At 47.8% G+C, this 115343-nt stretch carries 117 protein-coding genes, 1 tRNA gene, 1 other RNA gene, 1 pseudogene and 1 riboswitch (1 of these 121 cut by a window edge); of the genes and pseudogenes, 66 read left to right on the top strand and 54 right to left on the bottom strand.

Annotation, left to right across the window (positions count from 1 at the left end):
* A protein-coding gene (locus RIF25_RS04400; RefSeq protein WP_322877334.1) for an antibiotic biosynthesis monooxygenase family protein crosses the window boundary here: on the bottom strand, positions 1 to 231 show its 5' portion. 384 nt of this gene lie to the left of the window's left edge; the window shows 231 of its 615 coding nt (coding positions 1-231); its start codon is at positions 229 to 231; its stop codon lies off the left edge, out of view.
* Positions 218 to 847 carry an antibiotic biosynthesis monooxygenase family protein gene (locus RIF25_RS04395; RefSeq protein WP_322877333.1) on the bottom strand — a complete coding sequence of 210 codons (630 nt, stop codon included), beginning with the start codon at positions 845 to 847 and terminating at the stop codon, positions 218 to 220. The genes RIF25_RS04400 and RIF25_RS04395 overlap by 14 nt, the downstream gene beginning before the upstream one ends.
* Before the next feature lie 305 nt (positions 848 to 1152).
* On the opposite strand from RIF25_RS04395, the gene prfB reads away from it, so the two are divergent.
* The 9 genes from prfB (at position 1153) to RIF25_RS04350 (ending at position 7666) form a co-directional block, all read left to right on the top strand.
* Positions 1153 to 2263, top strand: a protein-coding gene (gene prfB / locus RIF25_RS04390; protein WP_407682315.1) for a peptide chain release factor 2 whose coding sequence is annotated in 2 segments (ribosomal slippage) — positions 1153 to 1227 and positions 1229 to 2263 — 1110 coding nt in all. Because the reading frame shifts where the segments join, the coding sequence is not laid out codon by codon here.
* 45 nt (positions 2264 to 2308) lie between these two features.
* The gene (gene trmD, locus RIF25_RS04385) at positions 2309 to 3007 is read left to right on the top strand and encodes a tRNA (guanosine(37)-N1)-methyltransferase TrmD (protein WP_322877332.1); all 699 of its coding nucleotides are present in this window, start codon (positions 2309 to 2311) and stop codon (positions 3005 to 3007) included.
* Positions 3008 to 3031: 24 nt separating this feature from the next.
* Complete coding sequence (locus RIF25_RS04380) at positions 3032 to 3778, top strand: ComF family protein (RefSeq protein ID WP_322877331.1); 747 nt, start codon at positions 3032 to 3034, stop codon at positions 3776 to 3778.
* Between the two features lie 97 nt (positions 3779 to 3875).
* Positions 3876 to 4532, top strand: a complete 657-nt coding sequence (locus RIF25_RS04375) for an SDR family oxidoreductase (RefSeq protein ID WP_322877330.1) — start codon at positions 3876 to 3878, stop codon at positions 4530 to 4532.
* A 16-nt stretch (positions 4533 to 4548) separates the two neighbouring features.
* On the top strand, positions 4549 to 5220 hold the full coding sequence (locus RIF25_RS04370; protein WP_322877329.1) for a glycoside hydrolase family 24 protein: 672 nt from the start codon (positions 4549 to 4551) through the stop codon (positions 5218 to 5220).
* A gap of 119 nt (positions 5221 to 5339) precedes the next feature.
* The gene (locus RIF25_RS04365; protein WP_322877328.1) at positions 5340 to 5624 is read left to right on the top strand and encodes a DUF427 domain-containing protein; all 285 of its coding nucleotides are present in this window, start codon (positions 5340 to 5342) and stop codon (positions 5622 to 5624) included.
* Positions 5625 to 5683: 59 nt separating this feature from the next.
* Complete coding sequence (locus RIF25_RS04360; RefSeq protein WP_322877327.1) at positions 5684 to 6187, top strand: DUF4079 domain-containing protein; 504 nt, start codon at positions 5684 to 5686, stop codon at positions 6185 to 6187.
* Between the two features lie 14 nt (positions 6188 to 6201).
* Positions 6202 to 6810 carry a hypothetical protein gene (locus RIF25_RS04355; RefSeq protein ID WP_322877326.1) on the top strand — a complete coding sequence of 203 codons (609 nt, stop codon included), beginning with the start codon at positions 6202 to 6204 and terminating at the stop codon, positions 6808 to 6810.
* A 181-nt stretch (positions 6811 to 6991) separates the two neighbouring features.
* Complete coding sequence (locus tag RIF25_RS04350) at positions 6992 to 7666, top strand: hypothetical protein (protein ID WP_322877325.1); 675 nt, start codon at positions 6992 to 6994, stop codon at positions 7664 to 7666.
* Here the strand turns inward: RIF25_RS04350 and RIF25_RS04345 are convergent, their stop codons facing one another.
* Complete coding sequence (locus tag RIF25_RS04345) at positions 7667 to 8566, bottom strand: SDR family oxidoreductase (protein WP_322877324.1); 900 nt, start codon at positions 8564 to 8566, stop codon at positions 7667 to 7669.
* A gap of 182 nt (positions 8567 to 8748) precedes the next feature.
* Here RIF25_RS04345 and RIF25_RS04340 point away from each other — a divergent pair, with 182 nt between their 5' ends.
* Positions 8749 to 9408, top strand: coding sequence for an ATP-dependent Clp protease proteolytic subunit (locus RIF25_RS04340; RefSeq protein ID WP_322877323.1), 660 nt, complete (start codon positions 8749 to 8751; stop codon positions 9406 to 9408).
* A 57-nt stretch (positions 9409 to 9465) separates the two neighbouring features.
* Here the strand turns inward: RIF25_RS04340 and RIF25_RS04335 are convergent, their stop codons facing one another.
* Positions 9466 to 9840 (bottom strand): winged helix-turn-helix transcriptional regulator, encoded by a 375-nt coding sequence (locus RIF25_RS04335; RefSeq protein WP_407682314.1) that lies wholly within the window; start codon positions 9838 to 9840, stop codon positions 9466 to 9468.
* Positions 9841 to 10048: 208 nt separating this feature from the next.
* Here RIF25_RS04335 and RIF25_RS04330 point away from each other — a divergent pair, with 208 nt between their 5' ends.
* The 9 genes from RIF25_RS04330 to RIF25_RS04290 all read left to right on the top strand — a co-directional run bounded on the left by RIF25_RS04330 (position 10049) and on the right by RIF25_RS04290 (position 17776).
* Positions 10049 to 10429, top strand: coding sequence for a hypothetical protein (locus tag RIF25_RS04330; protein WP_322877321.1), 381 nt, complete (start codon positions 10049 to 10051; stop codon positions 10427 to 10429).
* Positions 10430 to 10615: 186 nt separating this feature from the next.
* Complete coding sequence (gene acsF / locus RIF25_RS04325; protein WP_322877320.1) at positions 10616 to 11689, top strand: magnesium-protoporphyrin IX monomethyl ester (oxidative) cyclase; 1074 nt, start codon at positions 10616 to 10618, stop codon at positions 11687 to 11689.
* A gap of 89 nt (positions 11690 to 11778) precedes the next feature.
* Positions 11779 to 12528 carry a biliverdin-producing heme oxygenase gene (locus tag RIF25_RS04320; protein WP_322877319.1) on the top strand — a complete coding sequence of 250 codons (750 nt, stop codon included), beginning with the start codon at positions 11779 to 11781 and terminating at the stop codon, positions 12526 to 12528.
* A 79-nt stretch (positions 12529 to 12607) separates the two neighbouring features.
* Entirely contained in the window at positions 12608 to 13996 is a 1389-nt protein-coding gene (hemN, locus tag RIF25_RS04315) for an oxygen-independent coproporphyrinogen III oxidase (protein ID WP_322877318.1), read from the top strand.
* Between the two features lie 73 nt (positions 13997 to 14069).
* Complete coding sequence (locus tag RIF25_RS04310; protein WP_322877317.1) at positions 14070 to 14963, top strand: acyl-CoA desaturase; 894 nt, start codon at positions 14070 to 14072, stop codon at positions 14961 to 14963.
* Positions 14964 to 15018: 55 nt separating this feature from the next.
* Positions 15019 to 16113: an NAD(P)H-dependent flavin oxidoreductase gene (locus RIF25_RS04305; RefSeq protein WP_322877316.1), complete on the top strand. Its 1095-nt coding sequence runs from the start codon at positions 15019 to 15021 to the stop codon at positions 16111 to 16113.
* A 50-nt stretch (positions 16114 to 16163) separates the two neighbouring features.
* Positions 16164 to 16577, top strand: a complete 414-nt coding sequence (locus RIF25_RS04300; protein ID WP_322877315.1) for an ATP-binding protein — start codon at positions 16164 to 16166, stop codon at positions 16575 to 16577.
* A gap of 457 nt (positions 16578 to 17034) precedes the next feature.
* Entirely contained in the window at positions 17035 to 17331 is a 297-nt protein-coding gene (locus tag RIF25_RS04295) for a Mo-dependent nitrogenase C-terminal domain-containing protein (RefSeq protein ID WP_322877314.1), read from the top strand.
* A gap of 34 nt (positions 17332 to 17365) precedes the next feature.
* Positions 17366 to 17776 (top strand): hypothetical protein, encoded by a 411-nt coding sequence (locus RIF25_RS04290; protein ID WP_322877313.1) that lies wholly within the window; start codon positions 17366 to 17368, stop codon positions 17774 to 17776.
* A 13-nt stretch (positions 17777 to 17789) separates the two neighbouring features.
* On the opposite strand, the gene RIF25_RS04285 is transcribed toward RIF25_RS04290, so the two are convergent.
* Both RIF25_RS04285 and RIF25_RS04280 read right to left on the bottom strand, forming a co-directional pair.
* Complete coding sequence (locus tag RIF25_RS04285; RefSeq protein ID WP_322877312.1) at positions 17790 to 18113, bottom strand: hypothetical protein; 324 nt, start codon at positions 18111 to 18113, stop codon at positions 17790 to 17792.
* Between the two features lie 610 nt (positions 18114 to 18723).
* The gene (locus tag RIF25_RS04280; protein ID WP_322877311.1) at positions 18724 to 19320 is read right to left on the bottom strand and encodes a peroxiredoxin; all 597 of its coding nucleotides are present in this window, start codon (positions 19318 to 19320) and stop codon (positions 18724 to 18726) included.
* Between the two features lie 151 nt (positions 19321 to 19471).
* Here RIF25_RS04280 and cax point away from each other — a divergent pair, with 151 nt between their 5' ends.
* Both cax and xth read left to right on the top strand, forming a co-directional pair.
* Entirely contained in the window at positions 19472 to 20551 is a 1080-nt protein-coding gene (gene cax / locus RIF25_RS04275; protein WP_322877310.1) for a calcium/proton exchanger, read from the top strand.
* A gap of 19 nt (positions 20552 to 20570) precedes the next feature.
* Positions 20571 to 21380 carry an exodeoxyribonuclease III gene (gene xth / locus RIF25_RS04270; RefSeq protein ID WP_322877309.1) on the top strand — a complete coding sequence of 270 codons (810 nt, stop codon included), beginning with the start codon at positions 20571 to 20573 and terminating at the stop codon, positions 21378 to 21380.
* Here the strand turns inward: xth and RIF25_RS04265 are convergent.
* On the bottom strand, positions 21377 to 23509 hold the full coding sequence (locus RIF25_RS04265) for a lytic transglycosylase domain-containing protein (RefSeq protein ID WP_322877379.1): 2133 nt from the start codon (positions 23507 to 23509) through the stop codon (positions 21377 to 21379). The genes xth and RIF25_RS04265 overlap by 4 nt on opposite strands.
* Positions 23510 to 23672: 163 nt before the next feature.
* Between RIF25_RS04265 and RIF25_RS04260 the strand changes: the two genes are divergently transcribed.
* Positions 23673 to 24899 carry a hypothetical protein gene (locus tag RIF25_RS04260; protein ID WP_322877308.1) on the top strand — a complete coding sequence of 409 codons (1227 nt, stop codon included), beginning with the start codon at positions 23673 to 23675 and terminating at the stop codon, positions 24897 to 24899.
* 332 nt (positions 24900 to 25231) lie between these two features.
* A riboswitch (cyclic di-GMP riboswitch) is annotated at positions 25232 to 25327 on the top strand.
* 78 nt (positions 25328 to 25405) lie between these two features.
* Entirely contained in the window at positions 25406 to 26392 is a 987-nt protein-coding gene (locus RIF25_RS04255; protein ID WP_322877307.1) for a DMT family transporter, read from the top strand.
* Between the two features lie 25 nt (positions 26393 to 26417).
* On the opposite strand, the gene aroQ is transcribed toward RIF25_RS04255, so the two are convergent.
* Together aroQ and RIF25_RS04245 are read right to left on the bottom strand one after the other, a co-directional pair.
* Complete coding sequence (gene aroQ, locus RIF25_RS04250) at positions 26418 to 26861, bottom strand: type II 3-dehydroquinate dehydratase (RefSeq protein WP_322877306.1); 444 nt, start codon at positions 26859 to 26861, stop codon at positions 26418 to 26420.
* 21 nt (positions 26862 to 26882) lie between these two features.
* Positions 26883 to 27068: a hypothetical protein gene (locus RIF25_RS04245; protein WP_322877305.1), complete on the bottom strand. Its 186-nt coding sequence runs from the start codon at positions 27066 to 27068 to the stop codon at positions 26883 to 26885.
* A 396-nt stretch (positions 27069 to 27464) separates the two neighbouring features.
* Between RIF25_RS04245 and RIF25_RS04240 the strand changes: the two genes are divergently transcribed.
* A complete protein-coding gene (locus RIF25_RS04240; protein ID WP_322877304.1) occupies positions 27465 to 27800 on the top strand; it encodes a carbon dioxide-concentrating mechanism protein CcmK in 336 nt (111 codons plus the stop codon).
* Here RIF25_RS04240 and panD read toward each other — a convergent pair.
* On the bottom strand, positions 27792 to 28220 hold the full coding sequence (gene panD / locus RIF25_RS04235; RefSeq protein WP_322877303.1) for an aspartate 1-decarboxylase: 429 nt from the start codon (positions 28218 to 28220) through the stop codon (positions 27792 to 27794). The genes RIF25_RS04240 and panD overlap by 9 nt on opposite strands.
* 657 nt (positions 28221 to 28877) lie before the next feature.
* Here panD and apcA point away from each other — a divergent pair.
* The 4 genes from apcA to RIF25_RS04215 all read left to right on the top strand — a co-directional run bounded on the left by apcA (position 28878) and on the right by RIF25_RS04215 (position 31197).
* Positions 28878 to 29363 (top strand): allophycocyanin subunit alpha, encoded by a 486-nt coding sequence (gene apcA, locus RIF25_RS04230; RefSeq protein ID WP_322877302.1) that lies wholly within the window; start codon positions 28878 to 28880, stop codon positions 29361 to 29363.
* A 61-nt stretch (positions 29364 to 29424) separates the two neighbouring features.
* Entirely contained in the window at positions 29425 to 29910 is a 486-nt protein-coding gene (gene apcB, locus RIF25_RS04225) for an allophycocyanin subunit beta (RefSeq protein WP_015126101.1), read from the top strand.
* 222 nt (positions 29911 to 30132) lie between these two features.
* A complete protein-coding gene (locus RIF25_RS04220) occupies positions 30133 to 30336 on the top strand; it encodes a phycobilisome linker polypeptide (protein WP_015126100.1) in 204 nt (67 codons plus the stop codon).
* 141 nt (positions 30337 to 30477) lie between these two features.
* Complete coding sequence (locus RIF25_RS04215; protein WP_322877301.1) at positions 30478 to 31197, top strand: Uma2 family endonuclease; 720 nt, start codon at positions 30478 to 30480, stop codon at positions 31195 to 31197.
* Between the two features lie 24 nt (positions 31198 to 31221).
* On the opposite strand, the gene RIF25_RS04210 is transcribed toward RIF25_RS04215, so the two are convergent.
* A complete protein-coding gene (locus RIF25_RS04210; RefSeq protein ID WP_322877300.1) occupies positions 31222 to 32382 on the bottom strand; it encodes a response regulator in 1161 nt (386 codons plus the stop codon).
* Between the two features lie 115 nt (positions 32383 to 32497).
* Here RIF25_RS04210 and ffs point away from each other — a divergent pair.
* The 7 genes from ffs to RIF25_RS04175 all read left to right on the top strand — a co-directional run bounded on the left by ffs (position 32498) and on the right by RIF25_RS04175 (position 39193).
* An RNA gene (gene ffs, locus RIF25_RS04205) (signal recognition particle sRNA small type) lies at positions 32498 to 32594 on the top strand.
* A 46-nt stretch (positions 32595 to 32640) separates the two neighbouring features.
* Positions 32641 to 33288: a bifunctional phosphoribosyl-AMP cyclohydrolase/phosphoribosyl-ATP diphosphatase HisIE gene (gene hisIE, locus RIF25_RS04200; protein WP_322877299.1), complete on the top strand. Its 648-nt coding sequence runs from the start codon at positions 32641 to 32643 to the stop codon at positions 33286 to 33288.
* A 75-nt stretch (positions 33289 to 33363) separates the two neighbouring features.
* Entirely contained in the window at positions 33364 to 33768 is a 405-nt protein-coding gene (locus RIF25_RS04195; RefSeq protein ID WP_322877298.1) for an NIL domain-containing protein, read from the top strand.
* Between the two features lie 18 nt (positions 33769 to 33786).
* Positions 33787 to 37464 carry a hydantoinase B/oxoprolinase family protein gene (locus RIF25_RS04190; RefSeq protein ID WP_322877297.1) on the top strand — a complete coding sequence of 1226 codons (3678 nt, stop codon included), beginning with the start codon at positions 33787 to 33789 and terminating at the stop codon, positions 37462 to 37464.
* Positions 37465 to 37519: 55 nt separating this feature from the next.
* Positions 37520 to 37852 carry a DUF433 domain-containing protein gene (locus tag RIF25_RS04185; RefSeq protein WP_322877296.1) on the top strand — a complete coding sequence of 111 codons (333 nt, stop codon included), beginning with the start codon at positions 37520 to 37522 and terminating at the stop codon, positions 37850 to 37852.
* A gap of 17 nt (positions 37853 to 37869) precedes the next feature.
* Complete coding sequence (locus RIF25_RS04180) at positions 37870 to 38268, top strand: DUF5615 family PIN-like protein (RefSeq protein WP_322877295.1); 399 nt, start codon at positions 37870 to 37872, stop codon at positions 38266 to 38268.
* Between the two features lie 172 nt (positions 38269 to 38440).
* The gene (locus tag RIF25_RS04175) at positions 38441 to 39193 is read left to right on the top strand and encodes a Uma2 family endonuclease (RefSeq protein WP_322877294.1); all 753 of its coding nucleotides are present in this window, start codon (positions 38441 to 38443) and stop codon (positions 39191 to 39193) included.
* Here the strand turns inward: RIF25_RS04175 and RIF25_RS04170 are convergent.
* Both RIF25_RS04170 and RIF25_RS04165 read right to left on the bottom strand, forming a co-directional pair.
* Entirely contained in the window at positions 39186 to 40001 is an 816-nt protein-coding gene (locus tag RIF25_RS04170; RefSeq protein WP_322877293.1) for a DUF3598 family protein, read from the bottom strand. The two genes, RIF25_RS04175 and RIF25_RS04170, sit on opposite strands and share 8 nt — an antisense overlap.
* Positions 39998 to 40942, bottom strand: coding sequence for a histone deacetylase family protein (locus tag RIF25_RS04165; protein WP_322877292.1), 945 nt, complete (start codon positions 40940 to 40942; stop codon positions 39998 to 40000). Before RIF25_RS04165 ends, RIF25_RS04170 begins: the two co-directional genes overlap by 4 nt.
* 232 nt (positions 40943 to 41174) lie before the next feature.
* Here RIF25_RS04165 and ppk1 point away from each other — a divergent pair, with 232 nt between their 5' ends.
* From ppk1 to RIF25_RS04150, 3 genes are all read left to right on the top strand, one after another.
* Positions 41175 to 43388: a polyphosphate kinase 1 gene (ppk1, locus tag RIF25_RS04160; RefSeq protein ID WP_322877291.1), complete on the top strand. Its 2214-nt coding sequence runs from the start codon at positions 41175 to 41177 to the stop codon at positions 43386 to 43388.
* Between the two features lie 142 nt (positions 43389 to 43530).
* Positions 43531 to 43884 (top strand): hypothetical protein, encoded by a 354-nt coding sequence (locus tag RIF25_RS04155; protein WP_322877290.1) that lies wholly within the window; start codon positions 43531 to 43533, stop codon positions 43882 to 43884.
* Positions 43885 to 43894: 10 nt separating this feature from the next.
* Positions 43895 to 45445 (top strand): right-handed parallel beta-helix repeat-containing protein, encoded by a 1551-nt coding sequence (locus RIF25_RS04150; protein WP_322877289.1) that lies wholly within the window; start codon positions 43895 to 43897, stop codon positions 45443 to 45445.
* On the opposite strand, the gene RIF25_RS04145 is transcribed toward RIF25_RS04150, so the two are convergent.
* The 13 genes from RIF25_RS04145 to RIF25_RS04085 all read right to left on the bottom strand — a co-directional run bounded on the left by RIF25_RS04145 (position 45433) and on the right by RIF25_RS04085 (position 58726).
* Positions 45433 to 45514: transfer RNA gene (locus RIF25_RS04145), tRNA-Tyr, on the bottom strand. The two genes, RIF25_RS04150 and RIF25_RS04145, sit on opposite strands and share 13 nt — an antisense overlap.
* A gap of 325 nt (positions 45515 to 45839) precedes the next feature.
* Positions 45840 to 46898: a DMT family transporter gene (locus RIF25_RS04140; RefSeq protein ID WP_407682325.1), complete on the bottom strand. Its 1059-nt coding sequence runs from the start codon at positions 46896 to 46898 to the stop codon at positions 45840 to 45842.
* A gap of 63 nt (positions 46899 to 46961) precedes the next feature.
* A complete protein-coding gene (gene mnmA, locus RIF25_RS04135) occupies positions 46962 to 48020 on the bottom strand; it encodes a tRNA 2-thiouridine(34) synthase MnmA (protein WP_407682324.1) in 1059 nt (352 codons plus the stop codon).
* Positions 48021 to 48359: 339 nt separating this feature from the next.
* Positions 48360 to 49847 (bottom strand): UDP-N-acetylmuramoyl-L-alanyl-D-glutamate--2,6-diaminopimelate ligase, encoded by a 1488-nt coding sequence (locus RIF25_RS04130; RefSeq protein ID WP_322877286.1) that lies wholly within the window; start codon positions 49845 to 49847, stop codon positions 48360 to 48362.
* Positions 49848 to 49945: 98 nt separating this feature from the next.
* Positions 49946 to 50728, bottom strand: coding sequence for an ABC transporter permease (locus RIF25_RS04125; RefSeq protein ID WP_322877285.1), 783 nt, complete (start codon positions 50726 to 50728; stop codon positions 49946 to 49948).
* A gap of 365 nt (positions 50729 to 51093) precedes the next feature.
* On the bottom strand, positions 51094 to 52035 hold the full coding sequence (locus tag RIF25_RS04120) for a glycosyltransferase family 2 protein (protein ID WP_322877284.1): 942 nt from the start codon (positions 52033 to 52035) through the stop codon (positions 51094 to 51096).
* Positions 52016 to 53170 (bottom strand): glycosyltransferase WbsX family protein, encoded by a 1155-nt coding sequence (locus RIF25_RS04115; RefSeq protein WP_322877283.1) that lies wholly within the window; start codon positions 53168 to 53170, stop codon positions 52016 to 52018. Before RIF25_RS04115 ends, RIF25_RS04120 begins: the two co-directional genes overlap by 20 nt.
* 24 nt (positions 53171 to 53194) lie before the next feature.
* Positions 53195 to 53842, bottom strand: a complete 648-nt coding sequence (locus RIF25_RS04110) for a class I SAM-dependent methyltransferase (protein ID WP_322877282.1) — start codon at positions 53840 to 53842, stop codon at positions 53195 to 53197.
* 17 nt (positions 53843 to 53859) lie between these two features.
* Complete coding sequence (locus RIF25_RS04105) at positions 53860 to 54666, bottom strand: class I SAM-dependent methyltransferase (protein ID WP_322877281.1); 807 nt, start codon at positions 54664 to 54666, stop codon at positions 53860 to 53862.
* A 5-nt stretch (positions 54667 to 54671) separates the two neighbouring features.
* The gene (locus RIF25_RS04100; RefSeq protein ID WP_407682313.1) at positions 54672 to 55952 is read right to left on the bottom strand and encodes an ABC transporter ATP-binding protein; all 1281 of its coding nucleotides are present in this window, start codon (positions 55950 to 55952) and stop codon (positions 54672 to 54674) included.
* Between the two features lie 105 nt (positions 55953 to 56057).
* Positions 56058 to 56909 (bottom strand): ABC transporter permease, encoded by an 852-nt coding sequence (locus tag RIF25_RS04095; RefSeq protein ID WP_322877279.1) that lies wholly within the window; start codon positions 56907 to 56909, stop codon positions 56058 to 56060.
* Positions 56910 to 56926: 17 nt separating this feature from the next.
* Positions 56927 to 57550, bottom strand: coding sequence for a Uma2 family endonuclease (locus tag RIF25_RS04090; RefSeq protein WP_322877278.1), 624 nt, complete (start codon positions 57548 to 57550; stop codon positions 56927 to 56929).
* Positions 57551 to 57649: 99 nt separating this feature from the next.
* On the bottom strand, positions 57650 to 58726 hold the full coding sequence (locus RIF25_RS04085; protein WP_322877277.1) for an amino acid ABC transporter substrate-binding protein: 1077 nt from the start codon (positions 58724 to 58726) through the stop codon (positions 57650 to 57652).
* A 232-nt stretch (positions 58727 to 58958) separates the two neighbouring features.
* On the opposite strand from RIF25_RS04085, the gene RIF25_RS04080 reads away from it, so the two are divergent.
* From RIF25_RS04080 to RIF25_RS04060, 6 genes are all read left to right on the top strand, one after another.
* Positions 58959 to 63497: an SNF2-related protein gene (locus tag RIF25_RS04080; protein WP_322877276.1), complete on the top strand. Its 4539-nt coding sequence runs from the start codon at positions 58959 to 58961 to the stop codon at positions 63495 to 63497.
* Entirely contained in the window at positions 63494 to 64495 is a 1002-nt protein-coding gene (locus RIF25_RS04075; RefSeq protein WP_322877275.1) for an SWIM zinc finger family protein, read from the top strand. The genes RIF25_RS04080 and RIF25_RS04075 overlap by 4 nt, the downstream gene beginning before the upstream one ends.
* Before the next feature lie 162 nt (positions 64496 to 64657).
* A complete protein-coding gene (locus tag RIF25_RS04070; RefSeq protein WP_407682323.1) occupies positions 64658 to 65293 on the top strand; it encodes a type II restriction-modification system restriction endonuclease in 636 nt (211 codons plus the stop codon).
* 6 nt (positions 65294 to 65299) lie between these two features.
* Positions 65300 to 66724, top strand: coding sequence for a TRM11 family methyltransferase (locus RIF25_RS04065; RefSeq protein WP_322877273.1), 1425 nt, complete (start codon positions 65300 to 65302; stop codon positions 66722 to 66724).
* 31 nt (positions 66725 to 66755) lie between these two features.
* Complete coding sequence (locus tag RIF25_RS17130; protein WP_407682312.1) at positions 66756 to 66944, top strand: hypothetical protein; 189 nt, start codon at positions 66756 to 66758, stop codon at positions 66942 to 66944.
* A gap of 136 nt (positions 66945 to 67080) precedes the next feature.
* Complete coding sequence (locus RIF25_RS04060) at positions 67081 to 67866, top strand: SDR family oxidoreductase (protein ID WP_407682311.1); 786 nt, start codon at positions 67081 to 67083, stop codon at positions 67864 to 67866.
* A 145-nt stretch (positions 67867 to 68011) separates the two neighbouring features.
* Here RIF25_RS04060 and RIF25_RS04055 read toward each other — a convergent pair whose 3' ends face one another.
* Positions 68012 to 68824: an LmeA family phospholipid-binding protein gene (locus RIF25_RS04055; RefSeq protein ID WP_322877272.1), complete on the bottom strand. Its 813-nt coding sequence runs from the start codon at positions 68822 to 68824 to the stop codon at positions 68012 to 68014.
* 238 nt (positions 68825 to 69062) lie between these two features.
* Here RIF25_RS04055 and RIF25_RS04050 point away from each other — a divergent pair, with 238 nt between their 5' ends.
* The 3 genes from RIF25_RS04050 to RIF25_RS04040 are packed head-to-tail and all read left to right on the top strand — an operon-like array spanning position 69063 to position 72002.
* Positions 69063 to 69353 (top strand): hypothetical protein, encoded by a 291-nt coding sequence (locus tag RIF25_RS04050; protein ID WP_322877271.1) that lies wholly within the window; start codon positions 69063 to 69065, stop codon positions 69351 to 69353.
* A 34-nt stretch (positions 69354 to 69387) separates the two neighbouring features.
* Positions 69388 to 70416, top strand: a complete 1029-nt coding sequence (locus tag RIF25_RS04045) for a glycosyltransferase family 2 protein (RefSeq protein WP_322877270.1) — start codon at positions 69388 to 69390, stop codon at positions 70414 to 70416.
* Positions 70413 to 72002, top strand: coding sequence for an Hsp70 family protein (locus tag RIF25_RS04040; protein ID WP_322877269.1), 1590 nt, complete (start codon positions 70413 to 70415; stop codon positions 72000 to 72002). Before RIF25_RS04045 ends, RIF25_RS04040 begins: the two co-directional genes overlap by 4 nt.
* 3 nt (positions 72003 to 72005) lie before the next feature.
* On the opposite strand, the gene RIF25_RS04035 is transcribed toward RIF25_RS04040, so the two are convergent.
* Positions 72006 to 73034: an aspartate-semialdehyde dehydrogenase gene (locus RIF25_RS04035; protein ID WP_322877268.1), complete on the bottom strand. Its 1029-nt coding sequence runs from the start codon at positions 73032 to 73034 to the stop codon at positions 72006 to 72008.
* Between the two features lie 150 nt (positions 73035 to 73184).
* Here RIF25_RS04035 and RIF25_RS04030 point away from each other — a divergent pair, with 150 nt between their 5' ends.
* The 5 genes from RIF25_RS04030 (at position 73185) to RIF25_RS04010 (ending at position 77380) form a co-directional block, all read left to right on the top strand.
* Positions 73185 to 73862, top strand: a complete 678-nt coding sequence (locus RIF25_RS04030) for an alpha/beta fold hydrolase (RefSeq protein WP_322877267.1) — start codon at positions 73185 to 73187, stop codon at positions 73860 to 73862.
* Positions 73863 to 74172: 310 nt separating this feature from the next.
* Entirely contained in the window at positions 74173 to 75543 is a 1371-nt protein-coding gene (locus tag RIF25_RS04025; protein ID WP_322877266.1) for an S-layer homology domain-containing protein, read from the top strand.
* A 144-nt stretch (positions 75544 to 75687) separates the two neighbouring features.
* Positions 75688 to 75834 (top strand): hypothetical protein, encoded by a 147-nt coding sequence (locus tag RIF25_RS04020; protein ID WP_322877265.1) that lies wholly within the window; start codon positions 75688 to 75690, stop codon positions 75832 to 75834.
* A gap of 242 nt (positions 75835 to 76076) precedes the next feature.
* Positions 76077 to 77000 carry a hypothetical protein gene (locus RIF25_RS04015; RefSeq protein WP_322877264.1) on the top strand — a complete coding sequence of 308 codons (924 nt, stop codon included), beginning with the start codon at positions 76077 to 76079 and terminating at the stop codon, positions 76998 to 77000.
* 17 nt (positions 77001 to 77017) lie between these two features.
* Positions 77018 to 77380, top strand: coding sequence for an XRE family transcriptional regulator (locus tag RIF25_RS04010; protein WP_322877263.1), 363 nt, complete (start codon positions 77018 to 77020; stop codon positions 77378 to 77380).
* Here the strand turns inward: RIF25_RS04010 and RIF25_RS04005 are convergent.
* The 4 genes from RIF25_RS04005 to RIF25_RS03990 form a co-directional block, all read right to left on the bottom strand.
* A complete protein-coding gene (locus RIF25_RS04005) occupies positions 77377 to 78726 on the bottom strand; it encodes an NCS2 family permease (RefSeq protein WP_322877262.1) in 1350 nt (449 codons plus the stop codon). The genes RIF25_RS04010 and RIF25_RS04005 overlap by 4 nt on opposite strands.
* Positions 78727 to 78734: 8 nt before the next feature.
* A complete protein-coding gene (locus tag RIF25_RS04000) occupies positions 78735 to 80141 on the bottom strand; it encodes an NAD(P)(+) transhydrogenase (Re/Si-specific) subunit beta (RefSeq protein WP_322877261.1) in 1407 nt (468 codons plus the stop codon).
* A gap of 3 nt (positions 80142 to 80144) precedes the next feature.
* A complete protein-coding gene (locus RIF25_RS03995; RefSeq protein ID WP_015126056.1) occupies positions 80145 to 80432 on the bottom strand; it encodes an NAD(P) transhydrogenase subunit alpha in 288 nt (95 codons plus the stop codon).
* A 138-nt stretch (positions 80433 to 80570) separates the two neighbouring features.
* Complete coding sequence (locus RIF25_RS03990) at positions 80571 to 81719, bottom strand: Re/Si-specific NAD(P)(+) transhydrogenase subunit alpha (RefSeq protein ID WP_407682322.1); 1149 nt, start codon at positions 81717 to 81719, stop codon at positions 80571 to 80573.
* A 449-nt stretch (positions 81720 to 82168) separates the two neighbouring features.
* Between RIF25_RS03990 and RIF25_RS03985 the strand changes: the two genes are divergently transcribed.
* Positions 82169 to 82930 carry a hypothetical protein gene (locus tag RIF25_RS03985; protein ID WP_322877259.1) on the top strand — a complete coding sequence of 254 codons (762 nt, stop codon included), beginning with the start codon at positions 82169 to 82171 and terminating at the stop codon, positions 82928 to 82930.
* A gap of 36 nt (positions 82931 to 82966) precedes the next feature.
* On the opposite strand, the gene RIF25_RS03980 is transcribed toward RIF25_RS03985, so the two are convergent.
* Both RIF25_RS03980 and RIF25_RS03975 read right to left on the bottom strand, forming a co-directional pair.
* The gene (locus RIF25_RS03980) at positions 82967 to 83848 is read right to left on the bottom strand and encodes a DMT family transporter (RefSeq protein WP_322877258.1); all 882 of its coding nucleotides are present in this window, start codon (positions 83846 to 83848) and stop codon (positions 82967 to 82969) included.
* Positions 83845 to 84366 carry a MarR family winged helix-turn-helix transcriptional regulator gene (locus RIF25_RS03975; RefSeq protein WP_322877257.1) on the bottom strand — a complete coding sequence of 174 codons (522 nt, stop codon included), beginning with the start codon at positions 84364 to 84366 and terminating at the stop codon, positions 83845 to 83847. Before RIF25_RS03975 ends, RIF25_RS03980 begins: the two co-directional genes overlap by 4 nt.
* Positions 84367 to 84668: 302 nt before the next feature.
* Here RIF25_RS03975 and RIF25_RS03970 point away from each other — a divergent pair, with 302 nt between their 5' ends.
* From RIF25_RS03970 to RIF25_RS03955, 4 genes are all read left to right on the top strand, one after another.
* Complete coding sequence (locus RIF25_RS03970; protein WP_322877256.1) at positions 84669 to 85808, top strand: esterase-like activity of phytase family protein; 1140 nt, start codon at positions 84669 to 84671, stop codon at positions 85806 to 85808.
* A gap of 62 nt (positions 85809 to 85870) precedes the next feature.
* Positions 85871 to 86716 (top strand): signal peptide peptidase SppA, encoded by an 846-nt coding sequence (gene sppA, locus RIF25_RS03965; protein WP_322877255.1) that lies wholly within the window; start codon positions 85871 to 85873, stop codon positions 86714 to 86716.
* Positions 86717 to 86737: 21 nt separating this feature from the next.
* A complete protein-coding gene (gene aroH / locus RIF25_RS03960) occupies positions 86738 to 87154 on the top strand; it encodes a chorismate mutase (RefSeq protein WP_322877254.1) in 417 nt (138 codons plus the stop codon).
* Between the two features lie 44 nt (positions 87155 to 87198).
* Positions 87199 to 87657 (top strand): CBS domain-containing protein, encoded by a 459-nt coding sequence (locus RIF25_RS03955; RefSeq protein WP_322877253.1) that lies wholly within the window; start codon positions 87199 to 87201, stop codon positions 87655 to 87657.
* A 168-nt stretch (positions 87658 to 87825) separates the two neighbouring features.
* On the opposite strand, the gene RIF25_RS17125 is transcribed toward RIF25_RS03955, so the two are convergent.
* From RIF25_RS17125 to RIF25_RS03930, 7 genes and pseudogenes are all read right to left on the bottom strand, one after another.
* Positions 87826 to 87978, bottom strand: coding sequence for a type II toxin-antitoxin system HicB family antitoxin (locus tag RIF25_RS17125; protein WP_407682321.1), 153 nt, complete (start codon positions 87976 to 87978; stop codon positions 87826 to 87828).
* 38 nt (positions 87979 to 88016) lie between these two features.
* Entirely contained in the window at positions 88017 to 88349 is a 333-nt protein-coding gene (locus tag RIF25_RS03950; RefSeq protein WP_322877252.1) for a type II toxin-antitoxin system PemK/MazF family toxin, read from the bottom strand.
* Complete coding sequence (locus RIF25_RS03945) at positions 88334 to 88615, bottom strand: hypothetical protein (RefSeq protein ID WP_322877251.1); 282 nt, start codon at positions 88613 to 88615, stop codon at positions 88334 to 88336. Before RIF25_RS03945 ends, RIF25_RS03950 begins: the two co-directional genes overlap by 16 nt.
* 304 nt (positions 88616 to 88919) lie before the next feature.
* A pseudogene (locus RIF25_RS17120) lies at positions 88920 to 89140 on the bottom strand (type II toxin-antitoxin system HicA family toxin).
* On the bottom strand, positions 89137 to 89364 hold the full coding sequence (locus RIF25_RS03940; protein WP_322877250.1) for a type II toxin-antitoxin system HicB family antitoxin: 228 nt from the start codon (positions 89362 to 89364) through the stop codon (positions 89137 to 89139). Before RIF25_RS03940 ends, RIF25_RS17120 begins: the two are co-directional and overlap by 4 nt.
* Positions 89365 to 89824: 460 nt before the next feature.
* Positions 89825 to 90214 carry a type II toxin-antitoxin system VapC family toxin gene (locus RIF25_RS03935; protein ID WP_322877249.1) on the bottom strand — a complete coding sequence of 130 codons (390 nt, stop codon included), beginning with the start codon at positions 90212 to 90214 and terminating at the stop codon, positions 89825 to 89827.
* Entirely contained in the window at positions 90204 to 90413 is a 210-nt protein-coding gene (locus RIF25_RS03930; RefSeq protein WP_322877248.1) for a hypothetical protein, read from the bottom strand. The genes RIF25_RS03935 and RIF25_RS03930 overlap by 11 nt, the downstream gene beginning before the upstream one ends.
* A gap of 485 nt (positions 90414 to 90898) precedes the next feature.
* Here RIF25_RS03930 and RIF25_RS03925 point away from each other — a divergent pair, with 485 nt between their 5' ends.
* Positions 90899 to 92278, top strand: a complete 1380-nt coding sequence (locus RIF25_RS03925; RefSeq protein WP_322877247.1) for a ParA family protein — start codon at positions 90899 to 90901, stop codon at positions 92276 to 92278.
* Positions 92279 to 92280: 2 nt separating this feature from the next.
* Entirely contained in the window at positions 92281 to 93225 is a 945-nt protein-coding gene (locus tag RIF25_RS03920) for an SAP domain-containing protein (protein ID WP_322877246.1), read from the top strand.
* A gap of 126 nt (positions 93226 to 93351) precedes the next feature.
* On the opposite strand, the gene RIF25_RS03915 is transcribed toward RIF25_RS03920, so the two are convergent.
* The 6 genes from RIF25_RS03915 to RIF25_RS03890 are packed head-to-tail and all read right to left on the bottom strand — an operon-like array spanning position 93352 to position 99757.
* Positions 93352 to 94017, bottom strand: a complete 666-nt coding sequence (locus tag RIF25_RS03915) for a hypothetical protein (RefSeq protein ID WP_322877245.1) — start codon at positions 94015 to 94017, stop codon at positions 93352 to 93354.
* Positions 94014 to 94484, bottom strand: a complete 471-nt coding sequence (locus tag RIF25_RS03910; RefSeq protein ID WP_322877244.1) for a hypothetical protein — start codon at positions 94482 to 94484, stop codon at positions 94014 to 94016. The genes RIF25_RS03915 and RIF25_RS03910 overlap by 4 nt, the downstream gene beginning before the upstream one ends.
* A 39-nt stretch (positions 94485 to 94523) precedes the next feature.
* Positions 94524 to 94946 (bottom strand): fasciclin domain-containing protein, encoded by a 423-nt coding sequence (locus tag RIF25_RS03905; protein WP_322877243.1) that lies wholly within the window; start codon positions 94944 to 94946, stop codon positions 94524 to 94526.
* A 44-nt stretch (positions 94947 to 94990) separates the two neighbouring features.
* The gene (locus RIF25_RS03900; protein WP_322877242.1) at positions 94991 to 96292 is read right to left on the bottom strand and encodes a CO2 hydration protein; all 1302 of its coding nucleotides are present in this window, start codon (positions 96290 to 96292) and stop codon (positions 94991 to 94993) included.
* A gap of 42 nt (positions 96293 to 96334) precedes the next feature.
* On the bottom strand, positions 96335 to 97858 hold the full coding sequence (locus tag RIF25_RS03895; RefSeq protein WP_322877241.1) for an NADH-quinone oxidoreductase subunit M: 1524 nt from the start codon (positions 97856 to 97858) through the stop codon (positions 96335 to 96337).
* Positions 97859 to 97915: 57 nt separating this feature from the next.
* Positions 97916 to 99757, bottom strand: coding sequence for an NAD(P)H-quinone oxidoreductase subunit F (locus RIF25_RS03890; protein WP_322877240.1), 1842 nt, complete (start codon positions 99755 to 99757; stop codon positions 97916 to 97918).
* Positions 99758 to 100062: 305 nt separating this feature from the next.
* Between RIF25_RS03890 and RIF25_RS03885 the strand changes: the two genes are divergently transcribed.
* Positions 100063 to 100305: a hypothetical protein gene (locus RIF25_RS03885; protein ID WP_322877239.1), complete on the top strand. Its 243-nt coding sequence runs from the start codon at positions 100063 to 100065 to the stop codon at positions 100303 to 100305.
* 81 nt (positions 100306 to 100386) lie between these two features.
* Here RIF25_RS03885 and RIF25_RS03880 read toward each other — a convergent pair whose 3' ends face one another.
* Positions 100387 to 103803 (bottom strand): phycobilisome rod-core linker polypeptide, encoded by a 3417-nt coding sequence (locus tag RIF25_RS03880; RefSeq protein ID WP_322877238.1) that lies wholly within the window; start codon positions 103801 to 103803, stop codon positions 100387 to 100389.
* 256 nt (positions 103804 to 104059) lie between these two features.
* The gene (locus RIF25_RS03875) at positions 104060 to 105037 is read right to left on the bottom strand and encodes a cell division protein FtsQ/DivIB (protein WP_322877237.1); all 978 of its coding nucleotides are present in this window, start codon (positions 105035 to 105037) and stop codon (positions 104060 to 104062) included.
* 301 nt (positions 105038 to 105338) lie between these two features.
* Here RIF25_RS03875 and RIF25_RS03870 point away from each other — a divergent pair, with 301 nt between their 5' ends.
* The gene (locus tag RIF25_RS03870) at positions 105339 to 106019 is read left to right on the top strand and encodes a hypothetical protein (RefSeq protein ID WP_407682310.1); all 681 of its coding nucleotides are present in this window, start codon (positions 105339 to 105341) and stop codon (positions 106017 to 106019) included.
* 26 nt (positions 106020 to 106045) lie between these two features.
* On the top strand, positions 106046 to 106297 hold the full coding sequence (locus RIF25_RS03865; RefSeq protein WP_322877235.1) for a BolA family protein: 252 nt from the start codon (positions 106046 to 106048) through the stop codon (positions 106295 to 106297).
* A gap of 11 nt (positions 106298 to 106308) precedes the next feature.
* On the opposite strand, the gene RIF25_RS03860 is transcribed toward RIF25_RS03865, so the two are convergent.
* From RIF25_RS03860 to folB, 5 genes are all read right to left on the bottom strand, one after another.
* On the bottom strand, positions 106309 to 107064 hold the full coding sequence (locus tag RIF25_RS03860) for a TIGR03943 family putative permease subunit (RefSeq protein WP_322877234.1): 756 nt from the start codon (positions 107062 to 107064) through the stop codon (positions 106309 to 106311).
* 5 nt (positions 107065 to 107069) lie between these two features.
* A complete protein-coding gene (locus RIF25_RS03855) occupies positions 107070 to 108077 on the bottom strand; it encodes a permease (protein ID WP_322877233.1) in 1008 nt (335 codons plus the stop codon).
* A gap of 133 nt (positions 108078 to 108210) precedes the next feature.
* Entirely contained in the window at positions 108211 to 108396 is a 186-nt protein-coding gene (locus RIF25_RS03850; protein WP_322877232.1) for a DUF2283 domain-containing protein, read from the bottom strand.
* A gap of 43 nt (positions 108397 to 108439) precedes the next feature.
* Complete coding sequence (gene map, locus RIF25_RS03845) at positions 108440 to 109264, bottom strand: type I methionyl aminopeptidase (protein ID WP_322877231.1); 825 nt, start codon at positions 109262 to 109264, stop codon at positions 108440 to 108442.
* Positions 109265 to 109334: 70 nt separating this feature from the next.
* Positions 109335 to 109709: a dihydroneopterin aldolase gene (gene folB, locus RIF25_RS03840; RefSeq protein ID WP_322877230.1), complete on the bottom strand. Its 375-nt coding sequence runs from the start codon at positions 109707 to 109709 to the stop codon at positions 109335 to 109337.
* Positions 109710 to 109918: 209 nt separating this feature from the next.
* Here folB and aqpZ point away from each other — a divergent pair, with 209 nt between their 5' ends.
* The 4 genes from aqpZ (at position 109919) to lepA (ending at position 115290) form a co-directional block, all read left to right on the top strand.
* Positions 109919 to 110677: an aquaporin Z gene (gene aqpZ, locus RIF25_RS03835; protein ID WP_322877229.1), complete on the top strand. Its 759-nt coding sequence runs from the start codon at positions 109919 to 109921 to the stop codon at positions 110675 to 110677.
* A 173-nt stretch (positions 110678 to 110850) separates the two neighbouring features.
* Positions 110851 to 111870 carry a bifunctional nicotinamide-nucleotide adenylyltransferase/Nudix hydroxylase gene (locus RIF25_RS03830; protein WP_322877228.1) on the top strand — a complete coding sequence of 340 codons (1020 nt, stop codon included), beginning with the start codon at positions 110851 to 110853 and terminating at the stop codon, positions 111868 to 111870.
* A gap of 148 nt (positions 111871 to 112018) precedes the next feature.
* The gene (locus RIF25_RS03825; RefSeq protein WP_322877227.1) at positions 112019 to 113407 is read left to right on the top strand and encodes a nicotinate phosphoribosyltransferase; all 1389 of its coding nucleotides are present in this window, start codon (positions 112019 to 112021) and stop codon (positions 113405 to 113407) included.
* Between the two features lie 68 nt (positions 113408 to 113475).
* Positions 113476 to 115290 carry a translation elongation factor 4 gene (lepA, locus tag RIF25_RS03820; protein WP_322877226.1) on the top strand — a complete coding sequence of 605 codons (1815 nt, stop codon included), beginning with the start codon at positions 113476 to 113478 and terminating at the stop codon, positions 115288 to 115290.
* Positions 115291 to 115343: the final 53 nt, after the last annotated feature.

The raw sequence follows: 115343 nt of genomic DNA, 5'->3' as shown, positions 1-115343 counted from the left end.
GATCGGTTGAGTCACCACATAAGATGCTTGATCCGCCCATTGAACATAGCTTGTAACACGTAACCCATCACGGCTACGGAGAACTGAGCCAGAGGAAAATCCTTCCTTGTGCTTAAGGACAGACTCGATATTTTGAACTGCCTGTTCTACTAAACTTGCTTGGCTGTCAGGTTCTACAGAAAATATGGCAAACTCAGCTAGTAAACCATTAGCTTGGTTAACAATGGGCATTTGAAACCTCAGAATGTACGACATGATAGAGATGAAACTCGTTTCGCGCTAATCCTTCCCAATAGGGCTTATCTGGATTAAATCCTGTTTGCTTCAAAATTGCTTCAAACGCCTCCTGACTTTCCCACTGTCCGTAGTTGAACATCCGGGTTCCATCTAAACTACGATGAAATGTTGCCGATATGAGTCCTGCTGAGTTACTCATTGCTCGGTCAAGTTCGGTCGTTGTTTGCTTCACCATCTCCGGTTGATTCGAGGGTATCATGCGAAACTCAGCTAGATGGGTAATGAGATTGCCTGCAACGATCTCAACTTCTGCCGATATCGATTTGCTTGCCGACACCTCTAACTGCAACGAGTCCGGCGGAAAAAATTCATTGAACACCACCGGGCGAGGCAAACTGCGATGATCGAACTTAGGTTGCCATTGACTGTAAGTGAAGACGCGAACCTCATCTAAACTTTGATGCACACTAGCCGATACAAAGTAGGGATTTGGCTTCCAGGATTTGATCTGCTCTTTGATTGCATTCACTAATCCTGGTTGATGCCTCTCTGCAACCGTATACAAATCCAGTCCGACAATCGCACTATTTGACCGATCAATCTGAACCATAAACAATCCCCAATATGCTTCGGCTTGCTCGCTCTGACCTGATGTTAAACACCCACCGATAATCTGGCAACTACCGCCAACACCACTAAACGATGCCGCATAACAAGAAAATCATCATAATTTATAGATGATCAGCATGAAGGAGATGAATTAAGCCTCAGGTAGGGTTATCTGTTAGGGGTATTGAGAGAAAGACTGTCTGACAACTTAATGATTGGATCAGTCCAGTTTGCACATTTTGGGAGACACAAGACGCTAAAATCAGGGTCTTACTAAACCTATAACCATTGGGATTAAGTCGGCTCATGTTGGATTTGTCCATCCTCAAGCGAGACCTAAATTTACTCACCTCGCGCCTGGCAAAAGCCCAGGACTATCTTTGACCTCCCTGCCTTAACCGCTAAAATTCAAGACTTAGAGCAAGTTGCGGCCCAAACAGACTTTTGGGATGATCAGACCCAGGCCCAGGCGACACTTCAAGATTTAACGGATGCCAAGTTTCAACTGGAACAACTGCACAAATGGCAAGGGGGCCTGGGGGATGCGGGTACAGCTTTGGAACTTCTGGAGTTGGAGCTTGATGAATCTCTCTACCGGGAAGCCATGGCCCAACTCATGGATATTGGCCAGCAACTGGATCGGTGGGAACTGGAACAACTGTTAAGTGGCCCCTATGACAAAAATGGGGCGGTTTTAACCATCAATGCTGGGGCTGGGGGGACGGATGCGCAGGACTGGGCCGAGATGCTATTGCGAATGTACACCCGTTGGGGCGAGCGGCAAGGCTATCAACTCCACTTAGCAGAACTCTCGGAAGGGGATGAGGCAGGGATCAAATCAGCGACCTTGGAAATCTCCGGCCGGTATGCCTATGGTTATTTACGTTCAGAAAAAGGAACCCATCGGTTAGTCAGAATTTCGCCGTTTAATGCCAATGGCAAGCGTCAGACCAGTTTTGCCGGGGTAGAAGTGATGCCCCAAATTGATCACAGTGTTACCCTCGATATTCCCGATAAAGATTTAGAAATTACGACAACGCGTTCGGGGGGCAAAGGCGGCCAAAACGTGAATAAAGTCGAAACAGCCGTGCGGATTTTACACATTCCCACAGGCCTGTCCGTGCGCTGTACCCAAGAACGGTCGCAACTGCAAAATAAAGAAAAAGCGATGGCCATCCTCAAAGCCAAATTATTAATCATTGCCCAAGAACAAAAAGCTAAAGAGATTGCTGATATTCGTGGAGATATGGTGGAAGCGGCCTGGGGCAATCAAATTCGTAACTATGTGTTTCACCCCTATCAACTGGTCAAGGATTTACGGACAAATTTGGAAACTACAGCCATTACTGATGTCATGGATGGGGAGTTAGAAAACTTTATTCAAGCCTATTTACGTCAAGATACTCCGGTTGGTTAGATACTCATTAAATTCGATTTTTAATTCGATTCAGGCTGGTTTTCAATGCGCTTTGATGTCATTACCCTATTTCCTGAGTTTTTCGAGTCGCCGCTTCAATCCGGTTTAATTGCCAAGGCCCTCGCAAAGCAGATTGCCGAAGTTTATTTCACCAATCCCCGCGACTTTACCACTGATAAGCACCATAAGGTTGATGATGAACCCTTTGGCGGCGGTGTCGGTATGGTCTTAAAACCGGAACCCTTGTTTGCTGCAATTGAATCCTTACCCATCTGCCAAGGGCGCGAAATTATTTATGTCACCCCCCAAGGCGAGCCGTTAAAGCAAGATCATTTCCAGGCCTGGGCCAATAACTATCAACAATTAGTGATTTTATGCGGGCATTATGAAGGTGTGGATGAGCGAGTTGTCGAAAATTTAGTCACCCAAGAAATTTCCCTGGGGGATTTTGTCTTGACCTGTGGTGAAATTCCCGCCTTAACAATTCTGAATGGGGTAATTCGCTTACTGCCGGGAACGGTGGGCAAAACCGACTCCTTAGCGCAAGATAGTTTTAGTGCTGGTCTGTTGGACTATCCCCATTACACCCGCCCCGCCGTCTTTCGCAACCTAGAGGTTCCCCAGGTACTACTGTCGGGAAATCATGGTGCAATTGCCCAATGGCGCAGTCAACAACAGCAGCAACGCACCCAGGCCCGCCGACCGGATTTATATGCACAATGGCAACAGCAACAGAATCAGTAACACTCATTTAAGCCCTTCACTCCAGTGACCTGGTTCCATCACATCAAATCCTGGCTGGCCAATCTTTGGGCTGGACTTCTTGGCCTGATTACTCGGTATCCCTGTGCCTTTTGTGGCAAAAACAAGAAAAATCAAAGCCAAATCCAATGTCTCTGTGCATCCTGTTATCAGAAAATCTACTCGACTCGGTTTCAAAATCCTCAAAAAATTTGGCAGGCAACCCAGCAAACCTTACCGATCCTGGCCTGGGGCGACTACAATCCAGTTTTGCGACAGGCAATTTTTAAGCTGAAATACTATAAATCAGTCCGCATAGCACAACCGTTGGGAGTTTGGCTTGGCCAGGCCTGGGTCGATCTCAAGCTCAAATCTTTACCCCCCTTAGTCGTCGTGCCGATTCCCCTACATATAGATCGTCTTCGAGAGCGGGGGTTTAACCAGGCCGAGTTGATTGCCGAACATTTTTGTCGTTATATCAATTTGCCCCTCGCTGCCAATGGGTTGATTCGCCGTCAAAAAACAGTGGCCATGCACCAACTTCAAAACCCAGCGCGGGCAGCAAATCTGAACAATGCCTTTGCTTTGGGATCTGGACTGCGGCCGGGGCAAATGGTTTTACTCTTAGATGACATTTACACCACAGGCGCCACCATTAACGCGGCCATCGAAACCTTAAATCGTGGGCAGATCGCCGTCTATGGAGTGGTGGTGGTCATCCTTGCTCGCCCTGGAAACTATCTATCGGATACTGGCCCTATCAAGACACACTAAGTTAATAAGTTAAGCAGTAGTCCATTCAGGCCTTGGTTGTTCAAACCCAGGGGCTTTGGCAGAATGGGGAGGTGAATCCAAACAGCAAGGGACGAAGATGAAGGTTTTGGTGGTCGGTGCAACGGGCCGGACGGGTAGTCGGATTGTCCAGCAACTGCAAGAGCGGCACATTCCCGTGGTTGCCCTGGTGCGAGATTTGGAAAAAGCTGAGACTGTTTTGCCCCCAGGGATTGAGATTAAAGTCGGGAATGTTCTAGAACCTGCCACACTCGCCGCCGCGATTGGAGATTGTGACCGGATCATTTGTGCCACCGGCGCGACCCCCAGCCTCAACCCCTTAGAACCCTACCTCGTGGACTATGAAGGCATCAAAAACCTAGTCGAAGTCGCCAAACAACAGCAGATTCAACACTTTGTCTTGGTTTCTTCCCTGTGTGTCTCCCAATTTTTCCATCCCCTGAATTTATTTTGGCTGATTCTCTATTGGAAACAACAGGCAGAACGCTATCTCCAGGCCAGTGGTTTGACCTACACCATCGTTCGTCCGGGTGGTCTGAAGGAAGAAAATACCCAACAGCCCCCTGTGATTGCCAAAGCTGATACTCTCTTTGAAGGCAGTATTCCCCGCGCTCAAGTGGCTGAAATCTGCATTGAGTCTCTGTTTGCCCCGTCAGCCCAAAATAAGGTTTTAGAGGTAGTAACTCGCCCTGATGGGGTTGTGGCTCCCTTGAGTGAACTGTTTGCCCAGGTTTAAATAGATAATTCAACCTATGTCACTCTCCCTTCAAAAGCGATCTGGATGGTTGTGGTTCAAACTTTGGCCAGGCCTGGTGATTATCGCGATGGGAGTGGTTATTGTTGGGCAACCGGATTGGGCGAGGGTACAGGCCCTGTGGCGAAAATGGCAACCGGGGGAAGTCGCTCCGTTGGCAATGCGGGGGGGGGATCCCTATGTGCGGGCCTTGATGCGAACAATTTCTGTCAGTGAAGCCAATGATCCTAGTCCTTATACCCTTCTCTATGGGGGGGATCATATCCAAGACCTCAACCAGCATCCAGATCGGTGTTTACCCATTTTACGCGGTCCCAATCAGGGCCAATGCACCACTGCGGCCGGTCGCTATCAGTTTTTAACCTCCACCTGGGATGAAAAAGCGGCCCAATATCACCCAGTCCCTCCCAATTGGCTCTGGTCTGACTACAACTTTGCCCCGGAATATCAAGATCAAGTAGTCTATCGCTGGTTAACCGATACCCAGGCCTGGGGGGCGGATATTCCGCAATTACTCCGAGAGGGGCATATTCAACAGGTACTCGCACTGTTATCCACCACTTGGACAAGCCTCGGTTATGGAATTGAAGATAATGTCATGACCCCAGGCCTGGAGAAAACCTATTGGCAACTCCTTGACCAAGAACTAAAACGGGATCAAACAAGCTAGAAAAAGTTTCCTTGGGGATGTGCAAGCCCTTAACAACCAGAATGAGTTACTGGACTTTCAATACCCGGAAAATGTAAAAAAGATTTAAGATCAGTAACGTTGCGTTAACTCCTAAATCTATGCCCCGTGCTGTTTGGAATGGAACCGTGATTGCCGAAAGTGATCAATGTGAAGTGGTGGAAGGAAATCAATATTTTCCCCCAGATGCGCTCAAGTCCGATTTTTTTACCGATAGCCCAACCCATACCACCTGTTCTTGGAAGGGTGTTGCCAGTTACTACAATATTGTCGTCAATGGTCAGGTGAATAAAGACGCTGCGTGGTACTATCCCGATCCGAAGTCGGCTGTGGCCAACATCAAAGGCTATGTGGCGTTTTGGCGCGGTGTCAAAGTTGAGGCTTAAGCCCAGGCCCTGTTTTTTTGAGCCCCCATCCACCGATTCATCACCAAAGGACGAACACGATGAGCTTTGAATTGACGACTCTCCAAGAAGCCTTAACCACCTATCTCGAACCCGTTGCCGCCTATTTTCGCAGTTTGAATTTACCGGAATTTGTCACTCATTGGGGCCACCCCTTAATGATGGGCATTGTGGTCGTCTTTATGGGGAGTTACGTTGGCTTAAGCGGCTGGCAAGGGCGGTTATCCCCAGATCCAGACCAGGCCCAGAAAAGTCGGGCTGACCATAAAAAACTCGCCCCGTTCATGTTTTTGTTTATTGTCATGGGCTACAGCGGGGGTCTCTTATCTTTGGTTATGGCCCAGCATCCAATTCTTGAAAGTCCCCACTTTTGGACAGGTTCGGCAGCGATTGGGGTTTTGGGCTTAAATGGCGTGATTTCCTTAACTAAATTTGGCGGTGGCCAGGCCTGGTTACGGACATCCCATGCCTATATTGGGAGTGCAGCCTTGGGCTTATTGTTTGTGCATGGGGTTTTGGGGCTTAAACTGGGGTTATCCTTTTAGCCAACTGTCTGGTCATGCGCTTAGGTAAAGTCGTTAAATCCAATTCCCACTGGGATTATGTGGTGCAGTTGGATGATGCCCTTGATGTGGAACTGCCGCCGCAACCGGAAGACTATGGCCTGGGTAGTTTTGTCAAGTTTGAAGATGAATTGCGCCATTGGGCTGTCGGGGTTATTTACAACACCCAATTATTTAACCCCCAGTTTAATCAAGCTGGCCCCAGGCTCAACCCAGACCCAGACCCAGTTTTTACCCCGGATTTGCTCCAGGAAACCCGCGTTTTACTGTCAGCCGTGCTCATTGGGAGTCTTGTCAGCCGTGATGCTTCAGGGGTAGAGGTTCAATTTGGGCAGCAGGGTGTCCCACCAACGGTTGTCCCGATCAATACCCCAGTGTCTAGTTTGATCCCGGCCGAGTTGGCTGCTTTTCACCGAAATCCGGCGGGAAATGCTCAGTTCAGCTATTATGCCCATCTGCTCCGGGCCGGGGGGCCATTGGCAACTGAAATTGTCCGGCAAATTGTCCAAACCTTAATGCCAATCTTTAATGACACAGAGCGCCGGGCCTTGGGGATTTTGGGGCAGGACCTGGCCTGGCGGCATACCCTGAGTAGTCTGCGCTAAGGAACAATAACCCTCTGATTTAAAAATTAAGTAATTTTACGGAAATGGCTGTGTTTTTCTCAGGAATTCAATGATCCCCATTGAGGCTTGTTATGATGACCCTAGACAATTGGTCAACCTCAATTAAGTTTCTGCGGAAGCTTTTCTTTTTGCTGTTCTCACTCCCAGGCCTGGAGTCACTATGCCCATCACACCGATGACCCGCTACTATGTTCGCCGGCTGATCCAAGATCAAGCTGTGGCCTTGGGGTTAATTGCGGAACCATTGAGCGGAACAGACTCCCAGAACTCCCAGTTTGTGGAAGAGTTGGTGGATTTTGCAGCCCTCTCAGAAAATAAGGCGGCAGAATTAGACCTATTGGTGCGGCTACATCAATCATTCAGTCAACTGGGGCCAGGCTATCGGGGCCATGTGGAGCAGTTGGAAAGTAAGCTATGGAGTCTGTTGGGTCTGGTCGATCCGGTCACAAATTCTCTACCGAGTCCTCCAACAGTCGTTGCCCTGATTGATCAATACACAGCCGCAAACGTGACGCTGTCCCAGGCCGTTGCCAGTCTCAACCAAGTCGGTCAGGTGGCCAAAAAGTACCTCGGAGATCTCATTACCCGCAACTACTGGCAATCGAGTCGTCCCCACAGCAGTTGGTTTGTGGATTATGAACTCGCGAGCCATGCCGAAATTCAATACCGAGGGGCTGATGATTATTTTCTAACGTCAGAACAATTGACCCAACTTCAGGCCTGGTTAGATACTTTTATCCATCAATGTCAGCGGGTTTTACCCCAATTTCCCCAAATGCTCACCAACGCCAATGTCGCCCTGACTGTTCCGGGATTAAGCAGCCTCAAATCATGATTAATCATAGGCCTCAATTTGGTTAAAGTGGCGGCTTAAAAAGGTTTCTAAGTTTTCACTCCCCAGGCCAAAGGTTTGCTCCATCCGTTCAATCTCTTGGGGCTGACCATAGCATTCATGGCCTAAGAGGGTGCGGAGTGTACCTAGCTCGTTTTTAATCTCGGCATTGAACAGTCCCAACATCGTCCAGGCCCCATCTACAGCCCCTTGGGGCACATTAATCGTGATCGGCTGCTTATTAAAAAATCGCCCAAATATCTGAGGGACATCTTGACGATAAAGTACTTGGGAACTGGCAACGGTAAAGGTTTGTTTATAGGCTGCGGGGGTTTGGGGGGCGGCGAGGGCAATTTTCGCTAAATCATCCGTACTGACTAAGCCAATGCGATGCTCTGGGTTGCCAAGAAGTAAATACACACCAGTCTGTTGAAAGCGCACCGCCAAGGGAATCAAGCTAGACATAAGGGTGGCCGGTCGCAAGATGGTGTAATTCAAGCCGCTGGCCTGGAGATGATTTTCAACTTCCCATTTAGCCTTCAGCAGGGGGGAATCTTGGCGGTCGGTCGTCACGGCGAGGGCCGAAATATAGGTGAAATGTTCCAGGCCAATGGCTTTGGCAATTTCAATTAACTCAATGCTACTGCGATAATCTACCGCTAAATGTTGACCGCTACTAATCTTGCTGCCATGACAGGCGATGATATACCGCACCCCTTGGGCCGCCTTGACCAAATCCCGTTGATTTTGGACATCACCAATGTAAAGATCCGCCCCCCATTGCCGGAGTTGGTCATAATCGGAACTCAGCCGGACAAAAGCCCGCACCGGAATATTCTGCGCGCATAATCGCTGGACAACCCGCCGCCCTAACTGCCCACTTGCACCTGTGACCAGAAACATAGAGGATTCCTTTGGCTCCTATACTGCTGATTCTCTAGGATCACGTTAACAATTCCCAGGCCATTGTTGGCGACTGTCTCTTGGGAAAAAACCGAGCCATGGTATTCCTGATCCCCCATCCCCCTTTTAATGCCAAAGGGACTAGACTAAAGAAAAGATAACCATTTGTTGCTGTGTCTGCCATGCGGTTGCCGATTGAATCTGCTCAATCTCCCTACTACGGTGATGCCTACTATCGCACTCCCCCTCCTGATCTACCCTCTTTACTGCTTAAAGAACGGATCGTCTATTTAGGAATGCCTCTAGTCCCGGCCGTAACTGAGCTATTGGTGGCCCAACTGTTATTCCTCCAATACGACGATCCTGAAAAACCAATCCGCATCTATATCAACTCCACCGGAACCTCTCGCTATGATGGTGAACCCGTTGGGTTTGAAACCGAAGCCTTTGCAATTTGTGACACCATCAACTATATCAAGCCCCCAGTCCATACAATTTGCCTTGGCCAGGCGATGGGAATGGCAGCCCTTCTACTTTCTGCTGGAACTAAAGGATATCGGGCCAGTTTAGCCCACGCCACCATTGTCATGCATCAAACCAAAAGCTATGCCCGCGGCCAGGCCACTGACATTCAAATCCGGGCTAGGGAAGTTCTCGCCAACAAGCAAACCATGGTGGAAATTCTCTCCCGTAACACCGGACAAACCCCAGAGCGGATCACGAAGGACATGGATCGACTGCTCTACATGACCCCCGATGAAGCCAAAGAGTATGGCCTGATTGATAAGGTCTTAGCCAATGAAGCAGCCCTACCTATACCCATTCCGGCGGGTGTCCGCTAAGGGTCTCACACCTGTAGCCCAGTAGCCAACTCGTGAGCTAGATATAAGCCGGTTCCCCTAAAACTGTGCTGGCTCAATTAAGGCACAAACACAGGGGTCTTGCTCTAACCATTGGGAACCAACCTGATGAAGGGCAAACATGACGGGTTGTAACTGCCAGCCTTTAGGGGTAATGGAATATTCCACACGGGGGGGAACTTCCGCATAAACCGTTCGCTCAACCAGGCCATGGGCTTCCAACTTTCTCAGCGTTTGGGTCAAGGTTTTGGTACTAATTCCAACTAAGGCAGTTTGGAGTTCATGGGTGCGGCGAGATTGGGAGAACAGTTCCCGGAGGATCATGATGGACCACTTACTATCTAACACATCCATAACATATTGAATTGGACATTTAAGCTCTGAGCATGGATTGTTAACACCACTTAATGTCATGCTGTCCTTGGACCTCTGGAGTCTAATCATTAATTTACTATCTTTATGTATCAAAATGATTAGTAACGTTACACAGGATAACAACAGGCCCCGAATAGGAAAAAAGAATTATAAACGGTCAACAGCAGCTGCCAATCACTCCCCTAGGATGGAAAAGCAATAGTTTCCCTTAAAGTGGTTCATCCCCAAACTATCAAGGATATTGTTTATGAAATTAGGCTCAATATTGATTTCGGCCCTAGTTGTGGGTAGTGCGATTGTCATTCAGGCTCCGGCCTATGGAGATGCCGTGACGGCTCGTTGTGATATTTACCCCCAAGGGGATGATCGGGCCACCTATTCTGGTCAATGTAGCTTTTCCCAACGACAGGGAGTGGTGGCGATTAAACTTGCCAGTGGCCAACATTATGACTTAGTCCCCGTGGGTGATCGTCCCGGGCATTACTTGGATCAAAATCAAAAACCAGCTTATCGCCAGGCCGGGTTGGGGGATCGGGGGCAAATTTATCGTCTGGAGAAGGTCTCGATTTTTGTCTATTGGGATGCCGCGCCCTATACCCCAGCCAATCCCCAATCCCTACCCAAATAACTAACCGCTACCTCCTCTGAGACTCCCTGGGAGAGCTTTAGTATTTCTTTATAAACCCTGGAAACTCAACTCCAATCTTAATTATTTACTGCAAGTAACTAAGGGGTAATGCGGGTAACTGACTTGAACCCGGCCGGGTTTCATCGGACAGTGAACTCTAGTGATTTACTGTGGTGATGATTGTTTATGGTCAGCGCACCCCCCTCTACCTTTACGGAACTAGCCCCTGGAATTAAAGCCCCGGTGCAACAAACTCTCTTAACCCCGCGGTTTTATACCACCGATTTTGACAAGGTAGCCAGCCTTGATTTATCCCAGCAGTCTGTAGAACTAGAGTCGGTCATTGCTGAGTTGCGGGCTGACTATAACCGCCATCACTTTGTCCGTAATGCAAATTTTGAGCGGGATTGGAGTCACATTAGTCGAGAAACTCGCCAGGCCTTTATTGAGTTTCTAGAGCGATCCATTACCTCCGAGTTTTCTGGGTTTTTACTGTTTAAGGAACTCTCGCGGAAATTGAAGGGCCGCAATCCCCTTTTATCGGAAGCTTTTAACCTTTTGGCCCGGGATGAAGCCCGTCACGCCGGATTCTTAAACAAGGCCATGGCTGATTTTGGCTTGTCCCTAGACTTAGGCTATTTAACTAAAAACCGAACTTATACCTTCTTTCCGCCGGAATGGGTGATCTATACCGTTTATCTATCGGAGAAAATTGGTTACTGGCGGTATATCTTGGTCTATCGGCATTTAGAGCAACATCCCGAACATGAAATTTATCCCCTATTTCAATATTTTGAGAGTTGGTGTCAGGATGAAAACCGCCACGGAGATTTCTTTAAGGCCCTACTACGCTCTCAACCCCAACTTTGGCAAACCTGGCAAGCAAGGCTCTGGGCTAGATTCTTCTTACTGACGGTTTTTGTCACCCATACCTTAACAGTTTTGGAGCGGGCAGATTTTTATGCATCCATTGGGATCGATCCCCACCACTACAACCAACAGGTAATTAGCCACACCAATGAAACCTCGGAGCGGGCCTTTCCCAGTGTTTTGAATACCGAGCATCCGGAATTTTTCCCACGGCTAGAAACCTGCGCCCAGGCCAATGCCAAACTTACGGAAATTAACGGCAACAGGCAACCAAAATTCATCAAGTTCTTCCAGAAACTGCCTTGGATGACCGTAATTCTCTGGCAAATGCTGCGGTTATTTTTAATCAAGCCTGTGGATACTGAGCAGATGCGGGGTGTGGTCTATTAATAGTTTGCGATAGAGCCGTGACGATGTTTAATTCAACCCATTTTTTTGTGACTTGGTTTCAATTCATTTTCGACCATGAGGATTTTGTTATGAGTCAACCGCTTTCTGTGGCGCTCCGTCAAGGCACAACCCAGGCCCACACCCTTGCGGAAAATACCGCCTTTATGAAGTGTTTTATTAAGGGGATTGTGGAGCGGGAACCCCTGCGGAAATTGTTTGGTGACTTTTACTTTATTTATGGAGAACTGGAAACCGCATTTTGTCGCCATGCCGGGCATCCAATTCTGTCTCAACTCTACTTTCCTGAACTGAACCGGACGGCGGCCCTGGCCCAGGATTTAGAATTTTACTTTGGCCCGGCCTGGAAAGGATTGATTCAGCTAACTCCGGCGGGAAAAATCTATTGTGATCGGATTAAGGTGCTGGCCGATACGCAACCGGAATTACTGATTGCCCATGCCTATGTCCGCTATCTGGGGGATTTGTCCGGTGGGCAGGGATTGAAGGGAATTATTCGCTCAGCCTTGGGACTCACGGATCAACGGGGGACAGAATTTTACGAGTTTGCCGCCATGCCCTCCATTGAAGCCAAACGCGCCTTCAAAGAAGGCTATCGCCAGGCCCTAGACAGCTTAACCCTAGACGCGGCCCTGATTGATCAGATTGTCACAGAGGCAAATTTTGTCTTTCAACTCAACCGCGATGTGATGCACGAATTGGAACCGGAAGTAAAAGCAGCCATTGGTGAGTATACCTTTGACCTATTAACCCGCCAAGATCGGCCAGGTAGTACGGTTCGGCTCCAAGGGGCAGTGTCTCGCGAGGTGGCGGTAGTTTAACTTTCACTCCCGAAATGTATGTTCCCTGTTTTTTCCTGCAACGTCCATCCGCCATTAATTTCAGATTTTGAGACCTACTATGACCATTACTGTTGATTTTAATGCTGAATTACTGACTAAATATAACCAACCCATCCCCCGCTATACCAGTTACCCTCCGGCCACAGAACTAAAGCCTGAGTTTGACTCGAATCAATTTCTCCAGGCCCTGGAGTTGGGCAACCAACACCACAAGCCCCTATCTCTCTACTGCCACATTCCCTTCTGTGAAACCCCTTGCTACTTCTGCGGCTGCAATACAATCATCACCCAATACAAACCCGCCGCCATTCGGTATTTAGATTATTTAATCCGTCAGATTCAGCACATTGCCCCCCAAGTTAGTGCTCAGCGAATTGTTAATCAACTCCACTGGGGGGGTGGCACGCCCAATTATCTGGCCCAAGATCAGGTGGTGACTCTTTGGCAAGCCTTAACGACTCATTTTACCTTTGCGGAAGATGCTGAGATTTCCATTGAAATAAATTCCCGCTATGTGGATCGCGATTATATTCAGTTTCTTCGCCAATTGGGCTTTAATCGGATTAGTTTTGGGATTCAAGACTTTAATCCAACTGTCCAAGAGGCGATTAATCGGGTTCAACCGGAAGCGATGTTATTTGATGTCATGGCCTGGATTCGGGAAGCCGGGTTTGCCAGTGTGAATGTGGACTTAATTTATGGGCTGCCCTATCAAACCATCGAGACATTCCAAGCAACCGTCGCTAAAACCATTCAACTGAATCCAGATCGAATTGCTGTTTTTAACTTTGCCTATATTCCCTGGCTCAAACCCTTGCAAAAACGGATGCCAGCTTCAGAAATGCCCGATGCAGCCGCCAAACTCCGGATTCTCCACAATACAATTAGTCAACTGACGGGAAATGGTTACAGCTTCATTGGCATGGATCACTTTGCTAAACCCAATGATGAACTTTCCCTTGCTCAACAGGCCGGGCAACTGCATCGGAACTTCCAAGGCTACACCACCAAACCAGAGGCGGATCTATTGGGTTTTGGGATGACCTCCATTAGTATGTTGCAGAATGTTTATACCCAAAACCATAAGCGGCTCCAGGATTACTACCAGGCCGTTGATGCTGGGGCAATCCCCATCGAGCGCGGTGTCACCCTGACTGAGGATGATTTAATTCGCCGAGCGGTGATTATGGAGTTGATGTGTCAGTTTCGGTTATCCCTAGATGACTTAAATCAAAAATATCAATTGGGGTTAGCCAGGGACTTTAATGATTACTTTGCTGATGCTTTACCCAAACTTGATGGACTGGAGGCAGATGGTCTTTTACGGCGGTTCAGTGATGGCCTGGAAGTGACACCCAAGGGGCGGTTGTTGATTCGGAATATTGCCGCAGTCTTTGATGCCTATTTAGTGCCCAAAAAAACAGACATCTTCTGTCAGGCAATTTAGAGACTGTTGTTCAGGGCGATACGTTGAATTTCCATTTAATGTCATTATTGCTAATTTTGTGAGTGTAGTGTCCATGCCAACCGAATCAATTTCAGAGTCCAATCTCAATAGTGTCACGGTGGTCAATACTCCCCAGGCCCCGACAAACTATCCAGTGAATTGGCTATCCGTTGCCTTTTTTGCCCTTGTCCATGGCCTGGCCTGTTTAGCCCCTTGGTTTTTCTCCTGGTCAGCCTTAGGAGTCCTCCTGGTATTGCACTGGCTATTTGGCAGTATCGGTATTTGCCTCGGCTATCATCGGCTCCTGAGTCATCGTAGTTTCAAAGTTCCCCGCTGGTTGGAATACCCCATTGCTGTGATTGGGGCCTTGGCCTTACAGGGGGGGCCGATTTTTTGGGTTGCCGGTCATCGGTTGCATCATGCCCATACAGAAGATGTAGAACTGGATCCCTACTCGGCCCAGCGGGGGTTTTGGTGGAGTCATATCCTTTGGTTGTTCTGTCCGAATCCGGCGGTGTTTGATTATGACCAGTATCAAAAATATGCCCCCGATCTAGTCAAGCAACCCTTTTACCGCTGGTTGAATCGTAATTTTCTCTGGTTGCAGTTGCCCTTAGGAATTTTGCTCTATCTTATGGGCGGTTGGTCATGGGTCATTTATGGGATGTTTGTCCGGGCCGTGTTGCTGTGGCATAGCACTTGGTTTATTAACTCTGTCACCCATGTTTGGGGTTATCGGACGTTCCATGTGGCGGATAATTCTCGTAACCTGTGGTGGGCGGCAATTCTAACCTATGGCGAAGGTTGGCATAATAATCATCACGCCTTTCCCAAAGTGGCCAAAGCAGGCTGGCGGTGGTGGGAAATTGATGTCACTTGGTGGGTGATTGCAGCCCTAGAAAAACTTGGCCTGGCCACCCACGTCATCATGCCCCCAACCTTTAAAACTGAAACTCAGCAACCTTGAGACCTTTCCCCCTGACTTTGACCATAGCAAGTTTCAATTCTGGATCATCTTCAATATGAACGCTTCTGTATTCTTTAAGCCCTTAACTGTTGGTACACATACGGCTCGATATCCAATTATCCAAGGGGCAATGGCCGTGAAAGTCTCCGGGGCTAAGTTGGCGGCGGCGGTGGCGGAAGCGGGAGGAATTGGCCTGATCTCGAGCTTTGGGATCGGCTTTGACTCCCCATATTTTCCAGAGCGAGCGCCCCGGAAGACTTTTTTCCAGGCCAACCAACTCGCCCTTCAAGATGCCCTGACTACGGCTAGAAAGCTATCTCCCACGGGAATAATTGGTGTGAATATCCTCGTTGCCACCAAAGATTATTTAGCCCTAGCCCAAACCGCAGCGGCCGGGGGGGCAGATTTAATTGTGACTGGGGCCGGGTTGCCCTTGACTTTGCCAGAAGTGACCCAAGATTATCTCCATGTGGCCCTCGTGCCGATTGTGGCGGATCTGGAGTCGGCTCAGATAATCTGCCAGGCCTGGGGGAAAAATTACCATCGTTATCCAGATGCCATAATTGTTGAAAACTGCCAGAAAATTGGTGGCCATTTTGCCAGCCAATGCCAGGATGGGATCCCCAATGATCTCGGTCAAACCCTCCAACACCTGCGCCATTACCTGAACAGTCTTAACCTCCAGATTCCGATCATCATTACAGGGGGCATTTGGGAGCAGGAAGACATTCAGCAGATGTTGCGGTTGGGCGCAGATGGGGTGCAAATTGGCAGTCGGTTTATTACAACCCAAGAATGTGATGCCGCTGATGCCTATAAACAAGTCCACCTCCAGGCCAGGCCTGAGGATATTATTTCAATCACCAGTCCCGTGGGAAAACCCGCCCGCGTCCTGAAAAATCAACTCACAACAGATATTGCCACCCAAGCCCCAACCTTAGAGCGAAGATGCCTTGCCAACTGCCTCCAAACCTGTCTTTGCCGAGATCAAGGGACTTCATTTTGCCTCCTCCAAGTTCTCAACGCCGCAAGCCAAGGGGATGTTCAGGCCGGATTGCTCTTTGCCAGCGGAAATGTTCGGCCAATTCGGAAAATTCTATCTGTGGCTGAACTGATGGCAAGTTGGGGCTGTGCCTCTAGTGATGGTTGAAGGAGAGTGGCAAAATATAGGGTATTGCTTTGGCTTAACTTAGGATACCCGTGCCCCTTCAACAAACCCTCCAAGTAGCCAGCGACTTAGGGAAACTAGATCAAGTCCTAAGTTGGTTCGCCCAGGCCCGCCCGGAATGGGTCCAGAAAACGATTTGGCTCCAACTGGAATTAGCCCTCGCTGAAGCCTTTACCAATGCGGTGCGCCATGCCCATCACCATAGCCCAGAGCCGCCGCCTGTCTTGATTGAACTCCAAGGAACCGCCACTGCCGTAGAACTGAAAGTCTGGGATCACGGGCCCACATTTAATCTCCAGGAAAAACTGGCCACGCTGCCGGAGCAAATTTCCCCAGACCAGGATGGCGGGCGCGGCTTGAAATTATTACAAAACATTGCGAGTGAATTAGAGTATCGGCGCATCGGCTCCCAAAACTGTTTGATTTTACGCAAGGTTCTCGACTGATTTCCAGTGGTTTATCAATGATTTAGAAATTATTGGTAGCCTGTGATACTAAACGCTCGACATTCTCCCTATAGATGCCTAACTAACCTGAGAATCTGCCTCGACAGTCTCATAAATCTATTTTATTCCGAAAATATATTAACTTCTGTAGATCTACTGATGTGCTAGACTAACGGTTGCGTTAAGACAGAGATAGAGCGACTCATTTGAGTTAAAACTCCTTGATTTACTTAGTTTTACTCAAGCCATAAACTCTGCCTAGCGATTGCCAGAACCTCTTTAATTATTCATGTTCAATTAACATTTTCTTGCTATTTTGTCATTCATGTCCTCTCTTTTAACTTGTATTTAACTGTTAACTTAAAGTTTTTTACCATTTTGACCTTTCTTTACTTTCAAGCTGTATTGCGCGGGAGTGATCGTCCGTATGTTTAGCCATGTCTTTCAAGGAGAGCCAATGTCTCCACCTCAATCGTCTCCTAAGTTTCCAAAATTTCTCAAAGTGCTGTTTCAGCGTTTCCAGGCCTGGTTAGAATCCATTGAAGTGCGTCATAGCCGCCGGGCCCATTGGTTATGTCGGTGGATTCCTGCCCAATGCCCCTTTGAACGGGATGTTAAAATTGGTCCCTGGCAGTTTCATATTCCGGCCCTGTGCCATCTCAACCCCTTCTATGAGCAATTGATGGTCTTGCGCTTCCGGGCCTTATGTTTCTTAGCCGATGAATGTGGCGAGGATATTAGTCAATACTGCTAGAGTTTAATCTGGACAGTTCACCCCATCTACCGTTGTGGATCAATCCGTCATTTGGATACATGGCGATAATCTCAGCCCAACTCAGCCCATCTGGTCACAGTATCCTGATCGACCCGCAGTTTGGGTTTGGGATGATGATCTGCTCCAGGCCTGGGGGATCAGTTTCAAACGCCTCGTTTTTATCTATGAATGTCTCTTGGAACTTCCCGTAGAAATTCGCCGCGGCCATGTTATCCAAGAGCTAACTCAGTTTATTGCTCACCACCAAGCTACCCAGGTCATCACCAGTCCAAGCCCCAGCCCCCGATTTACCCAAATTTGTCAAAGTTTACCCGTCCCCGTCAAAATTATTCCATCCCCAGGGTTTGTGGAAATTCCTGCCAACACAGATCTAAAACGGTTCTCTCGCTACTGGAAAGTGGCTAAACCTTACCTCACACCCTAAACAGATTAGAAAGTTAGTAGTGTTTCCAGCCACTTGAATCCTCCCAATACCGTCTGCCCGGCCGGCCGCCAACTCGGCCAATGTAACTCCCAGTTGCGTCGTAACACATAAAGTGACTATGCTGCCAAGAAACTGGCCTTTCCTGAACCTTGGTGGTTGTTGGGCCATAGGACTCTATCAGCCGTTGCACCGCCGCCTCCACCCGAAAGCGCGGCACTGCTAGATCAGAGGAAGCCCCCACAGAAGGCGGGTAAGATTCTATGGGGATATCTCGATAACCGATAATTGGGGTCAGAAGAAAAATAACTACCCGGAAAACACGATTGATTTTTGCCATGAAAATCTGCACTACCTTTCCAGGGACTGATAACTTCTGACCCTCCATCCGAGTCACAGACTGATCTTTCTTGTAGTTCTTCGAGATGCTCATCAGGACTATCCTTAAGCATGAAACATAAAATATGCAATATGAATCAAGTCCCTTTGGCTGATCCTGCTAATGTTAATCTGTCAATTAGGCAAATATTAAAAAGAGCTAAATATATTTCTAATCCAAGCTAGTTATAGTTATGTGTATCTAAGTAGTTCGATGACGTTGCTTCAGAATTACAGACTTTATATAAATTTGATTATGGATCGTGCCATATTCATCCATGGCTGTCAATAAGTCAAAAATCAGTTTCTAGCAGCCCATGTATCTTGCTATACAAACTGTATTCAAAAGATTTTTTTCGTATTCAGTTTAAACGGTTACTACTACAGTAATCCTTTTTGACTTCCAAACGGTAGAACCTTGACATAACACGATTTCCAGCATTAAGAAGTTCTATAACCAGATGGGATTGCTATATGTGACCTGCCGTAATCTTGTAAATTGAAGACAAAAAAACTGCCTAGCCTCAACCAAGCAGTCTTAAATCTCATTCGTTTATTAAAAGAGAAGGCAATTAACCTACTGCTTCAAAATAAACTTTGGACTTGACGGGATCGGGGTTCATGGTTTTCTCCCCAGGCTGCCAACCGGCGGGACAGACTTCATCCGGGTGAGATTGAACGTACTGAATCGCCTGCAACACCCGTAAGGTTTCGTCCACACTCCGACCAAAGCCCAAGTTATTGATCGTGGCGTGTTGGATCACCCCTTCTTTGTCAACGATAAATAACCCACGCAGGGCCACTCCTTCTTCGGTCAAGACATTGTACGCCGTGCTGATTTCTTTCTTCAGGTCAGAGACTAAGGGATAGTTCAACTCACCAACACCCCCCGCTTTCCGGTCACTTTGCGTCCAGGCCAAGTGGGAAAACTGGCTATCCACAGACACACCCAAAATTTCCGTATTGATGCTGGAAAATTCGCTGTACCGATCACTGAAGGCAATAATTTCAGTTGGGCAAACAAAGGTGAAATCTAAGGGGTAGAAAAACAAGACCACATATTTGCCACGGTAGTCAGACAGTTTGACATCCTTAAACTCTTGATCAAAAACCGCGGTCGCACTAAAGTCCGGGGCCAATTGCCCAACTTGTAAACAACCTTCTGCCATGGGATACGCTCCTAATTACTACGAAAACAGCATCATAAACTGTGATGAGGAACTGAACAAAGGTAGGATTGTTACATTCAGTTACATCCTCTTATTTACACCATATCATAGTCATAACGATTTTGGATAAATCCCCAAGGCACGGCCTCCTATGAAGCTAAAACAGTTGATTTCCGTGGGTTTTCTGGTTTTTATTCCGATATCCATTGCGGCGGACTATTTCCACTGGGGGACTTTAACCATCTTTTTTACCTCCGCCTTGGGGATCATTCCCTTAGCAATTTGGCTGAGTACGGCGACAGAAGAAGTGGCTTTGGCTACGGGGCCAACCATTGGTGGATTATTAAATGCCGTGTTCGGTAATGCGACCGAGTTAATTATTGCCTTGGTGGCCTTGCGTTCCGGCCTGGTGGATATTGTCAAAGCGAGTATTACCGGCACCATTGTCAGCAACTTACTTTTAGTGATGGGCTTATCCATGTTTCTGGGCGGCTTGCGATTTAAGGAACAGGAATTTGCCCCCGTGGTGGCGCGGGTGAATGGCTCTTCAATGACCGTGGCGGTTTCGGCAATTTTGCTCCCGGCAATGGTGATTTTCACGTCTAAAGGAGTGACAGACGCTGCCATTGGTCAGTTATCCATCGTCACGGCTGTGGTGTTGATTGTCGTTTATGCCCTCACCTTGCTGTTCTCCCTCAAGACCCATAGCTACCTGTACGATGTCAGCCAAGTGGATTTAGAAGGGGAAGTGGAACCCAGTCATAAACCCAACTTGGTGCTCTGGGTCTCGGTTTTAGTGATTGCCACCATTGGGGTTGCCTTTGAGTCAGAAATTTTTGTTGGGGTTGTTGAGGAAGCCACCTCAGGCCTGGGTCTCACGCCTCTCTTTACGGGGGTAATTTTGTTGCCTTTGGTGGGTGGGGCAGCGGAATATGTCACTTCGGTGCGGGTGGCGATGAAAAACAATATGGATTTGGCTGTTTCGGTGGCAATGGGCTCCAGCTTGTTAGTGGCACTCCTAGTTGCGCCGATTCTGGTTCTAGTGGGCCAGGCCATTGGCCAACCGATGGATTTGAACTTTAACCCCTTTGAAGTGGTAGCGGTAATCATTGCCGTTGTTGTCGCTAATTTAATTAGTCTTGATGGCCGTTCCAATTGGTTAGAAGGCGCGTTATTATTGGCGACCTATGCCATTTTGGGTACAGCCTTTTACTTTCACCCGCCCGTCTAAAAGCACCAAAACTCGATTTATGAAAATTGCCACTTGGAATGTCAACTCAATTCGCACCCGCTTGGAACAGGTTTGCCAGTGGTTGCAGGCCAATCCAGTTGATGTGCTCTGTTTGCAAGAAACCAAAGTGGTGGATGAACTCTTTCCCCAGGCCCCCCTGACGAATTTAGGCTATCACGTTTATATTTCTGGACAAAAAGCCTACAACGGCGTGGCGATCCTCAGTCGTGAGCCAGTGACCGAAATCTCCACTGGATTTAGTCCCGTCTTGGGTGATGTTGGCGACTTAGAGACTCAAAAACGGTTGATTACGGGGATCATTGGGCCAAATATGCGGGTGATTAATGTTTATATTCCCAATGGTTCGGCAATGGGGACGGATAAATATCACTACAAACTACAATGGCTAGAAACATTACATACCTACTTGGCCAGGTTACAACGGGAATCTCCAACGGAAATGATTATCTGTGGCGACTTTAACATTGCCCCCGAAGATATTGACATTCATGATCCCCAAGGGCGAGAAACCCACATTATGGCCACGGATCCAGAGCGAGAAGCCCTAGCCAAAATAGCCGCCTTGGGCTTTCAGGATGGGTTTCGGAAATTCACCCCAGAAACGGGCCATTACAGTTGGTGGGACTATCGCACCGGAGCGTTTCGGGGTAATCGGGGCTGGCGGATTGATCATCACTATCTCACGGCAGGACTTTATGCCCAGGCCCAGAATTGTGTTATTGACTCGGCCCCGCGCAAACTGGAAAAACCCAGTGATCATGCCCCAGTCATCTTAGAAATTGGCCTTGCATCCGTTTCATCTGCCTAGAGGGGAGACTGAGGACTGTAGAGACGGAGATAGTTCCAATAGTTAGCCAAAATAGACTTGACATAGCCATAGGTTTCTGGGAAAGGAATTTGCTCAATAAACCGATCCGGATCCTTGTAGCTAAATCGCTGGAGCCAATCTGCCACATTTCCCGGCCCAGCATTGTAACTCGCTAGGGCCAGGAGGGTATTTTGATCATGAAGGTCGTGGGTATGGGCAAAGTACCAAGTTCCCAGGTTGAGACTATCCTCCACATTGTCCAAGCGATAGGATGTCAGGCCAATTTGGGGGGCAATCCAGGCCGCCGTATCGGGCATGACTTGCATTAACCCCGTGGCTCCCACAACCGACTGAATCCCGACTTCAAAGCGCGACTCTTGGCGAATTAAAGACATGACCAACAGAGGATTTATCTGCCGTTTTGCTGACCAGGCCTGGACTTGTGACCAAAAGGGTAAGGGGTAAAGGGCATACCAATAGGCCGGATCTTTCAGCACCGGAGCAAAAAACTTGGCGGTTGCGGGTTCCGTGCGGGCCCGTTGTTGTAGATTCTCCAGCATGAAAATCCCATCCAAATAATCCCCCACCCCCAAGCGGAGGAGGCCATCGGTTAATTGTTCCGCAGCCGTTGGTTCAACCCGATGCCGAAATTCCCATTGCCAGCGACTCCAGGCCAGGTCAAATTGGCCGATTTCATAGAGGGCCTGTAAGGTTGGCGACCCAGCACTGAGGGGTAAACTTTGCCGTTTTTGCGGATCAACTGGCGGATTCAGGGCCCGGACGGTGGTGAATGTGCCCACGGGTTTACCCATCAGACTCAAGGCGCGCCAAGTGTAATAGGAATAGGGATAGCGATCTCGGAGAATTTGCCAATCTGTTTGCCGTTGTCGCTGATCCATCGCCCATTGTCCCAACCAAAAGGCCGCAGTTGGAGCCAGTTCACTATCGGGGTTATGTTTGAGCAGCGATTGGGCCCACGTTCTCGCGTCTTTGAGGTTTCCGGTTTGGGCATCCCGTTGGGCCTGTTGCCATCTCAGTTGGGCGGCGGCGGGGCTGGTGGCATAGGTGGTCAATAACGTTTCTCGGGCCTGGGCGGCTTTGGGCCAGTTTCCCAGTTTCTCCCACAGGCCAGCTTGATCGAGCAGGGCATCGGCGGCAATGGTCAGGGTTTGGGCCTGGTTAGCGGTGGTGATGGCCTGTTGAAAATAGTGCAAGGCTTGGCGGTGATTCCGACTGAGACGACCCAACCGGAGCCAGGCCAGGGCCGCTTCTTTGGTCTTGGGAAATTCTTTGACAACCCGTTGATAGGTGGCAATGGCTTGATCCCGTTCATCCCCCAGTTGCAACGCTCGGCCCGCGCGATAGGTATTAAAGGCGGTGGGTGGGGCTTTCAGATAGGCCAGGCCTGCTTTTTTGTAAGCTAGATTTTCCCAATAACCAAAGCCAATCGCCGCCCAATCTGCCGGTTTCAGTTCCTGGGCATAATCCTTAGTGAGTTGATCCAGAATCTCAAGATAGTTCTCTAAAAACAGGCCATGTTTTGCCATCAACACCAGCAGCGACCGTTGGTGGGGATTGGCCTGGAGCCGAGTTTGGGCCAGTTTAACAACGGCCGGGACTTGGGGAAATTGGGCCAGGGCTTGGTCGGGTTGATTCAGGGCCAACAGGGCGAGGGCGGCTTCCGGTTCTTGGGGAAACTGGCGGAGGATCTTTGCCCAAGTGGCTTTGGCTGGGGTGGGTTGATTGGCTTTTTCATAGGTCTGGGCTTGGAGAACCAAAATCGGGGCAGTCAGGGGGGTATTTTTTTGCTCTAAGTCCTTTAACCAGTCTAGGGCGGCGTTGGGGTCACTCTTTTCCAGGGCAGAGATCGCCAGTAAATAGCGGGCCTGGGCCTGTTGCAGCGGTGGGCCTTGGTGGGCAAGTTTTTCCAGGCTGGCTATTTGGTTTGGCTCTGGGGCCTGGAGGATTTGGGTAAAGGTGTTGGCCTGGGGAGCTTCTTGCTGTTTCAGACTCCACCACATGCCCCCGCCGCCCATAACTCCAGTGGCCACCAGTCCCAGGCCCCCAGCAATCCATATCCTTTTTTTTAACGTGAGGGTCATCAACCAAGGGGCAAATTTGGGTAACATCTGCACAGGCGCAAAGCTTGAGAATCCAACGCAGGGGGACACAAAACCTGCCCTCACTCTAGCCTGTTCTGGTCAAATCCTCACCGATCTGCTATTCAATTAAAGGCACGGGCCTTAGACTGAGAGTAATTTTTGATCCCCCATCTCAACCTGGATTTCCCCTATGTGGCAGCGGTGGTTACAGCAGTGGCAACTCAGTAGTCTAGAAAAAGCCTACCAAGGTGCAATCGCCCTCAAGGATATTGAAGATAAGCATTTTCAAGGCCAGGCCGTGAGCTTTGCCCCCCAACTAGGAAAAGCTGCCTCAGAGTATTTACAGGGGAAAGTAGAACAACAGCTGAATGTCATCGAATTTAATCTCAGTCAATTTAAGCTGACCGGCCGGTTCAAAAACATCCAAAATGATCCCCAAGAAACTGAAATCCTCGCCAAGTTAGCCTTTATTGAGTCGGTTGCCAGTAAATATCTCAATCTTGCTCCTCTCCCAGCCCAAAACGTTCCTAAAGCCGTTCAATCCAATGTCAACACCATAATCACGGATCCAATTACTAACAATGGGGAAATTATTGCTTTAACCAGGGATAGTCGTCAGCCACCCCAAAATTCTCTTTTGATCAATAACTTTATTGATACCGCCAAGCAAATCAAACGGGAACTCAATCCAGACTATGAACAGGAAGTAATTCGCGACTTACGCACTCTGCGCAAACAACAGGGGACGGCCATTCGCTGGCTCTTGATTCTGGTTATTGTGCCCCTCATTGTCCAAATTACCACCCGGGCCTTAATCTTTGAGCCGCTTTTAGATGGCTGGTGGAATCGTAATCCTAATCCGGCTGAAATTAGCCAAGAGGTGGGGGAGAATTTTCGCCGCGAGTTTTTTGAATATAAGGAAAAGCTCGAAATTGGTGAAATCTTAGGATTAGTCCCCAATGCCTCAACAGATCAAATGCACGCAAGACTGAAGGAGAAAGCCGAGGAACTTTATCGCCAGGCCGGGTATCGAACCTTAGATGGCCTGAAAAATATCTTTGCGGATATCCTTTCCCTAACCTCTTTTGTCCTCTTGGTTTATGTGGGACGGCGGCAACTCCAGGCTCTGCGGATGTTCTTTGGGCGGACGTTTACCTCGTTGAATGACACGACGAAAGTGTTTCTCGTTATTTTAGTCACAGATCTATTTGTCGGGTATCACTCACCAGAGGGCTGGGAAGTCATTTTGGGCGGGATTGCCTCACACTTTGGGTTGCCCGAAAGTCGTACCTTTAATAATAGTTTTATTGCCACCGTCCCCGTGATTATGGATTCCTGGTTCAAGTTTTGGGTCTTTAACTATTTAACCCGGACTTCTCCCTCTTCTGTGGCTATTTTAGAAAAAATGAACCAGTAATCAAAGATTTTTTGATCGGGGCTGTGGAGACTGTTTTGAGGTAGAACAATCTGAGGTTTTTGGCCGGTTATGCATCTCACCTGGCCTGGTCACTGGTCTGCTTTGGTAAGAATAGTTGATAAATCAGTTTATATAAAAAATAGCCTCGGATTGGCCGATCAATTAGTCCTGTTGGCAATCGGAACGCCCTCGGAGCCACCACTCTCATCGGTCAGCCTCTCTATAGTCTGCCGGTTTGAAATATTTTCCAGAATGCGACTTGCACATCCAGACTCAGTTAGGTTATGATTCAGCTCAGTTGGGCTATCTATTCCCCCGCATAGCCCCTCAAATCCCCGAAAAGGCAAATTACTCCGAAAGGGTAAGGCGCAAATCAGAAGTCCTGTAGCTGCCGCTTCAGAAATAGTATGGATGCTTTTGATGCCGAAGGGATTTTTCCAGAATTACATTAACTTAATGTCCTGCTTCACTGGGCAACTCGAACTCTCTTGTCAGGGTCTAGGTCTGTGAGCCGCCAACGTCCGCAGGGGATTGTCCTAGGCCTGGTCTTAGGCTTAGCGGTCATGGCCGTTTCCACAGCGGCAATTTTAGTCCGTTGGGCCACCCTCTGGGCCGCATCCCTAGGGATTGAGTCCAGTTACACCAAGGGGATTGGCTTTAGTTTCTTTCTTGCAGCCGGCCGTCTGGGAATTGCTGCTTTATTATTATTGCCCCAATTTATTAAAACTACCGCCCCAGTGCTGGCCTCCCTCTGGCAACGCTCCCCCGGCTCCAACATCCCTAAACCCAACTCTCCGCCACCTCTGGCCATCTCTGCCTATGGTTGGGGACTGATGGCTGGATTTTGCTTGGCCGCCCATTTTGGCCTTTGGTTTAGCTCCCTCAATTACACATCCATCGTTGCTTCGACAACCTTAGTGACCACAACCCCGATTTGGACGGCTTTGATTCAGTACCTTTGGCAAGGAAAAAGGCTGACTTGGGGGACGATGTGCGGCATTACGGTGGCCTGTGGAGGTGGGTTGCTAATTGGCCTGGGGGAAAAAGCCGGAGACCTCGCGCCGCAGCCTCTATTGGGAAATGGCCTGGCTTTATTGGCGGCCTGGGCAGTCAGTTTCTACTTTATCAGTGGGGAGCAGGCTCAGGCCCAAGGGTTAAGCATTCGCCACTATACCGCCATTGCCAATACCAGTGCCGCCCTAATTCTTCTGCCGCTACCACCGCTTTTAGGGGTTTCCTATGGTGGTTGGCCGGGGGAAATTTATGGAGTGCTGCTGCTGTTAGCCTTAATTCCGCAACTGATTGGTCATACGAGCTTGAACTGGGCAATTCGCTGGCTGGCCCCAACTTGGGTGACCTTAGCGGTTTTAGCAGAGCCAATTGCCGCCAGTGCCCTCGCCTTTTGGGTCTTTGGGGAACGCCCAGGCCTGGTTTTGGTCTTTGGAGGAGCCTTAATCTTATTTGGAGTCGGGTTTGCGGTGATCAGGCGTTAACAAACAAAGGACCCTGGATTGGTCTTTAGTTGGGGGGCTGAAGATGCTGGATAATCCCCCGCAGGCCGAGGAGGTAACTGGTGGGCCCAAAGCCACAAATCTGTCCTATGACCACTGGAGCTAAATAGGAATGGTGTCTAAATTCTTCTCGTTTGTGGATATTGCTGAGATGAACTTCAACTACGGGAATCTGGATGGCGGCAATAGCATCTCGAATCGCCACACTGGTATGGGTGTAGGCTCCGGCATTGATTATGACTCCAGCAGAGTTAGCCCCGGCCTGGTGGAGCCAATCAACAAGGACTCCTTCATGGTTCGACTGCTGGCAAACGACTCTCACCCCCAAGGACTCAGCCAGTTGCTCTAGGGCATTGTTAATTTGCTCTAAGGTTACTGAACCATAAACCCCAGGCTCTCGCGTTCCGAGAAGGTTTAAGTTGGGCCCGTGGATGACAGCAATGGTGATCAAATTCAGGGAGTCCCGAAAGCCTTAACGGCCGTTGCGCTCGCGGACTGGGACTGGAATGGGTTCCAGGGTTGGCTCAGGTTCATCACCGGCAAGGAGTTCTACCAGTTTTTTTAACCAAGACTTCAATGTTTCTAAAATTTGCTCAATGTAGTCCATAGGTTTAGTTAACTCCAGGCCTGGGCTAAAAGGACAAGGTACAGGAAGCAACGCCAGAAAATCTAACGGCTCAAATAATATTGATGATGTTTTATCACAATGTATTAAGCATAATCTAACACAAATAGTTTTGGGGTAGCAGTCGTACTTTTAGGGATCACTTTTGCAGAGCAACACTGAGGCTCAGAGCATCTATGCCGATACATCGACCGTGCGGATTTATAGAAATCTTAAGAATTCTGCCAAGAACAAACTTTCTGACATTTCTCTATTCAATCCCTAACGGCCAGCACCATCGGCTCAGTGAGAGTAACGATAAAAAATGTTTATATTCATCATTGGCTGGAATCATTGAATTTCCGGAGACTGTGGCTTGGTTGGGGTAGCTCCTGGATTAAAATATGGGTTGATCGTAAACATTAGCCCAAAGATGCGAGGTCATAAGCTGTGCCGATAGCCGTTGGAATGGTAGAAGTATTGGGAACTCCCCCGGCCTTGGCTGTGGCGGATGTGATGGTTAAAGCAGCGCGTGTGACATTGGTGGGTTATGAACGTCTCAGTGGGGCCCGGCTGACGATTATTGTCCGGGGCGATGTGGCTGAAGTCCAGGCCTCGGTTGCAGCGGGAGAACTAGCGGCCAAAAAAGTTCCAGCCGAAAGCCCGAAAGAAGAAACCCTATTTTGCTCTTCCGTGGTAATTCCCCGTCCCGATGATAATGTCGAGGCCATCTTCCCCACCATGCAGTTTCAATTTGGGCCCGATTGGGAGCGATTTTTAGTCTAGGGGCTGGGCTGTGGTTTTCAGGGTCATCCCTAACTCTGTTTCCCAAAGAGATTGTTCGAGCAATTCTTGGCAGTGGTTTTGGGCATCGGCAATCACGACACGGGCCTGGTGGCCAGCTTGGAGAACAGCCTGCCGCTCCCTCAGTTCATAGGCCGCAATAATGACAATATCGCCAATGGCACATAGATGGGCCGCCGCCCCATTGACACAAATTGTTCCCGTTCCGGCTTGGCCGGGTAAGGCATAGGTTGTTAAGCGGTTGCCATTGGTTGCATTCCAAACCTCCACCTCTTGAAGGGGTAAAATGCCAACTAAATTCAGGAGGTCTGGGTCAATCGTAATGCTCCCAACATAGTTAATATTGGCATCGGTGACTCGCAGACGATGGAGCTTGGCGTGAAGGAGTCGGATCAAAGCCATGGCAATTCATTGAATCCTATCGTCTAAATTTACCTTGCCACGAGGATCCCTGGTTGAGGTCTAAGCTTGAGGAAACAAGGTAAGGACTCAGAAAAGAAAAAAATGCCTAGATGGCCTGGCCTGTAAGGTTGATTTCCCCCTTGTGTTTTGTATTGGTTTAGCTCTCCAGCCCATGCCCTGAATGGATTAAATTGGGCGCACAGGAGTTCAATCACCGACCATTGAGGCAGCTATGTTGGCAACTTTAGGCCTCTCAATGGGTAACCCTGGGGGAGGAAGCTAAAAATCAGCCCCTTAGCTCAATCCCTGCCTTTGGTCATTATGAACAATTATGTCCAGACTTCCCGCCCTTTACGAACAAATGTAACAAGGGATTAACGTCTTCCCTGACTTTGAGGGCTTTTATGGCCAACCTTGCCCGAAAAATCCCAGAAATGTTACAAAGCATTTCAAGGGTGTCGTTTGATGTTCGCATTAACAGACAATGTTTTGCGGAAGGTTTCTGACCTCACGGGGGTGATCCCGTCTGAGAGTTAGCTGGTTTAGACCCTAGTTTGGCTCTCTGATTAAAGGCTGTGATCCTCCCAACTCATTCTGGCTTAAGCCAGCTTCAGATACTAAGCCCCTAGTTTTTTCATTCCAACTTGGAGGAATTCAATGAGCGTCGTCACGAAGTCGATCGTGAATGCTGATGCCGAGGCCCGTTATCTCAGCCCCGGTGAATTAGATCGGATTAAGAGCTTTGTCACCACTGGCGAACGGCGGTTACGCATTGCCCAAACCCTGACCGAAAATCGGGAGCGTCTGGTCAAACAAGCCGGTGATCAATTGTTCCAGAAACGCCCTGATGTGGTTTCCCCCGGTGGTAATGCCTATGGCGAAGAAATGACCGCCACCTGCTTGCGTGACTTGGACTACTACCTCCGCTTAGTGACCTACGGAATTGTTTCTGGCGATGTCACCCCGATTGAAGAAATTGGGATCGTTGGCGTGCGGGAAATGTACAACTCCTTGGGTACTCCCATCCCGGCCGTGGCTGAAGGTGTGCGTGGTTTGAAAAATGCCGCTGCTAGCCTCTTGTCGGCCGAAGATGCCGCTGAAGCTGGTTCTTACTTCGATTTCGTCATTGGGGCCATGCAGTAAGGCTGCCGTCTCTTGCGTTCAATTTTTAACTTATTGAGAACATTGCTGAGGAATTATAACCATGCAAGATGCCATTACCGCTGTCATCAACTCCTCTGATGTGCAGGGCAAGTATCTGGATACTGCTGCTTTAGAAAAGCTCAAGTCTTATTTTGCCACTGGCGAACTGCGCGTCCGGGCCGCTACCGTGATTAGCTCCAACGCCGCTGGTATCGTCAAGGAAGCTGTTGCTAAGTCCTTGTTGTACTCCGACATCACTCGGCCTGGTGGGAATATGTACACCACCCGTCGTTATGCCGCTTGTATCCGTGACTTAGATTACTACCTCCGTTACGCCACCTATGCCATGTTGGCTGGCGATCCTTCCATCTTGGATGAGCGGGTATTGAACGGTTTGAAAGAAACCTACAACTCCTTGGGCGTGCCCATTGCCGCTACTGTGCAGGCGATCCAGGCCATGAAGGAAGTCACCGCTAGCTTGGTGGGTTCTGATGCTGGAAAAGAAATGGGTGTCTATTTTGACTACATTTCTTCTGGCTTGAGCTAGGACTAACTACCGATCAGAGATTTCTGGTTGTGCTTTAGGTCTGGGATGTTGGGGATGAATTTCAGTCTGTACAGGCCCCGTCATGTTCACTGGTGTTACTCCGGAATATGTTCGTTTTTGCTTGAACAGTTTGATGTTGATCCTTAACACCCAGACTTAGTGTATTTGAGAAGATGAATTTAGACCCACACTACTCAGGACAAGGTTTGGAGCCGACGACCTATGCGACTGTTTAAGATCACTGCCTGCGTTCCTAGCCAGACCCGGATTCGGACTCAGCGGGAATTGCAAAATACTTATTTTACCAAGTTGGTCCCCTACGATAATTGGTTTAAGGAACAGCAACGGATTCAAAAAATGGGAGGCAAAATCGTTAAGGTTGAGCTTTCTACCGGTAAGCCAGGCGCGAATACGGGACTTTTATAGGTTCAGTTTTTGAGCCTCAACTTAACAATGCATTAGAGACCGCTGATTGATCTGGCCTGGAGCTAGGGAGATGGGCGGTTTTTTAGTGAGGATTTGGGAAAAGACTATTTAGACTAGAAGCAACGTGGCGGGGTAAGCCCTATGACCCTTTCCTTAGAGCGAGAAATCAAACCTGAGATTATCTATCCCGATAGCAATGGCCAACCCATGGCAGAAAATACATTGCAGTTTGAATGGATTGTCCTGATCAAAGAAAACTTAGAATGCCTGTTTGCCAATGACCCCAATGTCTTTGTTGCTGGGGATTTGCTCTGGTATCCAGTGGAAGGTCATCCAGAAATTCGGGTTGCGCCGGATGCGATGGTAATTTTTGGCCGGGCTAAGGGGTATCGCGGTTCCTATCGGCAATGGGAAGAAGGGAATATTGCCCCGCATGTGGTGTTTGAGGTGCTATCGCCGGGTAATACTGCAACGGAAATGAATCGCAAGCTCCAGTTCTATGATCGCTATGGGGTGCAGGAATATTACATCTATGATCCGGTAGACAATGATCTATCCGGGTTTCAGCGCAATGGGGGTGGACAACTGGCGGTGATCACAGAGATTCAGGATTGGACAAGTCCGTTGTTAACGATTCGTTTTTTCCTTACCTCTGAGACATTGGAACTGTATTACCCTGATGGGCAACGGTTTCAGGGGATGATGGAGTTACGCCAGAATTGGGAACAAGTAAATCAACAGCTAGACCAGGCCAATCAGCAGTTAGAACAAGAGCGATTACGGGCCGAACAGGAAAAACAACGGGCTGATCGTTTATTGGCTAAATTGCGGGAATTGGGGGTTGAGCCGGAATCAATTTAAGGTGTTGATCCTAATTTCCTGAGTTTAGAGAGCGTCTTGGAGCATTTTTTCCGGGTCTGCCAAGCTCGGATTTGCTCGTCCAGCGTAATATTCAACCAAGGATAGTAATTCATCGGGACTGAAAGGTTTGGCTAGGTAGTTGTTAGCTCCCAGGATATTGGCCCGCAGTCGCTCGCTTAAGCCACTATGGCTAGTCAAGATAATAATTGGCGTATGGCGAAACTGGGGGGTGTGGCGAAGCATGGCACAAAAGTCATAGCCATTGAGTTCCGGCATATTCAGATCACAGAAAATTAAGTCGGGATGGAGTTGAAAAATCAGGCTGAGGGCTTTGAGGGGGTGGGCAATACCTGTGGCTTCATAGCCGGCCTGGGAGAGGGTTTTTTCGACAAATTGACGAATGGTGAGAGAGTCGTCCACACACATGATCCGGGGAGTGTGGCGTTGAATGTGCAGGGCAACTGGCCTGGGGGGAGCAGGCGGGGGGGTGAGTTGGACGAGGCCCTGGTGGAGATAAGGGAGAATGACTTTGCCCACGCTACTGATATCCCTCCCTAAACGCCGTGACAGGACGCGGAGACTGAGTTGATCCTGCATCCAGGCCTGGAGGAGCTTCCAACTACTTTCGGCGAGGAGGGCCTGGGGCTGGGGGGAATCTCCTGGATGGAGGTATTGATCGGGAGAGCGAATGTAGGGATAGAGGGTTTTCCACTCCCGCAACTGTTCCATGACATCACTGAGCAGCCCAATCAGAGGGTAGGTGGTTAGTTGGGGAATGCCTAGAGTTGTGGTTTGCCAACAAAACCAGCCCCGATAAAGACTGGCCACATCTAAGAGGGATTCCCGAATCATTAGCCGTAAGAGATGGTGAGCTTGGGCAATATCAATTTGGTCTTGTTGAAGTAACCACCAGAGGGCTTCATATTCGGGCCAACTACTCCCTGCACTACTATCCGAAAGCTCAGATTGGTCAGGAGTGCGTAAATTATTGCCGTGTAGATAATCCTGGAGGCGGTGGAGGGACTGACTATGGAGATCCGCAATGTAGAGAATCCGGCCGTTGATGAGGAGCAATAACCAGTACTGGCCGCTCTCGTCTTCAATATAAAGTTCTCCCGTGCGTTGTGTTAGGGATAAACTTTGAAGCAAGCTGTAAAAATCAAGATCGCTGAGGCTGCCTTCCATACTCTGATTCCCAGGTTAATGGCCAGCATAGCGGTTTATCCCAGGCCTCAATGAGATTGGTTACGCTTATTCATTAAAAGATCAAAAGTTTCTGCCAGTTGTTATGATAGGGATCGGCTCGGAACCATGCGATGACAACGCCTCAACCTTGTCAGGCCCGGAAGGGAGCAGCAATACGGGATGCTTGTGATAGGCGTGGCCTCCGGGTCTTTAAGGTTTTTTGTAACGTTACAGTGAGCCGATTAAGCTATTTTGGCTTTGAATTATCCTGCTATCCCCATTGAGACCATTCGCTTTGATGAGCGGGGCCTGGTGCCAGCCATTGTTCAGGATTATTTAGATGGCACGGTTTTGATGCTGGCCTGGATGAATCGGGATTCACTTCATAAAACAATGGAAACGGGGCGGACTTGGTTTTGGAGTCGTTCCCGCCAAGAACTCTGGCCCAAGGGCGAAACATCAGGCCATGTCCAGTGGGTGAAGTCGTTACGGTATGACTGTGATGCTGATGCTCTGTTAATTACGGTGGAGCAGGTGGGAAATATTGCTTGCCATACGGGTGAGCGCAGTTGTTTCCATCAAATCCAAGACCCGCAAACCCAGGCCCCAAAAGTTCTCCCCCCCCCGGCTGATATGCTCTCCCAAGTATTTGCAGTCATCCAAGAGCGACAAAAACATCCCGACAGTCAATCCTATACCGCCTCGCTTTTCCAGGCCGGGGATAACAAAATTCTAAAAAAAATTGGTGAAGAAGCCGCTGAAGTGGTCATGGCCTGTAAGGATGATCAACCCGATGCCATTGCCAATGAAGTTGCCGATTTGTTTTACCATGCCCTTGTTGCCCTGGCCCATCATGGGGTGAGCTTGCGACAGGTGTATGAAGTTTTGGCTGCGCGACGGAAATAAGCGGTAGAAAAGAGGAGAGAGAATACCTTAATCCTAAATATCTCACTTCTAATTCCTCACTCCTGAGAAACAACTATGAAAAAGCGCGTTACTCTCACCTTTCCCCGGCGCACGGTACAAATGCCCTTAACCTATCGCTTGGCCAAAGATTTTAATATTGCCGCAAATATCATCCGGGCCCAGGTTGCGCCGAATCAGGTGGGGAAACTAGTCCTGGAGTTGGCTGGAGACATTGATCAATTAGAGGCAGCCTTGGATTGGATGCGAACCCAGGAAATTGGCGTATCTCTCGCAAGTCGGGAAATTATGATTGATGACCAGGCCTGTGTCCATTGCGGCTTATGTACAGGCGTATGTCCAACTCAAGCTTTATCACTCCATCCAGAAACTTGGCAACTGCAATTTACCCGCTCGCGCTGTATTGTCTGTGAGCAATGTGTGCCTACTTGTCCCGTCCAGGCCATTTCAACAGCATTTTAAACAGTTTTGTGAGTTGTTATGGGTTGGCAGTTTTGGATTGATCGCGGTGGCACATTTACGGACATTGTCGCCCAGGCCCCAAATGGTCAAATTACTGTTCATAAACTCCTTTCGGAAAATCCCCAACGCTATCAGGATGCAGCCCTCCAAGGTATGCGCGAGATTTTAGGGATTGCTAGTCATGAACCGATTCCCCCTGAGCAAATTACCGCTGTCAAAATGGGAACCACGGTGGCCACCAATGCCCTCTTGGAACACAAAGGCGAGCCGACTGTTTTAGTGATCAATGTTGGGTTCAAAGATGCTTTACAAATTGGCTATCAAAACCGGCCGGATCTGTTTGCCTTAGAAATTAAACTACCAAAACTACTTTATGTGGATGTGATTGAAGCTACGGGGCGTTACCAGGCCAATGGAGCAGAACTAACTTCACTTGATATACCCCAAATCAAACAGGATTTGCAAAGAGCTTACAACCAAGGAATCCAGGCCTGTGCCATTGTCTTGATGCATAGTTATCGCTATCCCGAGCACGAACAAATTATTGCTGAAATTGCCGCTGAAGTTGGTTTTAAGCAAATTTCTATTTCCCATCAAATTAGCCCCTTGATTAAACTGATTCGGAGGGGAGATACAACCGTTGTTGATGCCTATTTATCGCCCATCTTGAGAAGATATGTGGATCGCTTAGGGCAAGAACTTCCTCCGGAAAAATTGTTATTTATGCAATCTCATGGGGGCCTGGTTAGTTCAACTCAATTTCAAGGTAAAGATAGCATTCTCTCGGGGCCTGCCGGCGGCTTAGTCGGGGTTGTCCAAACAGGGCTACAAGCAGGCATTAAACACATCATTGGCTTTGATATGGGCGGCACTTCTACGGATGTTTGTCACTATCGCCATAGGGATGAACACACAATGATTCCAGTCTATGAGCGGCAATGGGAAACTGAGATTGCAGGGGTGCGGCTACAAACTCCAATGTTGGCCATTCATACAGTGGCGGCCGGGGGCGGTTCGATTCTCAAATATTCGCAAAATCGCTATCAAGTTGGTCCTGAATCAGCCGGAGCAAACCCAGGCCCCGCCGCCTATGGTAACAATGGCCCCTTAACGATTACCGATGCGAATGTATTATTGGGCAAAATTCAACCGGATCACTTTCCAAAAATCTTCGGCCCCGCTGGCAATTTACCCCTAGATGTCACTGCCGTACAAACAAAATTTGCGGCGCTCACAGAATCGATCAAAACCGTCACCAATACCCAGATCACCCCCGCATCAGTTGCCGCCGGATTTATCACCATTGCGGTTGAAACCATGGCCCAGGCCATTAAAAAAATCTCACTCCAACGAGGTTATGATTTGCGGGATTATACTCTTTGTTGTTTTGGCGGGGCCGGGGGTCAACACGCCTGTTTAATTGCGGAATCGTTGGGGATTTCTCAAGTGCTAATTCACCCTTACGCTGGAGTTTTATCAGCCTATGGCATGGGATTAGCAGATGTCAGAGCAATCAAAGAACAATCAATTTTGTTGACAATTGAACCTGATAATCTAACGCAAACTCATGTTAAAGATGTGATCGAAACTATTGAAATCCAACTCAAACAAGCCACTATTCAAGAACTAGAATCAGAAGCAGTTGAATCTCAACAAATTACCACCCGCACTACCCTTCAATGTCGTTATCAAGGTAGCGATACCAGTTTAGAGATTCCTTATTTAGATGACATCACTACAATTATTGACACCTTCACCCAGGCCCATCAACAACGCTATGGCTTCACATTTACAGATCGCCCCATCGAAATTGCCAGTTTAGCCGTGGAAGCGATTGGCGCGATGCCCTTACCCCAGAATTCTTTTAATCATCAAACTCACACTGATACAAGCCCCCTCATCAATGTTGATCTCTACAGTAAAGGTAAATGGCACAAAGTCCCGGCCTGGTCGCGGAATACTTTACCCCCTGAAACGGTGATTCCAGGCCCCGCTCTAATCATCGAACCCACTGGCACAAATGTGATTGAAGTCGGTTGGCAAGCTGTGATCACTCAGGAGCATAATTTAGTTTTAAGAAGAGAGGAAAGAGTAGAAATTGCAGCGAGAATAGGGAATAGGAAACAGATAAATTCCTTAGCTGAAGTCTCACTACTCGCACCTGACCCAATTCAACTGGAAATTTTTCACAACCTCTTCCAGGCCATTGCCGAACAAATGGGTGTAACGCTACAAAATACCAGTGCTTCGGTAAATATTAAAGAACGCTTAGATTTTTCCTGTGCCTTGTTTGATGCTAAGGGTGAACTGGTCGCCAACGCCCCCCATATTCCCGTGCATTTGGGTTCAATGGGCCAGACGGTCAAAACCCTTTTAGAAATCAAAGGAAAGCAACTCAAACTAGGCCAGGTTTATGCCAGTAACAACCCCTACGCTGGCGGAACCCATTTGCCCGATATTACGGTGATTACGCCTATATTTTTAGATCAATCAACACCGCAGTTTTTTGTTGCATCCCGAGGCCATCATGCCGATATTGGTGGAATTACGCCCGGTTCCATGCCAGCCGATAGTTACCATCTCGATCAAGAAGGCGTATTACTGGACTTTTTCCCACTGGTCAATCACGGTGAATTTCAAGAACAAGCCCTATTAAATCTCCTCACAAACTGCCCCTATCCGGCCCGCAATCCCCAGCAAAACATTACGGATCTCCAGGCCCAGATTGCCGCGAATAATTGGGGGGTGAAAGAGCTAACCAAATTAGTGGATCACTATGGCCTGGAAACGGTTAGCAACTACATGGAATTTATCCAGGCCAATGCGGCGGATTGTTTACGGCAGCGAATTAAATCTCTCAACTCTGGCTCTTTTATCTATCCCCTCGATAACGGCGCAATCATTCAAGTCAACATTGAAGTGCATCCCGACACCGAAACCTTCACCATAGATTTCACCGGCACTTCTCCCCAGGATACTGGTAACTTAAATGCGCCCTTGGCTGTGACAAAAGCAGCGGTGTTATATGTTTTACGCACCCTCATCCCGGAAAAAATTCCCCTCAATGCCGGTTGTTTGCGCCCCGTGACAGTGATTGTGCCTGAAGGTTGTTTGCTGAACCCAACTTATCCCGCCGCTGTTGTTGCTGGTAATGTCGAAACCTCCCAGGCCGTGACGAATGCGATTTATGGGGCGTTGGGTTTGCTGGCTGCCTCCCAAGGAACGATGAATAACCTCACCTTTGGCAACTCAAATTATCAATATTACGAAACCATTGGTGGTGGGTCTGGCGCGGGGCCTGGGTTTCATGGAGCATCCGGCGTGCAAACTCACATGACTAATTCAAGACTGACGGATCCAGAAGTGTTAGAAACTCGGTTCCCTGTGCTGTTAGAAGCGTTTGCAATTCGTCCTGATAGTGGGGGGCAAGGTCGATTTACCGGGGGCAATGGTTTGATTCGGCGGATCAAATTCTTAGAACCAATGACTGTGGGGATGATTTCTCAAAGTCGAATTGTGGCTCCCTTTGGACTGAGAAATGGAGAAGCTGGAAAAGTTGGGGAAAATTGGTTAGAACAAGCGGAAGGAAAACGGCAAAAGTTAGATGGTAAATTTAGCTTAAACCTCCAAGCCAATGATGTCATTGAAATTCATACTCCTGGCGGTGGGGGCTATGGTTATAAGAATCTAGACTGAGCGGTTTGTTACGATAAGCTTGAGATCAGATCATTCATCAAGACGTTTACGCCCAATGCAACTCACAATTACCCCTGAACTTCTTCCCTTGAGCTTTGATGCTGATGATGTCGTGAGAGTCGGAAAAACGCGAGTGACTTTAGATACGGTCATTACTGTCTTTAAGGGTGGGGCAAGACCAGAGGAAATTATAGAGTGTTATCCAGTTTTAACCTTGGCTCAAGTTTATGCTGTGATTGCCTACTACCTTAACAATGAAACTGAAGTTGAAGCGTATTTATGTCAACGTCAGCAAGAGGCAGGACAGATTTACGCTAATTTTACAAAAAAATTTCCTCAATCCGACCTGAAAGAGAAACTGTTGGCTCATCAAGCTAAAAAGTCATAAATGGGTTTTGATGCTCAATGACAATGCAATTTCTCACCTCAAGTAGCATCAGTAAATCAGTCAAAATAAAATTTCTTGCTGATGAAAATTTAGACAATAAAATTCTGAAAGGCCTACTTCAAAAACACAAATCAATTGATATTGTCCGAGTTCAAGATGTTGGTCTATCAGGAAAAAGTGATCCAACCGTTTTGGCCTGGGCTGCTGAGGAAAAGCGAATTTTGTTAACCCATGATGTTAAGACAATCATTAAGCATGCCAGTGAACGTATCCATCAAGCTCTGCCAATGCCGGGCGTGATACTGATTAAATCACCTCCATTCCTCAGCCAAGTCATCGAAGATATTTTAGTGATTTGGGAGTGTACTGATCCAATAGACTTTGATAACCGTATTGAATTTTTGCCACTCAAGTAAATCTAGTAACATAAAAAAGTCAAAGCTGATTTAAGAGTGGGCTAAATATAACTTGCTCCTGGCCAATGACGTGATTGAAACTCATACTCCTGACGGTAGTGGTTATGGCTTGGCTGATAGCGAAGGAATTGCCTAAACTAAAACTAATCCCATCTGCTTGGAGCACAGACCGATGACTGTTGCCCTAGAAAGAGACCCGGAACGCGAGATTGAATATCCTGATAGTGATGGCCAACCAATGGCTGATAACACCCTCCAGTTTCGTTGGATTGTCCTGATTAAAGAAAACTTAGAGTATCTGTTTTTACCCCAGGCCGATGTCTTTGTGGCCGGCGATTTGCTCTGGTATCCCGTGGAAGGTCGTCCTGATATTCGAGTCGCGCCCGATGTGATGGTGGCATTTGGCCGACCCAAGGGGGAACGCGGCTCCTATCGGCAGTGGCAAGAGGGCAATATTGCGCCCCAAGTCGTGTTTGAAATTCTCTCTCCCGGCAATACCACCAAAGAAATGAGCCGGAAGCTGCTGTTCTATAACCGCTATGGCGTGGATGAATATTATATTTACGACCCGGATAAGAATGAACTCACAGGCCTGGAACGACAACAGGGTGAACTTCTCCCGATTGAGACCATAGAGAACTGGGTAAGTCCCCGTTTAGGGATTCGCTTTGAGTTAACAGCCTCAACCCTGAATCTTTATGACCCCCAAGGCAACCTATTTTTAACCCCCGTCCAGATCCGTCAACGGGCCGAGTATGAAGCCCAACGAGCGGATCAAGAGGCCCAACGAGCAAAACTTGAAGCCCAGCGAGCAGACCAAGCAATGCAACAGGCCGAATATGAAGCCCAGCGGGCCGAAGCAGAAAAAGCCAGGGCAGATCGAATGGCCGCTAAACTCCAGGCCTTGGGGATTGACCCTAACTGATTTTTGTTTCCTCCACCAATGTTAAGCATTGCCAGGCCCCGCTGGAATCATAATGCCGACCGAGACGCAACCGTAATTGAGGATTTACCAGCCAAGCTAATTCCAAGAAAAACCCTTGCCGAGTCGGAATTGCTAACGGGAGAACCGCTGAGCCACCACCGGGCAAACAAAAGAGTTTGATGGGATGATTCCCAGAAAATGTCAGATGTTCACCATCCCAGGCCCCGGTTGAGTTAATCCTTTCCTGGCCGTAGTGGAGCGATTGGTGCAGGTGTTGACCATCAAAGGTAATTTCTAGCTGTGTTTGAACCTGAGTCGGATTGCGAAAATCAGGATAAAGGGTAGTTGCCGTTCCCTGCCAAATGCCCGTGAGTTGGCCTGGAGTCAAAGCCGGTAATTCGATTGGAGGATTGTCTTGCCGATATTCCTGGATCAAGGTAATGGTTTCCAGTTGCCCATTGCGATAGAGCGGAATCCCCCGCAGCCGCCGATCTCCCGCAATCAAGCCAAATTCTGCGCCAAAGTCCCCATAGGGGCCAGATTGGGTTGAGCCTTGGGAAAATGCGCCATTGTCAAAAAATAAAACACTACGACTAAGGCTACTGTACTCCCAGGCCTTGGTTTGGCTGAGTTGACCTTGGGCATCAAAATATTGGTTCTCTTGGCGGATGGTTTGCTGATCTAGGCTCGGGGTAAGGCTAACGGTCGTTGGAGTTGCCGATTGGAAAGTCCCTTGTCCATCAAAATAGGCCGAGGTTCCCCGCCAAGTCCCCTGATGCAACAACAAGGCCGACCACATCTGATTCATGGTTCATCAATCCCCTGCCCTAAACAAGTTGCAACGGTAGCTCTTACCGAAGTAGCCAGGCCCCCTAAGTCATATCCCCCCTCCAGGCCAAACACCGTCTTGCGCGTCAAGGATAAACAGGCTTGGGTGAGTTGGGCATAGTCCCCTGGAGTCAGTAAAATCTCCGAGAGAGGATCATCCCGATGGGCATCATACCCGGCACTCACCAGAAGCAGATCCGGATTAAAGGCTTTGAGGAAGGGAATCACGCGATCCGTCATGGCCTGGTGATAGTCGGCTCCCGTACTACCCGCATCCAGGGGAATGTTCAAGACATTTTGGTACTGGCCCTGTTCGTGACTCGCGCCGGTGTAGGGGTAATGGGGCGACTGATGTAATGAGCAATAGGCAATGTTAGGCAAAGATTCCACACAGGCCTGGGTGCCATTCCCGTGATGCACATCCCAATCCAAAATTGCCACCCGTGAAATTCCCGGTAAGCTCAGGGCATAGTGGGCCGCAATCGCCGCATTGGCCAACAAACAAAACCCCATTCCCCGTTCGGGTAAGGCATGGTGGCCGGGGGGGCGAGCCAAGACAAAACTGGGCTGATCGGTATTCCACGTTTGACTAACCCCATCTAGCCAGGCATTCACGGCCAATAGCGCAACTTGATAACTTTCCCCCGAAATCACCGTATCCGGATCCAAATGTCCCCGTTCCTGATCCCTTAAACTCTCAGCCAACCCTTGTAGGGTCTGGAGATATTGGGGTTGATGGACAAGGTTAATCCAGGCCAGGGGATCGCGATCTTTAACTTGGGTGGGCAATTGCCAGGTTAATTGGTTCGCCCAGGCCGCATCTTGGAGAAGTTTAACAATCGCCTCAAGGCGTTGCGGACGCTCCGGGTGGTAGGGGCCGGTCTTATGGTTAAGAAACTCAGGAGAATAAATAACAAGCATCGCTACCGGGGATTTTTTGCTGGTTTAACCTTAATCGGATTATAACGATCAACTGGGAAACTATGAGGCGAATTATCCTAGAGAGAATCGGTTTGCCGCCCCCTTATTTCTAAAGGCTCTAATCATGCATGAAGACGTTGCCCCAATAGAACTGAGCGTATCGGCATTAACTCCCTCTGAAGAGCCTTGCTGCACCTCCGGTAGGCTAACGCCAACGTTCGCAGAAGAAGATATGCCCCCAACCAACCCCACGGAACCCCCACAGATGACTGACATTGACTTGAAAGCAAAAGAATACTACTTTAATCGGGCTTTGAGTTGGCTGGAATTTAATAAACGGGTCCTACAGGAAGCCTATGATCCCCGCACGCCATTATTAGAGCGTTTGAAATTCATGGCCATCCATAGCTCGAATCTGGATGAGTTTTTCATGATTCGGGTCGCTGGCCTGAAGCAACAGGTCGAAAGTGGGATCACCGAAGGGAGTGCCGATGGGATTCCGCCCCAAGAACAATTGGCAGCAATCCGGCAATATCTACGTCCAACCGTCACCGAGCAACATCGGTTTTTTGAGTTAGAGTTGCGCCCGCGTCTGGCCCAAGAGGGGATTTTTCTGTTGCATTATGCGGATCTCCATCCCGAACAACAGGCCTATCTCCACCAGTACTTTATTAACCAAATTTTTCCAATCCTTACCCCCCTAGCCATTGATCCGGCCCATCCCTTTCCCTATATTTCCAGCCTCAGTTTGAACCTCCTCGTCAGCGTCCAAGATCCCACCTCTGGTCAAGAGTTGTTTGCCAGAGTCAAAGTCCCCGGTGGGTTTCCCCGTTTTGTCACCCTTCCCAATCATTTACCCCGTTCCGATCAGCATCAAGGCGGGGCCTGGGTCGGCATTCCCCTCGAAGATGTCATTGCCCACAACCTAGAATCCCTATTTCCGGGGATGAAGATTCTTAATCATTACGCCTTTCGGATTACCCGCAGTGCTGACCTAGAGCTAGAAACAGACAAAGCCGATGATTTGTTGATTGCCATTGAACAGGAAATTCGCAAGCGGCGGTTTGGCTCGGTGGTGCGTTTAGAAGTACAAAAACAGATTCCCCCCAGTATTCGCCACACCTTAATTGATGAATTGGATATTGATGAAACCGATGTCTATGATGTCGAGGGCCTGTTGTGCCTGAATAACCTCTTTTCGCTGCTGGAACTCCCTCTGCCCCATCTGAAAGACCCCAGTTGGCATCCGATTACCCCTGCGAGTTTTCATCGCGTTGATGAGCGGGAATCCCAATTTTCTCTGAACACCCTGGATCCAACCGTTGAACTTGAGCATTGGGAAGCCGCCGCCGGAGAACTATTTGGCCTAATTCGCGAGCGAGATCTCTTGGTTCACCATCCCTATCACAGCTTTGTGACCACCGTCCAACGCTTCATTACCCTAGCCGCCTATGATCCGAAGGTATTAGCGATCAAAATGACCCTCTACCGCACCTCTGGGGATTCACCCATTGTCAAGGCCCTAATTGCGGCGGCAGAAAATGGCAAGCAGGTGGCTGTATTGGTGGAGTTAAAGGCCCGCTTTGATGAGGAAAATAATATCCTCTGGGCCAGGAAACTGGAAAAAGTCGGGGTTCATGTGGTCTATGGTGTCCCAGGCCTGAAGACCCATACCAAAACCCTATTGGTGGTGCGCCAAGAAGCTGGGGAAATTCGCCGCTATGTCCACATTGGTACGGGCAACTACAACCCCAAAACAGCTGGACTTTATGAAGATTTGGGCCTGTTCACCTGCTGTCCTGATCTGGGGGCCGACCTGACGGATTTATTTAATTTCCTGACTGGATATTCTCGTCAGCGGGACTATCGGAAATTATTAATTGCCCCAGTCACCATGCGGGATCGGATGTTGGCCTTAATCCAGCGGGAAATTGAACACAGTCGCAGCGGCGGCCAGGGGCGGATTATTGCCAAAATGAATGCGATTACCGATGGGCAAATCATTCGGGCCTTATATGCAGCCTCCCAGGCCGGGGTGGAGATTGACCTGATTATTCGGGGGATGTGCTGTATTCGCCCAGGTGTTCCCGGCGTGAGTGAGCGGATTCGGGTCATCAGTGTGATTGGACGGTTTTTGGAACATTCCCGCATCTTTTACTTTGAAAATAATGGTAATCCGGAATACTTTATTGGCAGTGCGGATTGGCGTTCTCGGAACCTAGATCGGCGGGTGGAGGCGATTGTCCCGATTACGGATCCCCACACTGGGACTGAATTAAAAGGGATTTTGGATTTAATGCTCAGTGATAATCGCCAGGCCTGGGATTTACAACCCGATGGCCGTTATCAACAACGTCGGCCAGCAGACCATGAGCCAGAACGGGGAACCCATGCCGTTTTGATGGAGATGACCCGCAAAGAACTCAAGGAACGATACTTTAATTAAATTCAGCGGACTTTAATCTCGGCGTTATCTCAGGGTTGGCTGTTGGGAACTAAAACCAAAGAACTTCCCGTCAAGGATCAACGGTGAACCGAAACAGGTAAAGTAGGGGTTGCCAATTGCTAATTGTTGTGTGTGGTGGAAAATGCGCTTATTGATTGTCGCGGCGATGATTGTGGGGAGTTTACCCTTCCCGGCCTGGGCCAGTCCCAAGCTCCAAGCCTATACTCCTGAGCAGTCGGATAAATATCTCACCGCCTGTATGGACAAAGCTAAAGCCTCTGCACCACCGTTTATTTCCGAGAAATTTTTCCAGAGCTATTGCCAATGCACCCTGAGCTACATTCAAGATCGGGTCAAGTATGAAGATTTTCGCGATATGGCCAAGGCCCAAGCCCAGAATCAAGCCCTCAGCCCCAGTCAACGGCAAGCCGCGGATATCTTGGATGAAAGTCTCAAGGTTTGTTTTGCCCAATTGGGAGCTAGGTTTAAGCGCTAAGTGAGGCGATGTGGCCAAGGTCAAAGGCGGATTGGGGTGGCTGGGGCCATTGCTGCTGGGGCTATGCCTTTGGGCCTGGGGTAGTTCTGTGGGGTTAACTCAAGAGTCGGCGGTGATTTTCCATATTGATCCCGATAGCGACCTCCAGGCCCAGTTCAACCAAGCCGCCACTATCCAACATCAGGGGCAGTCTGTCCAACTCCGATTTGCTCCGGGCATTTATCGCCAAACAGCCACCTTCCAATCTCAACCCAATCCGACCTTCAAACATCTCCCTCCAGTCATCCTCAGGGCCGAAAAACTAGGCACAGTGATTTTTACCGGGGCAGATCTCTGGGACAGTTGGCAACCCACTCCATCACCGGGAATTTATCAACATCCTTGGCCGGTTCAGTGGGGCTTTTCTGGGAACCCTTGGGCCAGTTACGACATTGATTTACCCCTCCTGATGCAACGGGGAGAACTGGCCTGGGTCAATGAACACCGCCTCCAGCCTGTCTTAACCTACCCGGAACTTCAACCCGGAACCTTTCAAGTTGATGATGAGCAGGGAAATATTTATCTTGCTCCACCCGCTGATTTAGATTGGCCATCGGCCAGGGTGAAAATTAGTACCCGCCGCAATGGATTAACTCTGGATCAGGCCGAAAACATCACCCTGCAAAATTTGATCTTTGAAAAGTATGGCGGCACATTTACGGGGGCCTTAACCATTGGTCGGTCTCGAAACATTACGGTTGATCACTGTCAGTTTTATGACAATAACTGGACGGGCTTAAATATTAATGAATCGCAAGGGATGACCATAACCAATGTGATCAGTGCCGATAATGGGATGCGGGGCCTGGGTGGGGCATTTATTTCCGACTTAACCATTAAGAATGTGGAATCGCGGGGCAATAACTGGCGGGGCCATCTGACGGGCTATTACGATTGGGATGCGGGGGAAAAATATTTTTATCTGAGACGGGCAACCTTTACTAACTATCGAGCCATTGATAACTATGCCGCTGGCCTGTGGTTGGACAGTGATTACCAAAATATTATTGTGGATCACTCTCAATTTAGGGGTAATGCGGTGACGGGTTTATTTATTGAAGCGGGGCCTGGGCCGATTACAATTAAAAATTCAATCATCACTCAAAATTACAGTATCGCCCCCAATTATTTACAAACCCCCGGCCTGTTTGGTTGGGCAGCCGAAAATGTCACCCTCGAAAACAACATCATTGCTGGTAACTTGGGAGCGCAAATCGGGGTTCGAGATTTATATGTTCGTAACATTGAAATTCCTGAAGAACAGAAAACAGTCACCTTTGTCTCTCGCAACTGGCGGCTGCAAAATAACTGGCTGATGGCGACCCAGGCCCAAGAGTCCTTAATTTCTACCCTCAATGCCGAGCCATTTTTAACTACAATTCAATCGGATGGAAACCATTGGTTTAGCTACGAGGAAAAATCCTTTCGCATCCAGGGGCAAGCTTTAACGTTTCCAGAATGGCAAGACCAAACCCAACAGGATCAAAAGTCTCGCTTCTTTAGTTTAGATGGGCCGGGCTAGATTCGAACTAGCGTAGGCGTAGCCAACGGATTTACAGTCCGCCCCCATTAACCACTCGGGCACCGACCCATAACTTTTTCAGCGTTTCCTAGCTTACCACATTGAAAGAAGTTTCTTGATCATCAATTGTTCAGACTATAGCGTTACCCATTTAGGGTGAGATGGGGACAAGTCAGAAAATGCTTGATGAGCAGTCTTTTTGACATTTCTACTCTCTCAGAACAGTCTGCGTAACGCTATACTTTGTCATCTCAGGGGATCGGATTTTAATGATGGGCGGCATTTCTACCCAACAGTCCCAGAGAACCAAGTTGCTGAAACGACATCAAATTCCCGAATCCCTGAGGTAATGAGTGCATGATTTATATGCCAGGCGATCGGCAATATCTCGCACTTAAGAATCTTTAGGAAGAGATTGGCGAATAAGTTGTGGAACAGGGATTTTGGCTGGGGAAATCAGACCTGGCCCCAGAGAGCGTTGACCGTAGAGCCTTGCTCGCTCGTGGAAGAGTTGGGCCAGGTGTTGGCGTTGATTGACTAAATAAATACTGACCAAGGTTAATCCCACCCCCCAGAGTTGGAAGGAGGTGAGGGTCTCTTGCAAAATGAGTTGACCAAAGCTGAGGGCAAAGACAGGGGTGAGGAAGGTTAAGGAACTGAGACTGGTTAAGTTGCCTTGAGATGCAAAGTAAAAAAATAAGCCATAGGACAAGGCACTCCCAAACAGGGTAGCATAGCCCAAATTCAGCCAATCCAGGCCCGTTAAGTTAACCCAGGGCAGAGTATCTCCCCAAAGCCCCAGGCCCAGTAAGGGGAGTCCCCCCAAGATCATGTGCCAGCCCGTCGCCATAATTGGATCCGCATATTCTTTCACCTTGCCCATCATCACCGTACCCACCGCCATGGACAAGGCCGCTAGCAACATCCAAAATTCGCCCCGCGCCCCCAGGCCCGCCCAACTGAGGCTGAGATTGGCCACCTGTCCATGCATGAGATCAAACCACCAGGCCTGGGGAATGCCAATTAAACTAATGCCGCTAATGCCAATCAATAAACCCAGCCAACCCCAAAAGCCAATTTTTTCCCGATAAAGCCAGGCTGCCAACAAGGCCACGGCTAAGGGTTGGGAGTCAATCATGACCGAACCTAAACCGGCCCCTGTCCGCTCCAGGCCGGCGGCTAAAAAACCTTGAAATAGGCTGCCATCTACCAGAGCAAATAGACCAATCCAGGCCCAGGCCCGCAATCCTTGGGGGTGTTTACGCCGAAGCAGCCAAGCCGTGAGCAGCACTAAAATTCCCGCTGGAATTAACCGCACCGCCGCGACAAAAAAGGGACTGGTCTGGGGGAGCACCTGCTTCATCGCCACCATCGCCGTACCCCAAAAGAAGAAGGGGGAGATTAAAATTAACCGTGAAACCAGGCCTGGGCTGGTCATAGCTCTCGGCTGCACTAACGAAAGGCGATTGTTCACGGGCAGTCCACAAACTTTTGTTACAAATCCTTACGTTCTACTTTACTCAATAATTCCCCCGCCCAGCAAACGCTCCCCGTCATACCACACCGCAGCCTGGCCGGGCGTGACCCCAAATTGAGGTTCGGCAAAGACAAGCTTGGCCTGGGTTATGGGGTTGTCGGGATCGGGAATCAGGGTGGCGGGGGTGGGCTGGCTTTGGTAGCGAATTTGCACAGTCACATCGAGGGGATGATCTACTGGCGGAATACTGACCCAGTTCAGGCGTTGAACGTTGCATTCTCCCTGCTCGGCCTGGGTACGGGGGCCAACAATGACTTGATTGCGGGTGGTATCGAGAGCCAGAACATATAAGGGTTCAGCGGCGGCAATCCCAATCCCTTTGCGTTGGCCAATGGTGTAGTTATGGATGCCTTCGTGGTAGCCCAAGACCTGCCCGGATTGATCGACAATTTCGCCAGACTGGGGGGGAATATATTGGGCCAGAAATTCCCGCATCGAACCGTGGGCTTCTACCAGGCAGAGATCTTGGCTTTCTGGCTTGCTGGCCGTGTGCAAATTAAACTGGCTGGCCATGGCCCGCGTCTCGGCTTTGGTTTGTTCCCCCAGCGGAAAGAGTGTATGGGCCAAGTGATCTTGGGTTAAATCATAGAGAAAATAGGATTGATCTTTTTTCCGATCCACTGCCCGCCAGAGTTCATAGCGTTCTGTGGTCGAGTTGTAGCGAATCCGGGCATAGTGACCCGTGGCGATATGATTTGCTCCTAAGGAGGCTTGGGCATAGGCTAAGAGGGGGCCAAACTTAACCATCCGATTGCACTGGGAACAGGGTAAGGGGGTAATTCCGGCACTGTAACCCGCCACTAGGTAGTCAATTATCTGGGTCTGGAAAACCTCGCGGCTATCCACAACCTGGTAGGGAACACCCAATTCTTCACAGAGGCGGGCCGCATCCACCATCCCTTCCGAGCAACATTGCCCTTTCCCTTTCATCAGCCAAAGCGTCACCCCAATCACCGGATAGCCCTGTTGATGCAGACTGGCAATGGCCACAGAACTATCTACCCCCCCGGACAAACCGACCACAATCGGCGTTGTCAGATCAAGGGCTGGCCTGGAGGAAGATGCTAGGGTTGCAGGAAGAGGAGACATAAGACGGGTGGAAATGGGGCCATCAGCGCATTAACTTCAGTCTAACTCTGGGAAATTACCTCTGAAAGTATTATCTTTATCCATAGAGTTACGCAGACTACTCTGAAAGAGTCAAAATCCTCAACAGATTACCCATCAAAGATTTTCTGACTTATCTCAATCTGCCCCTAAAGGAGTAATGCGATAGGGATTCAAACCTTGATTGCCCCTGATCAACCTCCAGGCCAGAGAGTCCCATTGTGGAGATGCCCATGATGGCCAGGGGGTGAAAACTGACAGAGCAACTCCTTACTCCAGGTCCAGGCGTTGTTTTAAGGCGGCGGTGGCTTCTTCCCGGTCATCAAAATGAACCTTTTCGGTGCCGAGAATTTGATAGTCCTCATGACCTTTACCCGCAATCACAACTCCATCTCCGGGTTGGGCCTGGAGAATCGCGTCGAGAATGGCCTGGTGACGGTCAGCCTCCACAAGGGGATTAATGGTTGGCTCAATTCCAGCCAAAATATCCTCGAGGATGCCTTGGGGGTCTTCGGTGCGGGGATTATCCGAAGTGACGACTACGTGATCGGCTAAATCAGCGGCGATTTTTCCCATTTGCGGACGTTTGCTGCGATCCCGATCGCCACCACAGCCAAAGACACAGATCATCTGGCCGGGAATAAATGGCCGAGCGGCTTTGAGCAGGTTCTCTAAACTATCCGGTGTGTGGGCATAATCGACAATCACGCTAATATCTTGCGCCGGGCTAACCTTAACCTGCTGCATCCGGCCGGGAACTCCAGGGAACTGGGGCAAGCTGGCCAACATTGCCGTTAAATCCAGGCCCAGATGTAAGCCAACCCCAATCGCCGCCAGTAGGTTTTCGACATTAAATTGGCCCACCAAGGGTGAGTTAAAGGCTCCTGTTCCTTTGGGGGTGTGAATGATGCCAGAAACGCCATCGGCCCGATACTGTAAATCTGTCGCCCAGAGGTCAGCTTCTCCTTTAGTCCGGTAACTCCAGGCCTGGTCTGGGCCAAACTGGCTGAGTAACCGTTGTCCGTAGGGATCATCGCCGTTAATGATTGCGCGCCCTTTGAGATAGTTCTCCTCAAACAATAGAGCCTTGGCCGCAAAATAATCCTCTAAGTCCTTGTGGTAGTCCAAATGGTCTTGGGTGAGATTGGTAAACACCGCCGCCGTAAATTCACAGCCCCAGGTTCGTCCTTGAGCTAAGGAATGGGAACTCACCTCCATAATCCCCACCTTGGCCCCGGCCTGGACTGCCGCGGCTAATTGCCCTTGAAGAGTCACAGCAAAGGGAGTGGTATGGGTCGCAATCACTTCATGGCCTGGCCAGCGACTATAGAGGGTGCCAAAGAGAGCCGGGGCCTGGTGAGCTTCATTAACCAGATATTCAATCAAATGAGTGGTGGTCGTTTTGCCATTGGTGCCGGTCACACCCACAAGGGAAAGTTTTTGGGCGGGATAGTTGTAAAAGGCGGTTGCCAGTTGTCCACAGGCCTGCTCAATCTGATCTACAGGGATCACGAGGGCCGGATTGTTGGGGTCGGGTAGCTTGGCCTGGGGAGAGACAACCGCGGCAATGGCTCCAGCAGCAACGGCACTTGGCCAAAAATTCCCCCCATCTACCCGGGTTCCCGGCATCCCAATAAATAAAGTTCCCGAGCGGCAATCCCAAGAATTTGTACTTAATTGGGTGACTTCATCCTCTAGGGCAGGAGATTCACTCGAGCAGGGGACATGAGCCGCAACTAAAAGCTCTCGTAAACGCATACCGATCCCATCCTCCAGGCCATGATTGAGTCTTGGCAGAAATTTTAGGCTATTTGCTTGGGTTTATTCAGGCCAACGTTGAGAAGTCTAGAGAAACCCTAAGCCGAAGCACTGGTATAAAACCGGAGTGCAAACCGCCAAAACCGATTTGAGGCATACAGTAATCCCCCCGCCAACCCGACTGCACCGAGAATCCACGGCAGTTGTCCCCGCCCCAAAATGACCTCTGCTGGGACTGTGGTTAAGAAGGCAACTGGAACAATAAAGGTAAAGAAAAAGCGATAGGCCGCTGGATAAGCCACCATTGGATAGCGTCCCGCTTCCACCAGCCCCCGCAACACCTCTGTCACATTATAAATTTTTACAAACCAAATACTGGTCGCCCCCAACATAAACCAAAGACTGTAAAAGCTAATGACACCCAAGCCCAACGGCCCCAGGCCAGCCAGGTAACTTTGCCAACTGAGTCCTAAACGCTGTCCCCCATAGAGAATAATTAAACCACCAAAGATCACATCAGGAATGCCCCAAAGGGAGACACTGTAGGCGGATAACCAAAACTGGCTGCTAATGGGTTTGAGCAAAACAAAATCCAATGTCCCTTCCTGAACTTGCCGAACAATTCGGTTCAAGTTGGGAACTAAAAAAGTGGCGGATATCCCCTGCAAAATCGTGAAAACTCCCAAGACAATCAGGGCTTCAGCCCAAGACCACCCCGGAAAAGTATGCCCATCACGGTAAAACAAAAATAGGCCAAAAATTCCCCCGACTAAATTGCCTAGGCTACTGAGGGCGGCAATAAAAAAGTTAAACCGATATTCCATTTCCGCTGCGGTGGCAGTCGTCCAAAACAGAAAAATCAACCGAAAATATCGAGACAAGGGGAAAACAATCCATCACCATCTATAGCAATCCTACCTGAGACAAGGATCATTCGAGGCGATCACCTTGGCAAAATCAACACTCTAATTCCCAAAACCAATTGTGATTGCTATACTTTGGGATAGAAATTTACTCGTAAAACTAGCTAATTCGCCTGATTCTAAAATCGTTTTTAGGTCTATTCTAGAACTAGGGTGAACTCCCATGAATCATGCGGAGCTATACAATCAAGATTTTTATGCATAGACACAAAACCAGGCCCAAGCTTTAGCAGAACAAAACCTATCTCATTTAGATTGGCAAATTTTATGAGAAGAAGAAGCTTTGGGAAAGCAAGAATTGAGGACTGGGAAGAACATCCAAGTTAAATTAAAAGGAAAAAACCTAGATTTTTCAATCTTGTGGGTTGATAAAACCCATACTTAATCATTTGGTACTTTCTAGTAGACCAGGCCTGGTTGGGAAGATTGATATAAGTATCAATAATCTTAAGTTGCTCAGGTAAGAGATGATCTTGAAAGGTTTCACGAAATTTTTTAGCTTGAATAATAGTTTTTTGAATATCAATTCTAACTTTTTCTAGGTTACGGAGACGCGAAAGGATATAGTTAAGCCCCCATTGTCTAGCACCAACATTGTTTTTTTGATGTTGACGATAAAGCACAGTAGGTTCGGAAATGTAGGCAATTTTGCCAAAAGTAGCGGCGGTCAGGGCAATCCACCAATCATGCATGATAGCTTCTGGGGGAATAGGGCTTACTAGGTCTTTGAGAGGTTTGTTGATGAGCACTGTGCAGCCTGTGACAAAGTTTTGCACGAGTAATCTAGGTAGTAGTTTAGGGGGATTAGGATCGAGGTTTTGGTAATGTCGAAAGGATGGATGGAGCAGGTTAAGGTCTTGATCAACAACGGTAAGATCAGTATGGACAAGAATAGGAGTGTAGCTACCATATATAGCTTCCATTTCTTGCATTTTTTTTAGACTAATCTCCATCTTGTGTGAAAGCCAAACATCATCTTGATCAGAAAAAAAGATGTATTTTGACTTCGCACCAGAAAAAAGAGCATTTATACTTTCCAAAACTCCAACATTAATCCATTGAATGTAAAGCGATATATGTTGAGGATAACTACTTATAATTTTATTAATTATTTGGGTTGAATGATCATCAGAGCAATCATCAATTATTCTGACAAGATAGTTAGTTAATGACTGATCAAGAAGAGATAGAACTTGAGACTCAACAAAACTCGAACCATTATAGACTGGAAGAAGTATTTCTACCTTATTCTGAAATTTGCTCATATACTGATATAGCACTTTTTAATGCATCTAGATACTGAAGTCCAAACCTTGAATCTGGCTCAAGATAAGCAGATTCTGCCCATTCATTCCAAGCATTAATAAAAATAAACTGCTCGTTTAATTTTTTTTTGGAAACCTTGGCAATTAACTGTTTCATATACGTCTCAAATTTATACGGGTTAGCATCTCGAAATATAGTTGCCCTTTCTCGATACCTTGCAGTGTTATCCCAATCAACAAATGCACCCTCAAACAAAGGTAATTGAGCATCTATTTCTTGACGTATGATCTGCTGCCAAACAACATCATAATCATAAAAAGTCAAAAAAGACTTATTTTTACTTTTTAAATTAGATAAATTATTCTTTATATAACTTGGTATATAATTATAGGCATTTTTGATTTTATTTTTAACTTTTGCAAGAATGTGCGGCATGGAATTTTTTCTGAAATTGTATGCAGTATAAAATGGCTGAAAGAGCATAATTCCGTTGAAATGTTGAAGAATACTAAAGTCAGGTAGTTGGTATTGATTCATGGCAATAAAAAATATATCATTTAACCCAAATTCTTTTGCTCTTAATCTCCAGTAATTAAACATTTCACCAATTTTCTGAATTTTCTGAGGTCGATAAATTAGAAAAATTGGCTTTCCATCTATAGTTATAGCTCTCTTGTCTGTCCATGCCTTGATTAGGTAATCAAAATGCAATGACCAGCTACTAATTTCAGCAGGGTGAGTTTGCAATTGCAAAATATCGTGATCTTGTCCATCCCATCTTCTTGACCAAGTTTCATTAGCCCAGGCAAGGCAAAATTTTATATCTATATCTTTATTCTCAAGTAAAATATTAGTTGGTTTTTCTAGTAACTGTTTACCATTAAACCAGTAGTGATAGTGACAAAAACCATATATCCCGTACTGCTTCGCTAAACTGACTTGATCTTTAATTACTTCTTCTTTAGATTGATCATAATAATTCTCACTTGCAGGAATACGTGGTTGATAATGTTCTGGAAAAAGAGGATTTGCTCTCCGCACATTGACCCAATCTGTGAAACCTTCGCCCCACCACTTATCATTCTCTGGAATTGCATGAAGCTGAGGGAAATAAAGAGCAATTATTTTTGCCATGAGGTACTTACCAGTTATGTTAAGTTAGCTATAATTCGGCTTAACTAGACAAGCAAACTGAATATATTTCATATCATAGAAAGGGCCTAAAAGTAGCTTAGAAATAAGCTTTCCATGTATGGATTCTGAACGATTAATTCCATCCATTTTCAATATGGTATATCCTTGTTCTTCAAACATCTTTATAATACTTTTCCTTGTAAAGAAACGAAGATGAGTTCTATCAAGGACACCATAATCTTGATAATCCCAATTACCCTTTACAAGAAGCTCATATAGAACTGGAGCGTGTCGAATGTTAGGCAGTGAGGCTATCACGACACCTTGGTCGCTTAAATTTTTCTTGACTTTTTTTAGAACAGTATACGGATCAATAAGATGTTCGAGCACGTCATTAAATATTATGCAATCAAAATATTTTTCAGGAAGGCCATTAAGAGCATCTGATATATCCTTAAGAATAACTTTATCAAGGCGTTGACTAGCAACTCGAGCAGCTTCAGGATTAATTTCGATTCCCCACGCCTCAACTCCAAATTTATCCTTAACAAGACTTGCAAAGCCGCCATTAGCACAACCAATATCTAAAATTTTCTTTGAATAAGCTGGAATAAAAGCCAACATTTCAATTCTATCGTTATTAAAATACCAATTTTTAATGACTTGTTTCATGATATTTATTCCTTTAATTACTTACTCTCATTGAGATTAATTGCAAATAATTTAATAAAAAGATTCTTAATCAAAAACCATTGAGTTCGCAGCTTCCAAAAAAAGCTCTTTTCAATATTTTCAATAGCTTTTGCATGAGTTAATAAAAGATTCATATTTTGAGTCTTTAGTTGTTTTAACTCAAGGTCAATTGAACTTAATGCACGTTTCAAGTTAGTCACTTCAAACTTATATAACTCTAATTGCCCAGATGGCGTTAAAACTTCAAAAAGATGAGTATAAATTTCCATCGAATCTGAACACTGCTTATCGAAAGTTAAAGGTTTACGTGCTATGAGAACAGAGTCATGCCAAACATTACTTCCATCGTTATAATTTTCATTTTCCCATTGTGTAAAGGCTTCTAAAACCTCAAGTTGAGCAAAGTTAGCCAATGCAATCATACCATCAGGGTAGAACCTCCAGCAATCTAAAGGGTATCTGTGTTCATATCCAGTAGAAGGAGCAATTAGACAACATAATCCTCCGGGTTTTAGTACTCGTGCAATCTCTAAAATAGTTAACCAAAAATACTGAATGTGCTCCAAGGTTTGTCCAGATATTAACACATCAACTGAGTTTGAACTTATTTCATTCCACCTGTATGGATCACGAAGTAAAATATCTACATTTTCTCCAACCTCTAAATCTAAACCAATATATTTCCAGCCAGGAATATTGAAAATAGGGCGATATGATCCTCCAATGTTTTGGCTGCCAAGGTCTAATATATAAAGTTCTTCAGATGATTTTTTATTAAGATATTTATTGACAAATAACTGCATTTTGTCTATTGAGCTTTGGTGCATAGCGATGCCTCCCATTTCAAAATTGGCCTTACCAACCCCGGAAATTCTCCAGTATACTCTCCACGAGCAGAACTTCCTGATATGTTGTCAGTAACTTTAAATGCTAGAGCATTTGGCTCATGCAGATGAATACTAAATGGTTCTGGTGTTAATATTGCAAGTCCAATAATAAATGTCCCCTCTGCAAGGAAATTTGAAGGAATCCATACTGTTGCTGAATAGTCTCCTTGACTGCGTGGCACATTACGCATAGATGAAACAATATCATGGGAGTTTAAGATATTGATACCTTGATCATTAAATAAGTTACATCCATGTGTAAAAACATAACCACTTTTTGTTACTCTATAGTGAATAGTGATTCCAATTTCCTCTGTTATCTCAAAATTGCTTTTTATAGTACCATCTTTACTATGAACTTTAGCCTTTAAGAAAAAAACTATCTTATCATCAGAAAAATTATCAAAACTCCACTGCTTAAAGTTTGTAGCACCTAAGTCAGAGTTGATGTAGTGAGTTATTGCTTTTCTAGTCGATCCATGGTATCCAACACCACCCCGCATTAGAAGAATTGTTTCACTACAAAGTCTAACAACAGCACCCATATTGTGGCTAACAAATAAGATGGTTTTTCCTTCTTTTTTGCTGACATCTCCCATCTTTCCTAAACACTTCTTCTGAAACTGAGCATCCCCCACTGCCAAAACCTCATCTACAATTAAAATCTCAGGTTCCAGATGAGCCGCCACCGCAAAAGCCAATCGAACATACATCCCCGATGAATAATGTTTAACCGGCGTGTCTAAAAACTTTTCCACCTCTGCAAAGGCGACAATCTCATCAAACTTAGCCCGAATTTCAGTCCGACTCATACCCAGGATTGCCCCATTCATAAAAATATTTTCCCGGCCTGTCAACTCAGGATGAAACCCCGTCCCCACCTCCAACAAAGAGCCAACCCGGCCCCGAATCACCGCCTCCCCAGTTGTAGGCTTGACAATCCTCGATAAAATTTTTAACAGTGTACTCTTACCCGCCCCATTTCGCCCAATAATTCCCACCACATCCCCTTGCTGGACATCAAAACTCACATCCTGCAAAGCCCAAAACTCTTCCCAATGGCCTGGCTGCCACCCACCCTTAAGGAATCCCTGTACTCCCCCCCACAGATCCTCGCGCAAACTGCGATAGGCCAATGACTTTTGGGCCCGAATTCGATACCGCTTCCCCAACCCTCGCACTTGAATTACTGGCTGACCCATAGAACCCTAGGCAACTGATACTCTAAATCTACCCAAAACTTGAGGCTTGTCACTCAATCCCCAAAAATTATAGTCTTCTGAGCAGATGGACTTTCTTTGATATTCCTAAATCACATCCGCAAATTCTCGCTCAACCGCCTGAAACGTCAGAACCCCCAGGCCAAGGAAAATCACCCCACACACCATAGACCAGGCCAAGGCCCAGCCACTCAGCGGCGTAATCCCCGTCACTGCAAACCGAAACCCATCAATCACGGCCGCCATTGGATTTAGGTAATACCACTTCTGGAACTGCGGCGGGACAATTTCCACTGAAAAAATCACAGGAGAAGCAAAAAAGAGAATCTGCATTAAAAACGGGACAAGATACTGGAAATCGCGATAACGCACATTCAAAGCACCGAAAAATAACCCAATTCCCGTGGCTAAGACCATCGTTACGACCATCAGAACTGGAATCAGCCCAAGGCTCCAAGTCGGACGCAAACCATAAATAAAGGTCAAGGGCAACAGCAGAAACAACGATACAACAAAATCAATCCAGGCCGAGGCCACCGCCGCAATCGGAATCATCAATCTCGGAAAATAGACTTTAGAAATCAGTTGGGACTCCCCAATTAAGCTGCCACTAGCCCGATTCACCCCTTCCGCAAACAGCGTCCATAACACTAAAGCGGCATAAACAAAAATTGGATAAGGCACGCCAGCAGTAGGAATCTTAATTAACTTGCCAAAAATAATATTGAAAATGATCATTGCCACTAGGGGCTGAAGTAACACCCAGGTAACGCCGACAAGGGTTTGTTTGTAGCGGACACTGATCCGTCTGAGCGTCAGCATATAGAGTAGCTCTCGATAGTGCCAAAACTCCTGGAGCACTTCTGTTAGGGGCGGATTTTTCGCCGAAATGAGGGTAATGGGGGACACTCCATCACTGTCAAGCTTTTGATCATCCACGATATCTGATCCCCTCTCTACTCCTGTTCCGCACCAACCGCAAACATCACTCCCTCATAAATATCCTTCAGCCTAATTTGTACATCAAGAGAGGCCAAAACTAGAGAACGATCCTCCCCGTGAATATCTGTTAGAACCCATTGTCCTTCTGGATTCTTAGTAAACTGCTCAATGGCAAACTGATCCGGATCAATCAGAATATAGTCTCTTAATTCAGGAATCGAGCGATAGCGGGTAAACTTTGTCCCTCGGTCATAGTCTTGGGTGGATGGGGATAATACCTCGACAATCAGCATCGGGTTGGTAATGGTTGTGGTTCCCTTGCCCACATAGATTGGCTCACCCTGAATAACCATCACATCGGGATAGGTAAATTGGCGAAATTGGGGCATCCATAATCTGACATCAGCGAAGTAAATGCGATACTGTTTGCCTTTAAGGGCTAATTTCAAAAATGTATAACAATTACCAGCAATCTCATTATGGTTTGTTGTTCCACCGGCCATCTCAACAATTTCCCCATCTCGATATTCATGCTTCAGATCAGATTTCTCCTCTATTTCTAAATATTCCTCAGGAGAGTAGGATAACTTGTCCGTCACCTCATTTGGCACGGCCTGAATCAGAGTTGCGGTCATCATTTAAGCGATGGCTCCCTTAAGAACTCATTCGTTCAATTATAAATGGCATCCCTAAACGGGATCAGGCTCAGGGTTTGGCCGCCAGTTGAATTTAACCCCTTAACGAAAAGGAGGTGAATACATCAGACCGCCTTTTGTCCAGAGGTTGTTTTGTCCCCGCTCCAGTTTTAAGGGCGTTTGGCTCCCTAGATTCCGTTCATAGATTTCGCCATAGTTTCCCACGGCTTTAATGATATTGGCCACAAAGTCTGGAGCGACCCCAAGCCCTTGGCCGAGTTCTCCCTCAACCCCTAAAAATCGCCGCACATTGGGATCTGGATTTTGGAGTTGTTGATTGAGGTTGGCCTGGGTAATTCCCAATTCTTCGGCATTGATGAGGGCATAAATTGTCCACCGAACCATGTTTCTCCAGGCCGGGTCTCCGGCAATTACCGCTGGGGCCAATGGCTCCTTAGAGAAAACTTCTGGTAAAACAATATTTTGCTCGGGATTGGGTAAGGTTTGACGGCGTGAGACTAATTGAGAGCGATCCGCTGTAACCGCATCACACCGTCCCTCGGCATAGGTGGCAAAGGTGGTATTCACATCTTCAAAGACAACGGGGGTAAAGGCGGCCTTCAGGGTTCGCATCTGATCCGTAAAGTTTTGCTCGTTGGTGGTGCCGGTTTGCATACAGACGGATTTTCCAGCCAGATCCGCCAGTTTAGTAATCCCACTGTTTTGACGCACCATCACGGCCTGGCCGTCATAGAAGACAACTGGGGCAAAGGTAATCCCTAGATTGGTGTCGCGGCTCATCGTCAGGGTGGTATTGCGACTGAGGAGATCCACTTCTCCCGTTTGCAGGGCTAAAAATCGTTCCTTGGCATTGAGATTGCGAAATTCAACGGCATTGGGATCATTAAATAGGGTGGTGGCCACGGCTCGACAAATATCCGCATCCAGGCCGGCGTAGTTCCCCTGAGCATTCACAAAGCTAAAGCCAGGCAGTTCACCACTCACACCACAGACTAATTTGCCCCGTTGTTTGATGATGGCCAGGCGATTGCTGCTGGTTGGGGTCGCGTTGGGGGCAGTGGGAGTGGATGTTGAGGCTGGCGGCGCGTCTCCGTCACAGGCCATTAAACTCAAGCATGAGAGTAAAACAATTCCAGATAGCTTGAACAACTTGTGCATGATGGTCTTCTGGAGGGTGCGTACTACCAACGTCTTCTCCCTATTTTTTATGGGTTAATGATTCCCTGACACTATAGCTTAGGATGGCGAATGGCCTGGGTTTGGGGTTGGCTGAAGGGCTAATGTTAGGATTGAAAAGATGCAGGGTAGTGAGATCCACGGATCGGGGTCTCAATTTTTGCGCTTTATATTATTCCGTCTCTATTATTCCGTCAAAGGCCAGTAAACCCCCATGACAATTCTCCACGGCAGTTGGGTGATTGGAGCGCAAGGTGAGAAATTTTATCTCTGGGGTGAGCGGTGGCGGGCCGGGGCTGAGACGATTACGGCAATCTCTGCGGATGTCGCTCCTTATCCCTATGGCCTCGGGTTGGCTGAGTTAGAGACGGCTTTAGCATCAATTGCCCCCGGCCTGGGCGGCGCGATCACCCCCAAATCCACTCACTTGGCCCTGCCCACCGTGATCACAGAAACACACCTGATCCCCAGTTCCTCCCAATTCCTCCATGGCGACCCCCAAGCCAAGACTGCCTGCCCCGATGTCCTCATCCCTTGGCAACTAACGGGCGGTGAAATCCCTTTGGGACCTCTCCTGGCCTGGTTTACCCATCTCCCCGCCATGGCCCCCGGCCCAATCACCATAGGCGATGATTTACGGTTTTGGAGCCATATTACCCGTTGGGGGTTGGATTTAGTTGGGCGTGGCAAGTTTGTGCCTGTGCATCGGCCTGGGGCGGATCCAGAACAGATTGAGGTTTTTTGGCTGCCATTGTTGGATAGTGTGACCGACCGCCACCGCCTCGATCTCTTTGCCACCCAGATGCCCCAGTCCCTTCGGTTTTACGTTGAGCCCCATCCTGACCATTCCCCAGAAATTCCAATTCCCCCTAGCCCCCCAGACCTGATCACCAGCTATTTACAGGGGTTGATTAATTACTTGGTGGGGCAAGTTCCTAAGCTGATGCCGGAGATGGGCCGCCCTGGGTTCCGAAAACAAGCCGCCAATGCCCCCCAACAATGGCTCCAGGCCCTCCTGACCCCCTACAGCCCATTACCCAAGTCCCCAGATTCTCATCAGTGGCTCGAAACCCTTGATCAATGGTTAGCTCCCATTGCGCCGACCGTCACCGGTCAACATCGCTGGCAGGTTTATTTTCAGTTAGTCCCACCCCCGACTGAGTTGGCTTCCTGGTCCTTAACCTTTGGGCTGCAATCGGCAGATCAACCAGATTGGCGCATTTCCGCGGCTGAGATTTGGCAACAACCCGCTGACGCAATCTCCTATCAAAACCAGATCATCCAGCGGCCCCAAGAAACCCTTTTGACTGGCCTGGGCCTGGCGGTGCGGTTATATCCCGATTTGGAAACCAGCTTAAAAACAGCCCGCCCCCTTGGCCAAGAGTTAAATTCGGCCCAGGTTTATACGTTTCTCAAAATTGGCGCGGCCCGTCTAGAAGACAGTGGCTTTGGCTTGGTTATGCCCCCTGGCCTGGAACGGCATCGTCAAACCCCTGTTCCCCGCTTGGGCTTGAAGATTACGGCTGCTATTCCCAAGGAGGATCATCAGGGCCTGGGACTTGCCAGTTTATTAGATTTTCGTTGGGATCTGTCCTTGGGCAATCGAGCCATGACCCAGGCCGAGTTTGATCGCTTGGTCGCCCTCAATAGTCCCGTGGTGGAAGTGGATGGAGAATGGGTGGAGTTACGCCCCCAAGATATTCAGGCGGCCCAGGCCTTTTTTGCCACCCGTAAAGCCACCACTGGGTTAACCCTCCAAGATGTGTTGCGGATCGCCACCGGGGAAAGTGTCACCTTAGAAAAATTACCTGTGGTTGGCCTGGATGCCGATGAAAATCTCAAAGCGTTATTGGATGCCTTAACGGGGAAACAAAGCCTCGAACCGATTAGTAACCCACCCGGATTTGAAGGCGAATTACGACCCTACCAGGCCCGGGGTGTGAGTTGGTTAACATTTCTTGAACGCTGGCGATTGGGGGCTTGTTTGGCGGACGACATGGGCCTGGGGAAATGTTTTATTGGAGATATATTTGTCAATGGCAACTTGCAACCTATTCAACAGGTTTGGGAAGACTACGCCGGAGTGACTGAATTTGATGGTGAAGGCTATTGGACAACACCAACAACTCCCCTCATTGTTAATAGTATTGAGGAAACAACTGGCAAAATTGTCACAGCCCCAGTTCAAAAATTATATCGACAGGAAGTTAAGGAAAAATTACGACAAGTCCGGTTGGCAGATGGCAGTGAAATTCTCATTACCTATCGTCATAAGCTCCTTACTCATCGGGGTTGGACAAATCAGCTAACGGTTGGTGATTATGTCTGTGTTCCAAGTCACTTAGTTTGGCCTGGAAAACCCATTGACCTAGATTTAGTCAAGTTTTTGGCCTGGCAAATTGCGGAAGGGTATGAGATTTTAGAATCAGCGTCTTTGCGAATTACCCAGAAAAATATTGCAGTTTTAACTGATCTTCAAGATACAATCACTCGTATTGCCCAACGTTATCAGCTTAGGATTAATCACCCAACTATTAAACAATTTTCTGATCAAGTCCCCGATTTACGGATTAACAGCCGCAATTATCAGCAATTTCTGAGTGAAAAAGGCTATGTTTGGGGACAACGATCTGCCCATAAGGCCATTCCTGAGTTCATTATGACAGGGGATTCAGCTTGTCTCAAAACGTTTTTAAGTCATTATTTTGAAGCGGAAGGCTCTGTAATTCAAACCATGCGTAGTGTTGAAATTGCCACAGCCTCACCCGTAATTATTAAACAGTTGGCAACTTTACTCAGACGTTTTGGCATTTGGTTACGAGTCACCCCCAAACAAAAGAGTGCGACCAATGGAAAAAATATTCAGCGGACATACTATATTGGCACAATTGGCGGCGTGGGCTTAAGGCGGTTTCAACAAGAAATTGGATTTATCAGTGAAATAAAACAAGGCAAACTCAAAAAGATTGCTGATATAACTTGTAATACCAACATTGAGGGCATTCCGGCAAGTGATGTGGTCAGGAATATGGTTGAGCAAACCCGCTTACCGCTCCGACATTTAGGAATGCATAGCCCAGTCTATATTAACGGTACTCAAAAATTCTCCCATCAAAGTTTACAACGAGTGATCAGCCATTGTGATTTAGTGCTAAGTGGACAATCAGAAATCAACTACCGTCAACTCAAACCCTCAAAATGGACAACTCAAACTCTTCAAGCCTATGAAACTCTAGAACGGGAAAAACTAAATGAGTTCCGAGATACCTTAGTTCATCTCAATACCCAAGAAGTTTTCTATTGTCCAATTGTTTCCATTGAAGATATTGACTATTCGGGTTGGGTTTATGATGTGCAAGTTGTCAAACACCATAATTTTATTGCAAATAATATCCTTTGTCACAACACAATTCAACTTCTCGCCTTTCTGCTGCACCTCAAGAACCAAAAAAATCCAATTGCGCCCACGCTATTAGTCTGTCCCACATCTGTTTTAGGGAATTGGGAACGAGAAATTAAAAAGTTTGCCCCCCAACTCCAGGCCTGGGTTCATCACGGTAGCGAGCGTTCCAAAGGAAAAGCCTTTCAAAAAATCGTTAAAAAACATGACATTATTCTGACTAGTTATGCCCTAATTTATCGCGATTTAGATAGCCTGAAACCGATTAAATGGCAAAATGTTGTTCTCGATGAAGCCCAAAATATTAAAAACTCAGAAACTCGTCAATCTAAAGCCGTGCGGGAATTGCAGACAAGTTTTCGGATTGCCTTAACCGGAACCCCCCTAGAAAACCGCCTCACTGAACTCTGGTCAATTTTAGACTTTCTCCATCCGGGCTATCTCGGCAACAAACCCTATTTTCAAAAACGCTATGCCATTCCCATTGAACGCTATGGTGATACAACTTCCTTAGAAGCCCTGAAAACCTATGTTCAGCCGTTTATCCTCCGCCGTCTTAAAACCGATCAATCCATCATCCAAGACTTGCCCGACAAACTGGAAATGACCGTCTTTTGTAGCCTCAGTCTGGAACAGGCCAGCCTCTATGAAGGAGTGGTTAAAAAATCATTACAAGACATTGAAAACAGCAGCGGCATTGAACGGCGGGGACATATCTTAGCGACCCTCACAAAACTCAAACAAATTTGTAATCATCCGGCCCAATACCTAAAAGAAAAAACGCTTGCTGCCTCTCGATCTGGGAAGTTAATGCGCCTCATTGAAATGCTCCAAGAGTTGATTGACGCAGGGGATCGGGCCTTACTGTTTACTCAATATGCGGAAATGGGCAAACTGCTCCAGGCCTATTTACAAACTCAAACCGGCCGGGAAGTCTTCTTTTTATCTGGGAGTACGCCCAAGCCCAAACGGGAAGCCATGGTGGATCAATTTCAACAGGATCCCCAGGCCCCGCCGATTTTTATTCTTTCTCTCAAAGCTGGGGGAGTCGGGTTGAACCTAACCAGGGCCAATCATGTGTTTCATTTTGATCGGTGGTGGAATCCGGCGGTGGAAAACCAGGCCACGGATCGCGCCTTTCGGATTGGGCAAACCCGCAATGTCCAAGTTCATAAATTTGTCTGTGCTGGCACCTTAGAAGAAAAAATCCACGAGCAGATTGAGCGGAAAAAAGCCCTCGCCGAGCAAGTTGTCGGGGCCGGTGAGCAATGGCTGACGGAATTAGATACAGAACACCTGCGAGACTTACTTTTACTTGACCGCAACGCCATTATGGACAGTGAATCACTATGAAACAACCTGACATTCTGCGGATCACCCGGAAAGCAGCCAGCCTCAAGGAAAAACGGGCCAAGGAACAGGCCGAAAATCCAGAGTCACCCGCCATCACCCCCAGCCCGGCCCTGAGCCGTGAAGTTCTCCCCCCCGAACCCTTTGCCCCCCTGCCCCAAAAAGACCAAAATACTGAGCAATTGGAAAGTCGGGAATGGTGGAGTCAACGTTGGGTCGATGTTTTAGAATCCTTTGGTTGGCGGCGGCGGATGGAGCGGGCCCGGAATTATGTGCGGGAAGGTCGGGTACTGAATTTAGAATTTAACAAAAATCAGGTTTTTGCCCAGGTTCAAGGGACGGCCCCTGCCCCCTATAACGTTGAGCTTTCTTTAGATCCCTTTACGGAAGAACAATGGCAGTTTGTGATTGAGGCGATGGCGGATCAGGCCCTGTTTGCGGCCAAGCTCTTAGCGGGAGAAATGCCCCACAATATTGAATCAGCCTTTATCAGCAGTGGCCTCAGTCTATTTCCCTTTAGTAAGTTTGATATTCATAGCCACTGTGACTGTCCCGATCCCGTCAATCCCTGCAAACACATTGGCGCGGTCTATTACCTGTTGGGGGAGCACTTTGGTCGAGATCCCTTTATTCTGTTTCAACTGCGGGGCAAATCTAAGGCGGCCATTACCCAGCAATTACGGCAGTTACGCAGTTCTGAGGAGCCAACCGGGCAGTTACCCCAACCCCCGATATCAGAGGCTAAACCCCTTTATTCCCCCCCGGAAATTGGCCGGTTTTGGGACTACACTGCGAGCCTAGATGCCACCTTAATGAACCCAGAGTCAAGGGACGGCAGCGAACAAATCCTCAGCCTTTTAGGGCCAATTCCCCTGACAACCAGTGGTTCCAGCAGCTATAGTCTCCAAACTATCCAAGGGACGATGAACAGCGTTGAGAGAATTTACCAGGCCCTGCGTGATTATGTCATTAACCTAGAAACCGAAGCAGACGCAAAGTAATTATCCTAATCTGAGAGTTAGGTGTATACTCATCCCTCTGCCAAAGAGCAACCCTCCTATGTTTCCGCAGTAGAAAGCTTTGACGCGATCTTCGCTGTGTTCTCAAACCGATGTACTATTGCAGTGACGAGATATTAAAGAAAAATACGACCAGTATTGACCATAGAAGACTTATGTATTGAGGCAGCCAGATTCGCTGAAATAGAGTCTGTCTACGATGAACCTAGTCTTTATGGTGTGACTGATAGAAAAGCTGTCGGAACTTATCTTGAACATAAATTCACAGCCTATTTAGTTCAGAATTACAATTGCCAAGCAGGTAACTCAGCTTCAGGCATCGATCTTCCTACTCTTGAAGTTGATATTAAAGTTACAAGTATAAGGCAACCACAATCTTCTTGCCCTTTTAAGTCAACGACGCAGAAAGTGTTTGGGCTTGGGTATCATCTTCTAGTTTTTGTTTACGACAAGTATGATGATCCTGAGAATAGAACTGGAAGGTTAGATATGCAGCATACTATTTTCATTGATAAGAGCAGGACGGGAGATTTCCAAACAACTAGAGGGATATTAGATATCTTGAGTCGAGATGGAAATAAAGATGATATCATTGCCTTCATGATGGAGAGAAATTTGCCTGTTGATGAAATAGGTGTATATCAACTAGCTGATAGGATTTTAGAATCACCCCCGAACCAAGGTTACTTAACAATCTCAAATGCTCCTCAGTGGAGACTACAGCATGGTCGAGTCATTCAACAAGCTGGTAGTGTTTCAGGAATAGTTAGAGTTCGATGAGTGAGAATGGCAAAATCATTGGATAAATGGCAATTTGGTGACTTTCAGACTCCTGATTCTCTTGCTAGAGAAGTCACTCAAGTTCTTAGAATAAATCACAAAATATCACCGGACATTGTCATAGAGCCAAATTGTGGAAAGGGCGCGTTTATTCGAGCCTCAGTTGATGAGTTTTTAGATTCTAAGATCATAGGCTTAGACATAAATAAAAAATATGTTGAAGAAGCAAGATTATCTATATCAAATCATCAAAATTCAAATAATGTGATTCTGTATGAATCAGATTTTTTTGAAACCAATTGGAGAGATTTAATTTCAAAGTTTTCAGGGTATGTTTTGGTCATTGGTAATCCTCCTTGGGTGACAAGTAGTGAGTTGAGTATTCTTAATAGTCAAAATCTCCCCTCAAAATCGAACTTTCAAAACCGGCGAGGTATCGAAGCTATAACTGGCTCAGGGAATTTCGATATTTCTGAATGGATGCTTCTAAAGTATGTTGAGTGGTTATCAGAGCGAGAAGGAACTATAGCCGTTCTGTGTAAATATTCTGTTGCTCGCAAGGTAATTCGTCAGGCAAGGAGGAAATCAGGAAATAGATTTTCTACCCATATCTACCTCATCGATGCAAAGTTTCATTTTAGAGCATCCGTTGAGGCTTGTCTTTTTGTCTTATCTACTGCTGATATTGTTGACAACTCTGATTGCAAAGTTTATGAGAATCTAAAATCAAGAGAAATATCTTATCTGATCGGTGAGAGAGATGGATTAATTCTCAGAGATACTATTAAGTATGAGAAGTGGAAACACTTAGCAGGTCAGAATTTGAAGTATGTTTGGCGTTCTGGAATAAAACATGATTGTTCCAAGGTGATGGAGCTAGAGCAGATCTACGATACTTTATTCTTAAATGGGATAGGTAAAAATTACTATATGGAAGAGAAATATTTGTATCTTCTCTTGAAAAGCTCAGATATCGGCAATGGTCGAATAGAGAATTGTCGAAGATTTGTATTAGTTACACAACAATCAGTTGGTGATGATACAAGCAACATCCAAAATATAGCTCCTAAAACTTGGCAATATTTGCTCGATCATGATAACTATCTAAAAAATAGAAAAAGCTCTATCTATAAAAGTAAGCCACCTTACTCTATATTTGGCATTGGTTCTTACTCTTTCAAAGGTTGGAAGATAGCGATTTCTGGGCTTTATAAGCAACTAAAGTTTTGCCTTGTCAAGCCTATAAAGGGGAAGCCAGTAATGTTCGATGATACTGTTAATTTTCTGTCTTTTGAGACAGAGGAGGAGGCTGAATTTATTTTTAAGCTTATCACCTCAACTCCCGCAATAGAATTTCTCGATTCCATGATCTTTTGGGACGAAAAAAGACCAATCACAATAGATATCCTAACTAGACGCGCTGTTTGTTGAACCGGAAAAACGGCGACAAGGTATCGCCCGGATGTTGATCGCCCACTGCGAGGATGTAGCGCGCAACCAAGGATCAAAAGCCATTCATGTCATTGGGAACCCTCATGCCAAAGACTTCTACAGCGCTGTTGGATTCAACCTAGTGGGAACTACGCAAACCAGATTTGGCATTGGATTGCTGTTTTGCAGGTCATTAGAGTTGTTATCATGCAAGGTCTAACAATTCAAATGCAGCGGACAGGAGAAAGCCGCTGGAGTTGAGTTTGAGATTATCTGCTACCGCTGACCATGATCGTTAGGCTGCTTGCGCGTAGCGTTTCTGTGATTGAAAGTCACAATTTGTTAAAATGTAACCTATGTTGTTAAAATGTAACCTACTGAGTATGCTTACCACGTCACAACAGGAAGGACTTACAGGGAAAGTCATCGCTATTACCGGTGCCAGTGGTGGAATTGGTGAAGCTGCTGCACGCTTTTTAGCGGCCAAAGGCTCTAAAGTTGTCTTGGGTGCTCGGCGCATCGAAAACTTAAAGACCATTGCAGACGAAATTCAGGCCGCCGGAGGAGAAGTTCGCTTCACCCCTTTGGACGTTACGCAAAAAGAACAACTGGAAAAATTTATCCAGTTCGCACAAGCACAATTCGGGCGTGTTGATGTGTTGGTTAGCAATGCGGGCTTGATGCCGCTCTCCTTACTTGAACAATTGAAGGTAGAAGAATGGGACAGGATGATTGACGTAAACCTGAAAGGCGTGTTGTATGGCATTGCAGCGGCGCTGCCGGTTTTCAAGTCCCAAAACTCTGGTCATTTCGTCAATATTACATCGGTTGCCGATAGGTGGGTCGGGCCTACGTCCACGATTTATAGCGCCACGAAGCACGCCGTGCGTGTGGTATCGGAAGGTCTGAGGCAGGAAATGGGTAACACCATCCGGGTGACAATAATAGCCCCAGGAGCGACCGAATCGGAACTGCCCAATACAATTTCAGACTCTGAAATGAAAAAGACCGTAATAGAGCAGTTTCGCATTGACTTGATTCCCGCCGAAGCCATTGCACGCGCCATCGCCTATGCTGTGGAACAACCCGCCGACGTGGACGTGAACGAAATTGTGGTGCGGCCAGCCGCGCAGAAATATTGACTTCGCTGGCTGCTCCTTTTGCACACAGAGCACGATATGCAGCCCAAAGTTAACCAACAAGCAGCCCAACAACCCCAATGCACACCGACCGATGAGAGGTTATCGGTTGGAGTTCAAGGTTATCTGCGGCGGGTGATTGGGAACGTTAAGCCGCCATCGGTTGCCAGGCCGGGGTTTGCTCTCCTGTGACGGGAAAATGGCGAATTTCCGCATAACCACTCAGCACCAGTTGATCTCCCACTGTCATCAGGCGATTTAATTTCAACACCACCCCATCGAGATCAAAGCGGTCTAAGTCCACCATGCCGTTCAAGAGCGCAACAAAGGCCTCCGTTAAACGTTGGCTAATCAGTTGTTGGGCCGGGGGAACATCCTCGCCAAGCCACTGGGCCTGGATAAATTGGATCCGAGTCCGCCGTTCAATGGCCAGGCCAGTAATCACCTTAATCGGGACAAGACCATGAAAGGGCAACTCGACTTCGGCTTGCAACTGGACTTGATTGTGGGGCAGCAACTGGATTTGGACATTGGTAAAGGAGACCGGCTCTTCACCGGAAATTGCCGCTAGTTCTGGGGTGAGAATATTTTTGAGGCGATTTTGCACCAGTTCCGCTTGAAAGGCCTGGTTAATCCCTGCTTCTGATAAGGTAATTTCGGCAATGGCCTGGGTGGGTTGCTGGAGCCGGAGTTTACCTTGGAAAATTGCCCCCAAGTCTAAGGCCACCGCATCGGTTGCAAAGGACATCTCAGTGACCGGAAATTGCCGCCGAATCACCAGGCCCCGTCCCTGCATTTTGAAGCTGTCCACCTTGCCCTGTAAAATTTTTGCCGCTGGGAAACAGCCGACACTGACGGAGACAGCCTCACTCTCACTAAACAGATGGGTAATGGCCTGGGTGGCTACGGAATTGATTAGTTGCTCGCCCCAGTCAGCCGTCAAGGTGGTGGTTCCAAACATGGTGAGTGTTAAGTAATGTTACGAAATATTTACTATTCTAACGAGATGTAAAGGGTCTGCCTAGGGTAGATAGCCGTCAACTCAGGAAAAAAGTGATGGGAAGTCCGACCAGGCCTGGGTTCTAGGGCAATTCCTGATTTTTCCTGATCACCGTCATAAGTAAACCTCATCGGGGCCTGGGGAGATCATTGATAATGAGGAAGAAGAGTTCCCCAAAGATTAGGGACTACGGGCGAAGATGATGACTGAGCAAGACTTTCAACAGGCAGTGTTATCGCAACTCCAGCGGATTGAAGATGATGTGGACGGCCTCAAGCAGGACGTAGATGGCTTGAAACAGGATGTGGACGGCCTGAAAAAAGATGTGGATGGCTTAAAACAGGACGTGGATGCCATCAAGCAGGAGTTGACCTTAACCAATGTCCGCGTCGATACCTATCAAAAAGCGTCCGGGCAAGTGGTGAATTTAGCCTTTGGTTTAATCGTTACTGCCACTGCCACAATCATCGCTTCAACAATCTTGCGTTAGTAGCCAAAATTATTAGGCTTTGGTGATCTCTCCCATGCCGGATAACACCCCTGTTCTTTCCCTTGTCGTTCCCTGTTATAACGAAGCCGCCAATTTAGCCCAGTTGTTTACTCGCATTGCCGCCACCCTCGCTCCCCTTGGCCTTGACTATGAAGTGATTTGTGTCAATGATGGCAGCCGTGATCACACCCTGGCCCAACTCATCGAACAGCATCAGCAAGACCCCCGGATTAAAGTCATTAACTTCTCCCGTAACTTTGGCAAAGAAATCGCCTTAACCGCCGGGATTGATCACAGTCAAGGCCGGGCCGTCATTCCCCTGGATGCAGACCTCCAAGATCCACCGGAGTTAATCCCTGAGATGGTCTCCCGTTGGCAAGAGGGCTTTGATGTGGTCTATGCAACGCGCCGGACCCGGACTCAAGAGACTTGGATTAAACGGATCACTGCCCAGGGATTTTATCGGGTCATGGCCTGGTTGAGTGACACCCCGATTCCGGCCAACACGGGAGATTTTCGGTTATTGGATCGGGCGGTGGTGAATGTCCTCAAGCAACTGCCGGAGCGGAATCGGTTTATGAAGGGCCTGTTTAGTTGGGTGGGCTTTCGGCAAACGGTGATCCACTATGATCGTCCCGGTCGGCTCCAAGGGGAGAGTTCCTGGAATTATTGGCGGTTGTGGAATTTTGCCCTAGATGGGATTGTCGGCTTTAGTGTCAAACCCTTAAAAATTTGGCTCTATGTCGGCCTGTTGATTTCCCTCCTCGCGCTAATCTATGCCGGGGCTTTAGTCTTCCGCACCCTGATCTATGGGCGAGATATTCCGGGTTATGCCTCGTTAATGGTGGCAATTTTGTTCCTAGGGGGAATTCAATTATTAACCTTGGGGATTATGGGTGAGTATTTGGGGCGGATCTACGCAGAAGTGAAAGGACGGCCCTTGTATATTATTCGTGATGCCTATGGGTTTGCCCCCCACTCCATCAATCAATTTGACCAACCGGAACAATTAAAATCTCAGGAGTCTTTTCGTTCCCCCCAGGCCCCGGAGGCGGATCCATGAGTTATGCCCTTGATTTTGGCACCAGTAATACGGTAATTGCCCGTTGGAACCCCATTAGTCAGCAGCCAGAACCGGTAATTTTGCCAGGCCTGACCGAGAGTTTAGATTCCCCCCTCATTCCCAGTTTGCTCTATGTGGATCAGGCCCAAATCCCCCAACTCACCCTCGGCCAACAGGTAATCCTCAACGAGCTAAACCATGGCAACAATCAACGCGTCTTTCGGAACTTTAAGCGGGGAATTGGCGCGGAAATTCAGGGGTTTTTACCGAAACTCGATGGCTGCGACCTCACCTTTGAGCAGATTGGCACTTGGTTCATTGAGCATCTTTACCAACAGTTACTTAAGCTCCATCCCGATGCCTTAAAATCCCTAGTTCTGACCGTGCCAGTGGATTGTTTTGCGGCCTATCGCCTCTGGTTAACCGAACTTTGCCAGGCCCTAAACGTAGAACAGGTGAAGTTATTGGATGAGCCAACCGCGGCGGCCTTGGGAACGGGACTGGGAGATGCGCAAACCCTTCTTGTGATTGACTTTGGCGGCGGAACCCTAGATTTATCTCTTGTCCAACAACCCCAAACACCGCCAGAATCACGGGGCTTTCTCCTCAAGTGGGGACAACAGATTCTTGGCCAAAAAGAGCAGCCCTCCCCCAGTAGCCAAATAGCCAAGGTGATTAGTAAGGCCGGGCGCACACTCGGAGGCAGCGATATTGACCAGTGGATCGGGGCCTATTTTCAAGCCCAGGACAATCTCCCTATCACCCCTTGGACATTACGCCTTTGGGAACGGCTGAAAATCAAGCTCTCTAGCCAGGCCAAGGCCGAGGAATTTTATCGCAATCCCGATACTGGCCAGGAGCACCAGATTACCTTAACCCGCCCGGAATTGGAGCAAATCTTAGCAACTCATGACTTTTTCAGTCGTTTAGATGATTGTTTAACCCAAGTCTTGCACCAGGCCCGGGGCCAAGGCATCACAACCAAGGACATTGAAGGGGTGATCCTCATCGGGGGAACCTGCCAAATGCCCGCTATCAAGGCCTGGATTCGCTCCCATTTCCCCACCCATAAAATTGCCGCAGATCATCCCCTGACAGCGGTGGCCACCGGAGCCTTATACCTCGATCAAGGGGCGGGAATTGCGGATTTTCTCTATCACGGCTATGGGATTCGCTATTGGGATTATCGCCGCCAAACCCATCATTGGCATCCGATTATTCAACCCGGCCAGTCCTATCCCATGAGTCAACCGATTGAATTAATTTTGGGGGCTTCCACAGCAGATCAGCCGGGCCTGGAGCTAATTATGGGGGAACTGGGCCAAACCCAGGAGCGGACAGAAATCTTCTTTGAGGGGGGGCAACTGATCACCCGCACCATTAAAGATCAACCCACTGTCCAGGCCTTGAATGATCGAGAGGGCAGCCGCACCATTGCCCAACTCAATCCCCTCGGTCAACCCGGTACAGATCGGCTCAAAGTTTTGTTTTTTGTGGATCAGCACCGTCAGTTACGGATTTCCATTGATGATTTACTCACCCAAACTCGCCTGGTGGATCAGCAGTTGGTGATCACGTTGCGCTAGGGGTTAGGGGGTTTTAACCAGGCCCCGTTCAATCAAGGCTTCGGCAATTTGCACCGCATTTAGGGCCGCCCCTTTGCGAATTTGATCCCCGCAGAGCCAGAGTTCTAAGCCATTGGGGTGGGATATATCTTGACGAATCCGACCCACAAGCACATCATCTTGACCTGTGGCATCTATGGGCATCGGAAAGTAATTATTCTCCCAATTTTCAACCAATTTCACACCGGGGGCCTGGGCGATTAACTCACGGGCTTGAGTCACGGGGAAAGGCTGCTCAAACTCCAAATTCAAGGCTTCCGAATGGGCCCGCAACACCGGCACACGGACACAGGTGGCTGAGATGCGTAACCCTGGGGCATGGAAAATCTTCCGGGTTTCATTGACCATTTTCATTTCTTCTTGGCAATACCCCTGGGCGTTGATCGGTGTGTTGTGGAGAAACAGATTAAAGGCCAAGGGATAGGGAAAAGACTCGGTGGGGGGTGTTTTGTTATTCAGGATGGCCTGGGCTTGTGCTTTCACTTCGGCCATGGCTCTGGCTCCGGCTCCACTGGCGGATTGATAGGTGGCGGCAATAATCCGTTGAATCGGTTGAACTTGATGTAAGGGCCAGAGGGCAACGGTCATCAGAATTGTCGTGCAGTTGGGGTTGGCAATAATGCCTTGATGGTGGTCTAAATCAGCGGGGTTAACCTCTGGAACCACTAACGGCACATCTGGAGCCATCCGAAACGCACTGGAATTATCCACACAGACGGCCCCGGCCTGGACAGCGACAGGTAGCCAATTCTGAGAAATACTCCCCCCAGCCGAGGCTAAGACGAGATCAATGCCCGCAAATGAATCATGACCCACGGCCTGGATGGTCAGGTTGTCCCCTTGAAAAGCCAGAGTTTGTCCCGCCGACCGTGATGAAGCCAATAAACGCAACTCACTGAGGGGAAACTTCCGTTCAGCTAACAACTCCAAAAGCTCTGTGCCAACTGCACCTGTGGCCCCTAAAATCGCAACCCGATACCCCTGACTACCCAAAGCCTGATCCTTAAAAACTGCAATAATCTATGGTTGGTTTTCCGATTCAAGAAGCCACCATAGGCGGATCATGATCCTAAATTGTCCGGTGTGGGCTTGTCTAGTTAAGAAATTTCTGCGGATACTCAAGGTGGGGAAGAGGTGAGCAGAATGAGCAGAATTAAGACCATTATTCTTGTCCATGGTTTTTGGGCAGATGCCTCCTGTTATCGAGAAGTGATTCCTCGGTTGCATTCAACTGGCTATCAGGTCATGGCAGTACAAAATCCCCTGACATCTTTGGAAGATGATATCGCCGCTACCCAACGTGTATTAGACCGTCTCAATCAACCCTGTATTTTAGTTGGCCATTCCTGGGGTGGGTTTGTGATTACGGAAGTGGGTCTTGATCCACGGGTTGTCGGGTTAGTTTATTTAGCCGGCTTGGCTCCCGATATTGATGAGTCCATGCTGGATTTAATGAGCCGTTATGGGCAACCTTCCCCCCATTTTCAAGAAGAGGCTGGATTGATTTGGATTTCCCCACAGGGTATTAGAGAGGTCTTAGCTCAGGATTTATCGGATCAACAACAAGCCCTCCTCTACGCCACACAAACGCCACCTGCTGCTGCCATAACAACGGCTAAAGCCAAGCAACCGGCCTGGCACCATAAGCCTAGTTGGTATCTTGTTACCCAAGCGGATCAGGCCATGCCCCCACCGTTACAGGCAGAGTTAGCCCAACGGATGAAGGCTCAAACAATGATGGTTAGTTCTGGCCATTTTCCCATGCTCTCTCACCCGATGACGGTTGTGAATATTATTGCTGCTGCTGTCTTAAACTCCTAGTTTTGGATTCTCCCATCACCAATTTTGAGCTTATGTTGGAACAAATCATCATCTGTACCAGTCAGCAGGGGTTTGTAACTGAAAATTTTGGCAATTTTGTGACTTAATTCAAAGATATGAAATCCACACGGGGAACTTGCTCGCTCTAGCTGCGTCCCTAAGCCTAAGGAGACAGTTGATAAACATTCCCAATGCCCTTAGCAATACAGTTTGATTACGTTGTGTTCTGGACTGTTCAGTTTTCTCCAAGCTAATAACTGATTCAATGTATTAGCACGGTTTTCTTTAGTTATTATTCAGGAGTTTCATTATGTTTGGTCATCAGGTTTGGCCGGCTCGGTTTATGGCAGCTATGTTGCCCATTTCTTCTCTCGTTGTCCCCCTTGGTATGGCCTTTAATGCTCAAGTAGCCCAGGCCCAGACTCGGTTTAATGATACCCAAGGCCTGTGGAATCAGACCTGCATTGATAACTTAGCCCAACGGAACATTATTAGTGGCTATCCCGATGGGAGTTTTCGTCCCAATGCCTCAGTTACTCGGGCTGAGTATGCCGCGATGTTGAATAAAGCCTTTCCTTCGGCTCCAGTCACCCGTTCGGCGGTGCAATTTGGTGATGTTTCGGCTAGTTTCTGGGGCTATAATGCGATTCAAACTGCGACAAAAACGGGGTTTATGAGTGGTTATCCGGGCAATGTTTTTCAACCTAATCAAAATATTCCTCGGGCCCAAGTTTTAGTGGCTTTGGCCAGTGGTTTACGGTACAGCCCCACCGGAAATATTGATACCACATTAAATTACTTTTATGACGCTAATACGATTCCCGGTTATGCCCGGCCTGGGATTGCAGCAGCTACGGAACGGCAATTGGTGGTGAATTATCCCAATGTCCAACAGTTAGATCCAAATCTCTTAGCGAGTCGGGGGGATGTGGCAGCATTTTTATGCCAAGCCACCCGTTCTGGAACCCAAGCTCTGATTCCGGCCCAATATATTGCTGGTGTCTCTGTGGCTCCCCAACCTGCGGCCTCTGTCCCCGCCGGAACGCGCATTTCTGTGCGTTATCCTGATGCTGAACGGATTATCCTGGCCCCCAATGAATCGGTAAACATCGCTCTGACCACCACTAGTAATGTGACGGATACAAATGGGCGGGTTGTGATTCCGGCTGGTAGCTTAGTAACGGGTAAGATTCAACCGGCCCAAGGCGGCTCCCAATTTGTGGCCAACAGCGCAACGGTCAATAACCAAGTGATTCCGATTTCTGCCACCTCTGGGATTGTGTCCACTACTACCAGTACTCGAGATCCCAATGTGCTGAATGTGTTTCGGAATGCGGCCATTGGTTCAGCCGTTGCGGCGGGTATCTCCGGCCTGGCGGGGAATCAAACCATTACCGCCTTGAAGGTGTTGACTGGCACCACCGCTGGGGCCGCAGTTGAAACCAATATGGGCCGACCGGCTGCGTCCATTGCTCGGGATACTTTAATTGGGGCGGCTGTGGCAACGGGGGTCTCCGCCATTGTTGGGGATCGGAAAATTACACCGGAAAAGGTCATCATTGGGGCTGGAGCCGGGGCAACTATCGGAGGAGTGATTGATCCGGCCAAAGAAACGGTGATTGTAATTACGCCCAATACAGATTTAACCCTGACTCTCAATAGTCCCCTATCTGGGTATTAAGAATCTGGACTTTTGCACTCTAGGGGGCGTTCTCAGGTTACTCATCTGGCCTGGGAATTCCCCTCGATCCTAAATCACTCCGCCAATCATCAGGCCAAATCTCAGGGCAAATAATCCAGCCGGGCCCAAACTCATGCCATTGTTGTGCGGATCAAAGGCAGTGATCCCTTTATTTTGGGTTGGGGTGTGGAAGAACTCATGGGCCTGCTGCAAGCTCAAATTCGCCAGGCCCTATTAGCTACGGGGCGGAGTCCTGAAACCCCCATGGACTTAATTAAAGTCGGAACTTGACCAGAGGAAAAAATCATTATCACAACATCGGGGACAGAGTTTGGGGACCTGGAAAACACAAAAACACCCACATTAATTGTGACTAGGGAAGTCGTAAACATCCGCTAACTTTGTCAGGATATAAGTCTAAAAGCTATAATCGGTTAGTCGTGCACTAAAACTAGAAGTATAAAACCAGTTCTATAAACTCTAGCTCTTTATATTTTTAGCTCAAATATACTTCCAAATTTAGAGTCACAGTTATGACAAGACTTGACGAAATCACAACTCGGCGACTTGCTCTAATTCGATATCTTTATACTGTTGCTGTATCACAATCTTTGCAGCCAGAACCACTATCAGGAATATCTATTCTCACATTCCATGATGCTGCTGAGTTATTTTTGCAACTTGGAACAGAATTTCTCAATGCAGGAGAAGGAAACAACAATATTAGCTTCATGAAATACTGGGAGTTAATCGACCCTAAATTAGGTGCAGAAAAACTACAACAAAAGGTATCTATGCACCGAATGAACAAAGCAAGAGTTGCGTTTAAGCATCATGGAACTCTACCATCAAGGCATGATATTGAAGCATTTCGTTCAACCGTTAGTAACTTTTTTGAAGATAACACACCATTGATTTTTAGAATCGAGTTTAAAGAAGTTTCATTATTGCAGCTAGTTAATTGTGAAAAGACCAAAAACAATCTCATTGAAGCTCAATCTCATCGTGACTCCGGTAATTTTGATAAAGCACTAAGTGATATTTCTCTAGCTTTTGCTTATTTAATCGATGACTATGAAGCTCGAAAACGTAATTGGTATGGACAGTCACCATTCTTCTTTGGGCAAGACATGAAATCTGCGAGTAGCTCTAAAATGCAACTTAAATCTGGTTCTCCGCATGCAAGCTTTGTAGATAAAACAAATAAATCAATTACAGCAATGCGGTCAGCACTCAAGATACTTAGTTTAGGTCTTGATTATCGTCGATATATCCGCTTCAAACTACTCACTCCATACCTAACATATACAATGTCTGGAGAATACCTACATAGCCAGCTACAACGTACCCATAAACTGACAGATCAAGATGTTCAATATTGTTATGACTTTGTGATTGAAAGTGCCTTGAAATTGCAGGAATTCGATTTCGATGTAGAAAACCAGGGAGCATTATAAATTAAGATACTTAATAGATGGAACTGAGTACGGAAATGACTAATAATCCCCATGTCAGTTCTTTTCTAGATGACTTACTTGAAGAGGATGGACTCCTGGCCGAAGTTAATGCCGTTGTATTAAAGCGGATATTGGCCTGGCAGATTGCCCAAAAAATGCAGAATAAAGGACTCAGGAAGTCCCAAATGGCACGTTCAATGAGTACGAGCAGACCTGCCCTAGAGCGGCTACTTGACCCTAGAAATACATCCATCACACTGAAAACAATGGAGCGGGCGGCCACAATTTTGGGTAAACGTTTGCGAATTGAGTTAGTAGATGATCAAAAATCTAAAACTGAATTATCAGACGGTCGCTCCTTCATAAATCCAACTTCCTAAATAATCCCGGCAATCATCAGGCCAAACCGCAGTGCAAACAACACCGCCAGGCCCCAGAGAATCCCGCTGACTTGTTCGGTTTTACCGGCAACCCATTTCAAGCAAGGATAGAGCATCACTCCCACCGCCAGGCCCTCGGCAATGGAATAGGCTAACGGTATGATCAAAATGGTGGCAAAGGCCGGAATCGCTTCGGTGGGGTCTGACCAGAGAATTGAGCGAACATTACTCATCATTAAGGCACCCACCATAAACAACGCCGGAACGGTGGCAAAAGCGGGAATGGCAGCAAACAAGGGCATAAATAAAAGTGAGAGGATAAATAATAGCGCCACAAATACTGCCGTTAATCCTGTCCGCCCCCCCACAGCCACCCCAGTTGCAGATTCAATATAAGCTGTGACCGTAGAAGTGCCTAAAACTGCCCCGACAGTTGTTCCGACTGCATCGGCCATAAATGCTTCTTTGGCTTTGGGTAATTCCCCTTCTTGATTTAGATACCCGGCCTGGAGTGCCACCCCTGCCAACGTCCCCACTGTATCGAAAAGGTCAATAAACAGAAAGACAAACGTGACCAAAATAAAAGAAGCTACCTGATTCACCTGCAGGCCCTGAAGCCCAACAAAGGCTTGCCCAATTAAATGCCCAGGCCAGTGGGGAATGGCAATTAAGGCTGTCGGCCAAGGGGCAATTCCTGAAAACCAGCCCAACAACGCTGTGATTAAAATTCCCCACAACAGTGAGCCAGGAACTCGCTTCGTGAACAGAGCCGCCGTCATCCCAATCCCAGCCATGGCAATTAAAGGTTCCGGGGTATTGAGGTTGCCCAGGGTCGTTTTGGTGACCGGATCCGCGACAATAATTCCCGCTGTTGCCAGGCCAATGTAGGCAATAAATAAGCCAATCCCGGCCGCAATCGCCTGTTTAAGAGACAAGGGAATGGCCGTGATGATTAAGCTGCGAATTTTCGAGAGGGTGAGGGCAATAAAAATCAACCCTTCCACCAACACCGCCCCCAAGGCCAACCGCCAAGGAATCCCCATCTTGAGGACAACGGTAAAGGCAAAAAACGCATTTAAGCCCATTCCCGGAGCCAGGGCAAAGGGATAATTGGCCAACAGCCCCATCACCAATGTCCCCACCGCTGCCGATAAAGCTGTGGCAATCACCAACTCTGAGGTCAAGTCCTGAGGAGATTCCAGAAAAATGGCATTGGCAAGAATTTGGGGATTAACAATCAAAATATAGGCCATGGTCATAAAGGTGGTTAACCCGGCCACGGCCTCAATTTTGATACTGGTTCTAGCCTGGGATAGGCCAAAAAAGCGTTCTAAAAGACGAATCATGCCGTCAATTATAGTTGCTTCACTTCCGTCACAAGCTGCGTCAGAACCTCTTTGGCTGAACCGAACATCATCATGGTTTTGTCTTTGTAGAACAAGTCATTCTCGATGCCCGCAAAGCCCGCATTCATACTCCGTTTAATCACAATCGTATGGTGGGCCCGATCCACATCTAAAATCGGCATCCCATAGATTGGACTCCCTGGATTGGAGCGGGCCGCCGGATTGACCACATCATTCGCCCCAATCACTAAGGCCACATCCACGTGTTCAAATTCCGGGTTGATGTCGTCCATATCGCGCAACTGGGGGTAGGGGACATTGGCTTCGGCCAGCAACACATTCATATGGCCTGGCATCCGGCCGGCAACGGGGTGAATCGCATATTTGACATCCACACCCAGGCGTTCCAACTGATCGGCCAATTCCTTGACACTATGCTGGGCCTGGGCCACCGCCATCCCATAACCGGGAATAATCACCACAGATTTGGCATAGCCGAGCATCATCGCCCCTTCTTCTGCTTCTAAAGTCCGCACGGGTTGTTGCGTTCCAGCCCCTGAACCTGTAGTAGCACCGACCGCCGGCCCACTGCCAAATCCACTAAACAGGACATTCAGTAACGAGCGGTTCATGGCTTTACACATGATTTGGGTCAGGATTAAGCCCGATGCCCCCACTAAGGCCCCGGCGATGATCAGCATACTGTTACCGACCACGAACCCTGCCGCACTGGCCGCCACCCCCGATAAGGAGTTCAACAGCGAGACAACCACAGGCATATCGGCCCCGCCAATGGGAATCACCATCAAGACCCCGATGACACTGGCCACCGCCGTTAAGCCCCAAAACAAGGGAAGTTGATTCGGATCAACAAAGAGATAGGCACTGCCCGCTAAAAAGGCAATCACTAAAGCAGCATTCACGGCCTGTTGTAATGGAAAGCGCACCGGAGAACCCGGAATCAGGCCTTGTAATTTGGCAAAGGCTACCAAGCTACCCGTGAGGGTAATTCCACCAATCAGCACGCCTAACAAAATGGTGACCAAGGAGCTAGTGGTTAAGGTCTCTCCGGTGGTGACTAATCGCCAAAATTCTCCCATGGCCACCAATGCCGAGGCTGCCCCCCCCAGGCCATTGAGAATCCCGACCATCTGGGGCATATCGGTCATCGCCACCCTATAGGCTAAAACCACCCCAATCGCACTGCCGAGGGCCATCGCGAGCAAAATCATTTCAAAACTAACCACTTGCCGATCAATGAGGGTCACTACCACCGCCACCAGCATCCCGACAGCCGCCAACCGATTGCCATTACGGGCCGTGGCCGGAGAACCTAATTGTTTTAAGCCGATAATAAACAGAGCCGCGGCTGCCAAATAGCTCAGTTCTTGAATACTAATTAACCAATTACCCACGACTTACGCCCCTTTCCGTTTAAACATTTGCAACATCCGATCGGTGACTAAAAAGCCACCCACCACATTCACCGTGGCCAAGACAATAGCGATCAGGCCGAAAATCACACTCAAATCAGTACCACCCGCGCCAGCCATCAATAACGCCCCAATGACCGCAATTCCGGAAATAGCATTGGAACCAGACATCAAGGGCGTATGTAAGGTGGGGGGAACTTTGTTAATGACTTCAAAACCGACAAAACTAGCCAGGACAAGAATTATCAAGCCCACTAAAACAGGATCATTCATAGAGTTCTCCAATAAAAATTATTTGGGTTGAGCAGTGAGAAGTGAGGATTGAGAAGCGAGAAGTGAGTTAACCTCGTGATCTGTTAAAACTCTTGTCTCTTTTCTCTCCCCTGTTTCCTATTCCCTCTCCGCCATCTCCTAAACCGCGACCGTTTCTAATTGGTGTAAGGCTTGTTTGACCCGTTCATTGCGAATTTCGCCGCCGTGGGTGACACAGGCCCCACCAATAATGTCATCACTGAAATCGAGGTTGAGTTCCCCGTCTTTAGTCAGATAGGTGAGCAACGTTGAGATGTTTTTGGCGTACATTTGACTGGCCTGGATTGACAGAGAGGAGGGTAAATTAATCGGCCCAATCACCGTGATCCCATTGCGGACAATTTCCCGGCCCGCTTCTGTCCAGGCACAGTTACCGCCCTGTTCCGCGGCTAAATCCACAACCACTGAACCCGGTTTCATGGCCAAGAGCATTTCTTCTGTCACCAACAGCGGGGCGGTTCGGCCAGGGACTTGGGCGGTTGTAATCACTACATCGGCAGTTTGGACATGGGCGGCAATCGCCTCCTGGGTTTTCTGCTTGGCCGCCACGGAAACTTCTTTGGCATAGCCCCCAGCCGCGACCGTATCTTCTTCGAGGGCAACTTCCACAAACTTGGCCCCGAGGCTTTGGACTTCTTCTTTGACGGCTGGCCGAATATCAAAGGCTTCCACAATGGCCCCTAATCGCCGCGCCGTTGCAATCGCTTGCAGGCCAGCCACTCCCGCCCCAATGATAAAAACCTTAGCCGGGGGAATTGTACCCGCCGCCGTGGTTAACATCGGGAAAAATTTCGGCAAGGCAGCGGCGGCTACTAATACGGCTTGGTATCCGGCCACCCCGGCCTGGGAGGACAGCGCATCCATGACTTGGGCCCGACTACTGCGGGGAATTAACTCCAGGGCAAAGGCGGTAATATTTTTCTCGGCCAAGCGTTGAATATGTTCCGGCTGACTGAGGGGACTCAAGAAACTAATTAAGGTTGAACCCGGCCGCAACCAGTCAATTTCCCGCTCCCGCAATGGTGCCACTTTCAGCAGGACATCCACACCGCCCCAGACCTCCTCCAACTCAGTCTTGATTTCGGCCCCCGCGGCCTGGTAGTCAACATCACTGTAAAACGACAATTCTCCAGCACCGGCTTCCACAAGAACGACATAGCCCTGCTTCACAAGTTTGGCCACTGTATCTGGATTTAAGGCCACCCGCCGTTCTGCGACTTCTCGCTCCTTAACAACCCCAATTTTCATAAGCCTTGGTAAATCAATAATGCTTGTGTCTTCCACGCTACTGCGATCCCCATTGGGCAGTAGGCATTATCAAGATTCAGCATTAAAATTCAACAACTCTTAGCATTTTCGCAATGTGAGTCAGGTCATAAATACCTAGTCAAACTGTTGATCATCGCTGAAGAAAGCTATTTCGTATCACATCACAACTCAATTAAATCAGCAGATTTGTTTAAGGCTGGCAATAAATTTCCAGAGTGCCTGGACTGCTCCTGTTGGGATCTGATTAATTGTTAGTTTCTCAGCACCAGTGGCAGCAGGAAAGAGATGATTTAAGGTTGGGGGGGATTGGAGTTTGCCCAGGCCAGGGATTATGGGACAAGGTCATGGACTGGTCGTTCGCATCAAAAAAGTCAAAATTTTGAAAGGTTTTGTTAGTCTCGATCTAGAACGCAAGGAGACTAGTGGCGATGGCGGTGGAATTGGCAACACTACACAAGCGGGTGGTACGTTTGATGGGCGTTATTGATCGGTTTGGGAGCTACGAAAGTGTTCGGTTACCGTCGCGGCGAAATCCTCCAGGCCGACAAGGGCAATCCAACCGAAGAACCATCCAAAAAGTCTGTGTCCGGCATTTGAGCTTGGCCGATACCCGCCAGGCCGTGACTCCCGATCATTGGTGGTTACCCATGCGGCAGGAGTGGGCAAACTTGGGCTTACAGCCGGGGGACAAGGTGATCTTTACGACCAAAATTCATCGGGCCAAAAAAGGTTATCAGGGGGATGAACTGGGGGTAAAAGGCACTCACAGGCTAGTGCGGGTGGAATATGGCCCCAGTCCGAATGTTAAGGATGTCACCCTCATTTCCCGGTCTAATTTAGTCACCCGCTACCACCAGGCCCAGGCCAGAAACGAAATCTTAACTACGGAGTTGGAAAACTTGCACCGGGAATACCAGGCCAGCCAGGCAACTTTAGAACAATGGCAGACTGACCTGAATCAATTACACCAGGAGTTAAACAAGGCTGGGCAAATTAACCTTCATCTCACGGATGACCTGCAACACCTCCAGCACCAATTAAGTTGGACTTGCCCTCTGAAATATGCCTATGGCCTGGTGGGGATCACCGCAATCGCCGCATTTTCTGGAGGTTTATTCCTAGGGCAATGGACTGTCACTCCACCCTCTACCCTCCACCAGCCCGGCAACAGGATACACCAATCCCCATAGTCCATCTTCGGGGTTATGTCTTTGGGCCATGACGGCCTAATCGGTTCTCAATCGGTTAGCCCAGTAAGAAGAGGCGATGACGAATCCCCCCCCAACCCACTGGCCAAGACTAGGCTGCTCCCCAATCATCACCACTGCACTGGCCACGCCAAAAACCGGAATCAGGGCAATATAAAACGCCGCTTGGCTCACAGGTAAATTTTGCAAGGCCATCAGATAGAGCAGGAACGCTAAAGCATATTGCATAATCCCGGAACCCACGGCCAACAGCCAAAACTGCGGCGAAATATTCCCAGCATTAACTTCATAGGCTGGATTCATGGTTGATAGGAGCGCAAAACAGCCTAGGGTCACAATTAAGCCCACTAGCTGCTGCGAGGAGGTGAGGTGCAAAGGTTCAACTGATGCGATCTGCTTCTTACTCAAGAGAGCATAACAAACGGCAAAGGTTGTGCCCATCAGGATCAGTAAATCACCCAAGAGCGAATTGTTACTAGCCCCTTCAGCGTCCTGCAACATCAACAACAGGACTCCTAAAAAACTAATCCCAGCTAGTAATAACTTCATCCGCGTCAGCTTTTCCCCGAGAAATACGGCGGCAAATAAAATCGTTAGAATAACTTCCGATGAACCAATGAGTGTGGCATTGCTGGCGGTTGTCATTTGAATGCCAAAAATACCCACCATGTAGGCTAAGGCTGGCTCAAATATCCCGGCAAAACCTTGTTTGAGATTACGCCAGGAAAAAGGTAGTTGCCCGTCTCTGAGGTAGCAAGCTGTGGCCAGAAAAGCAACGCTGGCAGACAGTTGAATCACTAAGAGTGTGGTGGGAGGAATTTCCGAGAGGGCAATTTTAGTCAGCGTGACTCCAACACCCCAGAAGCAGGCATAACCGAGCGCAATCAGGATACTGTTCATAAACTCTGCAATTGGCGATATTTTTGTTCAACAGGACATCGATCAGCCGGACACACTTCTTCCTCACAAAGGCGACAAATCTCAAAATTTCTTAACTCGCTGGTTGTCATGGCGGTTAGCATCTTTTCCAGAAGTCCGGTCAGTTGTTGACGTTCATCCTCTGTCAGGGTGTTAACAGCCAACTGCAATTGTTCCCGTCGCGCCTTCAAAATGGCTTGCCGACGTTGCTGCCCCACCTCTGTGAGAAACAGGGCCAAGGTCCGACCATCCACCCCAGCCCGCCGCTCCACCAGATTTGCCGTTGCCAAGCGGTCAATCAGCCTCACGGTTCCTGGATGGGAAAGATTGAGAATTTGTCGTAGGGCATTAATTGAGAGGCCGGGATCAGCCCCCAACGTCACCAGTGCGGCCGCCGTCTCGCCACCATATCCAGCCTGAGATGCAACGCCCGCATTGACGGTATCCATAATACTGAGAGCCAACGCCCCCAAAAGATTCAAGGTTCTTGCCTGATCCATCGCGAGGATAAAAGTCACGACTTTAAATATATATGTATTATACATATTTTCCCAAGCGAGCGAGGGATAATCTCACTCCCCAGGCCAGGTTTTATCGAGTTACGCAGACTGTTCTAAGAAAATAGAAATCTCAAAAGGACTGCCCATAGAGCATTTTCTGACTTGTCCCCATCTCACCCTAAATGAGTAACTCTGTAGCAGGGGCTGATCCCATCCATAACTTTGCCGAAACTCTTTAGGTGGTTCAGTGTCAAAGACGCAGGGGGCATAATTTAAGAAATCAGGTCAGGGGCAAGGCAACGATGATCAACTCAGTCCCACAAATCCGACTCCCTCATTTTCCCAAGCGGTTTTGGGTGATCCTGTTTGGGATTTTTGCCCTGCTTGCAGGTTGCACTTTGCCCCAAGTCCAGGCCCAGACCCGCTTATTTTTACCCCTGGAGATCAAATTTATCGAGGCTTCCCAACTCCCCAACCAGGATTTTAACGATACAAAAGTGGGAGGACTTTCCGGGATCACCTACGATCGCCAAAATAATCACTATTACGCCATCAGTGACGACCGCCAACAGCCCCGTTTCTATACGCTCAAGCTGCAACCTCCCCCTGCCCCGACTCCGGCCGAGATTAGGCAAGTAACATTTTTGCAGGATAAACAGTCGGCCCCCCTCGCGCCCAACACTGCCGACCCGGAAGGGATTGCCCTAACTCCCGAAAAGACGCTGTTGATCAGTAGCGAAGGGGTGAAAGACCAGGCCCCACCCTTTATTGCCGAATTTGGCCTGGATGGCATTAAAAAACTCCAATTTCGGCTTCCCAGTTACTACACAGCCAACCCCGATCCCCAATTACCCCCCCAAGGTGTGCAAAATAATCAGGGCTTTGAATCTTTAACCTTAAATCCCACCGGAGATCGCCTCTTTGTGGCCACGGAAACTGGCTTGAAACAGGACTTAGACCCAGAGAATCAGCTAATTTCAGCCGCCCGGATTTTGCATTACCTGCGGGGAGATGTCCAACCTATCCTGATTGCTGAACACGCCTATCTCCTTGATCCAGCCCCAAAAAACGTTGCCGCCAATGGCCTGGTGGAGTTGTTAGCTTTAGATAATGGGGGGCATTTTTTGAGCTTGGAGCGCACCTTTAGTCTGACTCAAGGCTTTGGGGTCAAGTTGTTTCAAGTTTCCCTCGGGGGCGCAGCGGATATTTCTACCTTGAGGAACCTACCCCCAGGCCTGGCGGGAATTAAACCCGTTCGCAAAGCCCTGCTGTTAGATTTAGGAACCTTGGGGATCACTTTGGATAATTTGGAGGGTATGACCTTGGGGCCCCAGTTAGTCGATGGAACTTCTAGCCTTGTGATCATTGGCGATAATGACTTTCAAGCCAAGCGGACGACCCAAATTCTCTGGTTTAGCCTCACAGGCCTGGGACAAAGCTAATCAGAGGCGGCTAATATGGGGGAAAGTTAAACGCCGGATTTCATTGAGTACCTGCAAAATCTATGCCTTGGCCCTTTTCTCAACCTGTTAAAAAACAAATTGCCCGAATTGAAGTTTGTGGGGCGATTATGGGGGCAACCCGCAAGCGTGTCTTAAAAGCCTTAAAAACCGTGGAAGAGCGGGGATTTCCAGCCCTGTTGTTACGCATTGACAGCCCAGGGGGAACGGTTGGGGATTCCCAAGAAATTTATGCCGCGCTCAAACGCTTGCGATCAAAAATGAAGATTGTTGCTAGTTTTGGCAATATCTCGGCTTCCGGTGGGGTTTATATCGGGATGGGAGCCGAACATATTATGGCCAACCCCGGCACCATTACCGGCAGTATTGGGGTGATTCTCCGGGGCAATAACCTGGAGCGGCTGCTGGATAAAATTGGTGTCTCCTTCAAGGTGATTAAATCCGGGCCCTACAAGGATATTTTGGCCTTTGATCGGGAACTGACGGACGAGGAAAAAAATATTCTCCAAGATTTGATTGATACCAGTTATGGGCAATTTGTCCAAACGGTGGCGGAGGGGCGTAATCTCAGTGAAGAAACTGTGCGAACCTTTGCCGATGGGCGGGTCTTTACGGGACAGCAGGCCTTGGGTTTAGGGTTGGTGGATCGCTTGGGGACGGAAGAAGATGCCAGGCGGTGGACAGCGGAATTAGCGGGCCTGGATGTGGAGAAAACTAAGCTAGTCCCAATTGAAGAACCCAAGTCGTTGATGAGTCGTTTATTGCCCAGTCGAGGGGAATCACGGTTCCAGAATCAGGCTCTAGTTTCACGGGTACTGGGCCTGGGTCAAGACTGGATGGAATTTGAACTGGCAACCAGTGGCCTCCCCCTCTGGCTTTATCGTCCTTGAGCTTGATAGAGTAAGTAAATCATGGAGGATGTCAGTGTGGTATGGCGAGTCCGAGCAATTCGTGGGGCAACGACAGCCGCTAATAATACGATTCCGGCAATTCGGGAAGCGGTGCAGGAGCTATTAGACGAAATTGAAGCCCATAACCAGTTGGACTTGACGGAAGTGATCAGTGTGACGTTTTCTGTAACACGGGATTTGGATCGGATTTTTCCGGCGGCGGTGGCCCGAGAACGCCCCAAGTGGCAAACCATTCCCTTGTTGGATGTTCAGCAAATGTATGTCGAAGGGGGTCTAGAGCGGTGTATTCGGTGCTTGATTTATTTCAATACCCCCCAACCCCAGGCCCTGATCCAACATATTTATCTCCGCCAGGCCCGTGATTTACGCCCGGATTTAGCCCTGACTGCTTCTTATCTACAGGCTAGCCATCATTAATTTTTTCCATTGTTTAATTCTCTATCCCCCTCATAATCATTCCTATGACTACTGCTGTTGTTCAAGATTACATGACTACCAACCCTCACACCGTTAGCCCGACGGACTCGATTGAAACGGCGATTAAGCTCATGGAGGAAAAGCAGGTGCGGGGATTGCCAGTGGTGGATGAGGGCGGGAAGTTAGTTGGCTTGATTACGGAAGCAGATTTAATTGTCCGAGAAGCCCCTTTAGAGCCGCCAGTGTATTTAACCCTATTGGGGAGTGTGATTTATTTTGAATCCCCGGAAAAGTTCCATCATCACCTGAAAAAAACTCTGGGGATGCAGGTTCAAGATGCCATGACCACTAATCCAATTACAACCACCCCAACCACACCTATTTCTGAAGTTGCCCAGGCCATTGTCCATCACCACATCAGCCGATTGCCTGTTTTAGATGAAACCGGGGGCCTGGTGGGAATTATTACCCGTCATGATTTGATGCAAGCCTTAAAACTCTAGGTTCTGTTTAGATTGAATGAGAAAATAATAATTGAATAAATATTCTGTTCATTATGTTCTTAGACGACCACTTAGAGCGAAATACTCGATTTTCTACAACAAATTTTTTATGGGCAGCGGGATTGATTTTACAGGCCAGGATAACTTCAATACCTTCCTTCTCCAGGCCTAAGTCAATGGTGTCATAATGTTTTCAAGAGCTTCTTCGCGAGTTTTACCTTGACTGATACACCGAGGGAGACTAGGAACTTCGACAATAAAGTAACCATCTTCATCTTGGGATAGAAGAACTTGGCGAGGACAGGCCTGGGGTTTGGTAATGACTATGACTGAGTAATCTCCTATTTCTTGATCTATGCCTAACGCTGTAGAATGATGATTAACTTTTCGACTATTTCCTGAACTTTATTAGACTTCAATTTACCAATTTTATAACCAATGATCTGTTCATTAGCCGTGAAAATACGATTTGATTTTGCGTAACTAACCCGATTAAGGCTACCTGTTTCAAAATCACTATCATTGATTGGAGTTATGTAGTCATAAAGTGCAGCTCGGCTGGTAATAACGCAGAGAATCAAATCATTTTGGTCTAATTCAGCCATAACTAAGGCGGGTCGTCGTTTGGCATTTGTTAAGTCAGAAAATGGGAAAGGAACAACAACCACATCACCTTTTATAAATGTTGCCACGCTTGATCCTCTTCAGGGGTTAACCAATCTTCGGCTAGACTAGGCTCGCTTAAACGTGTTATCTCTAAATCTTCGTCAGACATTGCTTTGATTTTGAGTTCTGCTATTGTCGGTGAGTTTTGATGATGACGAGCTTTAATAAATAAAAGAAAGTCGAGAACTTCTTGTAAAAGGTTAGCGGGCAGGGTTTCAATTTGTTGGATTACTTCTTGCTGTAGTTGTATTACTGCTGAAGCATTTTGAGGGCTTGTTTCTTGGGTTTGCATGAATGATACCTTTTGAAATAAGAATTATCGGAGTAAAGCAATCCACTAGCCTATATCAGCAAAGATAGTTTTCATTCCTCAACTTTTGGTGAACTATAGAGATAGTGATCATGATTAATAGATAAATCAGTTGGTAACTTTTGCCATTCTTCAATCGGGACTTGGGCTTGAATTTGAGTGACTAAATCGAGTAAGGATGATATGTTTAGTTCGGTTGACTCAGATGATTGTAGTATCTCTTTAGTGTTCATGAATGTATCCTCTTGATTTTAAATGTACTTGGTGAAAAAATTGCCACGATGCTTTATAACAAATTCGTAAATTGTTCAACGGTTAATCCAGCTTGATTGATAATTGTGCGTAAAGTTCCCCTAGCAATTTCTTTATGGTTAGGAATTGTAACTTGGTTTTTGGGATTGTCTCGTACTAGAGTAATGTGACTCCCTTTTGGCGATGTATAGCAAATCCAACTTTTTCTAATGCTCGAATACATTCTTTACCGGAGACAACGGGTAACTTAATCATACGGTAATGACTTCGGTTGTATCTTCAGGAATTGGCTCACCACGTTCTTCTAAGACTTCAAGGTGTAATTCAATCGCTTCTTTAATATTTTCTAGGGCTTCTTCGCGAGTTTTGCCTTGACTGATACATCCAGGGAGGCTGGGGACTTCGACAATAAAGTAACCATCTTCATCTTGGGATAAAAGAACTTGGCGAGAACGGGGCTGGGAGTTGGTAATGACCATAATTTAATAATCTCCTATTTCTTGTTCTATGCTACCTAGTTTGATTAACGGCTGTTTTGAAGTTCGGCAAAATACCAACGAGATATATCTCCTGAAGCGTTTCGTGTGGCATCTTTTATATGTTTGGCAGCAATCTTTAGTATTTCTGAACTTTCTGAGGAGCTACGAGTGGCATCTTCAATATGTTTAGCAATAATCCCCAGGCCCCGTCCCAACCTTTCTAAACATTCTTAAAGAAAAATTAATTTTGTTGAATTTTTATCAATAGTCCGTAGAAAACTCTCCAGGCCAAGAGAAGGGTCGCTAGAATAATATTTTTTAGTGTAAATCTAAGCCCCGCTCTCCATTATTTTAGCCTTCACATTTTTAACAAACTCAACCCAGGCCACGCCCAAGCACTCTTTAAACATTGCTACATGATGGGGTATAACCTGGAAAAGGACCATCTTAAGAGGAAAATTTACCAACGCTCCAGGCATAAATTATCAATGTAAGTAAAGTCTGAATCATCAGATATTAATACCCAATTTTGACTAAAGCATTGAGCCGCAATCCAAATATCGTTTGTTGGAATAGGTCTTCCTTTATTTTTAAGATATAGTTTTATTTCTGCATAAACTAAAGCATCATTTTGAATAAGAGGCTTAACCGTACAGGAATTAATAAAATCTAAGAACTTTGGATAGTTCTGGGCAGAACGAAAGGAATTAAGCGCACCATAAAGCAATTCGCCAACAACAACGGTCGGTAAAAATACTTCCGATAGATTACTCAATTTTTCTATCAGAGACGAGTCGCCATTAAGATAACGAATAGCAACTGAGGTATCAAGCGCAATTTCACCACTCACTAGGATCAACCTGACGGCAATCAGATTTTATAATTTTTAGCATTTCCTGGGCTTCAGAGTCACTGAGAATTCCTGCAAATTCTGCCAAGGATTTTTTTGGGGATTTCAATTTTAATTGGTGAATGAAGTCTAAAACGATCTGAATTTGCTCATCGGACGTAGCTTCAATTTCTTGGAGGAGTTGCTCTCGTTGAGTCATAACAATACCCTTGCAAAATTGCTTAAGCCTCATTAACAGTCTAATCATCCCAGGCCAGGCCTTGATCCATTTCCAAAATCCCCATCACCCAGGCCCCGTCCCAACCTTTCTAAACATTCTTGAATAAAAATTAATTTTGTTGAATTTATATCAAAAGTCTGTAGAAAACTCCCTACGACAAAAGAAGGGTAGCTATAATAATATTTTTTTACTGCAAGTGTATGGTCTTATCGCCCAAAAAGCTTACCCCAAGGGTGACAACGGAAATTGCCAGGTTAGCTGGAGTTCTCAAATGAAAACAAACAGCATAAGAACAATGAATTAGATAAGGTTATTGCCCTATTCATTGAAAAAAAATTAATACAATTCCGTTGAAATGTTTATTTTTGTATCTTTTTGTTAATCTTTGATATTTGTTGAATGACCGACCAAAACACTACTACAATGGCAATAAAATAATTTGTGTCTTGCAAATGAATTATTCCATGCTCAACTCCGAGTCACTTCAAAAACTAAAAGCTCAACTTGATCATCGGCCCAGTGAAAAACAAAGTGGTGATGAAAGTCAGGTTGTTACTCCAATTATTGAAAGACTACTAGAAACAGTTGGATTTAGTCATCTTGATAGAATCACACAGTTTAAATGTAATGATCATCCTTCACTAAAAACTGATATTGCTTGTAGGTTGGTTGATGAAAATGGAAATTCATTTTTTAATAATCAAAAAAATCCACAAATAATCTGTGAGATAAAGTGTACAAACTACCAATTAAGTAATTTTCACAAGCAGTATTGGGAAGTTCATAAGCAACTAAAGTCCCAGCTATTGGGTAATTACTGTAAAAATACTCCTATTGGGGTGATTTCAAATGGATGGGAGATACAACTATTCAGGCACGACCATAAAATCACTCATCCGCTAACACCTCTAATTGAACTAAATTCAGAGACAGCAGAGAAAGTAGCTGAAAAGTTTCTTCAATCTATAAAAGCACCAAAGCGCGGTTCAATTATTGGGGTTTATAACAATAAGGGTGGCATTGGTAAAACAACAACAGTTTCAAATGTTGGTATTGTGTTAGCACAAAATAAGCGTAAAGTTTTATTGGTTGATTTTGATCCTAATCAAGGAGGCTTAACAAAATTACTTAAACTTTCAACCAATCAAGGTAATGTCTGGAACTATTTAAAGGGCATCACTCCCCTAGATTCAATCATTCAATCATACAGCGCAGGCTCAGGAGGTAATAAAGTTAAGTTAGATGTGATAACTGCTGATTCTCGATTTTTATATGATAGTGAGACCGACATTGAGCAACAAATTCGACCTGAGTTTTTAAGAAATAAACTTCTGGAAGCAGCAAAAAACTATGACTATATTTTGGTTGATATGCCTCCAAACTGGCGATGGTTTGCGCAAGTGGGATTATTATCACTAGATGCTCTCCTCGTACCTGCTCATCATAATGATTGGGAATCAATACAAAATTTAGAGTCAGTTATTACATTGTTTCTTCCACAGGTTGGACAAATGAGGAAAATGTACCTAGATGAAGGAATGCCAGCACTTCTACCTCTTGTACTCAATCGCTATAATGCAACCCCTGCTCAGTCAAAGAATTTTAGATCCCTCTTAGATAAAATCATCTCCTCTAATCCAGAATATAAACAGATTTTTAATAACTTCTTTTACGTTGAAAATCATGGTTTTTTGTCTCAAAATAAACGTATCTTAGAGCTTGGCTATCATGTCGAGATTGCTAATGCAGCTATGCAAGATAACGGAGTACCGGGCCCAATTCGGTATCGAAAAGCTAGAGATGTTTATCAGAGCCTAATTCGAGAAGTCATCACGGAGTTGTAGATATGGCAAGTTTTAGTGATACTGGGCATTTAATTCAAGTTCCAATAGAAAGTGTTGAAGTGCCGGAAAATTCAGTACTGACCGTACCAGCATTCCAAATATTTCCTCTTTCAGAAAAGCTACAAACTCCAGGTTTAAGAAATTGGCTACCTGTCATTGTTAAGGAAGCGTCACCACGAGTTTATTCAGTAGTTGCCAATAGTCATATTTTTTATGCGATGCAGCAAGCTGGACAAAATTATTTATGGGTTGTTGTGATTCCTAACGAGCAAGATGTTGAAAGCCAAGTTGTATATCTAAGTGGACAGAACTTAAAAACAAATTTATGTACTGCCAATAAAGAAGCGATTATTGAAACATTACGACATCTTCAAAGTACTCCTAGTAATAAAATACCTACTTTGGACATCAATCTTTTAACTGAGCGGATACTGAATGCTCCTAGTCGAAAAACCTGGAAATCCCTAAAACCTCTGACAAATCTTGGAGTTACTGGTCTAACTGCTGCGAAATTAAAGATTTTTGAACAAGTCTTTGAGGCAATTCCCGAACCTTTTGAAATTACACCCGTGCCGATTAACACTGCCTCACACAAAGATATATTAGATAATTTGTCTCTGACTGACTCGATTCCTGAAATCAATCTCTCCAGAGTTAATCTGAAAAAGTTAGCTCAACAGATTGCATCTAATCCTGAACGCATTTTTTGGAGTGACTTCACGCCTTTAAAAGAATTAGGCTGTAACGTAACTACAGCTAAGTTGAAGGGCCTGAATAAGATTTTTACTTTTACTCCTGAGGAGCCATCAGACCCTTATAAACTTGCCTATTTTTTGAAGCAAAGAAGTATCTCTGAACTTAAAAAAGAAGCAAAGAAACGTGGAATTGAGTTTTCTGGAAAAATCTCAAAAAATGAACTAATTGAATTGTTCCTAGATGATAAGTAACTAATTGTTTATCCTCATCATGAAGTAAAGTCATGAAAAATGGATAAGATTAATTCAAAGTAATTGATATTAGCTACAACCGCGCAGTTGCCAGGCCTATGAGCATTACCCGATCAATCACATAAATCACCCCATAACCCATTCATCGGGAAGGTTTTCGACTGCCTCAACTAAAAAGTCACCATAAACCCAAATCCGAGCCTCGTTATAAAGAGCACTGAGAGCTGGTTTTGAAGCACCTATTTTGTCCCAAGGTTGCAGATCAGAATCTAATTCACAAAAGCCTACCGATGAATGTCCCTCTTGTCGTAATTCTTCAGTTTTAACCAATACCGCAGCCAGAATCGCCAAATCATAGGGTTTCAAGAAAATATCCATAGCCCCAATCGAAATTTGACGCTCGAGCATGGGCTGTGAAAGTGGAAAAACAGTCAGGCCTGGATGTGCTGCTAAAGTATCCAAACGCTCTGAAACCTTTGTCAGTTCACTGGTCACTAATCCATCAAATTTATCAAATACCCGAAATGCAGCCTTTTCATCTTCAAGATTGATCCGCCCTTCATCCCTGGCCCAAATAACAAACTTTCGCAAATCTTCTGTTTGAGCACGAGGAGCAAATTTTCGCGGTACAGTTTCGCGAGCTTCCATCAAACATATCGCGGGTACAAATAGCTGAAATTCTCCTTCATCGGCGCGTTGCAACAACTTTAGGGCTTGTGAACTTTGCAAATGCGCTGGGGCCGTGACATCGACTACCCAGTTTGTTTCAACTAAAACCGCTTGCGGAATCAACTGACAACCCTAACCTCTCTCAGGCGAGCAGCCCTAATATCCCCAAACCTGAGCCGATTGATAATGTGTCCTTCCAAAAGTGTTCTTAAGTCCTTGGGCAACATTTGCAAGCTAGACGGTTGTTTTAAATGCTCAAGCCATTGCTGCACCCGTAACTCAAACTCCATAGCGCGCTCCTGCTGCCATTGCTCACCTACAGAGGGTAATAAAAATTCAGGCAACTTAGCCTTACCGACTAGATAGATCGACTCACCGTGGGACTTTTCAAAAGAATCTCGAAGTATAAAAATGAAATTGCCAGTTACGAGCAAGCCATTTGAACAGCCAAAAGAGGCCATAACCGACTTCAGTTGCTCCAGTGCATCAACATCTTGCAGGTGATTACCATTAGTAAGCTTCACCTTAACAACAATTAAATATTCCCCGTCAGGGCTGACTACGATAATGTCTGGATGTGCTGTGTTCATAGCCGCATTTTAGCATTGTCGAAAAACAGCCTCCTAAAACTACAGTCTCCCAATCGCAATCCCCATCAGCATGACCCGATCAATCACATGAATCACCCCGTTATCCGCTTCCACATCCGGCATAATCACCGTGGCATTTTTGGCTTCAAACTTACCGTTACTAGCATTAATTGGAATCACCGAGCCTTCCACTGAAGTCAACTTATCCACCCCAACTAAATCCGCTTTTTTCCAAATTCCTGACACCACATGAAACTTGAGAATCCGGGCGAGTTGGGGGGGATTTTGCACCAAGGTTTGAATTGTCCCACCAGGTAACTGAGCAAAGGCTGTATCCACCGGGGCAAACACCGTAAACGGGCCTGGGCTGTTAAGGACATCGACTAAATCCGCAACCTTCACCGCCGTCACCAGGGTTTGAAAATTCTCATTCCCGACTGCAATTTCTACAATCGTAGCCATCTGACATTCCTCTTGGATAAATGTGATCACAAATTCGATGGAGTTTAGCGATACTCTTGGAACTGGACATTCCGCAACCGGGCTTCCGGGCGTTTGAACCGATCCATTTGGGCTTCAAAGAAGATCCGGTTTGCCATTAAATGCTCAGGGTCTGGATCATCAAGGGGATAAAGTAATGCCGTCCGCAGGGCCTGGATCACCGCTGAAGTGACGTTATACATGGAACGCTGAAACGTAATTCCCAACTGAATCAACATATCGTCTTCACCCCGGCAATATTGTTGGTAATAGTCCAATAAGTAGGGCGGTAAAAAGTGAAGCATATCCTGCATTAACAGCGTTGGCGGAATCCCAGCCGAACCCACCGGAAACACATCCGCATAGAGAATCCCATAGTGAAAGTCTTTTTGCTCCGAAGGAACTTGGTAGGCCTGGGCATTGTAGGATTTGGTTCCCCGAAACGGAGAGGTGCGATAAAACACCGCTTCCACATAGGGCAATGCCGCCTCATAAAGCCAGGTAAAGCCTTTCGACTTAGAAATAATTTCGTAGCACTCGCCATCAATATAAACGTGGTGATAAATCGGCCGCCCGGCAATAGCAAAAATTCCATTGACTAGAAAATTCATCGCATCGGGAACGCCCTTAAAGCCGCCTTCATCGTAAATATCCGACATTTCAAAAAAGACCGGGGCCATGATTTCCCAGAACTGGCCCAAGTTAGCGTAGTAGGAGAGTTGCCGCACTTGCTCATAGAACATATCCGGGAAGAGTTTATACAAGCCCAACATCAACGGATTGCCTTTGAAGTAAGCCCGAATTGCCCGATCCGCATTGGCTTTGTATTCATCCGTATCGAGATAGGGGTCAAACTGGCCACCCATACCCCGATGCCATAACATGGCCCGCATACATTCTTCAGCAAATTCCATGTTGATCCGGTCATGCCAGAGGTGATGGAAAATTTTCGGCAGGTTCTGTTTCATTTCCCCCCTGACCATAAATTCCAAGAGTTCCGGATGGGCTGTGGCTTCCCCCCGCCAGATGCGTAAATCGGCCGTATCTCCAGCATAGTGATTGTGTAAATCCAGATATTCCTGGGGCAAGAAATACTTAAAGGCCGGCAAGGGGTTCAAAAATACCCGCTCGGCAATGTAGAGCAAATCCCGCCAGTAGAAATCCATCGGCACGGCATAGGCTTTATAAATCCCAATGATCTGCATCAGGTTTTCCGGTGTGTCAGGCAACATTGAGCCACCGGCCTCTAAGCGATGGATCACCTCGGCAAATTCATGGGTGGAGGGAGGAATTTTGGTGTTGGGTGGATTTAAGGTTGCGGTTGTCATGGTCTTGTTCTCACATGCAAGGATTTACTGAAGCAACTGGGTTTACTGGGCAATTAAATCTGGAACATCGGCTGCCAAAGTTGGAATCGGCGGCTGGGCAATGATGGCGGAGGGTAAGTTCGGGGCAGCCGCAATCATGGCCGCAGTTGTAGATTCTGGCCAACGGACTAACCCAGACGGTTGAATCCCAAAATAGAAAATTACCAAGACTAAAATCAGGGCTGGGACTCGCTCATTCCACTCCACCTTGGGAAAATAGGCGATGTCGTTATCCAGTTTGCCAAAACAGGTGCGGTTCAAGAGAATGACAAAATAGACTGCCGTTAAGCCCGTCCCGACCAGACAGAGTAATGTTTGGACTGGGAAAATTGCATAGCTGCCTTGGAAAACCAAAAATTCCGAAATAAACCCGACCAGGCCGGGGATCCCCGCACTAGCCATACCACCAAGGATCAACAAGGCACTGACTAAGGGCAAGCCCCGAATCGGATTCATTAAACCATTGAGGACATCCAGTTCCCGTGTTCCCACTTTAGTTTCAATCACCCCAACGAGATGGAACAGAATTGCCAAGATCAGCCCATGAGCCACCATTTGGGAGACTGCCCCAACCAAACTCAAATCCGTTAGAGCCGCCCCACCCAGCAAGATATAGCCCATATGCCCAATGGAACTGTAGGCCACCATCCGTTTAATATCTTTCTGGGCAATGGCCACCGTCGCCCCATAGAGAACACTAACGACTGCCCAGGTAGCTAGGCCAGGGGCTAAGGTTGCCCAAGCATCAGGAAACAATCCCAAGCCAAACCGGAAAATCCCGTAAGCACCTAACTTTGCCAAAACCCCCCCGAGCAAAATTGCAATTGGAGTCGAAGCCGCCACATAGGTATCGGGGAGCCAAGTATGGAGAGGAACGAGGGGAATTTTGATCCCAAACCCCACCAAAATCAAGCCCAGCAAGACAATCTGCAACCAGGCCGGTAAGGCGTTCCCCATCGCGGCTTCATAGGCAAAACTCTCTGCACCCTGCACCCATACTAAGCTCAGGAAAGCCGCTAAAATCAAGGCTCCAGAGACGGCCGTATAGAGCAAAAATTTAATTGCGGCATAGTTGCGCTTCTCCCCACCCCAAATCGAGATCAGCAGATAAAACGGGACTAACTCCACTTCATAGAAGAGGAAAAACAGCAGTAAATTCTGGGCTAAAAATGCGCCGGCCACCCCACCCGCAACCAAAAGAATCAGACTGTAAAACAGCCGGGGCCGCTCAATTTGTTCTTTGCTGCTGTAGATAGCAATCCAGGTTAAAAAACTATTCAGGACTAACAAGGGCAATGAAAGACCATCCACCCCCAATTGATAGTTCAGACCCAAGGCATTCAACCAAGGGAGAAACTCCGGAAATTGCGGCAGTGGCTCAGCCAGATTGAAGTTCACGGCAATCCATAAACTCCAGGCCAGGCCCAGGCCACTGATGGTCAATGCTGCTAATTTCAGAAAGCGAAGGGGGATGAGGGGAATAGCCAAAGCCCCCAATATCGGCAACCAAATTAAGGTACTCAACATAGTTTGTCAACCCAAATCAGAAGTTAAGACGTGTAGTATCGGGATAGCAAAGGGAGCTTAGGGGAGTAACAGTCGCCAGGTAATCCAGGCCACAAAAACGGTCAAACCCACCACAATCGTAAAAATATAGGCTTGTCCACGACCGGTATTGCTGTATTTCAAGGTTTCACCCCCGAATAAGGATACAATCCCCACCAAGTTGACCACGCCATCAACAATGAAGCGATCAAACCAATCCACAATCCGAGAAGTCCAGTCCACAACAAAAACAATGCTGGAGCGATAGATTTGCGGCGTATAAAGGTCATAGGCAAACAGGGCCTGGACTTTTTTCCAGGGGAGTTCAATGGGTTTGGGAATACTTTGCCCAACATAGACCACTGCTCCCAGGCCAGCCCCCAACAAGGTTGACCAAATCAACAGCAAAGCCAAACTCTTGTTGAGAACAGCCCAACTGGGTAATAAATCAAGGGACTGGAGAATCAAGGGCAAATGCAATACTATTCCCAGCACAAACGTCATCGGCAAGGTAATTAACCAGATATTTTCCGGTGAGCGTTCCGTCATGGGTTGGGGCTTGCCGGCAAAAATCAGCCCAAATTCCCGCGTCATGGCAAAGGCCGCCAGGGCATTGACGACTAATACAATCCCGACTAAGACCGGATGGGACTCCCACAGGCCATCAGTAAGCTGCAACAGGGCCCAAAAGCCACCAAAGGGCGGGAGTGCCACTAACCCCGCTAGACCGACTAAAAAGCTAATCCCCACAATCGGCCGACGAGTCCACAGTCCTCCCAATTGGGTTAAGTCTTGGGTAATGTTGTTCAAGACAATGGAACCAGTACTCATCACCAACAGGGCCTGGGCCAAGGCATGGGTCAAAATCAACAACAAGGCGGCCTGGGTTTGGCCCGTACCCACGGCAATGAAGATCAAGCCCATGTAGGCACTAACGGTATAGGACAGTGAGCGTTTAATATCAATTTGGGCAATGGAAATTAAGGTGCCACCAATGGCTGTCAAGGCTCCAATGGCAATCGTGGCAGTGACAACAACCGGAGACAAGGCTAAGACGGGTTGTAATTTGACTAAAACCCAGGCCCCGGTAGCGACGACTACGGAATTCCGCAAAATCGTACTCGGTAGCGGCCCCTCCATTGCCTCATCCAACCAGAGATGTAAGGGAAACTGAGCGCATTTCCCCATCGGCCCCGCCAAAAGCCCCAAGCCCACCAATGTCGCTAAAGTTGGATCCACATTGGCCGTTTTTGCCCAGGCCGCTAAGCCATTAAAATCCCAAGTTCCAGCCAAGGGGTAAATTGCTAAGACCCCCATTAACAAGAAGAGGTCACCAACCCGTTTTGTTAAGAAGGCATCGCGGGCCCCAGTCACCACTAACGGCTGGTTGTACCAAACTCCCACTAGAAGATAGGTTCCCAAGGTAAGAATTTCTAGAATCATGTAGCCAAAAAATAGGGAATTACAGAGGACTAAGGCACACATCCCCGCCTCAAACATGGCCAGCATCGCAAAGAATCGTGACCAGCCCCAGTCCATTTCCAAGTAGCCGACTGCATAGACTTGAGCCAAGGCATTTAAGCCCGTAATCACCACACAGGCCCCAATCGTCACTGCCGAGATTTCCAGGGGTAAGGTCAGGTCTAGTCCCGCCACATTTAACCAAGGAAAGTTCAGGTATTGGGGGGGAAGTTGCCAGGCCTGGGGCAAGACGAACAGACTATGTATCAGGGCAAGCAGTGAAAATATCAGGTTGGCATAACCCGCCGGCCTCGGCCCCGTCAGCCGAATTAGTCCAGGAGACCAAAAAATCGACAGGATCATCCCCATGATTGGATAGCTGGGGATCAGCCAAGCAGTATCTAATAAAAAGTGAGCCATAGAAATTACCAGGAGGGTGGGATGCAGGCTAAGTTAGTCCATTCCACTTATAGAAGGGAACAGGAACTATCAAGGAAAGGCAAAGACTTATCTCAATAGATTTAAGTGTAATTGTTTATAGTCAAAAGTCAATTACCTTTGTGATCCCAATAGGGTTAAATCTATAAAATTTACTGATAACTCTCGCTTATAGGGCGATGCTTGCTGCCCGGAGGCAGAGGCTTTCCCGAGACCATGACTTACATTATTTTGACCCATAAGCGTCTCCAGGATATTGCCAGCTAAGGTTTTTCACAGGGGATTATATGGAGTCCTCCCTCCCCCAAGAGATATCTACCAGGAGCGGGGATCAACTCAACATTAGTCCAAGGCGCAACGACCGCTTAAATCCATTCCCAACACCTCAGATGGGGATCAATCACCTACTAAAGTGGGTAGTTTCGACTAGCGGGCTGGGACTAATGAATATGCTCGCAACCGTTAAAGGACATCAGGGCTGTCGGTTGGATACCAGTCTCTGTCACCAGGCCCCGGAACTCATCCCTTAGAATCTCAACCGCCAAAAAGGGGCCAGATCAATGAAGATCTAGGCCCCTAGTTGAGAATCAACAGAATATCAGGAGTCAAACTTAACGGCTAAACTGCCCACCTAACAAGGAAGGAGATAGATCCGACCAAGATTGCTTGACCAAATCCGTATCGGCCTGGACACTGCCCAGATAATTGCCCGCGGGCAAGGTGGGGAAGCGTTTATAGGGGACAACATCCTCACCGAAGAAGCGAGCATATTCAGGGCTTTCTACCATCACATCCACTGCTGCCTTGAGACCTTGATCGGCAAGGATTTTATTGTACTGGCGAATCTCGGCCTGGGTGGCGGGGGCACGTCCCAACAAATGCCGGAACAGGAACTCAATCACTTTGGTATTGGGATAGGGCGTATAGAAGCGATTCCGGTAAATTTCGGAACTCGCCAATGTCCGCACAAATTCCCGCACTGAAATTTCCCCGTTGCGTAACTTGCTTTCCAACTCCGAGCGGCGGAACTGGGCCGGCACCTGACCACTAAAAACATCCATGACTTGGACATAGATAGCATTGATGACCAAATCCGTTTCCGAGCGAGAGGCCCCTATGGTAGAGCGATAAATCCGGGCGGGGCGGCGGCGGCTAGTCCCAACTCCGACTTCTACAGATTGCCCATCCCCGTTACTGAAGGAACGACCCAGTTGGATAAACCGGGGTAGGCTGGGGTCTCCTTTGCGATCTAAGGCTTTGATCTGGGCAAGGGCCTGGGTTGCCAAAGGCAAGCTGCTGCTATCTAAACTTGGCTTGACCGGGGCAAAACTGGGCACAACAATCGCATCGTTCTGCTTCGTCAGTTGGTTATAGAGCTTCTCGGTGTTGGGGAAGTTAGCGGCGGGCAACGTGGGGAAGCGGCGATAGGGAACCGTATCTTCACCAAAGGCCTCGGCATATTCCGCACTCCCCACCAAGGCAGCAATAAAGGCTTTTAACCCCTGACTGGCCAAAATTTGGTTGTATTGACGAATCTCGGCCTGGTTGAGGGGGGCGCGACCCAGGAAGTGCTTCGTGCCCAATTCAATCACCTTAGTGTTGGGATAGGGGGTGTAGAACTCCTTGAGATAGAGGCTGGAAATTCCCAGGCCCTCAATGAACTCCTTCAGGGTAATTTCGCCGTTGCCCAACTTGGATTCGAGAACCGTAAATTCATTCCCAATCACATAGGGGGCAATGTCCCGCTCAAAGATTTGCCGATAGGCCGCATTGATGACAATATCCAGATTGGTCTTATCCGCCAGAGTGGTGAGCTTGAAGACCTTGGTTTGCTGCCGTTGCTTGGAAACCCCTTGGTTGGCCCGGAAGGAAATGGCTGGGGCCGTCCGCAGTTCCGTAACTTCACCCAATTCGACAAAGCGAGGAGTTACGTCCTTCTCGGCCTGGATACCCGTTTCCCCAATGGAGCCAAGGCGCAGAGACCGCAGAGCCACACCAGAGGGGGTTAAATACCGCTCATAAGGAACTGTATCTTCCCCGAAGGCCTGGCTGTATTCGTCCGTATCGAGGATGGCATCCACAACGGCATAGAACCCCTTCTTAGAGGCAATATCGAAGTATTTGTTGATCTCCTGACGACCGTAGGTCGGCCGACCCAATAACCGCCGATGGATATACTCAATGGCTTTGGTGACGTATAGCGGTGTCCAGTAAAGGCTGCGGAACAGATTGGACTTGGCCAACAGCCGGACAAATTCCCGCACTGTAATCTCGCCATTTTCCAGTTTAATTTCCGCAACTTTTTGCCGTTGTCCAGAATAGACATCCCGACCAAAGACTTGTAAGTAGGTGGCCCGAATCACGGCCTGGGTAGAACTTTCGGCAAATTTGACACTGGCCCCACCGGTGTTGATGGTGCGCTTACCAATCCGGGCATCAATACTGGGGAGTTGATCCAGCTTAAAGACCTTGGGTCCAAGGGAGCCAGGAGCGACACCACGGGCAGTAGGATTACTCAGTTGGTTATTAATTCCCGCCCCCTGATTGATCAAAATCCGGCGGGTGTCTTTACTGAAGGGTTGGGGATTGGCCGCCGGATTGCGGGTTTCTTTCGGGAAAATGGCCCCAAATTGAATCTCGAGGGGATCATTCCCAGAGCCATAGACGTGCTGATCCGGTAAGGGCTGATCTTGGGCCGCAAAGGTGGTGATAAATTGGGGAACTTTCCGGAACGGCGCACTGTACTTAAACAGGTTTTGTTGGGCCCCCCAGTTGCGACATTCCTGAGCTTCCTGACCCAGGCCCCGCAGGTAAGGCACCGTTTCCTCGCCAAAGTAATCGCTATACTCTTTGGAATCCACTAAGGCATCCACAAGGGCCGGTAATCCGCCATTGGAGATAATTGAGAAGTACTTCTGCACCTCTTCCCGACTGGAGGGGCCACGGCCGAGGATGTGACGGAAGGCTAATTCAATCACCCGACTGTTAATAAACGGTTCGTAGAAGTTTTTCCGATAGAGGGGTGATTTAGCTAAACGGCGAACAAATTCCTTCATGGAAATGCTGCCATTTTTGACCTTGGATTCTAAGTCGGAAATCCCCAGACTGTAGGCCCGCGTAATATCTCGCTCAAAGATTTGCCGATAGGCTGCTTTGACAACATCCGCTTTTTCCGTGCTGGACAGGCCAGGCTTCATCGCATATTTGGGGCGACGCTCGGCAGCATTGAAGTAAATCTGGGGCAGTTGTAAGCCTTGGGCATCGGTGGTTGGCCGTTGCCGGACTTTGTCCGAAGGAGACGGGGCCACAAACTCATTGATCAGGACTTCAAAGTACTGCCCGACAATACTTTCGGCCTCTTTGTCGCCACGGAAATAGCTCAAGGCCGCCCGTTGCATTTCCTGGAGAGCCACAATCGTTGCATCTGTCGAACAGGCCGCTTCAATGATTTCCCGCAATCCCCGCGTATTAACTGCAATGATGTTGGGATCACCAGCCACAATGGCATAGGTGGTATAGCGCAAGAACCAATCCAAGTCCCGTAAAGACTTCTGCATCCGTTCTGGGCCATAGCGAGCAATGTTGATGGGCTTAAAGCCGGCTGGAGCAGCACCGCTACCCGTGGCACTAAAGACAGAGCGCAATCCCTCTAAGAACCCCCCACGGGTATCGACATAGGTGGCAGTCCCTAGGGTCATAGCCTCTTGCATATCAATGGCTTTACCCACTGCACCCGCAGTAAATTTCGGGGTGTCGTCAGCCGCTGGGCGAGACAGAAAAGCCATGGGAGACCCACCCACGAAAATTCGGTTTGCGGCACGGGAGACGATAATTTCCGAGTTGCGGGTTAATGTTGTGGCAATATCAATACGTTTACTGCCAGAACCGAGATAGACCGCGAGTTCATCTAATTCTCCCCGACTGAGAAAGCGATCTTGCTGCTCAGCTTGAATAATTGTGGAAACGGGGACGGTTTGATATAGTTGCGGGCGGGCAACCAAACTTCCACCACTTGCCTTAACAACCATGGTTTTTTAAAGGCTCCCTTAAAAATTTAATTTGTGCAGTGCGTTTACTAAAGATTAAAACGATTCGGGTGATCCCAGGCCAAACCTTAAGAAATGTATCAAAACTCGCTCCAAAACCTGGATTCTATCTATCTGTACTCATGGTTGGAAAGGAGTTAATCTATGGTTTTCCGGTGGGTCTTGCTTGAACTGGCTCAGTCTAGGGCGCAACTTTCTGAAATCTGATTCTCAAGACTCGGCCAGTTCTCCGCAGGTTTTAAGGACTTCTCAGGGGAATGGGGGTGGCAAAACTGGGGGTTGGGCTTGGAGATGAGGGGGTGGGCAGTGAATTCCTGGCCTGGCTAGGCTTGCTCTGGTTGGGACGAACAACGGTGGTTTTCATTTGGAGTAGGGGTTCATCGGGATTAACTAAGTCAATGTAAACCAGTTGCTGGGGATTGAGGTATTGGGGGAGTTGCTGAAGGCGTTTCAAGGCCGCCAGTTGGGCCGGCAGGCGGGGGCTATAGGCTCCTAAATGCACGGGGCCAAAACGAGTTTGCAGGATGATATTGCGGGGATTTTGCCAATCGATTTCCTGGACATCCATATCCAGGCCAGCTACGAGAGGAAATAGGGTTTGCCATTCCTTTTGCCGTTGGGGGTCAATTTCCATGATTGAGGCAGAACCAGCTTGGCTGGGGATAAAATAACCTCGGAGCTTGGGATAGCTGGCCGGGGATTGGAGTTGATCATTGACGTAACTGGTACGAGGAGCCACCAGGCCTTGGGCATCTAACATCCAAATACTGGCTGGGCCCTGTTCCAAGTTGGCAGGACTTTTAATTCGACAACGCTCACAGAGAACTATCGCCACTGGCAAACGCTCATCAATTCCGACAATCAGGGTCGGGGGAAACAAATGGCGCGCAATGGTCACCCGCTGCACCGGTAAGGTGGCTTCCAGGCCTTGGATAATCCCTTGGGGGTTAAGCCTCAGCAAGGATTGGGGATACCTCACGGGCAAAAGGGCCTGGATCGCCTCGGTTTTGAGAAGTTTATGACCAACAATGGTGACTTGGCTGGGTTGATGAATCATCCAATCCGGTAGGGTTAAGCCCCAGGCCAAGCTACCCGTTAGCCCCATCAATACACCCGTGCGCCAGATATTGGCTAAACTTCGCAGCCGTTTTTGGGTTTTTAACTGTTTGCGCCGCTGTTGAATCGAGTCAATGGTAGTTACTTTAGAAGACGGCACTGATAACCCCTGGCCTCGCCCAACAACATTCCAGCCCAGCCCTGAATGGATAGACTTACCAATCCTCTCGAACCCTTAGCTATAAACACCGCAACACCTTAGACTCTATCTATTAACCGGCCGGAGAAGCCATCCGTTCAAGATCGTAAAGATTAAAGTACCATTCTAGGGAGATGTTGCTCCTCTGACCTGGGAGGCCATCCAGGCCTGGTGATAAGATACCCGATGGCAGACCTAGCAACATTTGGAACTTACGATTGGTCATGGTTGTCATTTTTATTTTAAGCAAAGGGACTATTTCATGATGGGATTGCCACGCCCTCCATTTCTCCTGCGGTTATGCTTGCGGCCATATTTAATGTTGCCTCTGTTGGGTCTAGGAATCCTTTCGGGGCCTGGCCTGGCACAGTCGAGTGGAACTACAGGAACCCCTGGCGCAACAGCCCCCAATGTGGAAGTGGTTACCCCAGCCTTACCTGCGGGCACAGCCTATACCATTGCCGGGGGACAACGCTTGATTGATGAGGCCGCCACCGCCGTCAACAGTCAAAATTATGTCCTGGCGGCCCGCAAACTCCTCGAAGCCCGGACAACCATGAACCAACTCTCCAACTATTATCAATCCATTAGCTCCAGCTTTTTGGGCATTGATGCCGCTGCCTCAGATAGTGGTCGTCGGAAAGCCCTAGAGTCAGCCCAAATGCGGGACATTGCCACCTATCAACTGGCCTTAGTCTATCGGGCCAATAATCAACCGGAACTGGCAATTCCGCTCCTAGTCGAAATTCTGCGCAGTCAAAACCCAACTCGGGAACTCGGGCAAAAATCCTATCAACAATTGGTAGAACTCGGCTTTATGGATGTGGTCTTTCCCCGTGGCCCCGTTGGTGCGCCGCTGCCCAGTCCGGCAAATACTCCCGCCAGTCCCGCCCCCACTCCCCCAGCCAATCCGGCCCCCGCTTCTGCCCCCCAGGCCAAATAGTCCCTAGGAACCTACCTGAGCGATTTATGATTACTCCTGAGCAACTCACCCAACTGATTCAATCTCAACTCCCCGATGCCGTAGTAGCGGTAGAAGACTTGACGGGTGGTGGCGATCACTACCAGGCCACGGTGGTTTCTGAGTCCTTTATTGGCAAACGCTTAGTTCAACAGCATCAAATGGTCTATGGCTGCTTAACAACGGTCATGGCCACCAATGAACTCCATGCCTTAGCCCTGAAAACCCTCACTCCCCAGGAATGGTCTGGGCAAGCCTAAGGAGGAAATATTCAGGTTGCAAAGGGGTTATCCGGTTGGGGAATTGGGATCACCTCTTGGGCCTGGATTGTCAGTTGTCGTTGTCCATCAAGGGTTGCGGTGATCATGCGGCCTTTGACCCGATACCACTGGTCAGCGGGATATTGGCTCCGAGGTTGAGGCAATTTGACCGCCAGGCCAACCGGGTAAGCATCGGCCGCGCAACAGGTAATCACAAACCGAGCCAAGGTCAAGGTGTCATCGGGAAAACTGGCAGGATGGACAGCAAATCCTTCCACATTTACGGGCAGCCCAGAGTAGGCATCGGGTTCAGGATAAATATCCAAGGTTCTGACCCAATCCACGAGGGTGCGTTGCTCTGGAGGGGTATTGGCCCGAAAAGCCTGGGGTTTATTGCGCGTCACGGTGAGGCCGTCTCCCAGGCCCCGATGCACCGCCGTATCACTGTTAAACGGGCGCGGCGTAATGAACAGGCCAATCAGGGCCGTTACCACCAGTAACCAACTCATCCAGCTTGGCGGCAGGAGGGAAAGATGCTGGAGGGGCATTACCTGTTTTTTGGCCAACCGGCGAGCCTGGAGGATCGCAATTCCTAGGAGAATAAACCCAGAAATAATTGCCAGAGGGAAATAATTGGGATGGATCAGCAACCCCAGCCGTCCCCAGAGCCAAAACAGGAGAAATAAGACCCCCCACAGGCCCAGGGCCGCCACTGTCACCCATTCTTGGCGATACCACTGTTTGGCAATAACTGGGAACATCTGCATTCGGATTAGCTCCAGCGCAAATTAACAAACAAACAGAAGAAAAAAGTTAGTTGGGCAACAATCGCAAAAATATAAATCAGGGCGCGGGGACGGAAAATCGTTAGTAACAGCCCAATTCCCTTGAGATCCACCATCGGCCCCAAGACGAGGAAGGCCAAAAGAGAACCAGGGGTAAAGGTCGCGGCAAAGGCCAAGGCAAAAAAGGCATCCACTGTGGAGCAAATGGAAATCACTGCCCCCAAAATCATCATGGTGATAACGGAAATAATCGGCCCCTGACCTAAGCCCAAGACCACATCCCGCGGCACCGCCACCTGGACAATCGCAGCAATCAAACTCCCCAGAATCAAAATCCCTCCCAACTCTCGCAGTTCTTGAATGGTGTTGTCTAAAAGGAGAGGTAAACGGGCAGCCCAACTGAGGGTGGCGGGGGCGGGTGGAGCCAGGGTTAAGGCCAAGGTATCAGCAGCCACAGGTTGACCCGGTTGATCCAGCCAGTAGGTTCCCCCCCGCAAAAGGGCACTTTCCAGAGCTGGTTTACCTTGGGGGACAATGGCGTTCATGGCGGGTTGCAGAAACGGTGTTAAATCTTTTTGGACGCTGAACACCGCCCCAACAACCGTGGCAATCACCAGGGTAAAGAGAATACGCAAGACTACAATTTCTGGTTGATCCCGAAAGGCGACCCAAGTGGCCCAAATCACAATGGGATTAATGGTCGGGGCGGCTAAGAGAAACCCCATGGCCACAGAAGTCGGCACACCTTGGGCCAATAATCGCCGGGCCACAGGCACATTGCCACATTCGCAGACCGGGAACATAAACCCCATCAAACTGCCCGCCAAGGCCCCGGCCAAAGCATTGCGAGGCATTAAAGCCACCAGGCGACGTTCATCGACAAAGAGGAGCAATAACCCTGACAGCAACACTCCCAATAGTAAAAAGGGAATTGCTTCCACTAGCAAACTTAAAAACAGCGTATAACCGCTTTGAAATTGGCTGACTACATCCATACCAGGCCTGGGATCACGGCATACCCTAAACTACAGGTCAGTTCTTAGACCCATGCGCATCTCAATAAGTTGCCCTTCAGTGTATCAGGGTTCATGGCCTGGTTTCTGGGCTTATATTGCTTCTAATAAGATCTTATCCAATCTTATCCAAAGACCCAGAACTGCGTTGGCTCAGATATAAAACCTCAATTCCGACAATTTTCCCCTGATCATTAAAGTCGAAGATAATCCCCTCGCTGACTTCCTCCGATGCGCTAATTGGGCTGTCATCCAAGCGGATATGCAAGGCATCATCGGCCTGATGCACCACAATTTTCATTTTACTCTCCGATCGAAAAAGACAGTAACAATCCGCTATGTCTCTAAAGTCCCCGCCGATCCGTCAGGATTTCGTGGCCTGTTTTGGTGACTAGGACAGTATGTTCAAACTGGGCCGAGAGAGAATTATCCACCGTCACGGCTGTCCAGCGATCCCCTAAGATGCGGACATTTTTCGAGCCAGCATTGAGAATGGGTTCAATCGCTAAGGTCATTCCTTCCCGGAGGCGGACATTTTTTAGCTCATTAGTACGGAAATTAAACACCGAGGGTTCTTCGTGGAGATTCCGCCCCACCCCATGCCCAGTAAAGTCTTCCACGATAACAAAACCGTTAGCTTCCACATGGTCTTGAATCGCCCCGGCCAAGTCGAGAATGTAATTACCCTCTTTGACCTGTTCAATCCCCTTAAAGAGCGCTTCTTCCGCAACTCGCACCAGCTTGGCGGCCTCTGGAGTGACCTCTCCGACAGCAATGGTGATGCAGGAATCTCCGTGAAAGCCATTGAAATAGGCCCCGGTATCGACTTTGACAATATCCCCGTTGCGAATCGTTTTCCGTTTGCTGGGAATGCCGTGAACCACTTCATGATTGATGCAGGAACAAATGGAAGCGGGAAACCCCTGATAGCCCTTAAAACTGGGTGTTGCCCCCATTTCCCGGATGCGTTTTTCGGCATAGGCATCAAGATCCGCAGTGGTCATGCCCGGTTTGATCAGTTCGGAAATTTCCTTGAGAACGGTGGCAACAATGGTTGAGGCCTGACGCATAATCTCAATTTCCCGGCGGGATTTGATTTCAATGCCTTTGCGGGGGCGGGTTTGGACAGGGGCATTGGCGGGGGAGAAGAAGTTCGTCAAAATATTCATGGAGGGCGGCGCGATGGGCATGGGGTATTCTACTTATCTTTTTTAGGATAGTCGTTTCTGCTATCAATTTTCAGGCCTGGGGGGGGGCGGTGCGATTCCGGCAAATTTGAATCGTGATCTGACCGGTGTAATCGGGAATGGGTGGGGCGAGTTTGGTGAGATGAACTTCAACGGCTTGGACTTGCGGAAATCCCAGGCCAAGGGCGGCAATTTCTCCGGCGAGTGTTTCGACTAAAGTAAAGCGTTGGCTGGTAAAGAGATATCTAATTTGGGCAATTACATCGCGATAGTCGAGGGCCTGGTTGAGATCATCGGTTTGGATGGCCGGTTCTAAGTCGAGCCACAGTTTTAGATCTACTTGAAACCATTGCCCCAAAATTTGTTCTTCGGGGAGCGCGCCTGTGTAGCCGTAATAGCGTTGGCCGGGGAGATAAATACAATCCATTAGTTTAATATTTAAGCTTTCTTTAATTTAGAGGTTGGATGAGGCGTTGTAATTCCGATTAGAAAATAACTATTTCTTAAGTAATTTTCGGGCCAAATTCACTTAAATTGGGTTCAGATCGCCCCATAGCTGGCTACATGGCCGGGGGTAGTCTCTCATTTAATTAACTATCACGCATGAAATTAAATTTATTCTGGGGAGAGTAAATAATGCCGTTAATGACACGCTGTTTAGCGGAACTGATTGGCACATTCTGGTTAGTGCTGGGGGGATGCGGGAGTGCCGTCTTGGCCGCTGGGTTTCCCTATAGTGCCGTTGTCGAGAAAGATCCCAACTTTTTTGGTCTGGGCTTTTTAGGGGTGGCCTTGGCCTTTGGGTTAACAGTTCTGACGATGGCTTTTGCGATTGGCCATATTTCCGGCTGTCACCTAAATCCGGCAGTCTCCTTTGGGTTATGGGCCGGGAAGCGGTTTCGCAGTTCGGAATTATTACCCTACATTATCGCTCAGGTGATTGGGGCGGTCATTGCCGGTGGCCTGGTCTATTTAATTGCTTCAGGACGGGGCGGTGGCTTTGTCTTAGGGGGCAGTAATCCCTTGGCGACTAATGGCTTTGGGGCCCATTCTCCGGGGGGCTATGGCCTGGTGGCAGCATTGATTACTGAGGTTGTCATGACCTTTATGTTTCTGCTGGTGATTTTAGGTGCAACGGATAAACGGGCCCCCCAAGGATTGGCTCCAGTTGCGATTGGTTTGTGCTTAACCCTGATCCACTTGATTAGTATTCCAGTCACCAATACCTCTGTGAACCCAGCCCGCAGTACCGGAGTTGCTTTGTTTGCCGGAGTTGAGTTGATTAGCCAACTATGGTTGTTTTGGTTAGCACCAATTGTGGGAGCGATTGCGGCCGGGTATGTCTATCTCAATGTCTTTGAAGTGGCCAGTTCAGAACCAGAATCAGCTGAATAAGAAAATACGTCAACCTAAATCTTAACCCGGCCCCGCTTTTGACAGCCTTATATTTTGGCTCATCGGCGGGGTTTTATTATGCCTGGATGTTCTTGCTTGACGAGTTTTGGTAAGTTTTACTATAATTAAGCTAGTTCTCGGAGAGAGAATGTTATTTAGCCAGGGAGTCTGGTATGACAATAGAATATCAATTTGGCATCTATATTGGCCGCTTCCAACCGTTTCATTTTGGGCATTTGCAAACCCTGAAGCTGGCCTTAGAGAAAGTTAATTATTTAATCCTCATCCTGGGAAGTCATCGAGTGGCACCGGATACTCGTAACCCTTGGATAACTGCCGAACGAATTGAGATGATCCAGGCCTGTTTGCCCCCAGAACAATTATCTCGGATTCATTTTTTACCCATTCGCGACTGGCTGTACAGTGATAATCTTTGGCTGGCAGCGGTTCAACAACAGGTCTTAACTCTTACCCAAGGAAATCCCTCGGTGGCTGTGTTTGGCCATCACAAGGATGCGTCTTCCTATTACTTAAATCTGTTTCCCCAATGGGATTATGTGGAGACGGGTTCCTATGCCAATTTGCACTCCACAGAGATTCGCAACGCCTATTTTGCCGGGAATCACAACGACTATCAGACCAAAATCCCGCCGGCAATTGCTGACTATTTAGAACAATTTCAAGCCAATCCAAGGTATGCAGCTTTGTGTCAAGAATATCAATTTTTACAATCCTATCAACAGGCCTGGGCAGTCGCTCCCTATCCGCCGATTTTTGTCACGGTTGATGCGGTGGTGGTGCAGTCCGGTCATGTGTTGGTGGTGCGGCGAAAAGCGAGGCCTGGCCTGGGGTTAATTGCATTACCAGGGGGCTTTGTTCAACAGGATGAAACCCTGGTGACGGCGATGTTGCGGGAACTGAAGGAAGAAACGCGCTTGAAAGTGCCATTGCCGGTCTTGCGGGGTTCAATTATTGACAATCATGTCTTTGATAATCCCAGCCGGTCGTTACGGGGACGCACGATTACCCATGCCTATTTTATTCAACTAAAAGGGGGGGAGTTGCCTCCTGTTAAAGGGGGTGATGATGCCGAACAGGCCTGGTGGATGTCTCTAGCCGATTTGTATGCCCAAGAAGATCAGTTTTATGAAGATCATTTCCAAATCATTCAGCATTTTGTCAGTAAGGTTTAGGCTTTGATTCTGCTTGCATAGCGTTTTCGATTAACGTTCATAATTTTGATCCATTTTCAATTCATTTCCCATGACTTTGTGTATTGAGCATTGTCATCGGTATCAACTTATTAATTAATCAAAAAATGACGACTTTTGAGGTGAACTTATGGACTATAACTTGATTCTTGATGTTGATTCCTATAAAGCGAGTCACTGGTTACAATATCCTCCCCAGACAACTGGACTGTATGCCTATGTGGAGAGTCGGGGTGGAAAATATCCCGAAACAGTTTTCTTTGGTTTGCAATACATTTTGAAGCGCTATCTCAGTCAACCCGTCCAGGCCTGGATGGTCGAGGAAGCAGCGGAAGTGTTTGCCTTGCATGGTGTGCCGTTTAATGTGGTGGGGTGGCGGTATATCGTAGACGAACTTCAGGGGCAATTACCGATCCGAATTAAAGCGGTGCCTGAGGGCCTGGTTGTCCCGGTTCATAATGTTTTGATCACGGTGGAATCTACGGATCCGCAAACATTTTGGCTGGTCTCTTGGCTGGAAACCTTGTTAATGCGCGTCTGGTATCCGATTACGGTAGCGACCCAAAGCTGGCAATTAAAACAGTTAATTTATCAATCCCTCCAAGGCACAGCCGATAATCCCGATGCCGAAGTTGGCTTTAAGCTCCATGACTTTGGGGCCCGGGGGGTTTCCAGTTGTGAGTCTTCCGGAATTGGCGGTCTGGCCCATCTGGTCAATTTTTGCGGAACCGATACAGTCCAGGCCTTAGTCTTTGGTCGGAATTACTATCACGCCCCGATGGCCGCTTATTCAATTCCAGCCGCGGAACATTCCACGATCACGGCCTGGGGAGAAGCCCAAGAAGTTGGCGCTTATCGCAATATGTTGAACCAATTTGCCAGGCCTGGGGCAGTGGTTGCCGTCGTTTCGGATTCCTATGATTTATGGAATGCGATTGATCACCTGTGGGGCGAACAGTTACGGCAACAGGTGCTTGACTCTGGGGCAACGGTGGTCATTCGGCCCGACTCTGGGAATCCAGTGGAAGTTGTCACGATGGCTCTGCAAAAACTCGAAACCCATTTTGGCAGTACAGTCAATCAGAAAGGCTATCGGGTGTTAAATTCGGTGCGGTTGATTCAAGGCGATGGGGTGAATCCTGACAGTATTGCCGCAATTTTGGCCAAAACCGAAACGCTGGGGTTTAGTACCAGTAACTTAGCCTTTGGCATGGGCGGGGCGTTGCTGCAAAAACTGAATCGGGATACTCAAAAATTCGCGATGAAATGCAGTGAAGTTACCGTAGCGGGCCAAGCTCAAGGAATTTCTAAAAAACCCATCACCGATCTGAGCAAAACCAGTAAACAAGGACGGCTGGCTCTGGTCAAAACTGAAACGGGCTATCAAACTACTCCCCCTACCTCTGATGATTTGTTAGAGATCGTCTATGAAAATGGTCAACTGCGCCGAGATGAGTCTTTGGAGATGATTAGAAACCGGGCCTGGGTGATGAGAAATACTTGGAACGCTGAGGGTTAATTAACCTGTGTCACAATCTATGTAAGCTTTCTTCACACTTTAGTCGCATTGGCCTGGTTACACCCCCTATGACGGACGCTCCTGTCTCCCACATTCGGAATTTTTCGATTATTGCCCACATTGATCACGGGAAATCTACCCTGGCAGATCGGTTGTTACAGTTTACGGGGACTGTGGCAGACCGAGAAATGAAGGCCCAATTTCTCGACAACATGGACTTAGAACGGGAACGGGGCATTACGATCAAGCTCCAGGCGGCGCGGATGAATTACAAAGGGCTTGATGGGCAAGACTACGTCTTAAATCTAATTGATACCCCCGGCCATGTGGACTTTTCCTATGAAGTCTCGCGGTCATTAGCAGCCTGTGAAGGGGCCTTATTAGTCGTAGATGCCTCCCAAGGGGTTGAGGCCCAAACCCTGGCCAATGTGTATTTAGCTCTAGAAAACAATTTAGAGATTATCCCAGTTCTGAATAAAATTGATCTCCCCGGAGCCGAGCCGGAGCGGGTTAAGGGTGAAATTGAAGAAATTGTCGGCCTGGATTGTTCCCAAGCGGTTCATGCTTCTGCCAAGGAGGGGATTGGGATTCCCGAAATTTTAGAGTCGATTATTCACCTCGTCCCGCCCCCCCAAGATACAGTGGAGCAACCACTGCGGGCTTTGATTTTTGATAGCTATTACGATCCCTACCGCGGGGTGATTGTCTATTTTCGAGTCATGGATGGGCGGCTGAAAAAAGGTGATCGAATTCGCTTAATGGCATCGGGCAAAGAATACGATATTGACGAACTCGGTGTTCTCTCCCCCAGTCAAATCCAAGTCGAGGAACTCCATGCCGGGGAAGTGGGGTATTTAGCCGCCGCGATTAAAACCGTCATTGATGCGCGGGTGGGCGATACGATTACCCTGGCCAGCAAACAAGCCAAAGAACCTCTGCCTGGATATGCCGAAGCCAAGCCGATGGTGTTTTGTGGGTTATTCCCGACCGATGCGGCTCAATTTGAAGATTTACGAGAAGCCCTAGAAAAGCTCAAACTCAATGATGCCGCCCTCAACTACGAGCCAGAAAGTTCCAGTGCCATGGGGTTTGGCTTTCGCTGTGGCTTTTTGGGCCTGCTCCACATGGAAATTGTCCAAGAACGGCTCGAGCGGGAATATAATCTGGATTTGATCATTACGGCTCCCTCGGTGGTCTATCAGGTCACGACCCTCAAAGATGGCGTGATCTTGATTGATAACCCCAGTACCCTTCCGGATCCGCAACATCGGGAAAAAATTGAAGAGCCCTACGTCAAAGTGGAGATGATCACCCCGGAAACCTATGTGGGGACATTGATGGAATTAGCCCAGGCCCGGCGGGGGGTATTTAAGGATATGCGCTATCTGACCCAAGGCCGGACAACCTTAATTTATGAACTCCCCTTGGCGGAAATTGTCACCGACTTTTTTGATCAGATGAAATCTCGTTCCCGCGGCTATGCCAGTATGGAATACCATGTGATTGGCTACCGGGAAAATGATTTGGTCAAGCTGGATATTTTGATCAGTGGCGATCCGGTGGACTCTTTGGCGGCGATTGTCCATCGGGATAAAGCCTATAACGTCGGTCGGGCCTTGGTTTCCAAACTCAAAGACCTAATTCCGCGGCATCAATTCAAAATTCCAATCCAGGCCTCGATTGGCAGTCGGGTGGTGGCCAGTGAAAGTATTCCGGCATTACGGAAAGATGTGTTAGCCAAATGCTACGGTGGCGATATTTCCCGGAAGAAGAAACTGTTAGAAAAACAAAAAGCCGGGAAAAAACGGATGAAAGCCATTGGCAGTGTGGATGTGCCCCAAGAAGCCTTTATGGCCGTGTTGCGCTTGCAAAACGAGTCCTAGCTGTCCAGGCCTGGAAATCCAACACTACTCAAGTTTGCGCCTTTGGGAACAAG

Origin of the sequence: Pseudocalidococcus azoricus BACA0444, from assembly GCF_031729055.1 — a bacterium.
Taxonomy (GTDB): domain Bacteria; phylum Cyanobacteriota; class Cyanobacteriia; order Thermosynechococcales; family Thermosynechococcaceae; genus Pseudocalidococcus; species Pseudocalidococcus azoricus.
The sequence above is the reverse complement of the archived record's forward strand: the minus strand, read 5'-3'. Positions and strand labels throughout refer to the sequence as shown.

Bases quoted from the DNA above. Each gene is read 5' to 3' on its own strand.
- RIF25_RS04115 (WP_322877283.1), bottom strand. From the start codon at position 53,170: ATGGCAAAAATAATTGCTCTTTATTTCCCTCAGCTTCATGCAATTCCA.
- RIF25_RS03955 (WP_322877253.1), top strand. From the start codon at position 87,199: ATGACTACTGCTGTTGTTCAAGATTACATGACTACCAACCCTCACACC.
- RIF25_RS04165 (WP_322877292.1), bottom strand. From the start codon at position 40,942: ATGCTTGTTATTTATTCTCCTGAGTTTCTTAACCATAAGACCGGCCCC.
- RIF25_RS04060 (WP_407682311.1), top strand. From the start codon at position 67,081: ATGTTGTTAAAATGTAACCTACTGAGTATGCTTACCACGTCACAACAG.
- RIF25_RS04295 (WP_322877314.1), top strand. From the start codon at position 17,035: ATGTCTCCACCTCAATCGTCTCCTAAGTTTCCAAAATTTCTCAAAGTG.
- RIF25_RS04335 (WP_407682314.1), bottom strand. From the start codon at position 9,840: ATGACATTAAGTGGTGTTAACAATCCATGCTCAGAGCTTAAATGTCCA.
- RIF25_RS04365 (WP_322877328.1), top strand. From the start codon at position 5,340: ATGCCCCGTGCTGTTTGGAATGGAACCGTGATTGCCGAAAGTGATCAA.
- RIF25_RS04040 (WP_322877269.1), top strand. From the start codon at position 70,413: ATGAGTTATGCCCTTGATTTTGGCACCAGTAATACGGTAATTGCCCGT.
- RIF25_RS03940 (WP_322877250.1), bottom strand. From the start codon at position 89,364: ATGGTCATTACCAACTCCCAGCCCCGTTCTCGCCAAGTTCTTTTATCC.
- xth (WP_322877309.1), top strand. From the start codon at position 20,571: ATGAAAATTGCCACTTGGAATGTCAACTCAATTCGCACCCGCTTGGAA.
- RIF25_RS03880 (WP_322877238.1), bottom strand. From the start codon at position 103,803: ATGGTTGTTAAGGCAAGTGGTGGAAGTTTGGTTGCCCGCCCGCAACTA.
- aroH (WP_322877254.1), top strand. From the start codon at position 86,738: ATGGAGGATGTCAGTGTGGTATGGCGAGTCCGAGCAATTCGTGGGGCA.
- RIF25_RS04045 (WP_322877270.1), top strand. From the start codon at position 69,388: ATGCCGGATAACACCCCTGTTCTTTCCCTTGTCGTTCCCTGTTATAAC.
- RIF25_RS04330 (WP_322877321.1), top strand. From the start codon at position 10,049: ATGAAATTAGGCTCAATATTGATTTCGGCCCTAGTTGTGGGTAGTGCG.
- RIF25_RS04195 (WP_322877298.1), top strand. From the start codon at position 33,364: ATGAAAAAGCGCGTTACTCTCACCTTTCCCCGGCGCACGGTACAAATG.
- RIF25_RS03930 (WP_322877248.1), bottom strand. From the start codon at position 90,413: ATGACTCAACGAGAGCAACTCCTCCAAGAAATTGAAGCTACGTCCGAT.
- RIF25_RS04175 (WP_322877294.1), top strand. From the start codon at position 38,441: ATGACTGTTGCCCTAGAAAGAGACCCGGAACGCGAGATTGAATATCCT.
- RIF25_RS04265 (WP_322877379.1), bottom strand. From the start codon at position 23,509: ATGTTACCCAAATTTGCCCCTTGGTTGATGACCCTCACGTTAAAAAAA.
- RIF25_RS03900 (WP_322877242.1), bottom strand. From the start codon at position 96,292: ATGACAACCGCAACCTTAAATCCACCCAACACCAAAATTCCTCCCTCC.
- RIF25_RS04305 (WP_322877316.1), top strand. From the start codon at position 15,019: ATGAACGCTTCTGTATTCTTTAAGCCCTTAACTGTTGGTACACATACG.
- apcB (WP_015126101.1), top strand. From the start codon at position 29,425: ATGCAAGATGCCATTACCGCTGTCATCAACTCCTCTGATGTGCAGGGC.
- RIF25_RS03920 (WP_322877246.1), top strand. From the start codon at position 92,281: ATGGCAAGTTTTAGTGATACTGGGCATTTAATTCAAGTTCCAATAGAA.
- RIF25_RS04260 (WP_322877308.1), top strand. From the start codon at position 23,673: ATGTGGCAGCGGTGGTTACAGCAGTGGCAACTCAGTAGTCTAGAAAAA.
- RIF25_RS04285 (WP_322877312.1), bottom strand. From the start codon at position 18,113: ATGGCAAAAATCAATCGTGTTTTCCGGGTAGTTATTTTTCTTCTGACC.
- RIF25_RS04220 (WP_015126100.1), top strand. From the start codon at position 30,133: ATGCGACTGTTTAAGATCACTGCCTGCGTTCCTAGCCAGACCCGGATT.
- apcA (WP_322877302.1), top strand. From the start codon at position 28,878: ATGAGCGTCGTCACGAAGTCGATCGTGAATGCTGATGCCGAGGCCCGT.
- RIF25_RS04080 (WP_322877276.1), top strand. From the start codon at position 58,959: ATGACAATTCTCCACGGCAGTTGGGTGATTGGAGCGCAAGGTGAGAAA.
- RIF25_RS04155 (WP_322877290.1), top strand. From the start codon at position 43,531: ATGCGCTTATTGATTGTCGCGGCGATGATTGTGGGGAGTTTACCCTTC.
- RIF25_RS04105 (WP_322877281.1), bottom strand. From the start codon at position 54,666: ATGCAGTTATTTGTCAATAAATATCTTAATAAAAAATCATCTGAAGAA.
- RIF25_RS03890 (WP_322877240.1), bottom strand. From the start codon at position 99,757: ATGGCTCACTTTTTATTAGATACTGCTTGGCTGATCCCCAGCTATCCA.
- RIF25_RS04180 (WP_322877295.1), top strand. From the start codon at position 37,870: ATGACAATGCAATTTCTCACCTCAAGTAGCATCAGTAAATCAGTCAAA.
- RIF25_RS03830 (WP_322877228.1), top strand. From the start codon at position 110,851: ATGACAATAGAATATCAATTTGGCATCTATATTGGCCGCTTCCAACCG.
- RIF25_RS04170 (WP_322877293.1), bottom strand. From the start codon at position 40,001: ATGAATCAGATGTGGTCGGCCTTGTTGTTGCATCAGGGGACTTGGCGG.
- RIF25_RS04025 (WP_322877266.1), top strand. From the start codon at position 74,173: ATGTTTGGTCATCAGGTTTGGCCGGCTCGGTTTATGGCAGCTATGTTG.
- RIF25_RS04055 (WP_322877272.1), bottom strand. From the start codon at position 68,824: ATGTTTGGAACCACCACCTTGACGGCTGACTGGGGCGAGCAACTAATC.
- trmD (WP_322877332.1), top strand. From the start codon at position 2,309: ATGCGCTTTGATGTCATTACCCTATTTCCTGAGTTTTTCGAGTCGCCG.
- cax (WP_322877310.1), top strand. From the start codon at position 19,472: ATGAAGCTAAAACAGTTGATTTCCGTGGGTTTTCTGGTTTTTATTCCG.
- RIF25_RS04010 (WP_322877263.1), top strand. From the start codon at position 77,018: ATGGAACTGAGTACGGAAATGACTAATAATCCCCATGTCAGTTCTTTT.
- RIF25_RS04120 (WP_322877284.1), bottom strand. From the start codon at position 52,035: ATGAGCAAATTTCAGAATAAGGTAGAAATACTTCTTCCAGTCTATAAT.
- RIF25_RS04100 (WP_407682313.1), bottom strand. From the start codon at position 55,952: ATGGGTCAGCCAGTAATTCAAGTGCGAGGGTTGGGGAAGCGGTATCGA.
- RIF25_RS04210 (WP_322877300.1), bottom strand. From the start codon at position 32,382: ATGGAAGGCAGCCTCAGCGATCTTGATTTTTACAGCTTGCTTCAAAGT.
- RIF25_RS03870 (WP_407682310.1), top strand. From the start codon at position 105,339: ATGATGGGATTGCCACGCCCTCCATTTCTCCTGCGGTTATGCTTGCGG.
- RIF25_RS04375 (WP_322877330.1), top strand. From the start codon at position 3,876: ATGAAGGTTTTGGTGGTCGGTGCAACGGGCCGGACGGGTAGTCGGATT.
- RIF25_RS04280 (WP_322877311.1), bottom strand. From the start codon at position 19,320: ATGGCAGAAGGTTGTTTACAAGTTGGGCAATTGGCCCCGGACTTTAGT.
- RIF25_RS04355 (WP_322877326.1), top strand. From the start codon at position 6,202: ATGCGCTTAGGTAAAGTCGTTAAATCCAATTCCCACTGGGATTATGTG.
- lepA (WP_322877226.1), top strand. From the start codon at position 113,476: ATGACGGACGCTCCTGTCTCCCACATTCGGAATTTTTCGATTATTGCC.
- ppk1 (WP_322877291.1), top strand. From the start codon at position 41,175: ATGCCCCCAACCAACCCCACGGAACCCCCACAGATGACTGACATTGAC.
- RIF25_RS03975 (WP_322877257.1), bottom strand. From the start codon at position 84,366: ATGGATCAGGCAAGAACCTTGAATCTTTTGGGGGCGTTGGCTCTCAGT.
- RIF25_RS04340 (WP_322877323.1), top strand. From the start codon at position 8,749: ATGCGGTTGCCGATTGAATCTGCTCAATCTCCCTACTACGGTGATGCC.
- RIF25_RS04050 (WP_322877271.1), top strand. From the start codon at position 69,063: ATGATGACTGAGCAAGACTTTCAACAGGCAGTGTTATCGCAACTCCAG.
- RIF25_RS04130 (WP_322877286.1), bottom strand. From the start codon at position 49,847: ATGCGTTTACGAGAGCTTTTAGTTGCGGCTCATGTCCCCTGCTCGAGT.
- RIF25_RS03980 (WP_322877258.1), bottom strand. From the start codon at position 83,848: ATGAACAGTATCCTGATTGCGCTCGGTTATGCCTGCTTCTGGGGTGTT.
- RIF25_RS03910 (WP_322877244.1), bottom strand. From the start codon at position 94,484: ATGAACACAGCACATCCAGACATTATCGTAGTCAGCCCTGACGGGGAA.
- RIF25_RS03945 (WP_322877251.1), bottom strand. From the start codon at position 88,615: ATGCAAACCCAAGAAACAAGCCCTCAAAATGCTTCAGCAGTAATACAA.
- RIF25_RS04075 (WP_322877275.1), top strand. From the start codon at position 63,494: ATGAAACAACCTGACATTCTGCGGATCACCCGGAAAGCAGCCAGCCTC.
- RIF25_RS04215 (WP_322877301.1), top strand. From the start codon at position 30,478: ATGACCCTTTCCTTAGAGCGAGAAATCAAACCTGAGATTATCTATCCC.
- RIF25_RS04345 (WP_322877324.1), bottom strand. From the start codon at position 8,566: ATGTTTCTGGTCACAGGTGCAAGTGGGCAGTTAGGGCGGCGGGTTGTC.
- RIF25_RS04005 (WP_322877262.1), bottom strand. From the start codon at position 78,726: ATGATTCGTCTTTTAGAACGCTTTTTTGGCCTATCCCAGGCTAGAACC.
- RIF25_RS03995 (WP_015126056.1), bottom strand. From the start codon at position 80,432: ATGAATGATCCTGTTTTAGTGGGCTTGATAATTCTTGTCCTGGCTAGT.
- RIF25_RS04185 (WP_322877296.1), top strand. From the start codon at position 37,520: ATGCAACTCACAATTACCCCTGAACTTCTTCCCTTGAGCTTTGATGCT.
- RIF25_RS17130 (WP_407682312.1), top strand. From the start codon at position 66,756: ATGTTGATCGCCCACTGCGAGGATGTAGCGCGCAACCAAGGATCAAAA.
- RIF25_RS03860 (WP_322877234.1), bottom strand. From the start codon at position 107,064: ATGCAGATGTTCCCAGTTATTGCCAAACAGTGGTATCGCCAAGAATGG.
- RIF25_RS03985 (WP_322877259.1), top strand. From the start codon at position 82,169: ATGGCGGTGGAATTGGCAACACTACACAAGCGGGTGGTACGTTTGATG.
- RIF25_RS03825 (WP_322877227.1), top strand. From the start codon at position 112,019: ATGGACTATAACTTGATTCTTGATGTTGATTCCTATAAAGCGAGTCAC.
- RIF25_RS03885 (WP_322877239.1), top strand. From the start codon at position 100,063: ATGGAGTCCTCCCTCCCCCAAGAGATATCTACCAGGAGCGGGGATCAA.
- RIF25_RS04015 (WP_322877264.1), top strand. From the start codon at position 76,077: ATGACAAGACTTGACGAAATCACAACTCGGCGACTTGCTCTAATTCGA.
- RIF25_RS03865 (WP_322877235.1), top strand. From the start codon at position 106,046: ATGATTACTCCTGAGCAACTCACCCAACTGATTCAATCTCAACTCCCC.
- aqpZ (WP_322877229.1), top strand. From the start codon at position 109,919: ATGCCGTTAATGACACGCTGTTTAGCGGAACTGATTGGCACATTCTGG.
- RIF25_RS04065 (WP_322877273.1), top strand. From the start codon at position 65,300: ATGGCAAAATCATTGGATAAATGGCAATTTGGTGACTTTCAGACTCCT.
- RIF25_RS04085 (WP_322877277.1), bottom strand. From the start codon at position 58,726: ATGCACAAGTTGTTCAAGCTATCTGGAATTGTTTTACTCTCATGCTTG.
- RIF25_RS03990 (WP_407682322.1), bottom strand. From the start codon at position 81,719: ATGAAAATTGGGGTTGTTAAGGAGCGAGAAGTCGCAGAACGGCGGGTG.
- RIF25_RS04030 (WP_322877267.1), top strand. From the start codon at position 73,185: ATGAGCAGAATTAAGACCATTATTCTTGTCCATGGTTTTTGGGCAGAT.
- RIF25_RS03925 (WP_322877247.1), top strand. From the start codon at position 90,899: ATGCTCAACTCCGAGTCACTTCAAAAACTAAAAGCTCAACTTGATCAT.
- RIF25_RS04310 (WP_322877317.1), top strand. From the start codon at position 14,070: ATGCCAACCGAATCAATTTCAGAGTCCAATCTCAATAGTGTCACGGTG.
- RIF25_RS04350 (WP_322877325.1), top strand. From the start codon at position 6,992: ATGCCCATCACACCGATGACCCGCTACTATGTTCGCCGGCTGATCCAA.
- panD (WP_322877303.1), bottom strand. From the start codon at position 28,220: ATGGCTTTGATCCGACTCCTTCACGCCAAGCTCCATCGTCTGCGAGTC.
- RIF25_RS04395 (WP_322877333.1), bottom strand. From the start codon at position 847: ATGGTTCAGATTGATCGGTCAAATAGTGCGATTGTCGGACTGGATTTG.
- sppA (WP_322877255.1), top strand. From the start codon at position 85,871: ATGCCTTGGCCCTTTTCTCAACCTGTTAAAAAACAAATTGCCCGAATT.
- RIF25_RS04360 (WP_322877327.1), top strand. From the start codon at position 5,684: ATGAGCTTTGAATTGACGACTCTCCAAGAAGCCTTAACCACCTATCTC.
- RIF25_RS03970 (WP_322877256.1), top strand. From the start codon at position 84,669: ATGATCAACTCAGTCCCACAAATCCGACTCCCTCATTTTCCCAAGCGG.
- RIF25_RS03850 (WP_322877232.1), bottom strand. From the start codon at position 108,396: ATGAAAATTGTGGTGCATCAGGCCGATGATGCCTTGCATATCCGCTTG.
- RIF25_RS04090 (WP_322877278.1), bottom strand. From the start codon at position 57,550: ATGATGACCGCAACTCTGATTCAGGCCGTGCCAAATGAGGTGACGGAC.
- RIF25_RS03855 (WP_322877233.1), bottom strand. From the start codon at position 108,077: ATGGATGTAGTCAGCCAATTTCAAAGCGGTTATACGCTGTTTTTAAGT.
- map (WP_322877231.1), bottom strand. From the start codon at position 109,264: ATGAATATTTTGACGAACTTCTTCTCCCCCGCCAATGCCCCTGTCCAA.
- RIF25_RS04110 (WP_322877282.1), bottom strand. From the start codon at position 53,842: ATGAAACAAGTCATTAAAAATTGGTATTTTAATAACGATAGAATTGAA.
- RIF25_RS03895 (WP_322877241.1), bottom strand. From the start codon at position 97,858: ATGTTGAGTACCTTAATTTGGTTGCCGATATTGGGGGCTTTGGCTATT.
- RIF25_RS04190 (WP_322877297.1), top strand. From the start codon at position 33,787: ATGGGTTGGCAGTTTTGGATTGATCGCGGTGGCACATTTACGGACATT.
- RIF25_RS04320 (WP_322877319.1), top strand. From the start codon at position 11,779: ATGAGTCAACCGCTTTCTGTGGCGCTCCGTCAAGGCACAACCCAGGCC.
- hemN (WP_322877318.1), top strand. From the start codon at position 12,608: ATGACCATTACTGTTGATTTTAATGCTGAATTACTGACTAAATATAAC.
- acsF (WP_322877320.1), top strand. From the start codon at position 10,616: ATGGTCAGCGCACCCCCCTCTACCTTTACGGAACTAGCCCCTGGAATT.
- folB (WP_322877230.1), bottom strand. From the start codon at position 109,709: ATGGATTGTATTTATCTCCCCGGCCAACGCTATTACGGCTACACAGGC.
- RIF25_RS03905 (WP_322877243.1), bottom strand. From the start codon at position 94,946: ATGGCTACGATTGTAGAAATTGCAGTCGGGAATGAGAATTTTCAAACC.
- RIF25_RS04370 (WP_322877329.1), top strand. From the start codon at position 4,549: ATGTCACTCTCCCTTCAAAAGCGATCTGGATGGTTGTGGTTCAAACTT.